Origin of the sequence: Microbacterium sp. PAMC21962 (genome assembly GCF_019443465.1) — a bacterium.
Lineage (GTDB): Bacteria > Actinomycetota > Actinomycetes > Actinomycetales > Microbacteriaceae > Microbacterium > Microbacterium hominis.
Genome location: NZ_CP080381.1, coordinates 905840 through 1020453, shown reverse-complemented (window position 1 = coordinate 1020453; position 114614 = coordinate 905840). Strand labels below are relative to the sequence as shown.

101 protein-coding genes, 1 tRNA gene, 3 rRNA genes and 1 riboswitch (2 of these 106 running past the window's edge) are annotated in these 114614 nt (G+C 71.0%); of the genes, 55 read left to right on the top strand and 50 right to left on the bottom strand.

The features are described from left to right. On the bottom strand, positions 1-973 hold the 5' portion of the coding sequence (gene xseA, locus KY498_RS05050; protein ID WP_191008360.1) for an exodeoxyribonuclease VII large subunit. It extends 311 nt beyond the left edge of the window; only the first 973 of its 1284 coding nucleotides appear in the window; it begins with the start codon at positions 971-973; the stop codon falls past the left edge of the window. A gap of 133 nt (positions 974-1106) precedes the next feature. On the opposite strand from xseA, the gene KY498_RS05045 reads away from it, so the two are divergent. From KY498_RS05045 to KY498_RS05035, 3 genes are read left to right on the top strand one after another with little or no spacing between them, the layout of a single operon-like run. Then, a complete protein-coding gene (locus KY498_RS05045; RefSeq protein WP_060959241.1) occupies positions 1107-2096 on the top strand; it encodes a 4-hydroxy-3-methylbut-2-enyl diphosphate reductase in 990 nt (329 codons plus the stop codon). Further along, the gene (locus KY498_RS05040; protein WP_061782549.1) at positions 2093-2641 is read left to right on the top strand and encodes a DUF6264 family protein; all 549 of its coding nucleotides are present in this window, start codon (positions 2093-2095) and stop codon (positions 2639-2641) included. The genes KY498_RS05045 and KY498_RS05040 overlap by 4 nt, the downstream gene beginning before the upstream one ends. Further along, on the top strand, positions 2638-3207 hold the full coding sequence (locus KY498_RS05035) for an MOSC domain-containing protein (protein WP_060959243.1): 570 nt from the start codon (positions 2638-2640) through the stop codon (positions 3205-3207). The genes KY498_RS05040 and KY498_RS05035 overlap by 4 nt, the downstream gene beginning before the upstream one ends. Before the next feature lie 108 nt (positions 3208-3315). Here the strand turns inward: KY498_RS05035 and fbaA are convergent, their stop codons facing one another. Beyond that, entirely contained in the window at positions 3316-4347 is a 1032-nt protein-coding gene (fbaA, locus tag KY498_RS05030; protein ID WP_060959244.1) for a class II fructose-bisphosphate aldolase, read from the bottom strand. Between the two features lie 184 nt (positions 4348-4531). On the opposite strand from fbaA, the gene glpX reads away from it, so the two are divergent. Then, positions 4532-5521, top strand: coding sequence for a class II fructose-bisphosphatase (glpX, locus tag KY498_RS05025; protein WP_060959245.1), 990 nt, complete (start codon positions 4532-4534; stop codon positions 5519-5521). Positions 5522-5667: 146 nt separating this feature from the next. Further along, positions 5668-5814, top strand: a complete 147-nt coding sequence (locus tag KY498_RS05020; RefSeq protein WP_223848899.1) for a hypothetical protein — start codon at positions 5668-5670, stop codon at positions 5812-5814. Between the two features lie 10 nt (positions 5815-5824). Here the strand turns inward: KY498_RS05020 and KY498_RS05015 are convergent, their stop codons facing one another. From KY498_RS05015 to adhP, 3 genes are all read right to left on the bottom strand, one after another. Further along, on the bottom strand, positions 5825-7096 hold the full coding sequence (locus KY498_RS05015; protein WP_191008361.1) for a DNA recombination protein RmuC: 1272 nt from the start codon (positions 7094-7096) through the stop codon (positions 5825-5827). Between the two features lie 46 nt (positions 7097-7142). Then, positions 7143-7748 (bottom strand): exonuclease domain-containing protein, encoded by a 606-nt coding sequence (locus KY498_RS05010; protein ID WP_060959248.1) that lies wholly within the window; start codon positions 7746-7748, stop codon positions 7143-7145. 138 nt (positions 7749-7886) lie between these two features. Further along, the gene (adhP, locus tag KY498_RS05005; RefSeq protein ID WP_082734120.1) at positions 7887-8954 is read right to left on the bottom strand and encodes an alcohol dehydrogenase AdhP; all 1068 of its coding nucleotides are present in this window, start codon (positions 8952-8954) and stop codon (positions 7887-7889) included. A 96-nt stretch (positions 8955-9050) separates the two neighbouring features. Between adhP and KY498_RS05000 the strand changes: the two genes are divergently transcribed. The 9 genes from KY498_RS05000 (at position 9051) to KY498_RS04960 (ending at position 21166) form a co-directional block, all read left to right on the top strand. Next, positions 9051-9791, top strand: a complete 741-nt coding sequence (locus KY498_RS05000; RefSeq protein ID WP_191008362.1) for a class I SAM-dependent methyltransferase — start codon at positions 9051-9053, stop codon at positions 9789-9791. A gap of 28 nt (positions 9792-9819) precedes the next feature. Beyond that, entirely contained in the window at positions 9820-10893 is a 1074-nt protein-coding gene (gene ychF, locus KY498_RS04995) for a redox-regulated ATPase YchF (RefSeq protein WP_191008363.1), read from the top strand. A gap of 52 nt (positions 10894-10945) precedes the next feature. After that, the gene (locus tag KY498_RS04990; RefSeq protein ID WP_191008392.1) at positions 10946-12241 is read left to right on the top strand and encodes an MFS transporter; all 1296 of its coding nucleotides are present in this window, start codon (positions 10946-10948) and stop codon (positions 12239-12241) included. A 721-nt stretch (positions 12242-12962) separates the two neighbouring features. After that, positions 12963-14485, top strand: a 16S ribosomal RNA gene (locus KY498_RS04985). A gap of 393 nt (positions 14486-14878) precedes the next feature. Beyond that, a 23S ribosomal RNA gene (locus KY498_RS04980) occupies positions 14879-17985 on the top strand. 104 nt (positions 17986-18089) lie between these two features. Beyond that, a 5S ribosomal RNA gene (gene rrf / locus KY498_RS04975) occupies positions 18090-18206 on the top strand. The 16S, 23S and 5S rRNA genes sit together here, the layout of an rRNA operon. A 71-nt stretch (positions 18207-18277) precedes the next feature. Next, positions 18278-19822: a primosomal protein gene (locus tag KY498_RS16500; protein WP_223848902.1), complete on the top strand. Its 1545-nt coding sequence runs from the start codon at positions 18278-18280 to the stop codon at positions 19820-19822. Next, entirely contained in the window at positions 19822-20859 is a 1038-nt protein-coding gene (locus KY498_RS04965) for an HAD-IIA family hydrolase (protein WP_191008394.1), read from the top strand. The genes KY498_RS16500 and KY498_RS04965 overlap by 1 nt, the downstream gene beginning before the upstream one ends. A gap of 97 nt (positions 20860-20956) precedes the next feature. After that, the gene (locus KY498_RS04960; RefSeq protein WP_060959125.1) at positions 20957-21166 is read left to right on the top strand and encodes a hypothetical protein; all 210 of its coding nucleotides are present in this window, start codon (positions 20957-20959) and stop codon (positions 21164-21166) included. An 18-nt stretch (positions 21167-21184) separates the two neighbouring features. Here KY498_RS04960 and KY498_RS04955 read toward each other — a convergent pair whose 3' ends face one another. Genes KY498_RS04955 through KY498_RS04930 form a run of 6 tightly spaced genes read right to left on the bottom strand, consistent with a single transcriptional unit; the run spans position 21185 to position 26365 of the window. Beyond that, positions 21185-21541: a hypothetical protein gene (locus KY498_RS04955; protein ID WP_223848903.1), complete on the bottom strand. Its 357-nt coding sequence runs from the start codon at positions 21539-21541 to the stop codon at positions 21185-21187. Positions 21542-21597: 56 nt separating this feature from the next. Beyond that, positions 21598-22479, bottom strand: coding sequence for a siderophore-interacting protein (locus tag KY498_RS04950; RefSeq protein WP_191008395.1), 882 nt, complete (start codon positions 22477-22479; stop codon positions 21598-21600). Then, positions 22476-23309, bottom strand: a complete 834-nt coding sequence (locus tag KY498_RS04945; protein ID WP_191008396.1) for an ABC transporter ATP-binding protein — start codon at positions 23307-23309, stop codon at positions 22476-22478. Before KY498_RS04945 ends, KY498_RS04950 begins: the two co-directional genes overlap by 4 nt. Continuing rightward, on the bottom strand, positions 23302-24372 hold the full coding sequence (locus KY498_RS04940; protein ID WP_191008397.1) for an iron chelate uptake ABC transporter family permease subunit: 1071 nt from the start codon (positions 24370-24372) through the stop codon (positions 23302-23304). The genes KY498_RS04945 and KY498_RS04940 overlap by 8 nt, the downstream gene beginning before the upstream one ends. 8 nt (positions 24373-24380) lie before the next feature. Continuing rightward, positions 24381-25442 (bottom strand): iron chelate uptake ABC transporter family permease subunit, encoded by a 1062-nt coding sequence (locus tag KY498_RS04935; protein ID WP_308813219.1) that lies wholly within the window; start codon positions 25440-25442, stop codon positions 24381-24383. After that, positions 25439-26365, bottom strand: coding sequence for an ABC transporter substrate-binding protein (locus KY498_RS04930; protein WP_191008398.1), 927 nt, complete (start codon positions 26363-26365; stop codon positions 25439-25441). The genes KY498_RS04935 and KY498_RS04930 overlap by 4 nt, the downstream gene beginning before the upstream one ends. Before the next feature lie 123 nt (positions 26366-26488). On the opposite strand from KY498_RS04930, the gene KY498_RS04925 reads away from it, so the two are divergent. Continuing rightward, positions 26489-27175, top strand: a complete 687-nt coding sequence (locus KY498_RS04925) for an alpha/beta fold hydrolase (protein ID WP_191008399.1) — start codon at positions 26489-26491, stop codon at positions 27173-27175. Between the two features lie 22 nt (positions 27176-27197). On the opposite strand, the gene KY498_RS04920 is transcribed toward KY498_RS04925, so the two are convergent. Next, positions 27198-27746 (bottom strand): type 1 glutamine amidotransferase domain-containing protein, encoded by a 549-nt coding sequence (locus KY498_RS04920; RefSeq protein WP_101306048.1) that lies wholly within the window; start codon positions 27744-27746, stop codon positions 27198-27200. A gap of 65 nt (positions 27747-27811) precedes the next feature. Between KY498_RS04920 and KY498_RS04915 the strand changes: the two genes are divergently transcribed. After that, positions 27812-27958: a hypothetical protein gene (locus tag KY498_RS04915; protein ID WP_167626529.1), complete on the top strand. Its 147-nt coding sequence runs from the start codon at positions 27812-27814 to the stop codon at positions 27956-27958. A gap of 8 nt (positions 27959-27966) precedes the next feature. Here the strand turns inward: KY498_RS04915 and KY498_RS04910 are convergent, their stop codons facing one another. Next, on the bottom strand, positions 27967-29445 hold the full coding sequence (locus KY498_RS04910; protein ID WP_191008400.1) for a DHA2 family efflux MFS transporter permease subunit: 1479 nt from the start codon (positions 29443-29445) through the stop codon (positions 27967-27969). Positions 29446-29611: 166 nt separating this feature from the next. Here KY498_RS04910 and KY498_RS04905 point away from each other — a divergent pair, with 166 nt between their 5' ends. Together KY498_RS04905 and KY498_RS04900 are read left to right on the top strand one after the other, a co-directional pair. After that, positions 29612-30265, top strand: a complete 654-nt coding sequence (locus KY498_RS04905) for a DUF1345 domain-containing protein (RefSeq protein WP_060959134.1) — start codon at positions 29612-29614, stop codon at positions 30263-30265. Positions 30266-30315: 50 nt separating this feature from the next. After that, on the top strand, positions 30316-32244 hold the full coding sequence (locus KY498_RS04900) for an ABC transporter ATP-binding protein (protein WP_191009680.1): 1929 nt from the start codon (positions 30316-30318) through the stop codon (positions 32242-32244). A gap of 11 nt (positions 32245-32255) precedes the next feature. On the opposite strand, the gene KY498_RS04895 is transcribed toward KY498_RS04900, so the two are convergent. From KY498_RS04895 to KY498_RS04865, 7 genes are read right to left on the bottom strand one after another with little or no spacing between them, the layout of a single operon-like run. Continuing rightward, entirely contained in the window at positions 32256-32453 is a 198-nt protein-coding gene (locus tag KY498_RS04895; protein WP_060959141.1) for a hypothetical protein, read from the bottom strand. A gap of 41 nt (positions 32454-32494) precedes the next feature. Continuing rightward, positions 32495-33457, bottom strand: a complete 963-nt coding sequence (locus tag KY498_RS04890; RefSeq protein ID WP_101306051.1) for a glycosyltransferase family 2 protein — start codon at positions 33455-33457, stop codon at positions 32495-32497. Next, entirely contained in the window at positions 33454-34620 is a 1167-nt protein-coding gene (locus KY498_RS04885) for a cysteine desulfurase family protein (protein ID WP_061782249.1), read from the bottom strand. The genes KY498_RS04890 and KY498_RS04885 overlap by 4 nt, the downstream gene beginning before the upstream one ends. A gap of 13 nt (positions 34621-34633) precedes the next feature. After that, the gene (gene nadC / locus KY498_RS04880) at positions 34634-35542 is read right to left on the bottom strand and encodes a carboxylating nicotinate-nucleotide diphosphorylase (RefSeq protein ID WP_191008401.1); all 909 of its coding nucleotides are present in this window, start codon (positions 35540-35542) and stop codon (positions 34634-34636) included. Further along, entirely contained in the window at positions 35536-37185 is a 1650-nt protein-coding gene (nadB, locus tag KY498_RS04875; RefSeq protein WP_223848907.1) for an L-aspartate oxidase, read from the bottom strand. The genes nadC and nadB overlap by 7 nt, the downstream gene beginning before the upstream one ends. After that, positions 37182-38504 carry a quinolinate synthase NadA gene (gene nadA / locus KY498_RS04870; protein WP_060960141.1) on the bottom strand — a complete coding sequence of 441 codons (1323 nt, stop codon included), beginning with the start codon at positions 38502-38504 and terminating at the stop codon, positions 37182-37184. The genes nadB and nadA overlap by 4 nt, the downstream gene beginning before the upstream one ends. Continuing rightward, positions 38501-39226, bottom strand: coding sequence for an NUDIX domain-containing protein (locus KY498_RS04865; RefSeq protein WP_060960198.1), 726 nt, complete (start codon positions 39224-39226; stop codon positions 38501-38503). Before KY498_RS04865 ends, nadA begins: the two co-directional genes overlap by 4 nt. Before the next feature lie 142 nt (positions 39227-39368). Between KY498_RS04865 and KY498_RS04860 the strand changes: the two genes are divergently transcribed. The 4 genes from KY498_RS04860 (at position 39369) to gcvP (ending at position 45295) form a co-directional block, all read left to right on the top strand. Continuing rightward, positions 39369-40553: a MarP family serine protease gene (locus KY498_RS04860; protein WP_101306055.1), complete on the top strand. Its 1185-nt coding sequence runs from the start codon at positions 39369-39371 to the stop codon at positions 40551-40553. Positions 40554-40605: 52 nt separating this feature from the next. After that, positions 40606-40712: riboswitch (glycine riboswitch) on the top strand. Positions 40713-40869: 157 nt separating this feature from the next. Beyond that, complete coding sequence (locus KY498_RS04855; RefSeq protein WP_191008402.1) at positions 40870-42048, top strand: glycine cleavage system aminomethyltransferase GcvT; 1179 nt, start codon at positions 40870-40872, stop codon at positions 42046-42048. Then, positions 42045-42428 (top strand): glycine cleavage system protein GcvH, encoded by a 384-nt coding sequence (gene gcvH, locus KY498_RS04850; RefSeq protein WP_060960143.1) that lies wholly within the window; start codon positions 42045-42047, stop codon positions 42426-42428. The genes KY498_RS04855 and gcvH overlap by 4 nt, the downstream gene beginning before the upstream one ends. Before the next feature lie 56 nt (positions 42429-42484). Continuing rightward, the gene (gene gcvP / locus KY498_RS04845) at positions 42485-45295 is read left to right on the top strand and encodes an aminomethyl-transferring glycine dehydrogenase (protein ID WP_231735136.1); all 2811 of its coding nucleotides are present in this window, start codon (positions 42485-42487) and stop codon (positions 45293-45295) included. A gap of 135 nt (positions 45296-45430) precedes the next feature. Here the strand turns inward: gcvP and KY498_RS04840 are convergent, their stop codons facing one another. Further along, positions 45431-46219, bottom strand: a complete 789-nt coding sequence (locus KY498_RS04840) for a CPBP family intramembrane glutamic endopeptidase (protein WP_060960145.1) — start codon at positions 46217-46219, stop codon at positions 45431-45433. 155 nt (positions 46220-46374) lie between these two features. Between KY498_RS04840 and KY498_RS04835 the strand changes: the two genes are divergently transcribed. The 3 genes from KY498_RS04835 to KY498_RS04825 all read left to right on the top strand — a co-directional run bounded on the left by KY498_RS04835 (position 46375) and on the right by KY498_RS04825 (position 50886). Beyond that, positions 46375-48162, top strand: coding sequence for an ABC transporter family substrate-binding protein (locus KY498_RS04835; RefSeq protein ID WP_060960146.1), 1788 nt, complete (start codon positions 46375-46377; stop codon positions 48160-48162). A gap of 157 nt (positions 48163-48319) precedes the next feature. Then, positions 48320-49825 carry an ABC transporter permease gene (locus KY498_RS04830; protein ID WP_191008404.1) on the top strand — a complete coding sequence of 502 codons (1506 nt, stop codon included), beginning with the start codon at positions 48320-48322 and terminating at the stop codon, positions 49823-49825. Continuing rightward, a complete protein-coding gene (locus KY498_RS04825) occupies positions 49825-50886 on the top strand; it encodes an ABC transporter permease (protein ID WP_060960148.1) in 1062 nt (353 codons plus the stop codon). The genes KY498_RS04830 and KY498_RS04825 overlap by 1 nt, the downstream gene beginning before the upstream one ends. A gap of 11 nt (positions 50887-50897) precedes the next feature. On the opposite strand, the gene KY498_RS04820 is transcribed toward KY498_RS04825, so the two are convergent. Beyond that, positions 50898-51506, bottom strand: a complete 609-nt coding sequence (locus KY498_RS04820) for a hypothetical protein (protein WP_060960149.1) — start codon at positions 51504-51506, stop codon at positions 50898-50900. Between the two features lie 62 nt (positions 51507-51568). On the opposite strand from KY498_RS04820, the gene KY498_RS04815 reads away from it, so the two are divergent. Both KY498_RS04815 and typA read left to right on the top strand, forming a co-directional pair. Beyond that, positions 51569-53308, top strand: coding sequence for an ABC transporter ATP-binding protein (locus tag KY498_RS04815; protein ID WP_060960150.1), 1740 nt, complete (start codon positions 51569-51571; stop codon positions 53306-53308). Positions 53309-53409: 101 nt separating this feature from the next. Next, positions 53410-55323 carry a translational GTPase TypA gene (typA, locus tag KY498_RS04810; protein ID WP_061782245.1) on the top strand — a complete coding sequence of 638 codons (1914 nt, stop codon included), beginning with the start codon at positions 53410-53412 and terminating at the stop codon, positions 55321-55323. Positions 55324-55427: 104 nt separating this feature from the next. Here typA and KY498_RS04805 read toward each other — a convergent pair whose 3' ends face one another. After that, entirely contained in the window at positions 55428-55976 is a 549-nt protein-coding gene (locus tag KY498_RS04805) for a helix-turn-helix domain-containing protein (RefSeq protein ID WP_174524674.1), read from the bottom strand. Between the two features lie 66 nt (positions 55977-56042). Here KY498_RS04805 and KY498_RS04800 point away from each other — a divergent pair, with 66 nt between their 5' ends. The 7 genes from KY498_RS04800 (at position 56043) to ddaH (ending at position 61120) form a co-directional block, all read left to right on the top strand. Beyond that, entirely contained in the window at positions 56043-56744 is a 702-nt protein-coding gene (locus KY498_RS04800; protein WP_061782255.1) for an AzlC family ABC transporter permease, read from the top strand. Further along, complete coding sequence (locus tag KY498_RS04795; protein ID WP_191008405.1) at positions 56741-57055, top strand: AzlD domain-containing protein; 315 nt, start codon at positions 56741-56743, stop codon at positions 57053-57055. Before KY498_RS04800 ends, KY498_RS04795 begins: the two co-directional genes overlap by 4 nt. Before the next feature lie 9 nt (positions 57056-57064). After that, entirely contained in the window at positions 57065-57475 is a 411-nt protein-coding gene (locus tag KY498_RS04790) for a hypothetical protein (RefSeq protein ID WP_060960153.1), read from the top strand. A gap of 9 nt (positions 57476-57484) precedes the next feature. Beyond that, positions 57485-57805 (top strand): ferredoxin, encoded by a 321-nt coding sequence (gene fdxA / locus KY498_RS04785; protein ID WP_060960154.1) that lies wholly within the window; start codon positions 57485-57487, stop codon positions 57803-57805. Further along, positions 57805-58905, top strand: coding sequence for a succinyldiaminopimelate transaminase (dapC, locus tag KY498_RS04780; protein ID WP_191008406.1), 1101 nt, complete (start codon positions 57805-57807; stop codon positions 58903-58905). The genes fdxA and dapC overlap by 1 nt, the downstream gene beginning before the upstream one ends. A gap of 111 nt (positions 58906-59016) precedes the next feature. Next, a complete protein-coding gene (locus tag KY498_RS04775) occupies positions 59017-60312 on the top strand; it encodes a citrate synthase (protein ID WP_060960156.1) in 1296 nt (431 codons plus the stop codon). Positions 60313-60358: 46 nt separating this feature from the next. Continuing rightward, complete coding sequence (gene ddaH, locus KY498_RS04770; RefSeq protein WP_101306063.1) at positions 60359-61120, top strand: dimethylargininase; 762 nt, start codon at positions 60359-60361, stop codon at positions 61118-61120. 85 nt (positions 61121-61205) lie between these two features. Here the strand turns inward: ddaH and ppk2 are convergent, their stop codons facing one another. Beyond that, positions 61206-61991: a polyphosphate kinase 2 gene (gene ppk2, locus KY498_RS04765; RefSeq protein ID WP_060960201.1), complete on the bottom strand. Its 786-nt coding sequence runs from the start codon at positions 61989-61991 to the stop codon at positions 61206-61208. 38 nt (positions 61992-62029) lie between these two features. Next, the gene (gene dapD, locus KY498_RS04760) at positions 62030-62983 is read right to left on the bottom strand and encodes a 2,3,4,5-tetrahydropyridine-2,6-dicarboxylate N-succinyltransferase (RefSeq protein ID WP_191008408.1); all 954 of its coding nucleotides are present in this window, start codon (positions 62981-62983) and stop codon (positions 62030-62032) included. Positions 62984-63026: 43 nt separating this feature from the next. Here dapD and dapE point away from each other — a divergent pair, with 43 nt between their 5' ends. From dapE to KY498_RS04745, 3 genes are all read left to right on the top strand, one after another. Further along, the gene (gene dapE, locus KY498_RS04755; protein WP_191008409.1) at positions 63027-64103 is read left to right on the top strand and encodes a succinyl-diaminopimelate desuccinylase; all 1077 of its coding nucleotides are present in this window, start codon (positions 63027-63029) and stop codon (positions 64101-64103) included. Next, complete coding sequence (locus KY498_RS04750) at positions 64085-65329, top strand: hypothetical protein (protein WP_191008410.1); 1245 nt, start codon at positions 64085-64087, stop codon at positions 65327-65329. Before dapE ends, KY498_RS04750 begins: the two co-directional genes overlap by 19 nt. A gap of 88 nt (positions 65330-65417) precedes the next feature. Then, positions 65418-65591, top strand: a complete 174-nt coding sequence (locus tag KY498_RS04745; protein WP_082734206.1) for a DUF3117 domain-containing protein — start codon at positions 65418-65420, stop codon at positions 65589-65591. Positions 65592-65663: 72 nt separating this feature from the next. On the opposite strand, the gene KY498_RS04740 is transcribed toward KY498_RS04745, so the two are convergent. Then, complete coding sequence (locus tag KY498_RS04740) at positions 65664-66305, bottom strand: O-methyltransferase (RefSeq protein WP_060960160.1); 642 nt, start codon at positions 66303-66305, stop codon at positions 65664-65666. Positions 66306-66376: 71 nt separating this feature from the next. Here KY498_RS04740 and KY498_RS04735 point away from each other — a divergent pair, with 71 nt between their 5' ends. Beyond that, entirely contained in the window at positions 66377-66754 is a 378-nt protein-coding gene (locus KY498_RS04735) for a hypothetical protein (RefSeq protein ID WP_060960161.1), read from the top strand. A 12-nt stretch (positions 66755-66766) separates the two neighbouring features. On the opposite strand, the gene KY498_RS04730 is transcribed toward KY498_RS04735, so the two are convergent. The 3 genes from KY498_RS04730 to KY498_RS04720 are packed head-to-tail and all read right to left on the bottom strand — an operon-like array spanning position 66767 to position 69779. Further along, positions 66767-67942, bottom strand: a complete 1176-nt coding sequence (locus KY498_RS04730) for an Mrp/NBP35 family ATP-binding protein (protein ID WP_191008411.1) — start codon at positions 67940-67942, stop codon at positions 66767-66769. Beyond that, positions 67939-68490 (bottom strand): DUF1003 domain-containing protein, encoded by a 552-nt coding sequence (locus KY498_RS04725; RefSeq protein ID WP_101306067.1) that lies wholly within the window; start codon positions 68488-68490, stop codon positions 67939-67941. Before KY498_RS04725 ends, KY498_RS04730 begins: the two co-directional genes overlap by 4 nt. Beyond that, the gene (locus KY498_RS04720) at positions 68490-69779 is read right to left on the bottom strand and encodes a magnesium transporter MgtE N-terminal domain-containing protein (protein ID WP_060960164.1); all 1290 of its coding nucleotides are present in this window, start codon (positions 69777-69779) and stop codon (positions 68490-68492) included. The genes KY498_RS04725 and KY498_RS04720 overlap by 1 nt, the downstream gene beginning before the upstream one ends. Before the next feature lie 73 nt (positions 69780-69852). Between KY498_RS04720 and KY498_RS04715 the strand changes: the two genes are divergently transcribed. After that, positions 69853-70506: a general stress protein gene (locus KY498_RS04715; protein ID WP_223849550.1), complete on the top strand. Its 654-nt coding sequence runs from the start codon at positions 69853-69855 to the stop codon at positions 70504-70506. After that, positions 70506-71180, top strand: coding sequence for an alpha/beta family hydrolase (locus tag KY498_RS04710; protein ID WP_191008413.1), 675 nt, complete (start codon positions 70506-70508; stop codon positions 71178-71180). The genes KY498_RS04715 and KY498_RS04710 overlap by 1 nt, the downstream gene beginning before the upstream one ends. On the opposite strand, the gene KY498_RS04705 is transcribed toward KY498_RS04710, so the two are convergent. Both KY498_RS04705 and KY498_RS04700 read right to left on the bottom strand, forming a co-directional pair. Further along, positions 71170-72591, bottom strand: coding sequence for an aminopeptidase P family protein (locus KY498_RS04705; protein ID WP_191008414.1), 1422 nt, complete (start codon positions 72589-72591; stop codon positions 71170-71172). The two genes, KY498_RS04710 and KY498_RS04705, sit on opposite strands and share 11 nt — an antisense overlap. A 23-nt stretch (positions 72592-72614) precedes the next feature. Continuing rightward, a complete protein-coding gene (locus tag KY498_RS04700) occupies positions 72615-73667 on the bottom strand; it encodes an endonuclease/exonuclease/phosphatase family protein (RefSeq protein WP_191008415.1) in 1053 nt (350 codons plus the stop codon). 109 nt (positions 73668-73776) lie between these two features. Here KY498_RS04700 and KY498_RS04695 point away from each other — a divergent pair, with 109 nt between their 5' ends. Together KY498_RS04695 and KY498_RS04690 are read left to right on the top strand one after the other, a co-directional pair. Continuing rightward, positions 73777-74658, top strand: coding sequence for a PHP domain-containing protein (locus KY498_RS04695; protein ID WP_060960168.1), 882 nt, complete (start codon positions 73777-73779; stop codon positions 74656-74658). A 15-nt stretch (positions 74659-74673) separates the two neighbouring features. Beyond that, entirely contained in the window at positions 74674-75552 is an 879-nt protein-coding gene (locus KY498_RS04690) for a DUF817 domain-containing protein (protein ID WP_191008416.1), read from the top strand. On the opposite strand, the gene KY498_RS04685 is transcribed toward KY498_RS04690, so the two are convergent. Next, complete coding sequence (locus KY498_RS04685) at positions 75488-76843, bottom strand: HNH endonuclease signature motif containing protein (protein ID WP_223848908.1); 1356 nt, start codon at positions 76841-76843, stop codon at positions 75488-75490. The genes KY498_RS04690 and KY498_RS04685 overlap by 65 nt on opposite strands. Before the next feature lie 65 nt (positions 76844-76908). Beyond that, positions 76909-78432 (bottom strand): DEAD/DEAH box helicase, encoded by a 1524-nt coding sequence (locus KY498_RS04680; protein ID WP_191008417.1) that lies wholly within the window; start codon positions 78430-78432, stop codon positions 76909-76911. 162 nt (positions 78433-78594) lie between these two features. Here KY498_RS04680 and KY498_RS04675 point away from each other — a divergent pair, with 162 nt between their 5' ends. After that, entirely contained in the window at positions 78595-79311 is a 717-nt protein-coding gene (locus KY498_RS04675; RefSeq protein ID WP_101306073.1) for a ferritin-like fold-containing protein, read from the top strand. 16 nt (positions 79312-79327) lie between these two features. Here the strand turns inward: KY498_RS04675 and KY498_RS04670 are convergent, their stop codons facing one another. Then, entirely contained in the window at positions 79328-79618 is a 291-nt protein-coding gene (locus KY498_RS04670; protein ID WP_191008418.1) for a hypothetical protein, read from the bottom strand. 17 nt (positions 79619-79635) lie between these two features. Continuing rightward, entirely contained in the window at positions 79636-79860 is a 225-nt protein-coding gene (locus KY498_RS04665; protein ID WP_060960173.1) for a DUF3107 domain-containing protein, read from the bottom strand. Positions 79861-80039: 179 nt separating this feature from the next. Between KY498_RS04665 and KY498_RS04660 the strand changes: the two genes are divergently transcribed. Next, a complete protein-coding gene (locus KY498_RS04660; RefSeq protein WP_223848909.1) occupies positions 80040-83264 on the top strand; it encodes an ATP-dependent DNA helicase in 3225 nt (1074 codons plus the stop codon). After that, positions 83261-86566, top strand: a complete 3306-nt coding sequence (locus KY498_RS04655) for an ATP-dependent DNA helicase (protein WP_191008419.1) — start codon at positions 83261-83263, stop codon at positions 86564-86566. The genes KY498_RS04660 and KY498_RS04655 overlap by 4 nt, the downstream gene beginning before the upstream one ends. 34 nt (positions 86567-86600) lie before the next feature. Here the strand turns inward: KY498_RS04655 and KY498_RS04650 are convergent, their stop codons facing one another. After that, positions 86601-87914: a phosphotransferase gene (locus KY498_RS04650; RefSeq protein WP_191008420.1), complete on the bottom strand. Its 1314-nt coding sequence runs from the start codon at positions 87912-87914 to the stop codon at positions 86601-86603. A gap of 65 nt (positions 87915-87979) precedes the next feature. On the opposite strand from KY498_RS04650, the gene nudC reads away from it, so the two are divergent. Together nudC and KY498_RS04640 are read left to right on the top strand one after the other, a co-directional pair. After that, positions 87980-88930, top strand: a complete 951-nt coding sequence (gene nudC, locus KY498_RS04645; RefSeq protein WP_191008421.1) for an NAD(+) diphosphatase — start codon at positions 87980-87982, stop codon at positions 88928-88930. Further along, complete coding sequence (locus tag KY498_RS04640; protein WP_191008422.1) at positions 88927-90642, top strand: ATP-dependent helicase; 1716 nt, start codon at positions 88927-88929, stop codon at positions 90640-90642. The genes nudC and KY498_RS04640 overlap by 4 nt, the downstream gene beginning before the upstream one ends. An 830-nt stretch (positions 90643-91472) precedes the next feature. Here the strand turns inward: KY498_RS04640 and KY498_RS04635 are convergent. Next, entirely contained in the window at positions 91473-92897 is a 1425-nt protein-coding gene (locus KY498_RS04635) for a zinc-dependent metalloprotease (protein ID WP_191008423.1), read from the bottom strand. Positions 92898-93032: 135 nt separating this feature from the next. Between KY498_RS04635 and KY498_RS04630 the strand changes: the two genes are divergently transcribed. Both KY498_RS04630 and KY498_RS04625 read left to right on the top strand, forming a co-directional pair. Next, complete coding sequence (locus KY498_RS04630; protein WP_191008424.1) at positions 93033-94151, top strand: PDZ domain-containing protein; 1119 nt, start codon at positions 93033-93035, stop codon at positions 94149-94151. Positions 94152-94214: 63 nt separating this feature from the next. Further along, positions 94215-97130: a UPF0182 family protein gene (locus KY498_RS04625; protein ID WP_060960181.1), complete on the top strand. Its 2916-nt coding sequence runs from the start codon at positions 94215-94217 to the stop codon at positions 97128-97130. A 99-nt stretch (positions 97131-97229) separates the two neighbouring features. On the opposite strand, the gene KY498_RS04620 is transcribed toward KY498_RS04625, so the two are convergent. From KY498_RS04620 to idi, 7 genes are read right to left on the bottom strand one after another with little or no spacing between them, the layout of a single operon-like run. After that, positions 97230-98102: a prenyltransferase gene (locus KY498_RS04620; protein WP_191008425.1), complete on the bottom strand. Its 873-nt coding sequence runs from the start codon at positions 98100-98102 to the stop codon at positions 97230-97232. After that, positions 98099-98431 (bottom strand): lycopene cyclase domain-containing protein, encoded by a 333-nt coding sequence (locus KY498_RS04615; protein WP_191008426.1) that lies wholly within the window; start codon positions 98429-98431, stop codon positions 98099-98101. Before KY498_RS04615 ends, KY498_RS04620 begins: the two co-directional genes overlap by 4 nt. Further along, positions 98428-98826, bottom strand: coding sequence for a lycopene cyclase domain-containing protein (locus tag KY498_RS04610; protein ID WP_191008427.1), 399 nt, complete (start codon positions 98824-98826; stop codon positions 98428-98430). Before KY498_RS04610 ends, KY498_RS04615 begins: the two co-directional genes overlap by 4 nt. A gap of 1 nt (position 98827) precedes the next feature. Next, positions 98828-100417 carry a phytoene desaturase family protein gene (gene crtI, locus KY498_RS04605; protein ID WP_191008428.1) on the bottom strand — a complete coding sequence of 530 codons (1590 nt, stop codon included), beginning with the start codon at positions 100415-100417 and terminating at the stop codon, positions 98828-98830. Continuing rightward, positions 100414-101283, bottom strand: a complete 870-nt coding sequence (locus KY498_RS04600; protein WP_191008429.1) for a squalene/phytoene synthase family protein — start codon at positions 101281-101283, stop codon at positions 100414-100416. The genes crtI and KY498_RS04600 overlap by 4 nt, the downstream gene beginning before the upstream one ends. Next, a complete protein-coding gene (locus tag KY498_RS04595) occupies positions 101280-102347 on the bottom strand; it encodes a polyprenyl synthetase family protein (RefSeq protein ID WP_191008430.1) in 1068 nt (355 codons plus the stop codon). The genes KY498_RS04600 and KY498_RS04595 overlap by 4 nt, the downstream gene beginning before the upstream one ends. Next, complete coding sequence (idi, locus tag KY498_RS04590; RefSeq protein ID WP_060960188.1) at positions 102344-102892, bottom strand: isopentenyl-diphosphate Delta-isomerase; 549 nt, start codon at positions 102890-102892, stop codon at positions 102344-102346. Before idi ends, KY498_RS04595 begins: the two co-directional genes overlap by 4 nt. Before the next feature lie 64 nt (positions 102893-102956). Between idi and KY498_RS04585 the strand changes: the two genes are divergently transcribed. After that, on the top strand, positions 102957-103433 hold the full coding sequence (locus KY498_RS04585) for a MarR family winged helix-turn-helix transcriptional regulator (RefSeq protein WP_223848911.1): 477 nt from the start codon (positions 102957-102959) through the stop codon (positions 103431-103433). Positions 103434-103514: 81 nt separating this feature from the next. Here the strand turns inward: KY498_RS04585 and KY498_RS04580 are convergent. Next, a tRNA-Met gene (locus KY498_RS04580) sits at positions 103515-103591 on the bottom strand. 171 nt (positions 103592-103762) lie between these two features. Between KY498_RS04580 and KY498_RS04575 the strand changes: the two genes are divergently transcribed. Beyond that, entirely contained in the window at positions 103763-104566 is an 804-nt protein-coding gene (locus KY498_RS04575) for a carbon-nitrogen hydrolase family protein (RefSeq protein ID WP_191008431.1), read from the top strand. Positions 104567-104624: 58 nt separating this feature from the next. On the opposite strand, the gene KY498_RS04570 is transcribed toward KY498_RS04575, so the two are convergent. Continuing rightward, the gene (locus KY498_RS04570) at positions 104625-105845 is read right to left on the bottom strand and encodes an aminotransferase class I/II-fold pyridoxal phosphate-dependent enzyme (RefSeq protein ID WP_191008432.1); all 1221 of its coding nucleotides are present in this window, start codon (positions 105843-105845) and stop codon (positions 104625-104627) included. Positions 105846-105945: 100 nt separating this feature from the next. On the opposite strand from KY498_RS04570, the gene KY498_RS04565 reads away from it, so the two are divergent. Genes KY498_RS04565 through KY498_RS04555 form a run of 3 tightly spaced genes read left to right on the top strand, consistent with a single transcriptional unit; the run spans position 105946 to position 110308 of the window. Next, positions 105946-107526, top strand: coding sequence for a S1C family serine protease (locus KY498_RS04565; RefSeq protein ID WP_191008433.1), 1581 nt, complete (start codon positions 105946-105948; stop codon positions 107524-107526). A 44-nt stretch (positions 107527-107570) separates the two neighbouring features. Next, entirely contained in the window at positions 107571-108827 is a 1257-nt protein-coding gene (locus KY498_RS04560) for a CDP-glycerol glycerophosphotransferase family protein (protein WP_219879548.1), read from the top strand. Beyond that, on the top strand, positions 108824-110308 hold the full coding sequence (locus KY498_RS04555) for a CDP-glycerol glycerophosphotransferase family protein (protein WP_191008435.1): 1485 nt from the start codon (positions 108824-108826) through the stop codon (positions 110306-110308). The genes KY498_RS04560 and KY498_RS04555 overlap by 4 nt, the downstream gene beginning before the upstream one ends. A gap of 77 nt (positions 110309-110385) precedes the next feature. Here KY498_RS04555 and KY498_RS04550 read toward each other — a convergent pair whose 3' ends face one another. Further along, the gene (locus tag KY498_RS04550) at positions 110386-111477 is read right to left on the bottom strand and encodes a glycosyltransferase family 2 protein (protein WP_191008436.1); all 1092 of its coding nucleotides are present in this window, start codon (positions 111475-111477) and stop codon (positions 110386-110388) included. Positions 111478-111532: 55 nt separating this feature from the next. On the opposite strand from KY498_RS04550, the gene KY498_RS04545 reads away from it, so the two are divergent. Then, complete coding sequence (locus KY498_RS04545) at positions 111533-112807, top strand: CDP-glycerol glycerophosphotransferase family protein (RefSeq protein ID WP_219879547.1); 1275 nt, start codon at positions 111533-111535, stop codon at positions 112805-112807. 6 nt (positions 112808-112813) lie between these two features. On the opposite strand, the gene KY498_RS04540 is transcribed toward KY498_RS04545, so the two are convergent. The 3 genes from KY498_RS04540 to KY498_RS04530 form a co-directional block, all read right to left on the bottom strand. After that, on the bottom strand, positions 112814-114112 hold the full coding sequence (locus tag KY498_RS04540) for an aminoglycoside phosphotransferase (RefSeq protein WP_191008438.1): 1299 nt from the start codon (positions 114110-114112) through the stop codon (positions 112814-112816). Between the two features lie 56 nt (positions 114113-114168). Then, on the bottom strand, positions 114169-114366 hold the full coding sequence (locus KY498_RS04535) for a hypothetical protein (RefSeq protein WP_101306093.1): 198 nt from the start codon (positions 114364-114366) through the stop codon (positions 114169-114171). Positions 114367-114435: 69 nt separating this feature from the next. Then, on the bottom strand, positions 114436-114614 hold the 3' end of the coding sequence (locus KY498_RS04530) for a hypothetical protein (RefSeq protein WP_223849521.1). The gene runs 754 nt beyond the window's last position; 179 of the gene's 933 nt are visible here — the last part of the coding sequence; its start codon lies off the right edge, out of view; its stop codon occupies positions 114436-114438.

The window sequence follows — 114614 nt, the reverse complement described above, 5'->3', positions numbered from 1 at the left end:
AGCGCAGCACCGGCCGCGAGCGCAGCTGCTCCAGCTGGGCGATGTCGTGCGAGATCCGCTGGGTGAGACGGGTGCGGGCGCGCGTGCGCAGCTGCTGCACGAGCGCGCGCTGCTCCGACACGTCGGGGACGACCTTCTTCGCGGCATCCGTGGGGGTGGAGGCGCGCAGGTCGGCGACGTCGTCGAGGAGCGGGTGATCGTTCTCGTGCCCGATCGCCGAGACGACAGGGGTGGATGCCGCGGCCACCGCTCGCACCAGACGCTCGTCGCTGAAGCCGAGGAGGGTCTGGGGGTCGCCGCCGCCGCGGGCGATCACGATGACGTCCACCTCGGGGTCGGCGTCCAGCGCGGCCAGCGCGGCGATCGTCTCCGGCACGCAGCGTTCGCCCTGCACCGCGGCGTGGATCGTGCGGAAGCGCACCTCCGGCCAGCGCAGCTCGGCGTTGCGGTGCACGTCCTTCTCGGCGTCACTGCGCTCACCCGTGATGAGCCCGACGACGTGCGGGAGGAACGGGATGCGCTTCTTGCGCGCGGGGTCGAACAGCCCCTCGCTCCGCAGCCGGGTGCGCAGTCGCTCCAGCCGTTCGAGCTGGTCTCCCAGGCCCGTGTGCCGCATGGCCGACACCGTGAAGGTGAAATCGCCCGTCTTGACGAAGAAGTCGCTCTTGACGCACGCGACCACCAGGTCGCCCACCTTCACGTCGTCCTGCAGCCGCTGGAGCGTCGATGACCACAGGCGGAAGGAGATCATCGCGTCGCCGTTGGCGTCCTTCAGGCGGCCGAAGACGTGACCGCCGCGGAGGTTCCACGCCGTGATCTCGCCTTCGACCCACACCGAGCCCCAGGTCGACACGAAGCCGCGGATCGTCTCGTTCAGCCGCGACACGGAGGTCGGCGCGTCGGCGCGGGAATCGCGCGGGGCCACGGCATCCGGCGGAGCGACCTCACCGGGAGCGGACGCGAACGAAGCCATCGCTGCCTTTCCGCCGCGCGCATGCGGCCCTCACTCAGCCCGCCCTCCCTAGAATCGAGGGGTGAGCAGCTCTGCCGTCCGTCTACCGACGCCCCATATCCCAGGACCGCGCGGACGGCTCCAGGATAACCCGGTGCCAGGACCCAAGAAGGTCCTCCTGGCCTCCCCGCGCGGATACTGCGCGGGGGTGGACCGCGCCGTGATCGCCGTCGAGAAGGCGCTGGAACGCTACGGCGCCCCGGTGTACGTGCGCAAGCAGATCGTCCACAACATCCACGTCGTCACCGAGCTCGAGGCGAAGGGGGCGATCTTCGTCGAAGAGGTCGACGAGGTCCCGTCCGGTGCGCACGTGGTCTTCAGCGCGCACGGGGTCTCGCCGGCCGTCGTGAACGCGGCATCCGAGCGCGGGCTGCAGGCGATCGACGCGACCTGCCCGCTCGTCACCAAGGTGCACCGCGAGGCGGTGCGCTTCGCGCGCGACGACTTCGAGATCCTGCTCATCGGCCACGACGGCCACGAAGAGGTCGAAGGCACCGCCGGAGAGGCTCCCGACCACGTCACCGTCGTGAACTCGCCCGACGAGGCCGATCGCGTGGTCGTCAAAGACCCGGAGAAGGTCGTGTGGCTCTCGCAGACCACGCTCTCGGTCGACGAGACCATGGAGACCGTGCGCCGTCTGCGTGAGCGCTTCCCGAGCCTGCAGGATCCGCCGTCGGACGACATCTGCTACGCGACGCAGAACCGCCAGGTCGCCATCAAGAAGGTCGCCAAGGACGCGGATCTGGTCATCGTCGTCGGCTCGTCGAACTCCTCGAACTCGGTACGTCTGGTCGAGGTCGCCCTCGAGTACGGCGCGAAGGCGGCCTACCGGGTCGACTACGCGCACGAGATCCGGCAGGAGTGGCTCGACGGCGTCGGAACGGTCGGCGTCACCAGCGGCGCCTCGGTCCCCGAGGTCCTCGTCCAGGAAGTGCTCGCCGATCTGGCCGGCGCCGGCTACGCCGACGTCGAGCAGGTGCGCACCGCCGAGGAGGACCTGATGTTCTCCCTCCCGAAGGAGCTGCGTCAGGACGCCACCGGACGCCGTGACGACCGCGCGCTCGGCGGGCGGTCCCGGACGTGAGCGAGCCCGCGGCGGAGCCGACGCGCCCGCGCCCGCAGTACGGCGAGTACGCCACACCGGAGGAGCAGCGCGCGCGCATCGCGCAGCCGGCGCTGCCGGCGCAGCATCCCGTGCTCCCGCCCACCGTCCCGAGCCGTGCGCATCCGCCGACCGCGCCGGCGACGACCGCCGCGGCGCGTCCGTCGCGCACGGCCGATCGGATCATCACCTTCGCGCTGCTCGTCTACGGCCTCGTCACCGTCATCAGCGCGGTTCCCCAGCTGTGGGACTTCGCGGGCTTCGCGCAGACCTGGATGCAGGTCGCCGGGATCGACGCCACCTTCACCAACACGGCGCAGGGCGAGTTGTGGGGGCGCATCTCGGCGTTCGTCTTCATCGGAGGCTGGATGCTGACGGCCGTGCTGTCCTGGGCCTCGCTGAGGGCGCACCGGCTGTCGTGGTGGATTCCCCTCGTCGGGGCCATCGTGACGTTCATCATCGCGACGGTGTGCCTCACGATCCCCCTGCTCGGCGACCCCGCGATCGTCAGCCACTTCGCCCGATGAGCGCATCCGGCACGCTCCTCGCGGTGTGCGTCGTGCGGGCGCTGCGACCCGACGCCGGGGCGCTCGGGGTGACCGCGATCGACAAGGCCGCCGTCGAGGGGCCGGTCCGCCTCGGACGCTACGGCGCGTATGCCGACGTCCAGGCCAATCGCAAGCACCACGGCGGCCTCGACAAGGCCCTCTACGCCTACGCGCAGGAGGACGCCGACTTCTGGGCGGCCGAGTTGGGCGTCGACCTGCCGCCCGGGTGGTTCGGCGAGAACCTCCGCGTCGACGGGCTGGACGTCAACCGCTCGCGCATCGGCGAGCGATGGAGGATCGGCGAGACCGCCGTCGTCGAGGTGACGATGCCGCGAACGCCCTGCCAGACGTTCGCGCGCTGGGTGCGCACGGTCGACCGGTCGGCCGAGCGCGGCTGGGTACGCCGCTTCTCGGCGGAGCGTCGACTGGGCCCGTACCTGCGCGTCGTGCGCACCGGGTCGGTCCGCGCCGGCGACCCCCTCACCGTCATCCACGTGCCCGACGGCGCGCCCGGACTCCTGGACGCGTACGCCGATCCCGCGTGATCGTCGCGGGCGCCCCGCGCCGGTCACGGTCGGGCATCCGCGGCGACGGCCCGTACGTCGAACGCCCCCAGAGCGCGGCTCCGGGGGCGTTCGTCGTACGGGGACGGATCAGATGCTGATCGAGTGGCCCGCCGAACCGAGCTGCTGCGTGGCCTCGACCACGCGGGCCGCCATCGCCGACTCGGCGATCTTGCCCCAGGCGCGCGGGTCGTAGGCCTTCTTGTTGCCCACCTCGCCGTCGACCTTGAGCACGCCGTCGTAGTTGCTGAACATGAACCCGGCGACCGAGCGCGTGAACGCGTACTGCGTGTCGGTGTCGATGTTCATCTTGACGACGCCGTTGGCGACCGCGGTGGCGATCTCCTCCGGCGTCGAGCCGCTGCCGCCGTGGAACACGAGGTCGAGGGGCTTCGCGCCGGTGCCGAACTTCTCCGCGATGCCCGCCTGGATCTCGCCGAGCAGCTCGGGGCGCAGCTTCACGTTGCCCGGCTTGTAGACGCCGTGCACGTTGCCGAACGTCAGCGCCGCGATGTACCGGCCGTTCTCGCCGAGTCCGAGCGCGTCGACGAACTTCGAGACGTCCGCGGTGGTCGTGTACAGGGCCTCGTTCGACCCCTCGTGCTTGACGCCGTCCTCCTCGCCGCCCACGACGCCGATCTCGACCTCGAGGATGGCGTTGATGTTCTTCATGCGGGGGAGCAGCTGCTTGGCGATCTCGATGTTCTCCTCGAGCGGCACCGCCGAGCCGTCCCACATGTGCGACTGGAAGATGGGGTTGCGACCGGCGCGCACCTCCTCCTCGGATGCCGCGATCAGCGGCAGCACGAAGTCCTCCAGCGCCGGCTTCGGGCAGTGGTCGGTGTGCAGGGCCACCGTGATCGGGTAGTTCTTCGCGACCTCGGTGGCGAACTTCGCGAACGCGAGGGCACCCGTGGCACGGCCCTTGACGGTGTGGCCGGCGAAGTAGTCGGCGCCGCCGGTCGTCACCTGGATGATGCCGTCGGAGCCGGCTTCGGTCAGACCCTGCAGGACGGCATTGATCGACTGCGAGCTGGCGGCGTTGATCGCGGGGAACGCGTATCCACCGGCCTTCGCACGGTCCAGCATCTCGGCGTATTGCTCAGGGGTGGCGACAGGCATTTCTGCTCCTCAGTTCTGCGGGGATTCCAGGCTCAGCCTATCGAAGCGGCGGGACCGTCCGTGAGGGGGCGACCGGGCAAAAGAGTCCCCTCCCGCTTGTCCGCGGTGAAAGAATCGCGGTTCCTTCGTTGCGGCGCCGCCGAAAACGCCACGGCAGACGCAGGTGTCGCTCTAGGCTGGCGACATGGTGAGCCTGACCGCGGACATGAGCCCTTTGCACCCCGACCGCAACCTCGCGATGGAGCTCGTGCGCGCCACCGAGGCCGCAGCCATCCGCTCGGTCCCCTTCATCGGGCGCGGCGAGAAGGAGAAGGCCGACGGCGCGGCCGTCGACGCGATGCGCGCGTTCCTGACCACCGTCGCCTTCGACGGCGTCATCGTGATCGGCGAGGGCGAGAAGGACAACGCCCCGATGCTCTTCAACGGCGAGCACGTCGGGACGGGGCGGGGGCCGCAGTGCGATGTCGCCGTCGATCCCATCGACGGCACGTCGCTGACCGCGGAGGGTCGCAACAACGCCCTCTCGGTGCTCGCCGTCTCCGACCGCGGCTCGATGCTCGACGCCTCGAGCGTCTTCTACATGGACAAGATCGTCACCGGCCCCGCCGGCGTCGGCGTCGTCGACATCCGCCTGCCCGTCGGCGAGAACATCCGCCGGCTCGCCGCCTCGCTCGGCAAGCCCGTCGACGAACTCGTCGTCTCCGTGCTCAACCGTCCGCGCCACGCGCGCCTCATCGAGGAGATCCGCGAAGCCGGCGCGGGCACGCGTCTGATGAGCGACGGCGACGTCGCCGGTGGCATCAACGCGGCGCGCCACAACGCGCGCACCGACATGTGCATCGGCATCGGCGGCAGCCCCGAGGGCGTGGCGACCACCTGCGCGATCAAGGCGCTGGGCGGTCACATCCAGGGTCGCCTCTGGGCGCGCGACGACGACGAGAAGCAGCGGGGGATCGACGCCGGTCTCAAGCTGGACGGCTACGTCTACGAAGCCGACGAATTGGTGAAGGGACGCAACACGATCTTCGTCGCGACCGGTGTCACCAACGGCGAGCTCGTCGCGGGCGTGCGTCGCGACGGCGACTTCGTCTACACCGAGAGTGTCGTCCTGCGCGGCGCGTCCGGAACGCTGCGCCGCATCTCCTCGGAGCACCTCACCTCGAAGTGGCTCTGAGCGCGACGCGCGGGGGGCGTGGAGGACAGCTGACGCCCGCTCTGGCAGAATGTGGAGCGGTGTCACCGGCGACACATACGTCGTCCACGCAGTCCGGGGGTCACATGTCCGCAGCATCGAGCAGTCCCAGAACGGGTCAGGTCACCGTGCCGGTCGACCCCGCGCGCAGGCCCGACGTCCTGTTGCGGCGACGGATGCCGGAAGGGCATCAGGTCAGCGCGTGGTGGATGATCGGCGCTTTCGTCGCGGTCTCCGTCGCGGTCGTCGGGCTGCTGAACCTCTTCCCGGCCTGATCCGGCGCGCTCACAGTCGATCGCGCAGGTCGCCCACGTCGGCGACCATGGCCTCGGCGGCACCGTCGGTGAGTTCGGGGGCGATCAGCTTCCGCGGTGTCTTCTCGATCGCGGCGGGTGCCGCCGCCGCATCCAGCTTCGTCTCATCGATGCCGGGGAACTTGCGCGCCGTGACGAGCACGCGGGTCTCCAGCGACCCGGCGAAGCGGTTGTAGGTGTCCACCGTCCGCTCGATGGCGCGGCGGAGATCGTCCGCGTGCCCGGCGAGCGCGCCGAGGCGCTGGTAGAGCTCGGTTCCGAGATCGAACAGACGGCGCGCCTCGGCGGAGACGTCCTGCTGGGTCCAGGTGTAGGCGACGGTCTTCAGGACCGCCCACAGGTTGACCGGCGACGCCAGAGCCACGCGCTTGCCGAACGCGTAGTCGAGCAGGGTCGGATCCTCCTCGAGGGCGGTCGCGAGCAGCGCCTCGTTCGGCAGGAAGCACACGACGAACTCGGGGCTGGAGTCCAATCCGCTCCAGTAGGCCTTCTTCGCGAGGGCGTCCACGTGCGCGCGGACCGCCTTCACGTGCCGCTGCAGCAGCTGTGCCCGCCGGGCCGCCTCCTCCCCGAGAGCGGTCACGGGGATCGCGGATGCCTCGAGGTACGCGTCGAGCGGCACCTTCGCATCGACGGCGAGCGACTTGCCCCCGGGAAGGCGAACGATCATGTCGGGGCGCCCCTCGCCGGCGTGCGAGGTGACCGACGACTGCAGGTCGAAGTCGACGTAACGCGTCAGCCCGGCCGACTCGACGACCCGCCGCAGCTGCGTCTCGCCCCAGACCCCGCGCGTCGCATTCGAGCGGAGGGCTCCGGCGAGCGACTCCGTCGTCGCGCGCAGCGCCTCATCCGACGCCTGCGCCTGGCGCAGCTGTTCCGCGAGGGAGCCGAACTGGGTCTGGCGGTCGCGTTCGAGGGCGGTCACCTTCTGCTGCATCGCCTCCAAGGTCTCCTGGACCGGGGCGAGCGCGCGGAGCACGAGCTGCTCGCGTCGTTCCCGCTCCTGCTGCGCGCTCTGGTCGGCGCGTGCCTGCGCGCTGAGCTCACGGGTGAGCGCCCGCTGCTGCTCGAGCTGCTCGCCGAGCGAGCGCGCCGTCGCGTCGGCGGCGCCCAGGCGCGCGGTGAGCGCCGCAGCATCGCGGGCGGCACGTTCGGCGGCGCGGGCGCCGCCGGTGAACCAGCCGGCGACCAGGCCGCAGATCAGGCAGAGGACCGCGAGGGAGATGACGACGAGTGCATCCATGTGCACAGCGTGCCCGAGGCCTCGGACATCGTCGTGCGCCGCACCGTCAGAAGGTCGGAACCGCCGCGGTGGGGCGCGATGCCGTGCCCGCGAGCTGCGGCACGCGCACACCGAGCAGCATCGCGAGCTCGACGACGTCGTGCGCCCCCGCGCGGGCCGCGGCGTCGATCATGATGTGCGCGCAGGCCAAAGAGTCGGCCGTCGCATCGTGGTGCGCGAAATCGAGGAACCCCGCGGCGGCGGCCACCAGCGGGAGCCGGTAGGACGCGAGATCGTACGTCTTGCGCGCCACCTGGAGGCTGCACACGTAGCGGTACGGCGGGCACGCGGCATCCGTCACCTCGCAGGCGCGGCGCAGGACGCTCATGTCGAAGCCCGCGTTGTGCGCGACGACCACGTCATCGCCGACGAAGGCGGCGAGGTCGTCGAGCTGGGTGGCCCAGGAGGGGGCGTCGGCGACGTCCTCGGGGCGGATGCCGTGGATGCCGACGTTGATCTCGAAGAACCGGTCGTGGCCCGGCGGGGGCTGGATCAGCCAACCCGCGGTCGCCACGACGCGCCCGTCGCGGACGCGGGTGAGTCCCACGGCGCACGCGGAGGCGCTGGAGGAGTTCGCCGTCTCGAAGTCGATCGCGGTGAAGTCCAGGGCCACGCGTCCACTCTGCGTGTCGTGCCCCGGCCGCCGCGGCAGGCGCGCCGTGCTCGCCGCACACGGCCGCCTGCGGCCGGGGCGCAAGGAGAGCGGGGAGCGATCCTGCTGCGATCGCTCCCCGCTGGTCGTGGCGCCGGGTCAGTAGGTCATGACGATCCGGCCGTCGATCTTGCCCCGCTCCATCCGCTCGAAGATGTCGTTGATGTCCTCGAGGGTCTCGACGTGCACCGTCGGATGGATCTGGCCGCGCGCGTAGAAGTCCAGGGCCTCGATCATGTCCTGGCGGGTGCCCACGATCGAGCCGCGGATCGTGATCGCCCGCAGCACGATGTCGAAGATGTCGGCGTCGAAGGTCCCGGGCGGCAGTCCGTTGAAGACGATCGTCGCTCCGCGCCGCACGACGCTGAGCGCCTGATCGAACGCCTTCGGGTGCACGGCCGTGACGAGCACCCCGTGGGTGCCGCCGGTGGCCTCCTGGATGGCGGCTCCCGGGTCGGTGTGTGCCGCGTTGACCGTCACCTCGGCGCCGTGCCGCCGCGCGAGTTCCAGCTTGTCGTCGTCGACGTCGACCGCTGCGACCCGCATCCCGAGGGCGCGTGCGTACTGCACGGCGATGTGTCCGAGCCCGCCGATGCCCGAGATCGTGACCCATTCGCCGGGGCGCACCCCGGTCATCTTGAGCCCCTTGTAGACGGTGACGCCGGCGCAGAGGATCGGCGCCACCTCCACCGGGTCGGCGCCGTCGGGGATGCGGGCCGCGTACTTCTCGTCCACGAGCATGAACTCTCCGAAGCTGCCGTCGACGGAGTATCCGCCGTTCTGCTGATCGGGGCACAGCGTCTCCCAGCCGGTGCGGCAGTATTCGCACGTGCCACACGCCGACCACAGCCACGCGTTGCCGACCTTCTGTCCGATCGACAGGGTGGTCACGCCGGGACCGAGGGCGACGACCTCGCCGTAGCCTTCGTGGCCGGGTATGAGCTGCGGCTTCGGCGCGACGGGCCAGTCGCCGCGGGCGGCGTGCAGGTCGGTGTGGCAGACACCGCTCGTGATGACCTTCACGAGGGCTTGGCCCGGTCCCGGCGTGGGGACGGGGACCTCCGCGACGACGAGGGGTTCGCCCGCCGCGGTCACGACGGCTGCGCGCATCGTCGTCCGATCGTCGCGGGTTCCCGCCGCGACGGAGGTTTCGGTCAGAGTCGTCATCGACATCACTTCCTCTCGGCGGAGCCGTTCCGCCCGATGCTCCGACGCTAGGAACCCGAAGGTTGCACGCGGTTGCGGGCGGCGTAGGGTCGGACCATGGCGACGCGCGACGAGATGGCGACGAGCTTCGGGGCGGCGGTGGGGGAGTACGAGCGGGGCCGTCCGTCGTACCCGGCGGAGGCCGTCGCCTGGTTGATCGCTCCGGCCGGCCTCCGTCCGCGGGTCGCCGACGTCGGTGCCGGCACCGGCAAGCTGACCGAGGCGCTGCGGCGGGCGGGCGCGGAGGTGGTCGCCGTCGAACCGGATGCCGCGATGCGGGACGCCTTTCGTCGTTCACTTCCGGGTGTCGAGGTGCGCGCGGGCGCGGCCGAGGCCACGGGGCTGGCCGACGGCAGCGTCGATGCGGTCGTCTTCGGCCAGGCGTGGCACTGGGTGCGCGTTCCCGAGGCCTCTGCCGAGGCCGCGCGGGTGCTGCGGCCCGGCGGTGTGATCGGGCTGATCTGGAACATCCGCGACGAGTCGGTCTCCTGGGTCGCGCGTCTGGGTGCGGCGATGAAGGGAAGCCACGCGGAGGAGCTGCTCGCGGGCGAGGGGCCGACCGTCGCGGCGCCGTTCGGCACGCTGGAGCACGAGAGCTGGCGCTGGTCGCGGGCGGTCACCCGCGATGAGGTCCTCGCGATGGTGCGTTCGCGCAGCTACGTCATCACCGCGCCGGCCGAGGAGCGCGCACGCATCGAGCAGGAGGTCGCCGCTCTGCTCGACGAGATCGGAGCCGTCGGCGACGCGCGCGTGGAGCTGCCGTACGTCACGCACGGGTTCCGTGCCGTCGCGGGGTGAGCTCGTCGCCCGCGTAGACTGAGATCCCGTGGCTCTTACCATCGGAATCGTCGGTCTCCCCAACGTCGGCAAGTCGACCCTGTTCAACGCGCTGACCAAGAACCAGGTTCTCGCGGCCAACTATCCCTTCGCGACGATCGAGCCGAACGTCGGCGTCGTCAACCTCCCCGACCCGCGGCTCGAGAAGCTCGCCGCGGTCTTTGGAAGCGAACGCATCCTTCCGGCCGCCGTCTCCTTCGTGGACATCGCGGGCATCGTGCGCGGCGCGAGCGAGGGGGAGGGGCTCGGCAACAAGTTCCTCGCCAACATCCGCGAGGCCGATGCGATCGCTCAGGTGGTCCGCGGCTTCGCCGACTCCGACGTCGTGCACGTGGACGGCAAGGTCGACCCGGCATCCGACATGGAGACCATCAACGCCGAGCTCCAGCTGGCCGACCTCGAGACGCTCGAGAAGGCGATCAACCGGTACGAGAAGGAAGTGCGCGGGAAGAAGCTCGATCCCGCCGTGCTCGAGGCCGCCGTCGCCGCGCGTGACGCGCTGCAGCGCGGCGAGCTGCTGTCGGCCTCCGGAATCGACCTCGCGCCGATCAGGGAGCTCGGTCTGCTGACGGCGAAGCCGTTCATCTTCGTGTTCAACGTCGACGAGGCAGTGCTGACGGATGCCGACCGCAAGGCCGAGCTGGCCGCGCTCGTGGCTCCGGCGAAGGCCGTCTTCCTCGACGCGAAGATCGAGTCCGAGCTCATCGACCTCGATCCGGCGGATGCCGCCGACCTCCTCGCGTCGACGGGGCAGGACGAGTCGGGACTCGACCAGCTCGCCCGCATCGGCTTCGACACGCTCGGACTCCAGACCTACCTCACGGCGGGCCCCAAGGAGGCGCGCGCCTGGACGATCGGCAAGGGGTGGAAGGCGCCGCAGGCCGCGGGGGTGATCCACACCGACTTCGAGAAGGGCTTCATCAAGGCGGAGGTCATCTCGTTCGACGATCTCGTCGCGCTGGGCTCCGTCGCCGAGGCGCGTGCGAAGGGCAAGGCCCGCCTGGAGGGCAAGGACTACGTCATGCAGGACGGCGACGTGGTGGAGTTCCGCTTCAACGTCTGACGCCCCGGCCCGCTCGCACCGGCGCACCGCGGAGCACCCTTAAAGTGAGCGCATGAGTTCTGCCGCGCCGGCGGCCGGCGTCGATCCGGCTCGCTCCCGAGGTCTCCGGATGCTGCTCAGCGGGTCGTTCCCGAACCTCGTGCAGTGGTACAACCTCTACGTCTTCGCGGCGTTTGCGCCGTTCTTCCGGACGGAGTTCTTCGACCCCGCCGACGGGGGCTCACTCGTCTACGTCTACGGCATCTTCGCGCTGACCTTCGTCATGCGACCGGTGGGGTCCTGGCTGTTCGGACGTATCGCCGATCGGCGAGGCCTGCGATTCGCGCTCGTGTCGAGCGTCCTGCTGATGTCGGCGGGGTCGGCCGTACTGGCGGTGAGTCCGACGGCGTCGGCCGCGGGCGCGGCGGCCGGCGGCATCCTGCTGCTCGTCGGGCTCGTGCAGGGCGTGGCGACCGGCGGAGAGTACGGCGTGTCGGCGGTGTACCTCTCGGAGGTGTCGACCGACGGCAGACGCGGCTTCTTCTCGTCGTTCCAGACGGCGACGATCGTGGCGGGTCAGGTGCTCGCGCAGGCCACGCTGCTGGTGCTGCTCACATCGGTCGACCGTGCAGAGGTGTCCGTGTGGGGATGGCGGGTCGCGTTCGGCATCGGTGCGCTCGCCGGGCTGTCGACCCTGCTGGTCGCGCGGCGGATGCCGGGGGAGCGGCGTCGCCCCGCGGCGGGAGTCACTCTTGCCGTCCTCCTGCGCGAGGGGTGGCGTCCGCTGCTGTGGGTCGTCCTGATGACCTCCGGCGGAACGGCCGCCTTCTACACGTTCACCGTCACGGTGCCGGCGGTGTCGCGTGAGGCCGCGTACGGCTCCGGGGGTGCGGCAGCCGAGCGGGCCAGCACGACCGCGATCCTGCTCGCGCTGATCGTGCTGATGGTGCTGCAGCCCGTCGGCGGCGCGCTCAGCGATCGCGTCGGGCGCAAGGCGCTCCTGGTGTTCTTCGGCGTGGCGGGCGTCATCGTCATCGGCCCGGTCGTCGCCGTGGCCGGGGGACTCCTCGATCCGTGGGTGCTGTTCGCCGCCCTCGTCGCGGTGTTCACCGTGCTCACCGGCTATCTCGCCACCAACACGATCGTCAAGGCCGAGGCCTTCCCTCCGCAGCTGCGTGCTCTCGGCGTCGGCTTCGGCTATGCCGTGGCCAACTCCCTCTTCGGTGGAACGGCGCCGCTGATCTACCACGCCACCGCGGCGACGCCGTGGGTCTTCTCCGGATACGTGACGGTGCTGGTGGGGATCACCCTCGCCACTGCGCTCACCATGCGCGGAGGACGGACGAGCCCGCTCGATCGTCGGCTCTGACACCGCGGCGGTGAGAGGGACGCCGGCTACGGCTCCGTGGTGAGGACGGGCCCGCAGGTGAGGCACGACCAGGCGACGAGGAACCTCTCGTCGTCCAGGACCTCGAAGCCCAGGCGGTCCCCGCACAGAGGACAGGTCGGGCCGTCGCCGACGGGGATGCGCATACCGCCAGTATCGCCGCGACGCCGCGCCGACAGACGCCGGGGAGCGCGCGACACGCCCGGGATGCCGGTGTGATTTGCCGCCGGCGCGGATCCGACCTAAGTTTGTATCCGTTCGCCCCACAGGGAAGAGCGAAGGGCCGGAAGGCCTCGCCCCCTCAAGCGGAGAACCGATCCCCATCCCACACCCTCCACGAGGGCAGACCATCCGGTCTGGGATGAGGGTTTCCCCCGTGCAGCCGTTGCCAGCGGTCGTCACCACGGATCCTCGGATCCTGAGACGCCGACTTGACAAGATGCGCGAGAGGGATAAGATAGAGAAGTTGCCCTGCGGGTGAGGCTGAGAGGCCGAGCAGCAGGAGCATCCGATCCTTGAGAACTCAACAGCGTGCACTTGTCAAATGCCAAATAACCTCGTCTCAGCTTCGGCTGGGTGAGATTCCTTTGGATCAAGTCCAGCCTCTTTTGGGGTTGGCGTATGGATTGTCAGTAATGGCATCCTTTTGGTCAGTTTCGAACTCGCTGCATCGTCGTTTTCCCGGTGGTGTATGCATTTTTTCTTTTTGGAGAGTTTGATCCTGGCTCAGGATGAACGCTGGCGGCGTGCTTAACACATGCAAGTCGAACGGTGAAGCCCAGCTTGCTGGGTGGATCAGTGGCGAACGGGTGAGTAACACGTGAGCAATCTGCCCCTGACTCTGGGATAAGCGCTGGAAACGGCGTCTAATACTGGATACGAGCTGCGATCGCATGGTCAGTAGCTGGAAAGATTTTTTGGTCAGGGATGAGCTCGCGGCCTATCAGCTTGTTGGTGAGGTAATGGCTCACCAAGGCGTCGACGGGTAGCCGGCCTGAGAGGGTGACCGGCCACACTGGGACTGAGACACGGCCCAGACTCCTACGGGAGGCAGCAGTGGGGAATATTGCACAATGGGCGCAAGCCTGATGCAGCAACGCCGCGTGAGGGATGACGGCCTTCGGGTTGTAAACCTCTTTTAGCAGGGAAGAAGCGAAAGTGACGGTACCTGCAGAAAAAGCGCCGGCTAACTACGTGCCAGCAGCCGCGGTAATACGTAGGGCGCAAGCGTTATCCGGAATTATTGGGCGTAAAGAGCTCGTAGGCGGTTTGTCGCGTCTGCTGTGAAATCCCGAGGCTCAACCTCGGGTCTGCAGTGGGTACGGGCAGACTAGAGTGCGGTAGGGGAGATTGGAATTCCTGGTGTAGCGGTGGAATGCGCAGATATCAGGAGGAACACCGATGGCGAAGGCAGATCTCTGGGCCGTAACTGACGCTGAGGAGCGAAAGGGTGGGGAGCAAACAGGCTTAGATACCCTGGTAGTCCACCCCGTAAACGTTGGGAACTAGTTGTGGGGTCCATTCCACGGATTCCGTGACGCAGCTAACGCATTAAGTTCCCCGCCTGGGGAGTACGGCCGCAAGGCTAAAACTCAAAGGAATTGACGGGGACCCGCACAAGCGGCGGAGCATGCGGATTAATTCGATGCAACGCGAAGAACCTTACCAAGGCTTGACATACACCAGAACACCGTAGAAATACGGGACTCTTTGGACACTGGTGAACAGGTGGTGCATGGTTGTCGTCAGCTCGTGTCGTGAGATGTTGGGTTAAGTCCCGCAACGAGCGCAACCCTCGTTCTATGTTGCCAGCACGTAATGGTGGGAACTCATGGGATACTGCCGGGGTCAACTCGGAGGAAGGTGGGGATGACGTCAAATCATCATGCCCCTTATGTCTTGGGCTTCACGCATGCTACAATGGCCGGTACAAAGGGCTGCAATACCGTGAGGTGGAGCGAATCCCAAAAAGCCGGTCCCAGTTCGGATTGAGGTCTGCAACTCGACCTCATGAAGTCGGAGTCGCTAGTAATCGCAGATCAGCAACGCTGCGGTGAATACGTTCCCGGGTCTTGTACACACCGCCCGTCAAGTCATGAAAGTCGGTAACACCTGAAGCCGGTGGCCCAACCCTTGTGGAGGGAGCCGTCGAAGGTGGGATCGGTAATTAGGACTAAGTCGTAACAAGGTAGCCGTACCGGAAGGTGCGGCTGGATCACCTCCTTTCTAAGGAGCATCTGGCACTCTTTGGGGTGTCCAGGCGCCGGATCAGGGCCGAATGTGTCTTGCCGGTTCGCTCATGGGTGGAACGTTTGATGAGGTGTGGGGGAGTGATCTTCGAGTTAGTACGGCCTTCGGGTTGGGAAAGCTGGGGGTGAGTGAGCCGGCACATGCACGCTGTTGGGTCCTGAGGGACCGGATGCGCTCTGATCTTCGGATTGGGAGCAGACGAACCTCAGGACTCTTTCTGTTGCCGGCTGGTGCTGGTGCGGGGAGGGTACCGCCCGTACTTTGAGAACTACACAGTGGACGCGAGCATCTTCGAGATGAGTAATCATCTCGTGAAGATGATCTTAAAGATCATTAGTCAATTTCGATTGACGATTCAAACTCATGTGATTTCAAGTCTTTAAGAGCAAACGGTGGATGCCTTGGCATCTGGAGCCGAAGAAGGACGTAGCAATCTGCGATAAGCCTCGGGGAGTGGATAAGCACACTGTGATCCGAGGGTGTCCGAATGGGGAAACCCCGCTGGGCGGCGTGCCGACCCAGTGACTCCCGCCTGAATATATAGGGCGGGTAGAGGGAACGTGGGGAAGTGAAACATCTCAGTACCCACAGGAAGAGAAAGCAACCGCGATTCCGTTAGTAGTGGCGAGCGAAACCGGAACAGGCTAAACCGAGTACGTGTGATATCCGGCAGGAGTTGCGTATTCGGGGTTGTGGGACTTTTCTGGTTGTTCTGCCGAGCAGCCGGCGTTACAAGAAGGTATAGACGAACTGGATTGAAAGCCAGGTCATAGAGGGTGCCAACCCCGTAGTCGAAATGTCTCTCTTGGCGCGAAGAGTATCCCAAGTAGCACGGGGCCCGAGAAATCCCGTGTGAATCTGTCAGGACCACCTGATAAGCCTAAATACTCCCAGATGACCGATAGCGGACAAGTACCGTGAGGGAAAGGTGAAAAGTACCCCGGGAGGGGAGTGAAATAGTACCTGAAACCGTTTGCTTACAAACCGTTGGAGCCTCCTTAGTAGGGGTGACAGCGTGCCTTTTGAAGAATGAGCCTGCGAGTTAGCGATACGTGGCGAGGTTAACCCGTGTGGGGTAGCCGTAGCGAAAGCGAGTCTGAATAGGGCGATTCAGTCGCGTGTCCTAGACCCGAAGCGAAGTGATCTATCCATGGCCAGGCTGAAGCGACGGTAAGACGTCGTGGAGGGCCGAACCCACTTAGGTTGAAAACTGAGGGGATGAGCTGTGGATAGGGGTGAAAGGCCAATCAAACTTCGTGATAGCTGGTTCTCTCCGAAATGCATTTAGGTGCAGCGTTGCGTGTTTCTTGCCGGAGGTAGAGCTACTGGATGGCCGATGGGCCCTACAAGGTTACTGACGTCAGCCAAACTCCGAATGCCGGTAAGTGAGAGCGCAGCAGTGAGACTGTGGGGGATAAGCTTCATAGTCGAGAGGGAAACAACCCAGACCACCAACTAAGGTCCCAAAGCGCGTGCTAAGTGGGAAAGGATGTGGAGTTGCTCTGACAACCAGGAGGTTGGCTTAGAAGCAGCCACCCTTGAAAGAGTGCGTAATAGCTCACTGGTCAAGTGATTCCGCGCCGACAATGTAACGGGGCTCAAGCACGCCACCGAAGTTGTGGCATTGACATTATTGGTAGGCCTTCGTGGTCCAGCCGTGTTGATGGGTAGGAGAGCGTCGTGTGGCCAGCGAAGCGGCGGTGTGAACCAGCCGTGGAGGCCACACGAGTGAGAATGCAGGCATGAGTAGCGAAAGACGTGTGAGAAACACGTCCTCCGAAAGACCAAGGGTTCCAGGGTCAAGCTAATCTTCCCTGGGTAAGTCGGGACCTAAGGCGAGGCCGACAGGCGTAGTCGATGGACAACGGGTTGATATTCCCGTACCGGCGAAGAACCGCCCAAACTAATCCAGTGGTGCTAAGTGCCCGAATTCCTTTGTATCGATCCCTTCGGGGTGAGAGCGTTGGAGCTAGCGCATGACCCCATGCTGGTGCGGTTAGCGTATTAACAGGTGTGACGCAGGAAGGTAGCCCAACCCGGGCGATGGTTGTCCCGGGGCAAGTGCGTAGGCCGAGTCATAGGCAAATCCGTGACTCTTACAGGCTGAGACACGATGCGGATAAAAAGTGGGTGATCCTCTGCTGCCAAGAAAAGCATCGACGCGAGGTTCTAGCTGCCCGTACCCCAAACCGACTCAGGTGGTCAGGTAGAGAATACCAAGGAGATCGAGAGAATCGTGGTTAAGGAACTCGGCAAAATGCCCCCGTAACTTCGGGAGAAGGGGGGCCATCCACTTATATGAGCTTGCCTCAAAAAGGGTGTGGTGGCCGCAGAGACTAGTGGGTAGCGACTGTTTATTAAAAACACAGGTCCGTGCCAAGTCGCAAGACGATGTATACGGACTGACGCCTGCCCGGTGCTGGAAGGTTAAGAGGACCGGTTAGCCGTAAGGCGAAGCTGAGAATTTAAGCCCCAGTAAACGGCGGTGGTAACTATAACCATCCTAAGGTAGCGAAATTCCTTGTCGGGTAAGTTCCGACCTGCACGAATGGCGTAACGACTTCCCAACTGTCTCAACCGCGAACTCGGCGAAATTGCACTACGAGTAAAGATGCTCGTTACGCGCAGCAGGACGGAAAGACCCCGTGACCTTTACTACAGCTTGGTATTGGTGTTCGGTGTGGCTTGTGTAGGATAGGTGGGAGACGTTGAAGCGGTGACGCCAGTTACCGTGGAGTCATTGTTGAAATACCACTCTGGTCACTCTGGATATCTAACTTCGAACCGTAATCCGGTTCAGGGACAGTGCCTGGTGGGTAGTTTAACTGGGGCGGTTGCCTCCCAAAAAGTAACGGAGGCGCCCAAAGGTTCCCTCAACCTGGTTGGCAATCAGGTGGCGAGTGTAAGTGCACAAGGGAGCTTGACTGTGAGACTGACAGGTCGAGCAGGGACGAAAGTCGGGACTAGTGATCCGGCAGTGGCTTGTGGAAGCGCTGTCGCTCAACGGATAAAAGGTACCTCGGGGATAACAGGCTGATCTTGCCCAAGAGTCCATATCGACGGCATGGTTTGGCACCTCGATGTCGGCTCGTCGCATCCTGGGGCTGGAGTAGGTCCCAAGGGTTGGGCTGTTCGCCCATTAAAGCGGTACGCGAGCTGGGTTTAGAACGTCGTGAGACAGTTCGGTCCCTATCCGCTGCGCGCGTAGGAAATTTGAGAGGATCTGACCCTAGTACGAGAGGACCGGGTTGGACGAACCTCTGGTGTGCCAGTTGTTCTGCCAAGAGCACCGCTGGTTAGCTACGTTCGGGATGGATAACCGCTGAAAGCATCTAAGCGGGAAGCCGGCCTCAAGATGAGATTTCCATGCCTTCGGGCGAGAGGCTCCCAGCCAGACTACTGGGTTGATAGGCCGGATGTGGAAGCGTGGCAACACGTGAAGCTGACCGGTACTAATAAGCCGATGACTTGATAACACACCGTTTTGGTGCTTGCGTCCACTGAGTGGTTCTCGATGTACGGTCGAGAACTGCACAACTGATCTTCGATCGTTGTGTGCTTGATGAAACATCAATAGTGTTTCGGCGGCCATAGCGTGAGGGAAACGCCCGGTCACATTCCGAACCCGGAAGCTAAGCCTCACAGCGCCGATGGTACTGCAGGGGGGACCCTGTGGGAGAGTAGGACACCGCCGGACTTCATTTCAGGAAATGGCCACCCAACGCTGGGTGGCCATTTCCCGTTAACAGACCGAGAGGAACCCCTTCGATGGCACAGGAGCGCGATCCCGACAACAAGGATGCGAACGCTGAGCGCCGTGGGAGGAACTCGGACCCGCAGCGCGGAGGGCAGCGTCCCTCTTCGTCGCGCCCACCGCGGGAGGGCGAGCGCAAGCCGTATGCCTCGCGTGATGGGGAGCGGAAGCCGTACCCGAAGCGTGACGGTGAGCGTAAGCCGTATGCGTCTCGTGACGGGGAGCGTAAGCCGTACGCGTCTCGTGACGGGGAGCGTAAGCCGTACGCGTCTCGTGACGGTGAGCGGAAGCCGTACGCCTCGCGTGACGGGGAGCGTAGGCCCTACCCGAAGCGCGACGGTGAGCGGAAGCCGTACGCCTCGCGTGATGGTGAGCGCAAGCCCTACCCGAAGCGCGACGGTGAGCGGAAGCCGTATGCGCCCCGTGATGGGGAGCGGAAGCCGTACGCGTCGCGCGATGGTGAGCGCAAGCCGTACGCGTCGCGCGACGGTGAGCGCAAGCCCTACGCGTCGCGCGACGGTGAGCGCAAGCCCTACGCGTCGCGCGACGGTGAGCGGAAGCCGTACGCGCCCCGTGATGGTGACCGGAAGCCGTATGCCTCGCGCGACGGGGAGCGGAAGCCGTACCCGAAGCGCGACGGTGACCGTAAGCCGTATGCGTCCCGCGATGGGGAGCGTAAGCCTTACGCCTCGCGCGACGGTGAGCGGAAGCCTTACGCGAAGCGCGACGGCGAGCGGACGTCGCGTCCGCCGCAGGGGTCGGAGCGCCGCACCGGCCCCGTCGGTCCGCAGCTGCCCGACGACGTCACCCCTCAGGATCTGCCGACATCGGCTCGCAACGAGCTCAAGACCCTCTCGAAGGAGAACGCCGAGCAGGTCGCCCGTCACCTGGCGATGGCCGCGCGTCTGATCGACGACGACCCCGCGCTGGCTCACGAGCACGCTCTCGCCGCCTCCCGCAGCGCCGGCCGCATCGCGATCGTCCGGGAGACCGTGGCGATCACGGCCTACGCGCTCGGCGACTTCGCCCTCGCGGTGCGGGAGCTGCGCACTTACCGCCGTATCTCCGGTCGTGACGACCAGATCGCTCTGCTCGTCGACAGCGAGCGGGGCGTCGGTCGCGCTGACCGTGCTCTCGAAGTGGGACGTGCGGTCGACCGCTCTGCGCTGACCACCGAGGCGCGCGTCGAGCTGGCGATCGCGATGTCGGGCGCCCGGCTCGATCTCGGCGAGACCGAGCGAGCGCTGCAGGAGCTCGACATCCCGGAGCTCGACCCGGATCGTGCGTTCACGTGGAGTCCGGGCCTCTTCGCTGCGCGAGCGGCGGTGCTGGAGGAGCTCGGTCGTCTCGACGAGGCCCAGCAGTGGCAGCGTCGTGCCGACGTCGCCGCCGAGGCTCTCGGCGCCGTGGACGCGGACCTCGAGGTGATCGAGATCGACGAGGTCGAGGAGATCGCCCTGCCGCTCGACGAGGATGAGCAGCACGTCGACGTCGACGATTCCGACGTCATCGACGCCGTCGACCCGGATGCGACGTCTGCAGAGGCGGCCGACGACTGATGGCGCTGTTCTCGAAGCGCACGCCGTCCACGCCCCTGGACGGCGTGGACGCCGTGCTGGCCGATCTCGACGGCGTGGTGTACGCCGGTCCGGGCGCGCTTCCGTACGCCGTGGACAGCCTCAACGCCGCCGGTGCGTCGCGGCGGCTCGGGTACATCACCAACAACGCGTCTCGTCGCGACGCGGTCGTCGCCGAACACCTGCGCGAGCTGGGTCTGACGTCGACGCGCGCCGAAGACGTCGTCACCAGCCCGCAGGCGGCGATGCGGCTGCTGCGCGAACGCGTCGCCCCGGGTGCGACGATCCTCATCGTCGGCGGCGACGGGCTCGTCTTCGAGACGGAGAAGGCCGGATACGTCGTCACACGCAGCGCGGAGGACGCACCTGCCGCGGTCGTGCAGGGGTTCGCCCCCCACGTGGGGTGGGAGCAGCTGGCGGAGGCCGCGTACGCGCTGGCGACGCCCGAGGATGCCGGCGGCATCCCCTGGATCGCCACGAACACGGACTGGACCATCCCTCAGGCGCGGGGCATCGCGCCGGGGAACGGGACGCTCGTCTCGGCGGTTCACACGGCGGTGGGCCGACTCGCCGTCGTCGCCGGAAAGCCGGAGCGCGCGATCTTCGATGAGGCCGTCGCGCGATTCGGCGCGCAGAAGGCGCTGTTCATCGGCGACCGGCTCGACACCGACATCGCCGGCGCCCAGGCGGCCGGTCTCGACTCGGTGCTGGTGCTGACGGGTATCGATCGTCCCAAGCACGTGCTCGCGGCGCCGGCCACCTCGCGCCCCACCTACATCCTCAGCGACCTGCGCGAACTCCACGAGGAGTACCCGCAGACGATCGTGCGCGGCGACACGACGGCCGTGCGCGACGCCGCCGTGCGGATCGACGGGGCGGACATCCACATCGTGTCGGAAGGATCGCGACCGATCGACCTCGTCCGCGCCGGCGCGGCGGCGATCTGGGCGTCCGGGCGTGCGATCTACGGATTCCGCGTGCCGGAGCGGCTGTACGCCGATCCCTTCCACCGTCCCTGAGGCGATCTGCGCGCTGCCGGCGTCGAGGTTGTCAACCCCTGGGGGATGAGTGCCGACCGGGCCTAGCCTGGGGGCATTCGTCGATCGAGGAGGACCCATGTCCGGAGTGAAGTTCTGGCTGACCGTCGTGATCGCCGGCGGTGCCGGCTATGTGCTCGGCGCGCGTGCCGGACGAGCGCGCTATCGCGAGATCAGTGCCGCTGCGAAGCACCTGTGGGACGACCCGTCGCTGAAGAAGGCTCGCGCACGCTCCCGCAAGGTCGTCGACAAGGCAGCCAAGAAGGCGGCGAAGAAGCTCGGCGCCTGAGCGCAGACGCGCGGTGCCTCACTGCCAGCCGAAGGTGTTGAACCACTCGGCGCGGCCGGCGGATTCGCGCTGATCATCGGTGCCGCGGAACCGGTCGTGCGGCGCGCGTCGGCCCGCAACGAGCGGCACGAACCCGTCGCACTCGGGGCACCGCGAGCGTCCCTCGGGAAAGCCCGCGGCCGCCGCCTCGTCCGGCAGCTGCGGTGCGGGCACGCCGGCGAGGCCCGAGCCCGGGCACGTCGGCGCGTCCGCCTGCGCGTCGGACCACATCTGCGACGTCCCGACCCGATTGTGCAACCCCGCGTGACCGGTCGGTCGGGTGCACAACGCCGTGCCGCGCCGACTGCGGCACCACCGTGCCGTGGGAAAGCTCACGCGCCCAGCATAGGCACCCCCATGACGGCGTGGCGGCGCGGCGCCGCGGCATCCGCTCAGCCGACGAGCGGACCGCCCTGCTTCCAGTACCCGAGGAACGAGATCTGGGTCGGTGCCATGCCCGCCGTCGCGGTGAGGTGCCGGCGGATGCGGGCGACCGCCGCGGTCTCACCGGCGATCCAGACGTAACCGCCGTCGTCCGCGCCGCCGAACGCGGCGGACTCGGCATCCGCCCATTCGCGCACGAGCCCCTCGAGCGCACCGCCCGTCGCCCCGCCCGCCGCCGCGGCCGGCACGGGGCGCGCCAGCGTCGTGATCGCCCTCAGGTCGTCGTCGAGGAGGTCGGCGGCATCCGCGACGTCGGCCAGCACTTCGATGCTCACCTCCGGCGGCTGCGCGCGCACGATGTTCCCGATCGCCGGTACGGCCGACTCGTCGCCGACCAGCAGGAGCCGGGACGGGGGGACCGGGGGAGTGAAGTGGATGCCGTACCCGGTGTAGCCGCAGCGCGCATCCGGACCCGTGACGATGAGCTCGTCTCCGGGGCGGCACGTCCGCGCCCAGTGCGATGCCGGTCCCGCCGGCTGGTGGAGGAAGACGTCGACGTCGATCTCGCCGTCCTCCGGCCGGATCGCCGACGGCGTGTACGTGCGCAGCGGATTGCGGCGCTCCTCGGGAAGGGACTTCCACCGGGTGTACCAGTCGCGAGGATGCGGTGTGGGCTCCCGCGTGAGACCGACGTCGATGAACCCGATGCCGGCCAGGGGCAGCACCAGCTTGATGCGCTGGTCGAGTCCCCACGGGGCGAAGTGCCGCACCGCCGCGCCGGAGAGCGTGACGCGCCGGAAGTTCGGGGACACGTCACGCACGCGTGCCACGGTCACCGGGAAGGCGCTGTACTCCCACGGACGCTCGTCGCCGCCGTTCGAACGGCTCATTGCGCCTCCGCTCCGGTGTGCCGACCGCCCAATGGCACGACGAGAGGCCCGCCCGTGACCGGATCGGGGATCACGACGTTGGGAAGATCGAAGATCTCCTCCACCCGTTCGGTCGTGATCACGTCGGCGGGCGCGCCCTCCGCCACGATCCGTCCCTGCTTCATCGCGATGACGTGGTCGGCGTAGCGAGCGGCATGGTTGAGGTCGTGCAGCACGGCGACGATCGTGCGGCCCGCCCGGTTGAGCGCGGAGAACAACTCCATGAGCTCGATCTGGTGCGCGATGTCGAGGAACGTCGTCGGCTCGTCGAGCAGCAGCAGATCGGTCTGCTGCGCGAGGACCATCGCCACCCACACGCGTTGACGCTGGCCGCCGGAGAGCTCCTCGACGCGACGCCCCGACAGCGCGTCGACACCCGTCTCCGTCATCGCCGCGCGGATCGCGTCCTCGTCGGCTTCCGTCCACTGGCGCCACAGCCCGAGGTGCGGGTAGCGACCGCGCCCCACGAGATCGGCGACGGTGATCCCCTCGGGCGCCGACGCGGTCTGCGGCAGAAGGCCGAGGCGGCGCGCCACCTCCTTCACGGGCAGACGGGAGATGTCGGTGCCGTCGAGCACCACGGCGCCCGCCGAGGGGCGCAGCAGACGCGACAGCCCCCGCAGCAGCGTCGACTTGCCGCAGGCGTTCGGTCCGATGATGACGGTGAACGAGCCGTCCGGAATGCGGGTGGTCAGCGCGCTGAGGATCGGCGCACCGTCGTAGCCGAGCGAGATCGTCTCGGCGGACAGGCGCGGCGGGGTGCGCGGGGCGAGGGCGGCGGGGTCAGACACGGCGGCGGATCTCCTGGACGAGGGTGAAGACGAGGTAGAGGCCGCCGACGGACACGGTGACGACGCCCGCGGGGAGCGCGACGGGCAGCGCGTGCTGGGCGATCATGTCCGATGCCAGCAGCAGCGCGGCGCCGACGAAGGCGGACAGGGTGAGAGACAGGAACGGCGTGCGCGCCAGGCGTCGCGCGATCTGGGGCGCCGCGAGCGCGATGAACGCGATCGGACCGATGACGGCCGTCGCGATCGACACCAGCAGGACGCCGATCAGGAGGGCGCCGCGTCGGGCCCGCATCGGACGTGCGCCGGTGGTGACGGCGACGTCGTCGCCGAGATCCAGCTGCCGCAGTCGCGGCGCGAGAGCACCGAGGGCGATCAGCAGCGGGATGCCGCACAGCGCCGCGCCCGCCACCGCGGCGCCCGTCACGCCGTTGAGCGTGCCGGCGCCCCACGCGGAGGCGAACATCGCGGTCTCGAGCTCGACCTGCAGCAGCATCCAGGTGTTCGCCGAGGCCAGCATGGCCGCAACGCCGATGCCGATCACGATGAGTCCGAACCCCTGCTGCCGCACGCGGCCCCCCAACACGGCGATGGCGGCGGCCGTGACCAGTCCGCCGGCGACGGCGCCGGCCGTCAGCGCAGGCCACGAGGTGGAGACGAAGACGACCGTGAGCAGCATCCCGGTGAAGGCGCCGTTCGACAGGCCGAGGATGTCGGGACTGGCGAGCGGGTTGCCGGTGACGGTCTGGAACAGGGCGCCGGCGACGGCGAGATACGCGCCGAGGAGGATGGCCGCCAGCGTGCGCGGCAGGCGCCACTCGAACACGACGGTGCGATCGAGAGGGAGGCCGCCGCCGACGAAGACGTCCACGACGGCCGCGGGCGACAGCGGGTACGAGCCGAGGCCGAGGGCGACGACCGCCGCGGCGACGATGGCGACGCCGAGTCCGGCCGCGACCACGACGCTGCGCAGCCGCAGGTGACGTCGGCGCGCGCCCCGGCCGATCGCGAGCCGGCGATAGCCCCGGTCGATGATCGCCGTCGCCGCGTCGCGGGGTCGCGCCATGCCGACGCTCACAGCGCCGTCGCCCGTCGTCGGCGCGCCAGGGCGATCAGCACCGGGGCGCCCACGAACGCCGTGACGACGCCCACCGGGATCTCCGCCGGTGCGATCAGTACGCGGCCCAGCACGTCGGAGAGCAGGATGAGCGTGGGCGCCAGAGCGATCGATGCGAGCAGGATGCGCCTCTGGTCCACGCCGAACATCCAGCGTGCGACGTGCGGCACCATCAGGCCGACGAACGAGACCGGGCCGGCGATCGCCGTGGCGGTGCCCGCGAGCACCGTCACCGCGGCGACCACTCCCACGCGGATGCCGCCTACGTGTGCCCCCTGCGCGCGAGCGACGTCGTCGCCGAGCGCGAGGGCGTTCAACCCCCGCGCGAGGGCGAGCGCGGCGACGGCCGCGACCGCGACGAAGGGCAGGACCGGCCCCAAGACCTCGAACCCGCGCCCGAGCAACGATCCGGCATGCCACGCCCTCATGCGATCGAAGGCATCGGGATCGCTCAGGGTCATCCCGGTCGTCGCGCCCGCGAAGACGGCTCCGAGTGCGACTCCCGCCAGCGTGAGCCGCAGGGGGTCGGCGGGGCCGCGGCCGGATGATCCGATGACGGTCACGCCCAGGGTGACGACCAGGGCGCCCGCGAACGAGAGCCAGACGAGGACGGACATGTCGCGCAGCCCGAACACCGCGATCCCGATCGCGACCGCGAAGGCCGCCCCGGCGTTGACTCCGAGGATGCCGGGATCGGCGAGGGGATTGCGGGTGAACCCTTGGATGAGCGCGCCCGCCGCGCCGAGCGCGACGCCCACGACGAGGCCGGCGACGGTGCGGGGCACCCGTAGCTCGGCGACGACGTAGCGGATGTCGGGCGAGCCGCCGCCGCTCAGGACGGCCAGCACGTCCCGCGCGCCGATCGGGTTGGATCCGATCATGAGCGACAGCGTCACCGCGACGGCGAGCATCACCGCGATCGCGACGACGGCGAGTGCCCGGACCGCGCCGCGACGGGCGTCGGGCAGGGCCGGGGGGAGCGCGGCGGCCCGCGCCCGCCGATCGGCAGCGACCGTCACCGCGCGGAGAGGAAGCGCTCGATGTCGTCGAGCACCCGCATCCCGCCCTTGGGGCCGACGCCGGAGACCCAGTAGCTCGTGTCGACGAGGGTGACCGATCCGAAGGCGTCGGCGTTCTGGGTGATCGCCGCCGGAACGGTGCTCGGGTCGTCGACGTCCGTCGTCGTCACGAACACGTAGTCCGCGGCGGCACTGCGCACGTTCTCCGGGGAGATGTCCGCCTGGATGCCGTCCTTCCAGTCCTGAGCGGGGATGGTCAGGCCCACGCACTCGAGCGCGCTGCCGGCGAACGAGGTGGGGCCGTACAGGCTGAGCGTCGTCTCGTCGCGGGGCCGGATCATGTTCGCCGTCTTGCCGTCCAGGGCGAAGTCGTCCTTGATGGCGGCGCAGCGGTCGGTGAACGCCGTCAGCAGCTCCTGGGTCTTCGCCGCCCTGCCCAGCGCGTCGCCGACGAGCAGCGCGTTCTGCTGCCACGGGTCGGACTGCGACGCCATGAACACCGTGGGGGCGATGGCGCTGAGCTGGTCGTAGAGCTTCGAGTGACGTGACTCGGTGCCCAGGATGAGATCGGGACGGAGCGCCGCGATGGCCTCGAGATCCGGTTCCGGGACGGTGCCGACCGGGGAGACGCACTCGACGTCGAGGTAGGCGGGCACACCGGCGACGTTGCTCGCGACGGCGGCCCCCACCGGCGTGACGCCGAGCGCGACGGCGGTGTCGAGCTCGACCGGCTCGAGCACCACGACCCGCTGCGGATCGTTCGGCACCTCGGTGGTTCCGCGGGCATGCGACACGGCGTGCGTTCCGCTCGCCGACGACGAGGAGCCCGGCGTCGTGCCCGTCGCCGCGCACCCGGCGAGGGCGAGCGCGGTCACCACGGCGGCGGCGAGCAGAGGCAGGGATCGTCGAGTGTGGGGGCGCATGGGGGCATCGCTTTCGTCCGGCCGCACCCGCACGCAGCGGGACGGTGAGTAGGTATGGCTTACCTAACTATGGACAGACGCGGATGCCGTGCGCAAACTCGGTGCGCTCTAGGATGGGGGATCGTGACCGAGAACCAGCGACAGACTTTCGACGCCGACGTTCGCGATATCGGCTATCTCGACGAGGGTGCCGGCCCGGCCATCGTCCTGCTTCCGGAGGCCGGGCTCGACTTCGCCTACTTCGGCGCGCTCGCCAGCATCCTGGTCGAAGAGGACTTCCGGGTCGTCCGCGTGGCGGCCCGCCGCTCGGGCGCGGCCACGATGCACGACCTCGCCGCCGACGTCATCGACGTCCTCGACCATCTGCAGATCTCGGAGGCGTGGATCGGCGGTCACGGTTTCGGCGGCGCCGTCGCCCGCACGATCGCGATCGACCACCACGACCGCGTCAACGGCGTGCTGCTGCTCGGCGTCGCGAGCGCCGCCCCCGCCGGTGACGACTTCGACGCGGAGCTGCGTGCGGTCTTCGGCGACTCGTTCTCGCCGCAGGCCGACGTGCGCGCGCTGCAGGCCGCCGCGCTGGCCGCCACGGATGCCGCGGCATGGCAGCCCGTCGCCGAGGCGACGCCCGTGCTCGTCATCCAGGGCGGCGGCGACCGGGTGAGCCCCGCCGACGCGGGGGAGGCGCTGCGCGCCTCCGCGCCGGGGCTCGTGAGCGTCAAGGCGGTGGAGACCGCCGGGCACTTCTTCCCGCTCACTCACCCCGGCGAGACCTCGTGGTTCATCGAGGACTACCTGGACTGGGACTGAGGCGACCGACCCGCCCGGACCGTCACACGGTCTGGCCGGCGTGCGCGCCCTCGGCGATCTCCTCGACGACCTTCGCGTTGAAGGCGGGAAGGTCGTCCGGGGTGCGGCTCGACACGAGGCCCTCGTCGACGACGACCTCCTCGTCCACCCAGGTGGCGCCCGCGTTGACGAGATCGGTCTTCAGGCTGGGGTAGCTGGTGAGCGTGCGGCCGTCGACGACGTCCGCCTCGATGAGCAGCCAGGCGGCGTGGCAGATCGCGGCGACGGGCTTGTGCTGCGCGAAGAACTCGCGGGCGAGCGCCACGGAGGCCGCGTCCAGCCGCAGATCGTCCGCGTTGACGACGCCGCCCGGCAGCACGAGCGCGTCGTAGTCCGCTGCCTCCGCGGCGGAGGCGGCGACGTCGACGGCCTGTCGGTGTCCGTTCTTGCCTTCGATGCTGTCCGTCGCGGGGGAGATCAGCACCGCGGTGGCGCCCGCGGCGGTCACCGCGTCCCACGGCGATGTCAGCTCGCTGTCCTCGAATCCGTCGGTGGCCACGAAGGCCACGGTCTTCCCTGAGAGTGTGCTCATGCCCTCGACGCTACGGATGGCATCGGCACCGCGCCCGGGGGTTGACACGGACGTATCATCGACTCATGGCTACGTCGAACCTTCCCACCCCCCAGCTCGCCTCCTCGACGGAGGCATCGGAGCTGCCGGGCGTGAAGAACCTCTTGCCGCTGGTGGACGGCGGCATCGATGCCGGCGCGTGCTGCGGTGGGGGATCCTGCAGCATCGGCTGACCACCCGGTCAGTGCGCGGCGGGTCCGGCAGGTGTGTCGGCCGGCTTGCGGATGAGGAACGCGCTGATCAGCAGCGGCGTGCCGATCACGGCGGCGAGCAGGAACGCGGCGCGTGCGCCGGCCGCCCCGGCCGCGGCATCCGCCGCACCGGACGCCGAGGCCGCCGCAGACACGGACGACATCACCGAGATCAACAGGGCGATGCCGGCCGCGCCGGCCACCTGCTGCACCGTCGAGACCGTGGCGCTGCCGTACGAGTAGAACGTCGGCTCGAGCGAGCCCAGTGACGCCGTGAACAGCGGCGTGAACGACATCGCGAGACCCACCGACAGGAGGGTCTGCGTCACGACCAGCATCCACACCGGAGTGGACTCGGTGAGCATCGTGAAGCTCCACAGGATCGCCAGCACGACGATCGTGCCGGGAAGCAGGAGCACGCGCGTGCCCCACCGGTCGTAGATGCGTCCGATGACGGGTCCGAGCAGCCCCATCGCGAGCGCGCCGGGCAGGACGACCAGGCCCGACACGCTGGCCGAGAGCCCGAGGGTGTTCTGCAGGTACAGCGGCAGCGCCGTGAGCGTGCCGAAGAACGCGAGGGACATCACCGCGAAGTGGGCGACGGACAGGGAGAAGTTGCCCGAGCGGAAGATCCGGAGGTCCAGCAGCGCGTCGTCCTTCTTCTGCAGGGCCACCTGACGCCAGAGGAAGAACCCGAGCGTCGTGACGCCGATCGCGAGGGCGACGACGAGGGTCACGGTGGCCGTCTCCGCGGCCGCGACGTCGGTGCCGTGGCCGCCGATCTGGCTCAATCCGAAGACGATCCCGCCGAAGCCGAGGGCGGAGAGGATCACCGAGGGGATGTCGATGGGGGCGTGCGAACGCTCGCCCAGGTTGTGGATCCACCGCACGCCGATGATCAGGGCGACGACGGAGATGGGCAGGACGATCGCGAAGATCCACCGCCACGTCAGGTTGTCGAGGATGACGCCCGCCATGGTCGGCCCGATGGCCGGAGCGAGCGAGATGACCACGCTCACGCGCCCCATCATGCGCCCGCGCAGGTGCGGCGGGACGACGGTCATGAGCGTCGTCATCAGCAGCGGCATCATGATGGCCGTGCCGGAGGCCTGGACGACGCGACCGACGAGGAGCATCTCGAACCCCGGCGCCACGAGGGCGATCAGCGTACCGGCCGAGAACAGGCCCATGGCGGTGCCGAACATGGCGCGGGTCGTGAACCGACGCAGGAGGAAGCCCGTCGTGGGGATCACGACGGCCATGGTCAGCATGAACGCGGTGGTCAGCCATTGGGCGGCGACCGCCGTGATCCCGAGGTCGCCGATCAGGTGCGGGATCGCCACGCCCATCGTGGTCTCGTTGAGGATCGCCACGAACGCCGCCGCGAGCAGCAGCCAGATGACGCGGTTCTCCTTCGCGCCGACGACGGCGGTCGTGTCCGGAAGGGAGTCGGTCTCAGGGGAGGTCATGAGGTTCCTCGAGTCATCGGGGCGGCGTACGGGACGCGGTGCACGGGGCGGAGGGAGCGGCGACGGGGCGCACGAGGGCGCGGCGTGCCCGGAGGCCGGGGACGACTCTCCACCATAACGGCCGGGTCTGACGTCGTATTCCCCCGCCGGGTGGGACGATCGCAGCATGGCACCCACGCGGCATCCCTCCCGCGTCGCCGTGCGCGGTCCTCTGTCCCTCGCGGTCGGAGCGGTCGTCGCGGCGACGGTCTCGGCGCTGGCCGGGGTGGCCGTGGGGCTGCTCGCCGGCTGGGCGGTCGTCGCCTCCGTCAACGTCGTCTGGCTGCTGTCGGTGGTGTGGCCCATGGATGCCGAGGCCACCCGGTCGCACACGAGCGCCGTCGACCCGGGGCGTCCCGTCGCCCGCCTCATCGCTCTCGTGGGCAGCGTGGCGAGTCTCGGCGGCGTCGTCGCCGTGCTCGTCGGCGGCGGTCACGGCAGTCGGCTGCACGCCTTCGTCGTGGCCGGCGTCGCGATCGCGGCGGTCGTGAGCTCCTGGGCGCTGATCCAGGTCGACTACATGCTGCGGTACGCGCGGGTGTACTACGGGCGGCTCGCCGCCGGCCAGCGCGCCGGGATCGACTTCAACCAGGACGAGGAGCCGATGTACTCGGACTTCGGCTACTTCGCCGTCGGCCTCGGCCTGACCTACCAGGTCTCCGACAACGACGTGTCGGCCAACGAGATCCGACGCATCGTGGTGGGGCAGACGCTCATCGCGTACCTGTTCGGAGCGGTCATCCTCGCCTCGGTCATCAATCTCGTGGCGGGACTCGGCTGACCGGCCACCCCCTTCCGGCGCGGGGTTAGAGTGACCCGGTGAGCATGGGGATGGGCGGGATGGGACCCGGCGGGCGCGCGGCGGCCTTCCGCGGCGTGGACGAGAGCGCCCAGCGGCGGCTGAACGCGCAGGCGCCGGAGGTCGCGGATCTCGGGGCCCGTGTGGTCGGCCTGTTCCGCCCGTATCGCGGACGCATCGTCCTGACCGCCGTGCTGGTGGTCGTCGGCGCGGCGATCGGCGTCGTCCCTCCGCTGATCGTGCAGAGCATCTTCGACGACGCCCTGTTCCCGACCGCCGGCGGTCCGCCCGACCTGGCGCTGCTGGTGCGCCTGGTGCTCACCATGATCGGGCTCTTCCTGTTCTCCGCCGTGCTCGGCGTCGCCCAGACCTGGCTGACCTCGACCGTCGGCAACCGCGTGACGGGCGACCTGCGCGTGCGGCTGTTCGACCACCTGCAGGCGATGGAGCTGGGTTTCTTCACCCGCACGAAGACCGGCGTCATCCAGTCGCGACTGCAGAATGACGTCGGCGGGGTGTCCGACGTGCTGACGAACACCGTCACGAGCATCCTCGGCAACACGGTGACGGTGATCTCGGCCCTGGTCGCGATGATCCTCATCGACTGGCGTCTGACGATCATCGCCGTGGTGATGATGCCGGCGCTCGTGCTGGTGCAGCGGCGCGTCGGCCAGGTGCGGGCGCGCATCGCCGGACAGACGCAGGAGTCGCTGAGCGAGCTGACGAGCATCACGCAGGAGACGCTGTCGGTGAGCGGCATCCTTCTGTCGAAGGCGTTCAACCGGCAACGGGCCGAGTCGGAGCGTTATCGCGACGAGAACCGCAACCAGGTGCGCCTGCAGGTGCGTCGCGCCATGAGCGGCCAGGGGTTCTTCGCCGTCGTCCAGGTGATCATGGCGTCGGTGCCCGCCGTCATCTACCTCGTGTCGGGTTATCTCATCGCCGGCGGCACCGGGGCGATCACCGCGGGCACCGTCGTGGCGTTCACCACCGTGCAGGCGCGGCTGCTCCAGCCGCTCATGGGGCTGATGCGCGTGGCGCTGGACCTGCAGACGTCGCGCGCGCTGTTCGCGCGGATCTTCGAGTACCTCGACCTGACGCCCGCGATCGTCGACGCGCCCGACGCCATCGACGTCGCCGCGGCGCCCGGCCCGATCGGACGCGTCGAGTTCCGCGACGTGGTCTTCCGCTATCCGGATGCCGCGAGCGAGGGCCGCCCGACGCTGGACGGCGTCTCGTTCGTCGCCGAGCCCGGCCGGCACGTCGCCTTCGTCGGTCCGTCCGGCGCCGGCAAGACCACGATCATCTACCTCGCGCCGCGGCTGTACGAGGCCTCGTCGGGCGCGGTCCTGTTCGGCGGTGAGGACGTGCGCTCCCTCACCCAGCAGTCGATCGTCGAGAACGTGGGGATCGTCTCACAGGAGACGTACCTGTTCCACGCCTCGATCGCGGAGAACCTGCGCTACGCGAAGCCGGACGCGACCGACGACGAACTCGTCGCCGCCTGCACGGCCGCCAACATCCATCACGCCATCGTGGGCTTCGAGCACGGGTACGAAACGATCGTAGGCGAACGCGGCTATCGGCTCTCCGGCGGGGAGAAGCAGCGCATCGCGATCGCGCGCGTTCTCCTGAAGGACCCGCCCGTGCTTCTGCTCGACGAGGCGACCTCCGCCCTGGACACGGTGTCCGAACGCGTCGTCCAGGAGGCGTTGGACAACGTCGCTCGCGGACGGACCACGCTCTCGATCGCCCACCGGCTCTCGACGGTGGTCGGGGCGGACGTCATCCACGTCGTCGAGGCGGGACGCATCGTCGAGTCCGGCACCCATGCCGAGCTGCTGGCCCGCGGCGGACTCTACGCGGAACTGGCGGTCGAGCAGATGGCGGCCGCGACGATCGCGGGCATGGAGCTGCGGGCGGAGGAGCCCCGCCCGGACGTCTCCGCCCCGCGCGGGTGAGCGGCGGCGGATCAGGCCGGCGTGTTCCAGTCCTCGGAACCGATGGCGTCCGTCGGGTGCGGGGTGGGCTCGTTCTCCGCGATGAGCTCGGGCGTCGGATTGACCAGCTCCTCCGTCGACAGCGCGGCGAGCTCGTCGATCTCGGCGCGGATCTCCGCGAGGTCGGGCCCGGTGGGCTGGTCGGAGGCGGGGGTGTCGGAACCGTTCATGGGCTCAGGATAGCCGTCGCGCCGGTACCGGGCGTCGGAGCTCACCAGAGCTCGGCCGCGCTGCGCAGGTCGGCCGTCGCGGGATCGAGGGCGATGCCGTCGGCGCGGGCACGGTCGAGCAGGCCGCGCACGAACTCCCCGAGCGCGCGTCGATACGCGTCCTCGGGGCTCGTCTGCGCGATGCGCACCAGCGGGGGGACGTCCATGTCGAGGATGAGGCGCACACGGGCACGGGAGGCGGCGCGCTGGCCCGCGGCATCCAGCACGGCGATGCCGCCGCGGAGCGCCTCGAGGTAGTCGACCAGCACGGGCAGCAGGTCCTTGTTCTGCGTGATCGACGTGCCGTCGGCGCGTTCTCGCCAGTGGACGACGACGTCGGGGATGACGTCGACCGCACGCGCCGCGGTGTAGAGCCGCTGCGTGACGATCTGATCCTCGTAGAGCTTGCCCTCGGGGAAGCGCAGTCCGCTCCGGCGCCAGAGCTCCACCCGGCTCAGCTTGGACCAGGCCACGATGTTGCCCGACAGCTCGGGGTGCTCGTCCAGTGTCGTGCCGAGCCGTTCCGGCTCGGTCGCCGCCCGCACCCACGGCTGCACGGGACCGGGGGAGTAGCGTCCCTCGGCGTCGGCGCGCAGCCGCACGTAGGCCCCGACGACGACATCGCTGCCGGTGCGGGTGAGGGTCTCCACGAACCGTTGCAGCGCGGTCGGGGTCAGAACGTCGTCGGCGTCGAGGAAGGCGACGAACGGGGTCTCGACGCTGTCGAGACCGGCGTTGCGGGCGGCCGAAAGCCCGCGCGCGACGCGATGGGTGATCACGCGGAAGCGCGGGTCGGCGGCGGCCGCGGCAGCGAAGACCGCGCCGGTGGCGTCCACGGAGCCGTCGTCGACGAGGACCGCGCACCAGTTCGTGAGCGTCTGCGCGCGCAGCGATGCCAGGGCCTCCTCGGCGAAGGCGGCGACGTCCCGGCCCGGGACGATGACGGTGACGACCGGAGTGCTCACGGCCCCGATCGTACCGCCGCCACCGAAGAGGCGACGGCGTCCGCGACGAGGTCCAGCTCGGCGGCGGCCTGCACCGGGTCGGTGCGGCCCAGGTCGTGAGCGAAGGTGATGCGCACCGCTGTCTGCGCCACCTCCGGGTCGATGCCCAGCGCCAGCAGCACGTGGGACGGCTCGTCGCTGCCCGCGGCGCACGCCGACCCGCTCGAGGACACGATCCCGCGGCGCTCGAGCTCCAGCAGGACCGCCTCGCCGCTGGTGCCCGTGAACGTGAAGCTCGCCGTGCCCGGAAGGCGATACCGCGGATGCCCGGTCAGGCGCGCGGTCGAGACGAGCCCGAGCACCGTCGCGATGAAGCGGTCGCGCAGGGCGCTCACCCGCGCGGACGCCTCCACGCGCTCGGCTTCGGCGAGCTCGAGCGCGGTGGCCATCGCGACGGCGCCGGCGAGGTTCTCGGTGCCGCTGCGGCGATCGCGTTCCTGGCCGCCGCCGTGCAGGACCGGCTCCAGCGGCAGCCGCCCCCGCACCGCGAGGACGCCGATGCCGGCGGGGGCACCGATCTTGTGGCCCGCGATCGACAGGGCGTCGGCACCCGTGCCGGCCAGCGGCAGCCACCCGGCCGCCTGCACGGCGTCGAGGTGCAGGGGCACTCCCGCCGCCGCCGTGACCTCGGCGAGCCCGGCGACGTCCTGCACCGTGCCGATCTCGTTGTTGGCGTAGCCGACCGACACGAGAGCCGACTCCGGTCGGAGCGCGGCGGCGACGTGCGCGGGGTCGACGCGGCCCGTCTCGTCGACCGGCACGCGGGTCACCGCGACGCCGTGGACGCGCTCGAGGTAATCGCACGAGGCGAGCACGGCCTCGTGCTCGATGGGCGTCGTGACCACGTGCACGGCCTCTCCGCGCCGCAGTGCGGTGCCGATGGCGATGCCCTTGACGGCGAGGTTGTCGGCCTCGGTGCCCCCCGAGGTGAAGACGATGTCCGCCGGTCTCATCCCGACGACCGCGGCGACACGGCGTCGGGCGTCGGCCAGCGCGGCGGCCGCGGCCTCTCCGACGGTGTGGTGGCTGGAGGGGTTCCCGTACGCCCCGCGGAGGTAGGGCAGCATGGCGTCGAGCACGTCCGGGCGCACCGGCGTCGTCGCGGCATGGTCCAGGTACAGCACGCCCGATCTCCCGTCAGCCCGCCGGCGTCGACGCGGGGGCTACGTCCCCGTCGCCGCGCGCGATGCGGGCGTCGAGACCGAGATCGAGCGCCCGCGCCGAGTGGGTGAGCGCGCCGACCGAGATCACGTCGACGCCGGTGGCCGCGATGGCCGCGACGGTCTCCAGGCTGACGCCTCCCGAGGCTTCCACGGTGGCGCGGCCCGCGACCTGCGCGACGCCGGCGCGGAGGTCGTCGAGGGAGAAGTTGTCGAGCATGATCGTGCCGATCCGCGCCGCCGCGGTGCTCGCCGCGAGGACGGGCTCGATCTGGTCGAGTCGGTCGACCTCCACCTCGATGTGCGCCGTGTGAGGCAGCTCCGCGAGTGCCGTGCGCAGCGCCGCGGTCACGTCGGCGCCGCCCGCGGTGAGGACTGCGAGGTGGTTGTCCTTGGCCATGACCGCGTCCGACAGCGAGTAGCGGTGGTTGCGTCCCCCGCCGCTGCGCACGGCGTGGCGCTCAAGGGCGCGTAGGCCCGGCGTGGTCTTGCGCGTGTCGGCGATCCGCGCCCGCGTGCCCGCCACCGCGGCGACGTAGCGCGCCGTCAGTGTCGCGATGCCGCTCATCCGCTGCACGAAATTGAGTCCGACGCGCTCCGCGGTCAGCACGGCGCGGGCCGGGCCGGCCACGGTGGCGAGCACGTCCCCGGCCGCGAAGCTCTCACCGTCGCGCCGGTGGAGCCGCACCGCGACGGCAGGATCGGTCAGCGCGAACGCGGCGGCGAAGACCTCGCCGCCACTGAAGACGCCGGGCTCGCGCGCGACGAGGTCGGCGGTGGCGACGGCATCCTCGGGGATCAGGTACCGACTCGTGAGGTCGCCCCACGGTGCATCCTCGTCGAGCGCGGCGGCGACGACGCGGTCGATGTGGCGCCGGGTCAGCATGATGCGCCCTCCAGCTCTCGGGACGCCCGGTCGTTCGAGGCCCCGGTGTCGTCGCGCCGGGTGTGCGCGCCGACGGATGCGGTGCGCGCGGCCGCGGCGCCGACCACCTGGGCCGCGACGACGAGCAGGTTCTCGTCCTCGAACTCGGCCTCGGTGCGCGGTGTCCGCGGCTGTGCGCGCCAGCCCGCGATCATCCGGCTCGCGCGATCCAGACCCGCGGCGTCGCGGACGAGGCCGGCGTCCTCCCACATCACCCGCTGGAGGGCGCGTCGCGTGAAGGGCGCGGGCGACGGGATGCCGGCGGTCGAGCCGGCCGGGACCGCCGCGGCGCTGTCGTCGTCGGCGGCCGCGAGCGGCGCGGGCGACGGCCAGAACCCGGAGGCGAAGTCGGCGGCGACGGCGTCGCCGGCGCGCGCACCGAACACCGCGCCTTCGAGCAGCGAGTTGGAGGCGAGCCGGTTCGCGCCGTGGACGCCGGTGCGGGCGACCTCGCCCACCGCGTAGAGCCTCGGGACGCTGGTCCGCCCGGCCAGGTCGGTGGCGACGCCGCCCATCAGGTAGTGCGCGGCGGGAGTGACGGGGATCGGCTCCTGCGACCAGTCGAACCCCCGCTCCCGGACGGCCGCGTCGATCGTCGGGAACCGGCGCGCGAGGAAGGCCGCCGTCTGCTTGCGTGCGGGGCCGGAGCCGTCGTGTCCGAGTCCCGTCGCGTCCAGCAGCACGGGGCGACCCGACTGCTCCTCCATCACGGCGGCGATGGCGCGCGCGACCACGTCGCGCGGCGCGAGCTCGGCGTCGGGATGGATGTCGAGCATGAATCGGCGACCCTGTTCGTCTCTCAGGACGCCGCCCTCGCCCCGCACGGCCTCGGAGACGAGGAACGCCTCTCCCGGCCGCGAGGTGAGCACGGTCGGGTGGAACTGGACGAACTCCAGGTCGCGGACCACGGCGCCGGCGCGCACCGCGGCGGCGATGCCGTCTCCGGTGGCGACCGGCGGGTTGGTCGTGTGCGCGTACAGCTGCCCGGCACCGCCGGTGGCGAGGACGACGGCGTCGGCGTCGAGCGACACGCGACGCTCGTCGTCGACGAGCAGGTCCACGCCGCGGGCGCGCCCGTCGCCGTCGAGGAGCACGTCGACGAGGAAGGCGTGCTCGAGGACGTCGACGCCGCTGACCCGAAGCCGCCCGACGAGCGCCTTCTCGATCGCGCTGCCGGTCGCATCGCCCCCCGCGTGCAGCACACGGGGGTAGGAGTGGGCGGCTTCCAGTCCCTTGACGAGGGTGCCGTCGGCTCCCCGGTCGAACTCCACGCCCCGTGCGATGAGCTCGCGGATGCGGGCGGGCCCCTCCTCGACGAGCACGCGCACCGCGTCGGCGTCGCTGAGGCCTGCCCCCGCCACCAGCGTGTCGCGCTCGTGCGCCGCCGCGCTGTCGTCGTCGAACATGACGCCGGCGATCCCGCCCTGCGCGTACCGCGTGTTCGCGTGCTCCAGCACGTCTTTCGTCACGAGCGTGACCCGGCATCCGGATGCCGTGGCGTGCAGGGCCGCGGTGAGCCCGGCGATCCCGGAGCCCGCGACGACCACGTGCGGCGCGTCCCGCCGCGCCGGCGGCACCCGCGGGGCGGCGTCGGTCGCGGTCACGGCTTGGCCGCCAGCATCCGCTCGAGCGCGACGCGCGCCGGATCGGCGACGTCGGCGGGCACCGTGATGCGGTTGACGACCTCGCCGGCGACGAGCCGTTCCAGCACCCAGGCGAGATACCCGGGGTGGATGCGGTACATCGTCGAGCACGGGCAGACCACCGGGTCCAGGCAGAAGATGCGGTGCTGGGGGTACTGCGCCGCGAGCCGCTGGACGAGGTTGATCTCGGTGCCGATCGCGAAGGTCGTCGGCTCGGTGGCCGCAGCGATCGCCTTGCGGATGTAGTCCGTGGACCCCGCCTCGTCGGCGGCATCCACCACCGCCATCGGGCACTCGGGGTGGACGATGACCCGCACCCCCGGGTGCTCGGCGCGCGCCTTGTCGATCTGGTCGACCGTGAATCGGCGGTGCACGGAGCAGAACCCGTGCCACAGGATCACCCGCGCGTCCGCGAGCTCGGCCGGGGTGGAGCCGCCGAGCGGCTTGCGCGGGTTCCACATCGGCATCTGCGCGATCGGCACGCCCATCGCCTTCGCGGTGTTGCGGCCGAGGTGCTGGTCGGGGAAGAAGAGGACGCGGCGCCCGCGGGCGAAGGCCCACTCCAGCACGGTGCGGGCGTTCGACGAGGTGCAGACGATGCCGCCGTGGCGCCCGACGAAGCCCTTGATCGCCGCCGACGAGTTCATGTACGTGACCGGGATCACCGGCACGCGACCGTCGGCGTCCGGGGCCTCGAGGTCTCCGTACACGTCCGCCAGCTGCTCCCAGCACTCCTCGACCTCGTCGATGGAGGCCATGTCGGCCATCGAGCATCCCGCCGCGAGGTTCGGAAGGATGACCGCCTGCTCCGGGCGCGACAGCAGATCGGCGGTCTCCGCCATGAAGTGCACGCCGCAGAAGACGATCGCTTCGGCATCCGGGTGCTCGAGCGCCGCGTTGGCGAGCTGGAAGGAGTCGCCCACGTAGTCCGCGTGGGTGACGACCTCTTCGCGCTGGTAGAAGTGACCGAGCACCACGACGCGCGAGCCGAGCGTCTGCTTCGCGGCGCGGATGCGGGCGTGCAGCTCGTCCTCGCCGGCGGTGCGGTACTCGGCGGGCAGCTCTCCCTGACGCGGCGAGCCCACGGGGATCACATCGCCCATCGACGAGCCGGGACCGTAGCCGGGACGTCGGTCGAAGTCCCACGGCCCCGCGGCGAGCTCCGTGTTGCAGGTCTCGGCCGTCGAAGCGCCGGCGACGATGGCCTGGATGCCGTGGTCGACGCTCGGGTCGACGGCGTCGGCCGGCGGCGGCGTGAGGGTGAGGATGGTGGCGCTCATATCGTGACCTCTTCGGGAAGGACGGGTGGTGCGGGGGTGTCGGTGGGCAGCGGGCCGCGATCGGCCAGCTCGACGTCGTGGTTGTAGCGGTACAGGCGGGCCGGACGGTGGCTGCCCGTGCGGAAGCGCTCCGTGGGGATGAGCGTCCCCGAGTTCTCGACCTGGCGTCGGAAGTTGGCGGGGTCGAGCTCGCGTTCGAGGATCGCCTCGTAGACCTCGCGCAGGTCCGACAGGGTGAACAGGTCCGGCAGCAGCCCGTGCGCGATGCGGCTGTAGCCGACCTTGTTGCGCAGCCGCCACAGCGCGTATTCGACGATGTGGCGATGGTCGAAGGCCAGCTCCGGCGGTCGGGAGGCGTCGAACCAGGCGACGTTCTCGGCGTCGGCGGGCAGCTGGGCGCCCTCGCGCAGCAGCGCCCAGTAGACGATGGACACGACGCGGCCGGGGGAGCGGCCGATGTCGCCGAAGGCGTAGAGCTGCTCGAGGTAGCTGGGCGCGAGGCCGGTCGTCTCGGCCAGCGTGCGCGAGGCCGCCGTCTCGAGCTCCTCCGTGCTGTCCAGCCAGCCGCCGGGCAGCGCCCAGCGTCCCTCGTGGGGATCCCGCGTGCGCCGCACGAGCGGGAGGACGACCGCCAGCCGCCCGTCGGCATCGCGCCGCAGGCTGAAGATGACCGTCGACACGGCGACACGGATGCCGTCGACAGCGGAGTCTGTTCTTGTCATGGTGACCATAACCTCGGCCACGATCTTAGAGTCATCCCGACACGAAGGTCAAACCGACCTCGCCGGATCAGATCGGGCGCCCGCGGCGATCGTGCAGGAAGCACCGAGGACGGCCGGGTACGGTGTCGGCGGAGGTCACCCCGTGCTCATCGTCGACATCATCGCCGCCGCGGCCCTGCTCATCGCGTTCGCGGCGGGCATCGCCCGCGGGTTCTTTGCGAGCCTGGGCAGCGTCATCGGCATGATCGTCGGCGCCGCCGCCGCCCTCTGGCTGCTTCCCCTCGCGACGCCGTGGCTCTCCACCGTGATCCCGTCCGGCGGCGCCCGCACCGCGGCGCTCGCCGCCGCCGCGATCGGCCTGGTCGTGATCGGCACGGCGGCCGGCGCCGCGATCGGCAGGGCGGTGCGCCGGGGCGTCGACCGCAGCCGGCTCCGCGGGCTCGAGCGCTTCCTCGGGGGCGTGCTGACGACCGTCGCGACGGCGCTGGCACTCCTGCTCGTCTCCTCCGGGCTCGCGACCGCCGGCATCCCGTACGTCTCGTCGGCCGTCGCCTCGTCGCGGGTGCTCGGCGCGATCGACGCCCTCACCCCGGCGCCCCTGGACGAAGCCCTGGCCACGGCGCGCGGCGCGCTGCTGTCGGACGGCCTCCCGCGGCTCGAAGCGGCCATCGGTGCGGTGGTGGCACCGACCGATCCGCCCATCACCCTCGACGACCCCGAGCTGCAGGCCGCGTCGGCATCGGTCGCCCGCGTCAGCGGCACCGCGTACGCCTGCGGCGTGTCGATGACGGGCTCGGGGTTCGTCGCCGCGCCGGGACTCGTCGTGACCAACGCGCACGTCGTCGCGGGAGTCGACACCCCCGTCGTCGAGCTGCCCGGCGGGCGCGCCACGGAAGGGCGCATCGTCCTGTTCGATGCCGTGGACGACCTCGCGGTCATCTCGATCGGAGACCTCGCCGCCACGCCGCTTCCCCTCGCCGACCCGGCCGCGCCCGGAACGCAGGCCGCCGTGCAGGGCTACCCGCACGGCGGACCGTTCACGAGCATCTCCGCCGGTGTGCTGTCGGTCGCCTCCGTCCCCGTGCCCGACATCTACGACGCCTCCGCGGCGCCCCGCGAGATCTACGCCCTCGACGCCGACGTGCAGCCCGGCAACTCCGGTGGACCGCTGCTGACCGGCGACGGCGAAGTCGTGGGCGTGGTCTTCGCGCGCGGCGCGGACGGCGAAGGGCGCGGATACGCGATGACGACCTCGGTGCTGCGCCCCGACCTCGCCTCCGTGACCTCCGCGTCGCCCACGGTCGGATCCGGCCGCTGCACCGGCTGAACGCACACCCGGCGTGGGCGCTATGCTGACAGGGCAACTGAAGACAGGCCGCATGACGTGTGCGGGAGAGCTCCGGCATCCACGTTCTCGACGGGGCCCGGACACCGAAGGAGCAAGCCTCCCCGCCAATCTCTCAGGTCCGCGTACCGCTCGCGTCCGGCCGCTCTGGAAAGCGATCCCCGCTGTGGGGGGATCCGCCGACGGTGAAAGCCGGCACCCGTGCAGACGGAGCCGGTGAAACTCTCAGGCCCATGACAGAGGGGGAGTTCCCGGCTGCCGGTCCCGGCATCCGCCCGCCCGATCTCGGGGAGAACTCATGCCAGACCTCCGCACCACCGCACTCGCCGATCGCCACGCCGCGCTCGGAGCCTCCTTCACCGACTTCGGCGGGTGGGACATGCCGGTGCGCTACACCTCCGACCTGGCCGAGCATCACGCCGTCCGCACGGCCGCGGGCCTGTTCGACATCTCGCACATGGCGGAGTTCCTCGTGACCGGCTCGGGCGCGGCCGCCTTCCTCGACTACGCGCTCGCCGGCCGCATCTCCACGATGAAGGTCGGGAAGGCCAAGTACTCGCTGCTGCTCGACGATCAGGGCGGCGTGATCGACGACGTCATCGTCTACCGCACCGGCGACGAGTACTTCCTGGTGATCTCCAACGCCGGCAACCGCGCCCTCGTCGCCGACGCGTTCTCGGCGCGGGTCGACCGCGCGGCGGAGATCATGCGGTCCGGCAGGGAGGTTCCCGCAGACGGCGCCGTCGGGTTCGTCGTCGGCACCGAGCGCGCGCGCATCGAGGACATCTCCGACCAGACCTCGCTGATCGCCGTGCAGGGCCCGCGCGCCCGCGAGATCGTGGAAGCGACCGCCGGCGTCACGGACGTGCAGCCGGCGCTCGCCGACCTCGGCTACTACGCCTGGTCCGCGGGGCGGTTCCAGGACGAGAACCTGTTCATCGCGCGCACCGGGTACACCGGGGAGGACGGCTTCGAGCTGATGGTGCCGAACGCCCTCGCTCCGGCGCTGTGGGACGCCCTGCTCGAGGCGGGGGAGCCGCTCGGCCTCGTCCCTGCCGGCCTCGCCGCGCGCGACACCCTCCGGCTCGAAGCCGGCATGCCGCTGCACGGACACGAACTGTCGACGGCGATCCTGCCGGCCCAGGCGGGGCTCGGCCGCGTCGTCGCCGGCGACAAGGACGAGTTCGTCGGCAAGGACGCGCTCGCCGCGGCATCCGACGATCTGCCCGTGCTGGTCGGTCTCGTGGCCGAGGGACGTCGCGCCGGCCGCGCCGGCTACGCCGTGGTGGATGCCGCGGGCACCCCCGTCGGCGAGATCACCAGCGGGGCGCTCAGCCCGACGCTCGGGCACCCCGTCGCCATGGCCTTCGTCCCGCCGGCGCTCGCCGAAGCCGGCACCTCGCTCTTCATCGACGTGCGGGGAACGCTCATCCCCGCGACAGTGACCGCCCTGCCTTTCTACCGGAGGACCGCATGACCGACCTGACCGCCCTCAAGTACACCGAAGAACACGAGTGGGTCGCCCTCGACGGCGACGTCGCCACCGTCGGCATCACCGACTACGCGGCCGACAAGCTCGGCGACGTCGTCTACGTCGACCTCCCCGCGGTCGGCTCCACCGTCACCGCGAACACGGTCTGCGGCGAGATCGAGTCGACCAAGTCGGTCGGCGAGCTCTACGCACCGCTGTCCGGCGAGGTCGTCGCGATCAACGACGCCGTCGTCGACGACCCCTCCCTCGTGAACAGCGGCGCCTTCGACGGCGGGTGGCTCGTGAAGATCCAGGTCGACCCGAGCGATGTCGACGCGCTCCTGGACCGGGCCGCCTACGTCGCGCTCACGGGCGGCGAGGAGTGAACACGGCGCCCTTCCGCGACCGGCACATCGGCACCGACGCCGCCGCCCAGGCCGAGATGCTCAGCGCGCTCGGCTACGACAGCGTCGGCGCGCTCGTGGACCGCGCCGTCCCGGCATCCATCCACGCCGCCCCCGTCGCCGACAGCGCCATCCCCCCGGCGGCGACCGAGGCGCAGGCGCTCGCGGAGCTGCGCGAGCTCGCGTCGCAGAACCGGCCGGCGAGGTCGATGATCGGGCTGGGCTACTACGACACGCTGACCCCGTCGGTGATCGCGCGCAACGTCTTCGAGAACCCGTCCTGGTACACCGCGTACACGCCCTACCAGCCGGAGATCTCGCAGGGCCGCCTCGAAGCCCTGATCAACTTCCAGACGATGGTCACCGATCTGACGGGCCTGGCGACCGCCAATGCGTCGATGCTGGACGAGTCGACCGCCGTCGTGGAGGGCATGCTGGTCGCCCGCCGCGCGTCGAGGTCGAAGAGCACCGTCTTCCTGGTCGACGCCGACGCGCTCCCGCAGACCAAGGCGCTGCTCGCGCACCGCGCGGCCGCGCTCGGCATCGAGGTGCGGGAGACCTCCTACGGGGAGAGCCTCCTGCCCGCCGATCTCGACGTGTTCGGGGCGTTCGTCCAGTACCCCGGGGCGACGGGACGCATCTGGGATCCCAGCGACGTCATCGCGGCGGTGCAGGCGCAGGGCGGTCTCGTCGTCGTCGCGGCCGACCTGCTCGCGCTCACCCTGCTGCGGTCGCCGGGCTCGCTCGGCGCGGACATCGCGGTCGGCACCACGCAGCGCTTCGGCGTGCCGATGGGCTTCGGTGGCCCGCACGCGGGCTACATGGCGGTCCGTTCCGGCCTCGAGCGGCAGCTTCCCGGACGCCTCGTGGGCGTCTCGGTGGATGCCGCGGGCCGCCCCGCCTACCGGCTGTCGCTGCAGACCCGTGAGCAGCACATCCGCCGCGAGAAGGCGACCTCGAACATCTGCACCGCGCAGGTTCTCCTGGCCGTGATGGCCTCGATGTACGCCGTGTACCACGGCCCCGACGGACTGCGCCGCATCGCCGCCGAGGTCGCCGCGACCGCGGCGCTGCTTCGCGACTGGCTCGTCGACGCGGGAAACGAGGTGCTCCACGAGAGCTTCTTCGACACCGTGGTCGTGAAGGTCCCCGGGCGCGCGGGCGCCGTCGTCGACGCGGCGCGCGAGCGCGGCTTCCAGCTGTGGTTCCGCGACACCGACTCGGTCGGTATCTCGGTCGACGAGACCACGACGCCCGCGGACGTCCACGCCCTCGTGCAGGTCTTCGGCGGACCCGAGCAGCGCGCGTTCGGATTCGTCAGCGGGCCGCTGCCCGCGTCGGTGCCGTCGTCGCTGTGGCGGGTCGACGAGTTCCTGACGCACCCCGTGTTCCAGGCGCATCACTCCGAGACGGCGATGATGCGCTACCTCAAGCAGCTCGCCGACCGCGACTACGCGCTCGATCGCGGGATGATCCCGCTGGGCTCGTGCACGATGAAGCTCAACGCCGCCACCGAGATGGCGGCGGTGTCGTGGCCCGAGTTCGCACGCGTGCACCCGTTCGCCCCGGCGGACGACGTCGCGGGCTACCTCGTGCTCATCGAGCAGCTCGAGTCGTGGCTGGCTGAGATCACCGGGTACGACGCGGTCTCCCTGCAGCCGAACGCCGGTTCGCAGGGGGAGCTGGCGGGCCTGCTGGCGATCCGCGGCTACCACCACTCCCGGGGCGACGTGCAGCGCGACGTCTGTCTCATCCCGTCGTCGGCCCACGGCACCAACGCGGCATCCGCCGTGCTCGCCGGGATGCGGGTCGTCGTGGTCGCCTGCGACGAGGCCGGCAACGTCGACCTCGCCGACCTCCGCGCGAAGATCGCGACGCACGCCGACGCCCTGGCGGCACTCATGATCACCTACCCGTCGACCCACGGCGTCTACGAGCAGGACGTCGTGGACATCACCGCCGCGGTGCACGAGGCCGGGGGACAGGTGTACGTCGACGGCGCCAACATGAACGCGCTCGTCGGCTTCGCCCGCTTCGGCGACCTCGGCGGCGACGTGTCGCATCTGAACCTGCACAAGACGTTCGCGATCCCGCACGGCGGCGGCGGGCCCGGCGTCGGACCGGTCGCGGCGAAGGCGCACCTCGCGCCGTTCCTGCCGTCGCACCCGCTGGCGCAGCGCGCTGAGCACGCGGGCGGCTTCGTCTTCGACGGCGGACCGATCTCGGCGGCGCCGTACGGCTCGGCATCCATCCTGCCGATCTCGTGGGCGTACATCCGGATGATGGGAGCCGACGGGCTGCGGGAGGCGACGGGGGCCGCCGTGCTGGCCGCCAACTACATCGCCGTGCGTCTGCGCGATCACTACCCGGTGCTGTACGCGGGTGAGGGCGGCCTCGTTGCGCACGAGTGCATCCTCGACCTGCGGCCCCTCAAGGAGGCGACCGGCGTGAGCGTCGACGACGTCGCCAAGCGGCTGATCGACTACGGCTTCCATGCGCCGACGATGTCGTTCCCGGTCGCGGGCACGCTGATGGTCGAGCCGACCGAGTCCGAGGACCTGGGCGAGATCGAGCGCTTCATCGAGGCCATGATCGCGATCCGGGCCGAGGCGGATGCCGTGGCATCCGGCACCTGGCCCGCCGACGACAACCCGCTCGCGAACGCGCCGCACACCGCGGAGTCGATCGCCGTGGGGGAGTGGACGCATCCGTACACCCGCGAGCTCGCCGTGTACCCCGTGCACAGCCTCGTGCGCACCAAGTACTGGCCGCCCGTGCGACGGATCGACAACGCGTACGGCGACCGCAACCTGGTCTGCGCCTGCCCGCCGCCGGAGGCTTTCGCCTGACGCCCGCCCGGCCCGCGCTGCCCGCCGTGTGAGACACGCCTCTCGCGCCGAGAAACCACTGCACATCGTGTGTCTCGGCGCGGAGGTGATGTCTCGGCGCGGGTGTGGCGTCGCGCGCGGGGCGCGGGCGGCGGATCAGGAGAAGATGCCGGGCCACCAGGCGGCGGCGAGCGGGTACCCCACGAACGCGATCACGTCGATGAGGGTGTGGGCGATGACGAGCGGCATGACCCGCCCCCAGCGGTGGTAGACCCAGCCGAACACGATGCCCATCGCGACGTTGCCCGCGATCGGACCCCACCCCTGGTAGGCGTGGTACGCGCCGCGCAGCGCGGCCGTCGACAGGATGATGGTCCACGTGCCCCACCCCAGGCGTCGCAGGCGGTCGAACAGATAGCCGATGAAGATGACCTCCTCCGTCAGCCCCGCACGGACCGCCGCGAGCAGCAGCAGGGGGATCGTCCACCACGACGCGTCCAGCGGCGCGGCATCCACCTGGACGGTGATGCCGAGCGCCCGGCCGGCGACGTAGAGCCCGAGCCCCGGAATGCCGATGACGGCGACCAGCAGCGCGCCCGCGCCGAGGTCCTTGCCGAACATGCGGAAGTCCAGCCCGATGCGGCGGAACGCCGAGACTCCCGGCTCCCACAGCAGGTAGATCGCGAGGGCGATCGGAGCGAACGCGAAGAGCTGGCTGACGAGCTGGTTCAGCACGTCCCAGAACTGCGCCGCGTTGGCGCCCGGGTTGAGCGAGGTCGACTGGTCGCCCAGCGCCTGCTCCCTCGTCAGCGCCTGCACGAGGGAGAGCACCGAGAAGACGGCGGAGCGTCCGACCGACAGGGCGAGCACGATTCCGATCTCCCACCAGAGTCGGGTGTGCAGCCTCCTCGTTCTTGGCAGTTCGCCGGTGAGAGAATCGCTCATCTTGTCAGATTGCCAGATGTGCCCGGAACTGAGTTAAGGGTCTGTAACGTTTTCCCTAACGGTTTTGATCAACGCTGATCAGAACTTATGGTTTCGGTATCCGCGCCGTGGGTGTTTCACCCGCCTGCGCATCCATCCCTTACCCAGGAGGAAAATTGAAGAAGTCACGCTGGGGAGCACTTGCCGCGGTCACCGCGGCCGGCGCCCTCGCCCTGACGGGCTGCACGGCCAGCGGTGGTGGCAACGCCACCGACGCTGCGCCGACCGGTGGCACCGTCACGATGGCCATCGTGAACGACCTGACGTCGCTGAACAGCAACACGCCGCAGGGCAACCTGGACACCAACGGCCAGTACGTCTACCTGACCACGGGCGGGTTCTTCTACCCGGACAACAGCTTCAACGTCGTCAAGGACGAGTCGTTCGGCACGTACGAGAAGACCTCGGACGACCCGCTGACCGTCAAGTACACGCTGAAGAAGGACCTCAAGTGGTCCGACGGTGAGCCCATCACCGCCGACGACATGGTCCTCGCCTGGGCGATCGCCTCGGGCCACTACGACGACGCGACCACCGACGCGGACGGCAACGTCACCGGCGGCACGCAGTACTTCCAGATCGCCGGCTCGACCGCGGGCATCAACTCGACCGACTTCCCCGAGGTCGGCGACGACAACACGTCGATCACCCTGAAGTACTCCGAGCCCTACGTGGACTGGGACATCTTCAACCCGATCGCCCAGCCCGCGCACGTCGTGGCGAAGAAGGCGGGCCTGTCGACGGCCGCCGACCTGACCAAGCTGCTCGAGGGCCTGCCCAAGGGCGACCCGGCTGCTCCCGTCGCCGTCAACGACACGCTGAAGAAGGCTGCCGACTTCGTCAACACCGGCTACGACATCACGTCGTTCCCGACCGACAAGGACCTCCTCGTCACGTCGGGCCCGTGGGTCCTGTCGGCGTGGACGCCCGGCCAGTCGCTCACGTTCGAGCACAACCCGAACTACACGGGCAACCTCGCCCCGAAGATCGACAAGCTCGTCATGCGCATCATCGGTGACGCTGCCGCCCAGGTGACCGCCCTGCAGAACGGCGAGGTCGACCTCGTCTACCCGCAGGCGTCCGCCGACACCAAGAAGTCGCTCGAGGCCGTCTCCGGCGCCCAGGTCATCACCGGTGACCAGGTCTCCTACGACCACCTCGACCTGAACTTCGGCTCCGAGGTCTTCAGCGACGCGACGGTCCGTGAGGCGTTCCTGCTCACGATCCCGCGCCAGCAGATCCTCGACGCGATCGTGACGCCGGTCAACCCCGACGCCAAGGTCCTCGACTCGCAGCTGTGGCTGCCGAGCCAGTCGGAGTACGCGACCACGGTCAAGCAGAACGGTTCGGACAAGTACGACCCGTCGAAGCTCGACGAGAACATCGCCAAGGCCAAGGAGCTCCTCGCCGGCAAGACGCCGACCGTGAAGATCCTCTACAACACCAAGAACCCGAACCGCGTGGACGAGTTCCAGGCGATCCAGTCCTCGGCGGCGAAGGCCGGCTTCCAGGTCGTCGACGGCGGAGACCCCAAGTGGTCGACGCTCCTCGCCGGCGGCAACTACGACGCGTCGCTGTTCGGCTGGATCTCGGCCGGCATCGGCACGGCGCAGATCCCGCAGCTGTTCGCCTCGGACGGCGGCGGTAACTACAACCGCTTCACCGCGGCCAACGACGACGCCGTGGCCACGCAGACCACCGTCGACAAGGACAAGCTGACCGACCTCATGCTGGCGATCGACAAGACCGCCTTCACCGAGGGCTACGGCCTGCCCCTCTTCCAGGCACCCGGCATCTACGGCGTCTCCAGCAAGCTGGACGGCGTGAAGTACATGGGCAACCAGACCGGTCCGATCTGGAACAACTGGGAGTGGTCCGTCAAGAAGAGCACCAACACCAAGTAGTACCCACGCCAGGGTGGCGTCTACGGTAGATCCCGAAGGCGCCACCCTGGCCCCTGTCTGTCAACCGATGGGACGGGCGATCGCAACCCGATGCCGCCGTCCCGTCGCACGTCGAAGTGAGTGACCTTTGGTCGGTTTCATTCTCCGTAGGGTCGGTGTGTCGATCCTCATCCTTCTTGCGGCATCCTTCGTGATGTTCAACCTCGTCGCGTTGTCCACGGATCCGCTCGAGGATCTGCGCGCGTCGAACAACCCCAACAAGCAGCAGCTCATCGAGGCGCGCATCCAGCTCGCCAACCTCGATGTGGCGCCGCCGCTGCGGTGGGCGATGTGGGTCGGGGGAGCCGCCAAGTGCCTCATCCCGTTCGCCAACGCCTGCGACCTCGGCACCACGTTCCAGGGCGCGCCCGTGACGGACGTCCTGCCGATCGCCATGGTCTCCACGGTTCAGATGGTCACAGCGGCGCTGCTGCTGGCCATCCTGTTCGGTATCTCCACCGGCATCCTCTCCGCCCTTCGCGAGAACAGCGGCTTCGACGTGTCCTTCACGGTGCTGAGCCTGTTCCTGTACTCGCTGCCGTCGTTCCTCGCGGCCGCGCTGCTGAAGAACTTCGTCGCGATCGGCTTCAACGACTTCCTGCAGGATCCGGTGATCCCCATCGTGGTCTCGATCGTCATCGGACTCGTGGTCGCCCTCATCGTCCAAGCCGTGGTGGGCGGGGACGCCCGCCGGAGGCTGACCTCCGGGGGCACGAGCTTCGTGCTCACCGCGGGCCTGCTGCTGTACATGAGCGCCACCGGCTGGTTCCTCACCCCCGGGTTCGGACCCATCGGCGTGATCGTGCTGAGCGCGGGAGCCGCGCTCGGCGTGACCCTCCTCATCGCGGGGCTGCGCCAGCGCCGCGCGCTGCTGACCGCCGGCATCGTCGCCGTCGTCGGCATCGTCTGCTACTTCGCGCTCCAGGGCCTGTTCGACGTGTCGACCTTCTGGACGCTCGTCATCCTGTTCGTGATCGCCCTCGCGGTCGGACTCGCCACCGGCTTCTTCGTCGGCGGCGATGACCGCGCGCAGAACATGCGCATCGGAGTGCTCGTCGCGATCCTGGTCAGCGTCATCATCCTGATCGACCGCTTCATGCAGTCCTTCCCCGGGTACATGGACGACATGAACGGTCGCCCGATCGCGACCGTCGGCTCGTCCACCCCCGGCTACGCCCCGGACAACATGTGGCGCGTCGGTCTCGACGTCTTCTTCCACCTGTTGCTTCCCACGGTGTCGCTGCTCACGATCTCGTTCGCCGGCTACACGCGCTACGCGCGCGCGGGCATGATCGAGGTGCTCAGCCAGGACTACGTGCGCACCGCCCGCGCCAAGGGCATGCCCGAGCGCGTCGTCGTCGTCCGTCACGCGTTCCGCAACGTGCTCATCCCCATCACGACGCTGGTCGCGACGGACCTCGGCGGCTTGTTGGGTGGTGCGATCATCACCGAGTTCATCTTCGCGATCCCCGGCATGGGCGCCCTGTTCCAGAGATCCCTGGGGCCGGGTGACCTGTACCCCGTGATGGGCTACTTCATCGTCATCGCCTTCATGGCCATCCTGTTCAACTTCCTTGCCGATCTCGCGTATGCGGCACTCGACCCGAGAGTGAGGGTCCGCTGATGTCCAGCACCATCTCCGAAGCCCCCGGTGACGTCGAGGAGACGCGCTCGGTCAGCCAGAGCCGCATCATCTGGCGTCGCTTCCTCTCCCAGAAGGTCGGCCTCATCGCCGCCATCGTGCTGCTGGCCGTCGTCGCGTTCGCGACGAGCGCCGTCGGCGTGGGCCCCATCCCGGGCTGGTGGAAGTACAACTGGTACGACCTGTCGAACAGCGTGAACGGCGGCGAGCCGACGCTGACGCTGATCCCGTTCTCGCTCGGCGACCACCCCTTCGGCCAGGACCGCATCGGTCGCGACTACTTCGCGATGACGATGCGCGGCATCCAGAACTCGTTCGTCGCCATGGTGCTCATCACGGGCATCGCGCTCGTGGTGGGTGTGACCGTCGGCGCCATCGCCGGCTACTTCCGCGGGTGGGTGGATGCCGTCCTCATGCGCTTGACGGACGTGTTCATCGTGATCCCGGCCATCGTCATCGCGGCGGTCGTCGGAAACTGGGCCGGCGCCGTCGGCGTGTGGGTGCTCGGCATCATGCTCGGCTTCTTCAGCTGGATGGTCATCGCCCGTCTGGTGCGCGGCGAGTTCCTCTCGCTGCGCGAGCGCGAGTTCGTGGAGGCCGCGCGCGTGGCCGGCGCCTCCGACGCCCGGATCATCTTCCGCCACATCCTGCCCAACGCGACCGGCGTCATCATCGTCTCGGGCTCGCTCCTGGCGGCCGGCGCGATCCTGCTCGAGGCGGCGATCTCGCTGCTGGGCTACGGCATCCGCTCTCCTGATGTGTCGCTGGGTCTGCTCATCGGCGTGAACCAGTCGGCGTTCACCGTGCGTCCGTGGCTGTTCTGGTGGCCCGCCCTGTTCATCGTCGTGCTGGCGCTGTCGGCGAACATCTTCGGCGACGCGCTGCGCGAGGCGTTCGACCCGCGCAGCCGCCGGTTCTCCCGCCGTCGCACGAAGGACCGTGCGAACGGCGTCGAGCCGGATGTCGCGCCGCCGACGTCGCTGATGGATGCCGGTGCGCAGAACCCCCGGACCGGAACGCCGACCCTGCAGGATCCGGAGTAAGCCGGATGCGGTCAGAGGTTCAGCAGCGCCGGGAACGTCGCGCCGACCAGCAGCACGGTGAGCGCGATGGCGCCGACGTGCACGCGGGTGCGGGCGCGGTCGCTGGCCGCGCGTCCGAGCGGGATGCGCTCCTGTTCGACCAGTGCGCTCCAGACGCCGCGCACGATGTAGGCGGCGTCGCCCGAGTCGGTGCCCAGCGCGTCGGACTTGCGCAGGACGCCGCCCTCCTGATGCGGTCCGAGGCTGTCGCGCCCGCCGCGGGGTCGCGTGAGCGCGCCGGCGGCCGGAGCCGCCGACGACCGGTACCGCCGGCCCGGCGTGACGACGGTCAGAGCGAAGCGCGTGTCGATGTCGACCACGATCGTCCACGGGATCTCGACGGTCGCGTACGGGTTGACGAGCGTGATGGCGGCGTCATCCCAGTGGATGCGCGGACGCCAGAACAGCTCGGCGACCAGCACGGCCAGCAGAGCCAGCGGCACCAGGCCCCACAGGTACGCCGACGTCCGCGCCGCGCCCACCAGCACGACGAGCATCGCCCCCACGGCGATCGCCGCCCACGCGCCGATCGAGATCACGGTGTTGGTGGTCGACCGGTACTGGCGCACATCTTCCGTCATCCCCCCATCGTCGCATCCCGGATCACGAGTCCGTTCGCACGCACAACAGAAGGAACCCGCCGATGAGAACGTCCCGCGGCATGCTGCCCACCACTGAGGCGCACCAGCCGGATCGCGGCCCGGTGCTCGAGGTCACGGACCTCAATGTCGACTTCGGTGTCGACGGCTACTGGGTGCCCGCGGCGCGGCACGTGTCCTACTCGATCGCCTCGGGGGAGGTGCTCGCCATCGTCGGCGAGTCCGGCTCGGGCAAGAGCGTCTCGTCGATGTCGCTGCTCGGTCTCCTCCCCAAGAACTCGCGGGTGAGCGGCAGTGCGAAGCTCGACGGCCGCGAGCTGATCGGGATGAAGCCGCGCGACATGCAGGAGATCCGCGGCAACCAGATCTCGATGATCTTCCAGGAGCCGATGACCGCGCTGAACCCGGTGCTGACCGTCGGGTTCCAGATCGTGGAGACCCTGCGCCAGCACTTCGGCGTCTCCCCGGCGGAGGCCAAGGCGCGAGCGATCGAGCTGCTGACCCTCGTCGAGCTGCCCGACCCGGTGAAGGCGTTCGACTCCTACCCCCACCAGCTGTCCGGCGGTCAGCGCCAGCGCGCGATGATCGCGCAGTCGCTGTCCTGCGACCCGCTGCTGCTGGTCGCCGACGAGCCCACCACGGCCCTCGACGTGACGGTGCAGGCCGAGATCCTCGAGCTGATGCGCAAGCTGCAGGACCGGCTCGGCTCCGCCATCCTGCTCATCACGCACGACATGGGCGTCGTCGCCGACATGGCCGACCGCATCGTGGTCATGCGTCAGGGCGACATCGTCGAGACGGGCGCCGTGGCCGAGGTGTTCGCCGATCCGCAGCATCCGTACACGCGTGCGCTCCTGGCGGCCGTGCCGCGGATCACCACCGAGGACCTGCAGGCTCCCGAGGCGGCCCATCCGACCGCTCCGGTCGTCGTCTCCTTCGACGACGTCGCGATCGAGTACCCCAAGCGCGGCCGCGTGCCGGCTTTCCGCGCGGCGGACCACATCGACCTGAAGATCTATCAGGGCGAAGTGCTGGGCCTCGTCGGCGAGTCGGGGTCGGGCAAGACGACGATCGGACGCGCGACGATCGGCCTGCTGCCGATCCACTCCGGACGTCTCGAGGTGGCCGGGATGGACATCTCGAAGGCCGGCCGCGATCAGTTGCACGCGCTGCACCACGAGGTGGGCATCGTCTTCCAGGACCCCTCCAGCTCGCTGAACCCGCGCATGACCATCGGCGACTCCATCGCCGAGCCGATCCTGCTGTCGGAGAAGATCAAGGGCGCCCCGCTCGACAAGCGCGTCCGGGCGCTGCTGGACTCGGTGCGCCTGCCGCGCGAGTACGCCTCGCGCTACCCGCACGAGCTCTCCGGCGGCCAGAAGCAGCGTGTCGGCATCGCCCGCGCGCTCGCGCTGAACCCGAAGGTGCTCGTGGCCGACGAGCCCACCAGCGCGCTGGACGTCTCGGTGCAGGCGACGGTGCTCGAGCTGCTGAAGGACCTCCAGCGCGAGCGCGGGTTCGCGTGCCTGTTCATCAGCCACGACCTCGCCGTCATCGACGAGCTCGCCGACCGCATCGCCGTGATGCGCCACGGCGCGCTCGTCGAGGTGGGCAGCCGCGACCAGATCATGCGCCGCCCGCAGCAGGCGTACACCAAGCGGCTGCTGGCCGCCGTCCCCGTCCCCGACCCGGAGATCCAGCGCGAGCGTCGCGACCGGCGCCTGGCCGATCTGGCCGCCGGCGTCGACGCCGACGAGGTTCCCGGAGACGCCGCTCCGGCGTGACGGTCGGCACCGGCGATGCCGCGGGGGACGCCGCGGCATCCGGCTTGTAGAATGGGAGGCGCTCTGCTCGGAGCGTCTCCCTTTCTCGTTAGGTCATCTCCATGGCGCACGCCCTCCGTCCGGATCTCCGCAACGTCGCGATCGTCGCGCACGTCGACCACGGCAAGACGACGCTCGTGGATGCCATGCTCCGTCAGACCGGCTCGTTCGGCTCTCACGAGCACATGGAGGAGCGGGCGATGGACTCGAACGACCTCGAGCGCGAGAAGGGCATCACGATCCTCGCCAAGAACACGGCGATCACCTACAACGGCCTGCACACCGAGGTGCCGGTCACGATCAACGTGATCGACACCCCCGGCCACGCCGACTTCGGCGGCGAGGTCGAGCGCGGTCTGTCGATGGTCGACGGCGTCGTGCTGCTGGTGGATGCCTCGGAGGGCCCTCTGCCGCAGACGCGCTTCGTCCTGCGTAAGGCGCTGGAGGCGAAGCTGCCGGTGATCCTGCTGGTCAACAAGACCGACCGCCCCGACGCGCGCATCGCCGAGGTCGAGGAGGAGGCGCACGACCTTCTGCTGGGTCTCGCCGGCGACCTCGTCGACGACGTGCCCGACCTCGACGTCGACGCCCTGCTGGACGTTCCCGTCGTCTACGCGTCCGGCCGTGCCGGCGCGGCCTCGCGCAACCGTCCCGCCAACGGCGAGCTGCCCGACAACGACGACCTCGAGCCGCTGTTCGAGGCGATCCTCGAGCACGTCCCGGCTCCCGCGTACGACGACGAGGCGCCCCTGCAGGCCTGGGTCACCAACCTCGACTCCTCGCCGTTCCTCGGCCGCCTGGCGCTGCTGCGCGTCTTCAACGGCACCCTGAAGAAGGGCCAGACCGTCGCGTGGGTGCGCCACGACGGCACGCACTCCAACGCGCGGATCACCGAGCTGCTGAAGACCCGTGCGCTCGAGCGCTACCCGGCCGAGTCCGCCGGCCCCGGCGACATCGTCGCCATCGCCGGCATCGAGGACATCACGATCGGCGAGACGATCGCCGACCCCGAGGACGTGCGGCCGCTGCCGGCCATCACGGTCGACGACCCCGCGATCTCGATGACCATCGGCACGAACACGTCGCCGCTGATGGGCAAGGTCAAGGGGCACAAGCTGACGGCGCGCATGGTGAAGGACCGCCTCGACCGTGAGCTCATCGGCAACGTTTCGCTCAAGGTCGTCGACATCGGACGCCCCGACGCCTGGGAGGTGCAGGGCCGCGGCGAGCTGGCCCTCGCCATCCTCGTCGAGAACATGCGTCGCGAGGGCTTCGAGCTGACGGTCGGCAAGCCGCAGGTGGTCACCCGCCGCGGCGAGGACGGCAAGCTCAAGGAGCCGTTCGAGCACCTGACGATCGACGCCCCCGAGGAGCACCTCGGCGCGATCACCCAGCTCATGGCCGCCCGCAAGGGTCGCATGGACACGATGACCAACCACGGCACCGGCTGGGTGCGCATGGAGTTCGTCGTGCCCTCGCGCGGTCTCATCGGCTTCCGCAGCGAGTTCCTCACGATCACGCGCGGCACCGGCATCGCCAACGCGATCTCGCACGGGTACGACGACTGGGCCGGTCAGATCACGACGCGCCAGAACGGCTCGATCGTCGCGGACCGCCAGGGCGTCGTCACGCCGTTCGCGATGATCGCGCTGCAGGAGCGCATGAGCTTCTTCGTGCAGCCGACCGAAGAGGTCTACGAGGGCATGGTCATCGGCGAGAACTCACGCGCCGACGACATGGACGTCAACATCACGAAGGAGAAGAAGCTGACGAACATGCGCTCGTCGACCTCCGACTCCTTCGAGTCGATGACGCCGCCGCGCGTGCTCACGCTCGAGGAGTCGCTCGAGTTCGCGCGCGACGACGAATGCGTGGAGGTCACCCCCGAGAAGGTGCGCATCCGCAAGGTCGTGCTCGACGCGACCGAGCGCGGCCGCGCCGCCTCCCGCGCGAAGCGCCAGGACGCCGGCGCGTAAGCGCGCCGCCCGTCGCCGAACCGCCACGCTCCGGCCGAACCGCTATCCGGCGGTGCGGCCGGAGCGTGGCGGCTCGGCCGGGGGATAGCGGCTCGCGGCGGGGGTCAGCGCACCTCGGAGACGAGGACGGCGGTGGTGCCGGGGCGGCGGGCCTCGAACACGTGCGGAGCATCTCCGCGGTAGCGCAGATAGTCTCCGGGGCCGAGCTCTACCGGTGCGTCCGTCGGACCTACGAGCGCGGAGCCCGTGACGATGACGACGTGCTCCGTGGTGCCGGGGGAGTGCGGCTGCGACGAGCGGGGTGAGCCGGGCTCGGCACGCAGGAGGTACAGGTCGCTGCGCGACTGCGGAGCCCCCGCCGCCAGCAGCAGCGCCTCGTACGGCGCGTCCGACGCGCGGATGCCGCTGCCGTCGCGGGCGCGGATGAGCGTGGGGGCCTCGTCGGGTTCCGCCACGAACACGGCGAACGGCACGTCCAGCGCCGTCGCGATCGCCCACAGGGTCTCGACACTGGGGTTGGCCGTGCCGGATTCGAGCTGCGACACGGTGGCCTTGCCGACACCGGCCCGACGGGCGAGCTCTGACACGCTCAGCCCGGCGCGGTCGCGTTCGCGGCGGAGGGCGTGCGAGATCCGAGGGCCGAGGGCATCCATGTCGTTCAGTATGGCAAACATTCGTTCGGTTTGACGAACGCGCGTCCGCTCGTGATGATGGTGTCCATGGATGCCGGGAGCGTGCGCACTGCCGCCGAGCGCCGCGCGTGGCGCGAAGGTGTCGGCGTCGCGGTCGCCACGAGCGCCTACGGCGTGTCGTTCGGCGCCCTGTCCGTGGCCTCCGGGCTGGACGTGTGGCAGACGTGCCTGCTCAGCCTCGTGATGTTCACGGGAGGATCCCAGTTCGCGTTCGTCGGCGTCATCGGCGCCGGGGGAGTCGCCGCGGCCCCGGCGGCGATCGCCTCGGCCGTGCTGCTGGGGGCGCGCAACATCGCGTACGGTCTGCGGATGGCGCCGGTCGTCGGGTCCGGCTGGCGGCGCCTCTTCGCGCCGCATCTGACGATCGACGAGTCGACCGCCGTCGCGCTCGCCCACTCCGAGCCGCGGGCTCGTCGCATCGGGTTCTGGGTGACCGGTATCGGTATCTACATCGGCTGGAACCTCTCCACCCTCGCCGGTGGCCTGCTGGGCGACGTTCTCGGTGACCCCCGGGCGTACGGTCTCGATGCGGCCGCGGCCGCCGCCTTCCTGGCGTTGCTGTGGCCGCGCCTGCGCCGTCGGCAGGCGATCGCCGTGGGCGTCGCCGCGGCGGTCGTCGCGACCGCCCTGACGCCGGTGCTCATGCCGGGGATCCCCGTGCTGGTCGCCGCCGTCGTGGCGATCGCCGTGGGATGGACCAACGCGTTCGGCGAGAGGGCGAGGACATGACGCTCTGGACCGCGGTGCTCGTCGCAGCCCTGCTGTGCCTCGCCCTCAAGGCGCTGGGCTACGTCATCCCCGCGCGATGGTTCGAGGCCCCGCGTGCGCAGCGATCGATCGATCTGCTCACCGTGGCCCTGCTGGCTGCGCTGGTGGCGGTGCAGACGCTCGGCGTCGGCCAGCAGATCGTCGCCGACGCCCGGGTCCCGGCGGTCGTGATCGCGGCGGGACTGCTGATCCTGCGCGCGCCGTTCCTGGTGGTCGTGGTGGCCGCGGCGGTCGTCGCCGCGCTCCTGCGGGCGTGGGGATGGGCGACGTAGACTCGCCGGGTGAGAATCGCACGGATCGGCACGTGGGCGGTCGCCGCCGTCATCGGACTCGTCTACGGCGCCGCGGGGACGATCGGGCAAGCCGCCTCCTGGGGCGCCCTTCCCGTCGGGCTCGTCGTCGCCGTCATCGGCACGGGCGCGCTCCTTCTCGCCGTCCGTCTGCTCACCGGCGACCGGTGGGCGGGCCTGGCCACGGGGCTCGGCGTGCTGCTGACGACCCTGGCGCTGTCGGGTCGCGGACCGGGCGGATCGGTCGTCGTGCCCGCCCCCGCCGACGGGCAACTGTCGACGGGGCTGATCTGGACCTTCGCGGTGCCCGTGATGGCGGCGATCGTCGTCGCCTGGCCGCAGCTGCCGGCATCCGCTCGGCGGACGGCCCCGCTTCACGACGACACCACGGGCACGAACTAGACTCAAGACGTGACATATGTGATCGCCCTGCCGTGCGTGGATGTGAAGGATCGTGCCTGTATCGACGAATGCCCCGTCGACTGCATCTACGAAGGTGAGCGTTCGCTCTACATCCACCCCGACGAGTGCGTCGACTGCGGCGCGTGCGAGCCGGTCTGCCCCGTCGAGGCGATCTACTACGAAGACGATCTGCCCGAGGAGTGGCAGGACTACTACACGGCGAACGTCGAGTTCTTCGAGGACATCGGCTCGCCCGGCGGCGCGGCCAAGGTCGGCGTGATCGCGAAGGACCATCCCGTGATCTCGGCCCTTCCCCCGCAGACGCACTGATGGCCGTCCGCGATCTCGACGACTACCCGTGGGATGCCGTCGCACCCTACGCCGCGCGCGCGAAGGCGCACCCCGACGGGATCGTCGACCTCTCCATCGGATCGCCCGTCGACCCGACCCCGGAGATCGTGGCCGACGCCCTGCGTGCGGCGACCGACGCGCACTCCTACCCGTTGACGGTCGGGTCGCCCGCGCTGCGCGAGGCGATCGTCGACTGGTACGCGCGTCGCCGCGGCGTTCCCGGCCTCACCACGCAGGAGGTCCTGCCGACGGTCGGGTCGAAGGAGCTGGTGGCGCTGCTGCCGCTGCTGCTCGACCTCGGTCCGGGCGACGTCGTGGTCCACCCCCGCGCGGCCTACCCGACGTACGAGGTGGGAGCGAAGCTCGTCGGCGCCTCGCCGGTCGCCGCCGACGACCCGGCCGAGTGGCCCGAGGGCACGCGGCTGGTCTGGCTCAACACGCCCGGCAACCCCGACGGACGCGTCCTGGACGTCGACGCGCTGCGCGCTGCGATCGAGCGCGGCCGGGCGATCGGTGCCATCGTCGTGAGCGACGAGTGCTACGCCGAGCTCGGATGGGACGGCCCGTGGGCCACGCAGCCGGTGCCGAGCATCCTCGATCCCCGCGTGGTCGGGTCAGACCGCCGCGGCATCCTGTCGGTGTACTCCCTCAGCAAGCAGTCGAACCTGGCCGGATACCGCGCCGCTTTCCTCGCCGGCGACGACGCGCTCGTCGCGCGGCTGCTGACGGCGCGCAAGCACCTGGGGCTCATGCTGCCGGCGCCCGTGCAGGCGGCGATGACCGTCGCGCTGGGCGATGACGCCCACGTCGCCGAGCAGCGCGAGCGCTACCGCGTCCGGCGCGACATCCTCCGTCCCGCGCTGGAAGCGGCGGGCTTCCGCATCGACCACTCCGAGGGCGGCCTGTACCTGTGGGCGACCGAGGGGGTGGATGCGTGGGAGTCGATGAGCCGCCTGGCGGAGCTCGGCATCCTCGCCGGGCCGGGACACTTCTACGGGGCCCACTTTCCGCAGCACGTCCGCTTCTCGCTGACGGCGAGCGACGAGCGCATCCGCGCCGCGGCTGCGCGTCTGCGCTGAGACCTTCGTAGCTTTCCTCCTACGGATTCCCGATTCCTTTGCGGTGGATCTGAGTAGGCCCGCGCGCCCAGTAGGCTGTAAAGGATCCCCCAACGACCGCAAGGAGGCTTCGTGAGCGACGCGGGAAACCCCCAGAAGGCCACGGTCACCGTCGGTGACCGCACCGCAGAACTGCCGATCCTCACCGGCACCGAAGGCGTGCCGAGCGTCGACTTCTCGACCTTCACGAAGCAGACCGGACATACGAGCCTGGACTACGGCTTCGTCAACACGGCGGCGACGAAGTCGGCCATCACCTTCATCGACGGCGACGAGGGCATCCTGCGCTATCGCGGGTATCCGATCGAGCAGCTGGCGAAGAACAGCACCTATCTCGAGGTGGCGTGGCTCCTGCTCTACGGCGAGCTGCCGACCGCCGACGAGCTCGCCGACTGGGACGACAAGATCCGCCACCACACGCTGCTGCACGAGGATCTCAAGCGCTTCTTCTCGTCGCTTCCGCACACCGCGCACCCGATGTCGGTGCTCTCGGCCGCCACGGCCGCGCTCTCGACCTACTACGAGGGGCAGTCCGACCCCAACAATCCCGAGCACGTCGAGCTCAACACGATCCGCCTGCTCGCGAAGCTCCCGGTCATCGCCGCCTATGCGCACAAGAAGAGCATCGGACAGGCCTTCCTCTACCCCGACAACTCGCTGAGCTTCGTCGACAACTTCCTGAAGCTGAACTTCGGCAACCTCGCCGAGGTGTACCAGGTGAACCCGGTGACCTCCCGCGCGCTCGAGCGGCTGCTGATCCTGCACGAAGACCACGAGCAGAACGCGTCGACCTCGACGGTGCGACTGGTCGGCTCGACAGGGGCCAACCAGTTCTCGTCGATCTCGGCGGGCATCAACGCCCTCTACGGCCCGCTGCACGGCGGCGCCAACGAGGCCGTGCTCGACATGCTCGCGCGCATCCAGGAGTCCGGCGAGAGCGTGCAGCGCTTCGTCGAGCGGGTCAAGAACAAGGAAGACGGCGTCAAGCTCATGGGCTTCGGACACCGCGTCTACAAGAACTACGACCCGCGCGCGAAGCTCGTCAAGGAGTCGGCGGACGAGATCCTCGCCGAGCTGGGCGTGCACGACCCGCTGCTCGATCTCGCGCAGGAGCTGGAGCAGGTCGCCCTGGAGGACGACTACTTCAAGGAGCGCCGGCTGTACCCGAACGTCGACTTCTACACCGGCGTCATCTACAAGGCGATGGGCTTTCCCACGCGCATGTTCACGCCGCTGTTCGCGATCGGGCGGCTCCCGGGATGGCTCGCGCACTGGCGCGAGATGCAGCACGACCCGCAGACGAAGATCGGCCGTCCGCAGCAGCTGTACGTCGGCGCGGCCGAGCGAGACTATCCCGGCGCACGCTGACGCGGCATCCGGCGGACGCCTCGGCGGGATCCACTAGGGTCGAGCCATGTCGCGTCTGCTGGTCCGCCGTCCCTCGCCCCGCCTCGCCGACGGCGAGGTCACGCACATCGGTCGCACGTCGGTCGACGCCGGCCTCGCCCAGCGGCAGTGGGAGGCGTACGTCGACGTCTTCCGTTCGCGCGGTTGGCAGATCCAGGAGATCGCACCCGCGGACGACCAGCCCGACGGGGTCTTCGTCGAGGATGCCGTGGTCGTCTTCGACGACCTCGCGGTGCTGTGCCGGGCCGGCGCGCCGTCGCGCCGCGGTGAGGCGGCGTCGGTGCGGGATGCCCTGGCGGACACCGGACTGCAGACGGCCGAGATCGTCGCGCCGGGCACCCTCGACGGTGGTGACGTCCTGAAGGTCGGCCGGACCGTGTACGTCGGCGCGTCCGCCCGCACGAACGCGGACGGCATCGCCCAGCTGACCGCGCTGCTCGCCCCGCGCGGGTGGTCGGTGGTCGCGGTGCCGGTCGAGCGCGTGCTGCACCTCAAGAGCGGTGTCACGGCGCTGCCCGACGGCACGGTGGTGGGGTACGAGCCGCTCGTCGACGATCCGTCGGCGTTCCCCGTCTTCGAGGCGGTGCCGGAGGAGCACGGCACGGCGGTGGTCGTGCTCGGCCCGACGGAGGTGCTGATGTCGGCGGACGCCCCGGAGACCGCCGAGCGCTACGCCGCGCGCGGGCTGACGGTGGTCGCGACGCCGATCACCGAGTTCGAGAAGCTCGAGGGCTGCGTGACCTGCCTCTCGGTCCGCATCCGCGACTGAACGGGATCGGAGCCGCGCAACGGATGCGGTCGGCGCGAGCCGCGGCATCCGATGCTGTCGTCGAACTCCGATTCTGCGACGCGGGTCAGTGCGCGATCGTCGCGGCGTAATCCGGCACGTAGTTCTGCAGTTCGCGCGGGGGCCGCTCATAGCCGCCGGAGGCGGGGCGCGGCGGGATGTCGATGGGAGCGCGCTCGACGTCCTCGTAGGGGATCTGCGTCAGCAGGTGGTGGATCATGTTGATCCGTCCGCGACGCTTGTCCTCGTTGTCGACCTCGAACCACGGCGACTCGGGGATGTCGGTGTGCACGAACATCGTGTCCTTCGCGCGCGAGTAGTCCTCCCACTTCGTGATGGACAGGACGTCGTTGGGCGAGAGCTTCCACCGTCGCATCGGGTCGTCGTTGCGCGAGCGGAACCGCTTCTCCTGCTCCACGTCGGAGACGCTGAACCAGTACTTCTTCAGCAGGATGCCGTCTTCCACCAGCATCCGCTCGAAGATCGGCACCTGGTGCAGGAAGCGATGGTATTCGGCGTTGGTGCAGTACCCCATCACGTGCTCGACGCCCGCGCGGTTGTACCAGGAGCGGTCCATCAGGACGATCTCGCCGGCGGCCGGGAGGTGGGCGATGTAGCGCTGGAAGTACCACTCCGACTTCTCGCGCTCGGTCGGCGTCGGCAGGGCGACCACGCGGGTGACGCGCGGATTGAGGTATTGGGAGACGCGACTGATCGTGGATCCCTTGCCGGCCGCGTCACGCCCCTCGAAGATGACGACGATGCGCGCGCCCGTGGACTGGACCCACGCCTGCATGTCGACCAGCTGCGCCTGCAGCCGCTTCAGTTCGCGTTCGTACGGCTTCTTCGGCATCCGGTCGCTCATGACCAGATCGTAGCCGCCGCCGGCTCTCAGGCGTGCAGCGCCTCGTTGAGGGTGACCCCCACGCCCTCGCGGCGCACGGCCTCGACGGCGCCCGTGAGCGAGTTCCGCCGGAAGAGCAGGCTGTTCTGCCCCGACAGCTGCCCGCCCTTGACGACCGGGCGCGACCCGTCGTGCAGCGGCGCCTCGTTCGAGAGCACGATCTTGGTGCCCGCCGTCACGTAGAGGCCGGCCTCGACGATGCAGTCGTCGCCGAGGGAGATGCCGATGCCCGCGTTGGCGCCCAGGAGCGTCCGCGCGCCGATGGACACCCGGTGCGTCCCGCCGCCGGACAGAGTGCCCATGATCGACGCGCCGCCGCCGATGTCCGAGCCGTCGCCCACGACGACGCCCTGCGAGATGCGGCCCTCCACCATGGACGCGCCGAGGGTGCCGGCGTTGAAGTTGACGAATCCCTCGTGCATGACCGTGGTGCCGGGGGAGAGGTACGCGCCCAGGCGCACCCGGGAGGCGTCCGCGATGCGCACGCCCGGCGGCGTGACGTAGTCGAGCAGGCGCGGGAACTTGTCGAGGCCGTGCACCTGGATGCCGGCGCGCTGCAGGGCCGGCCGGAGCCGCTCCGCATCGCCCGGATGCATGGGACCCGCGGTGGTCCACGCGACGATCGGCAGGTGCCCGAAGATGCCGTCGAGGTTGAGGTCGTTGGGCGCGACGACGCGGTGCGAGAGCGCGTGCAGGCGCAGGTACGCATCGGGCGTCGAGGCGGGCGCCGCATCGAGGTCCACCGCGACGGTGACGAGCTCGACCCCGACCGCGCGGCGCTCGTCGGGCTCGGCGAAGGAACCCCACGTCGCGGCGGCCGCAGCGACGTCGGCGTCGGTGGGAGCGCCGAGGCGCACCTCCGGGAACCAGGTGTCCAGCACCGTCCCGTCGCCGCTCGTCGTCGCCAGGCCGATGCCCCATACCGTCCGCTGCTCACTCATGCGTCCAGGCTATCGAAGCGGCGGGCCTCGATAGACTCGGCCCATGCCCGTGCTCGATCTGTCCGCCTCGTCCGTCGACCTCACGCGCACGATCTGCGACATCCCGAGCGTCTCCGGCGACGAGGCCACGCTCGCCGACGCCATCTTCGCGGCGATCTCGCCCCTCGCGCACCTGGAGGTGTACCGCGACGGCGACACGATCGTCGCGCGCACCGATCTCGGACGCGACCGTCGGGTCGCGATCGCCGGGCACATCGACACCGTGCCGATCAACGCCAACCTGCCGACCCGCGACATCGAGGTCGAAGGGCGGCCCCATCTCTGGGGCCGCGGCACGGTGGACATGAAGGGCGGCACCGCGGTGCAGCTCAAACTCGCCGCCGAGCTGATCGCGCCGCGCGTGGACATCACGTGGCTCTGGTACGACAACGAGGAGGTCGATTCCGACCGCAACGGCCTCACCCGTCTCGCCCGCACCCGCCCCGATCTCTTCGCCGCCGACTTCGCCATCCTGGGCGAGCCGTCCAACGGCCAGGTCGAGGGCGGCTGCAACGGCACGCTCCGCGCCATCGCCCGCACCCACGGGGTGCGCGCCCACAGCGCCCGCGCCTGGATGGGGGAGAACGCCATCCACCGTGCGGCGCCGATCCTCGCGCGCCTTGCCGAGTACCGTCCGCGGGAGATCGCGGTCGACGGGCTCGTGTACCGCGAAGGGCTCAACGCCGTCCGCATCTCGGGCGGCGTCGCGGGCAACGTCATCCCCGACCTGTGCGAGGTCGAGGTGAACTTCCGCTTCGCCCCGAGCCGAAGCGTCGCGGATGCGGAGGCGCACGTGCGCCGCGTGCTGGAGGGCTTCGAGGTCGAGATCGTCGATGCCGCCGCCGGCGCGCGGCCCGGGCTGGATGCGCCGCTCGCTCAGGAGTTCCTGGCGGCCGTCGGCGCCGAGGCCCGGCCCAAGTACGGCTGGACCGACGTGGCGCGCTTCGCGGCGCTGGGCGTGCCGGCCGTCAACTACGGCCCGGGCGATCCGAGCCTCGCGCACCATGACGAGGAGCGTGTCTCCTACGCGCAGATCGAGGACGTCGAACGTGGGCTGCGCGCGTGGCTGAGCGCGCCCTGACCGACGCCGGGGTACCGGCGCGCGGATGGTCGCCCGTCGACCGTCTCGGCAGGCTCCGGCCCGCTCTGGCGGTGGCCGTGGTGTACGTCGCGGCGCGGGTCGTCACGACGGTGTTCCTGGCGATCGCGGCGGAGCTGTCGGGTCCGACCTCGCGGTTCGGGGCCGACGCGAACATCGGCACGCTGTCGATGGGGTGGGACGCCCAGTGGTACTGGGTCGTCGGCACGGCGGGCTATCCCGATCAGCTCCCGGTCGATGGAACCGGGCACGTCATGCAGAACGCGTGGGCGTTCATGCCGCTGTACCCCGCGCTCACGCGCGCCCTGTCGGTCGTGCTGGGCGGCAACTACCCGCTCGCCGCCGTCGTCCTCGCGATCGTCGCCGGCTACCTCGCCTGCCTGGTGCTCTTCCACCTGCTCCGCGCACGGATCGACGCGGCGGCGGCGCTGTGGGCGGTCGCGCTGCTGGCGGCATCCCCGCTGGCGGCCCTCTTTCAGATGGGCTATGCCGAGTCGCTCTTCCTGCTCTGGCTGTTCCTGGCTCTGCGGTGCCTGCAGCTGCGGCGGTTCGGATGGCTGTACCTGCTGATCCCGGCGATGGGCTACACCCGCCCGGGGGTGCTCGCGTTCGCCCTCCTGCTGGGCGCCTACGGGGTGTACCGGTGGGTGCGGCGGCGCACCGACCCGCTCGCCGCCGTCGAGGTCGTGCACATCGTGCTGCTGGGTCTTCTCGCCGTCGCGGTCGGCTTCTCCTGGCAGTTCATCGCCGGCGTCGTCACCGGTGACCCGAGTGCGTACATGGAGACGGAGCTGTCGTGGCGTCGCGGCTGGATCGGCGAGGGCGGCTTCGTCCCCTTCGACGGGTTCGTCCAGGCGGCGGCCCTGTGGTTCCGGCTGTGGGGCCTGCCCGAGGTGCTCGGCTACATCGCACTCGTCGTGGCGGTCGTGGCCGTCGCGGCGCTGCTGCTGTTCGAGCCGCACGTGCGCCGTCTGGGCGTCGAGGTGCGGCTGTGGTCCGGAGCGTATCTGCTGTACCTGCTGCTCGTGTTCTTCCCGCAGTCGAGCATCTTCCGACTGCTCCTGCCGCTCGCGCCGCTCTACGGTGCGCTGGCGCTGCCGCCGCACCGGCTCTGGCGTGTGGGGATGCTGGTGCTCGGTCTCGTCGGCCAGTGGTGGTGGATCTACCAGATGCTCGCACTCGGGAACACGTACACACAGATCCCGTGAGAATGACGCCGCGGCACGCCGCGTTCGGCCACTGTCTCGGCTTACCGATAAACTTGACAGGTAGTCCGATGACGAAAGGGAGCCCGCGATGGCAGCCATGAAGCCGCGAACCGGTGACGGACCGATGGAGGCCGTGAAGGAGGGGCGCCTGATCATCGTGCGCGTTCCCCTCGAGGGCGGCGGTCGACTCGTCGTCTCGGTCAATGACGAAGAGGCCAAGGAACTGCACGGCGTGCTCGGCGGCGTGGTCGGCGCGGCCTGAGTTCCTCCCATATGAGAGAAGGGTCGGTCTTCGGACCGGCCCTTTTCCGTCCCCCGGCGCCGGACCGCGCGCTCAGCGCGCGTCGGCGGCGACGGTCGTCAGCTGCAGGAGCCCCTCGCCCACGATCGACAGCGCGCCCAGCACGGCGGGGGAGGACTGGGTCTCCTGGATGAGGGTGCGGAACGCGGTCGTCACCGGGTCGCGACGCACGGGGTCGGCGACCGCTCCGCCGGCGAGCACGCGCGGGATCAGCACGGTGCCCCCGGCCCGCACGAGGCGCAGGCCGTGCTCGACGTGGTCGATGACGCCTTCCGGATCGGCATCCACGAGCACGATGTCGTAGGACGCCTCGTTCATGCGGGGGAGGACCTCCGTCGCCCGTCCGGCGATGAAGCGCGCGCGTGCCGGCGGGACCTTCGCATCCGCGAAGGCGACGCGGGCGGCGGCGAGATGCTCCGGCTCCTTGTCGATCGTCGTCAGCGTCGCCCGGGGGGCGCCGTGCAGCAACCAGAGGCCGGAGACGCCGGCCCCCGTGCCGATCTCGACGATGTTGAGGGCGGCGGTCGTGGCGGCGATGACGGCGATCTGCGCGCCGACGGCGGGGCTGATCGGATCGGCGCCGAGCTCGAGCGCGTGTGCACGGGCGCGCTCGATCGCCTCGGGTTCGACGGTGATCTCGTCGACGTACCTGCGGATCGCGTCCTGATCGGCCATGTTCATCCTCCGCCCCCAGCGTACGGTGCCGGTCGCGTCGCGGCGGGCAGGCGCACGGGTAACCTGGAGTCATGTTCTTCGGCCTCGACTGGGACAAGCTCGTCCTGATCCTGATCGTGGCCGCCCTCCTGGTCGGACCCGAGCGGCTGCCGCATTACGCCGAGACGCTCGCCAAGCTGACCGTGCGCGCCCGCGAGTGGCTGAGCGGTGCGAAGACGCGCGTCAAGGACGAGCTGGGCGAGGACTTCGACGACGTCGAGTGGCGCAAGCTCGATCCCCGCCAGTACGACCCGCGCCGCATCATCCGCGACGCGCTCCTCGACGACGCTCCGGTGCCCGCCGTCCGCGCGGCCGCCGTCGGCACGGCGATCGCCGCCACCTCGCCGACGCCGCTCACCCCCGCCTTCGATCCCGAGCTCGACGTCCCCTACGACGACGAGGCCACCTGACCGGCCGGCCGCTCAGCGCAGGGTGAGCGGCAACGATCTGCCGGCGAGGCCTCGCGGAGCGCGCGCCAGAGCGTCGGCCACCGCCGTGATGGCCCGCGCGGCGGGATCGTCCGGATCGGCGACCACGATCGGCACGCCCTCGTCGCCGCCGCGGCGCAGCCCCACGCTCAGCGGAACGGAGGCGAGCAGCGGCACGTCGTGTCCGCCGCCCGACAGGGATGCCGCGACCGCCGCGCCGCCGCCGGCGCCGAACAGGTCGAGCACGCTGCCGTCGGGGAGCGTCATCGCGGCCATGTTCTCGACGACGCCGATGACGCGCTGCCCGGTCTGCGCCGCGACGAGTCCGCTGCGCACCGCGACGTCGGAGGCGGCGGTCTGCGGCGTCGTGACGACGAGGACCTCGGCGTGGGGGAGCAGCTGGCCCACCGAGATGGCCACGTCTCCCGTTCCCGGGGGCATGTCGATGAGGAGGATGTCGAGGTCGCCGAAGTAGACGTCGGTGAGGAACTGCTGCACGGTGCGATGGAGCATCGGCCCGCGCCACGCGACCGCCGCCGAGACCGGTTGGTCGCGCGGCAGGAACATCCCGATGGAGATGGCCTTCACGCCGAAGGCCACCGGCGGGAGCATGAGCTCGTCGATCCGGGTCGGCGCGGGCGGGCGACCCTCGGCATCCACGAGACCCAGCAGCGCGGGGATCGAGAAGCCGTGCACGTCCGCATCGATGAGACCGACGGCGAGACCGCGCGCGGCCAGGCCGACGGCGAGGTTCGCCGTGAGGCTCGACTTTCCCACGCCGCCCTTGCCGCTGGTGACCGCGATGACGCGGGTCAGCGAGTCGGGGCCGAACGGCATGGTGCGCGCCGCGCGGCCTCCGCGCAGGCGCGCCGTGAGCTCCTGGCGCTCCGCGGGCGTCATGACCCCGACCGCGATCTCGACGGTCGCGATGCCCGGTACGCTCGCCGCGGCGGATCGCACCTCGCGCTCGATCCGGTCGGCGGCGGGGCAGCCGACGATCGTCAGCGCGATCCCGACGTCGGCGCGGTCGCCGACGACACGGACATCTCGCACCATGTCGAGCTCCGAGAGCGGACGGCGCAGCTCGGGGTCCATGACCGCCCCGACCGCGCGCTGCACGGCGTCGCGGCGGAGCGCGTCCGGATCGTCGTGCGCCTGCGGCGCCGTCATGAGGGCTCGGGGGCCGTGCCCGGGGTCGACGGCGACGTCTCGCGCGACTCCTCGAGCGACTCGAGCAGCGCCTTGAGCTCCTGACGCAGCACGTCGCGGGTGACCACGTGCTCCGAGACGTCCGTCATCGCCATCCGCAACGCGACGACCTCGCGCGCCAGGTACTCCGTGTCGGCGAGATTGCGCTCGGCGCGCTGGCGGTCCTGCTCGATCTGGACGCGGTCGCGGTCGTCCTGCCGGTTCTGCGCGAGAAGGATCAGCGGGGCCGCGTAGGAGGCCTGCAGCGACAGGATGAGCGTCAGCAGCGTGAAGTTGTTCTCCGCCGCGTCGAACTGGATGTCGCGCGGCATCACCGAGTTCCACCACAGCCACACGATGACGAACACCGACATCCCGATGAGGAAGCCGGAGGTGCCCATCGCCCGCGCGAACGCCTCCGAGAACCGGCCGAACCGGTCGCGCGAGGGCTGGGGCGTGCGGTTGAGCATGCCGGCGCGCCCGCGCGGCGCGTCCAGCGAGGGGATGCGGCGGTCTTTCGCCTTGGCCATCAGGGCCTCCTCGGGATCGTCGCGGTGGTGGCGGGGACGACGAGCGGATCGTCGGTGCCGTCATGGGAACGCCAGTCCTCCGGCAGCAGGTAGTCGAGCACGTCGTCGACGCTCACGGCGCCGACGAGCCGATGCGCCGGGTCGACCACCGGCAGGGAGACGAGGTTGTAGCTCGCGAGCAGGCGCGCGACCTCGGCGGCGGAGGCGGTCACCGGCACGGGATCGAGCGTGTCGTCGATGATGGCGCCGAGCCGTTCGTGCGGGGGATAGCGCAGCATCCGCTGGAAATGGACGGTTCCCAGCAGCCGGCCGGTCGGTGTCTCGTACGGCGGGAGGGTGACGAAGACGGCCGCCGCGAGGGCGGGGTGCAGCTCGTGGCGGCGGATGAGCGCGAGCGCCTCGGCCACGGTCGCGTCGGCCGACAGCACGATCGGCTCGCTCGTCATCAGACCGCCGGCGGTGTCGGGCCCGTACTTCAGCAGGGCGCGGACGTCTTCCGCTTCCTCGGGCTCCATCAGCTCGAGGAGCTCCTCGCGCTGGTCCTCGGGCAGCTGCGCGAGGACGTCGGCGGCGTCGTCCGGCTCCATCTGATCGAGGATGTCCGCGGCGCGCTCGTCGCCGAGCGCCTCGAGGATGTGGACCTGCTCGTCCTCCGGCATCTCCTCGAGCGCGTCCGCGAGACGGTCATCAGACAACTCCTCGGCGACCTCGAGCAGCCGTTCCTCGGGAAGGTCGAGGAGCGTGTTGGCGAGGTCGGCGGGCTTGAGCTCCGAGAACGTCGCGACGAGCTGCTCGGCGGACTGCGCTTCGCCGGGCACGGCCTGCTCGCGGACGTCGCCCCAGTTGGCGAAGGTCGTCGGACCCTTCGCGAACGGGGAGGCGCTCGTCCGGGGCTTGCGCAGGAAGAGCTGCCCGATGTCCCACTCGCCGAGGCGGTTGCGCTCGATCGCCGCGTCTTCGATGACGGCGTGGCCGGAGCCGTCGGTGAAGTACACCTTGCGCCCGAGCATCTCGCTCATCACGCGCACCTCGCCGCCGCGCTGCTGGAAGCGGCGCACGTTGATGAGGCCCGTCGTGATCACCTGTCCGGACTGGATCGAGGTGACGCGTCCGATCGAGAGGAAGACGTGCCGGCGCCCGGGGATCTCGACGACGAGCCCCACGACACGCGGCGGGTCGTCTTTTCGGTAGATGACGACGACGTCCCGGACCTTGCCGAGACGATCGCCCGCGGGGTCGAAGACGGTGCAGCCCACCAGCCGTGCCACGAAAACCCTCTGCGTACTCACTCGACCAGCGTAGTCCGCGCGCCCTCCGCGAGGCCGACGCGCAGCGTGCGCATGACAAGATGGTCGGGTGAGCATGTTGGGCGGAATCCCCCAGGAGCAGGGCGAGAAGATCGCCGACTACGCGACGTATCCCGCCGCGCAGAAGGCCGTCTCGCAGCTCGTCGAAGCAGACATCCCGGCGCGCGACATCGCCATCGTCGGCCATGGCCTGCGATCGGTGGAGACCGTCACCGGCCGACTCGGCTACGCCGCCGCCGCGCGATCGGGCGCCATCAACGGCATCCTGCTCGGTCTCCTCTTCTCCGCGATCTTCGTGCTGGGCACGCCGAACGCCGCGATCCAGCTCTTCGTGGGCGTCATGCTCGTCGGCATCGCCCTCGGGATGCTGATGAGCATCGTCACCTACTCGATCGTGCGCCGCCGTCGCGACTACACCTCCGTCACGCAGGTGCTCGCCGACCGGTACGAGGTCACCGTGCTGCCACGCAGCATCCATCGCGCGCGTGAGGTCGTGGGCCGGACGGTCGCGCCCGCGCCGGCGCACCCCGTGCACCCCTCGCCGGCCGCGCCCGCACCCGGGCCGGCGGCACCTCCCCAGTACGGAGAACGGATCGATCCGCCGCAGTACGGTGAGCGCATCGACGGCGAGGGCCGTCCGGCCGCCGCGCCGGACGCACCCCCTTCCGACGAGGACCGCGACACGGGGCCGGCCGCCGCGGAGCGGTGATGGAGGTCGCGCTGCCCGCGGGCGTCGTCACCGTCTCGACCGCGCTGTCGGCGGCGGAGAGCCCCTGGGCGGTCATGGCCCTGGCTCACGGCGCGGGCGCGGGCATGGAACATCCGTTCCTGATCGGGTTCGCCGATGCGCTGGCCGCGGAGGGGGTCGGCGTCCTCCGCTTCGCGTTCCCGTATGCGCAGGCGGGGCGGCGGATGCCGGGACCGGCCGCTCATGCCGTCGCCGCGTGGACCGCGGCCGTCGCCGCCGCCGGCGCGGCGGACGCCGGGGTCCCGCTGTTCGCGGCGGGAAAGTCCTACGGGGGGCGCATGGCGTCGATGGCGGCCGCCGACGGCGTGATCTCGCCCGCCGGACTCGTCTACCTCGGCTACCCGCTGCATCCGCCGGGCGCCCCGGAGAAGCTGCGGGCGGCGCACCTGCCGTCCGTCGCGGCGCCGCAGCTGTTCGTCGAGGGGACGGCCGACCCGTTCATCCAGCCGCGGGCGCAGTTCGAGGAGGTCGTCGCGACGTGCCGCGACGCCTCGGTCGTGTGGGTCGACGGCGGCGGGCACTCCTTCGAGGTGAAGGGACGCCGACGTCCGGCCGCCGAGGTGGGCGCCGGCCTCGCGGCGTCGGTGGTGCCGTGGCTGCGCGCGCGGGCGCGGGATGCCGCGATCAGCTCGTGACGGCGCGTCCCGCGATCCAGGCCTCGACCTCGTCCGCCGTGCGCGGGATCGCGGCCGAGAGGTTCACGGGGCCGTCCGCGGTCATGAGGACGTCGTCCTCGATGCGTACGCCGATGCCGCGGTACTCCTCCGGAACGGTGAGGTCGTCGATCTGGAAGTACAGGCCCGGTTCGATGGTGAACACCATCCCCGGCTCGAGCACGCCGTCGTAGTACATCTCGCGGCGTGCCTGCGCGCAGTCGTGCACGTCGAGACCGAGGTGGTGGCTCGTGCCGTGCACCATGTAGCGGCGGTGCTGCCCTCCGGCGTCGGCGTCGAGGGCTTCCTCGGCGGTGACGGGAAGCAGACCCCACTCGGCGACGCGGGCGGCGATCACGCGCATCGCGGCCTCGTGCACCGCGCGGAACTTCACGCCGGGTCGGGCCGCCGCGAAGGCGGCGTCGGCGGCTTCACGGACGGTCTCGTAGATCGTGCGCTGGATGGGGGAGAAGGTGCCGTTCACGGGAAGCGTGCGGGTGATGTCGGCCGTGTAGAGGCTGTCGACCTCGACGCCGGCGTCGATGAGGATGAGATCGCCGGGCACGACGGCGCCGTCGTTGCGCGTCCAGTGCAGGTAGCAGGCGTGCGGGCCGGACGCGGCGATCGTGTCGTAGCCCTCGCCGTTGCCGTCGACGCGTGCGCGGTGGTGGAACACGCCCTCGACGGCGCGCTCTCCGCGCGGCGTGGCGATGATGCGCGGCAGGTCGGCGACGATGTCGTCGAATCCGCGGGCGGTCACCTCCACCGCGAGGCGCAGCTGGGCGATCTCGTACTCGTCCTTGATGAGTCTCAGCTCGGACACGAAGCGGGTCAGCTCGTCGTCCTCGTCCAGGACGAGGTCGCCCTCCCCGGGCGCGAACGCGTCGATATGGGCGGTCGCGATGCCGAGGTCGCTCGCGACGCCGTCCAGCGCCGGCCGCGGCCCGATCCAGAACTCGCCGATCGTCGCATCGCCGTAGAACTCCGCGGTGGTGCGGTCGGCGCGCTCGCGCAGGTAGAGGGTCACATCGTGGCCCGAGCCGTCGGCCCGCGGGTCGAAGACGAGCACCGACTCGGGCACGCTGTCGCTCGCCCAGCCGGTCAGGTGCGTGAAGGCCGAATGGGCGCGGAACGGGTAGTCGGTGTCGTTCGACCGCTGCTTGTAGGTGCCGGCGGGCAGCACGAGGCGGCGCCCGGGGAACGCGGCGGACACGGCCACGCGGCGTGCGGCGGTGTAGGGCGCCTGCTCGCGCGGCGGGGGAGTGAGGTCGGGGCGATCCGCCCACCCGGTCGAGATCGTCTCGAGGAAGCCCCGCGGGAACGGCTGCTTGCGGTTGGTGTTCTCGGTGGAGGTGACGGCGGTGTCGGTCGTGGCGCTCTCGCTCGTGCTCATGCCCTCCAGTCTCGCACCTCCGCTCACCCGTCGGCGGGCTGTGTGGCGTCGCGCACGTCGTATTGCACGATCAGGGGGCGGTGGTCGCTGCCGCTCGCGTCGAGGGAGCCGAGCACGACCGATCCGGTCGCCGTCCAGCGGTCGGTCGCCATGATGTGATCGATCGGCGTGCCGAGGAGGGCGGGCCACGCCGTCGACCAGGTGCCGACCCCGCCCGAGCCGGTCTGCGCCGCGGCATCCGTGCAGCGTCCGAGGTCGCCCCCGTCGACGCCCAGTCGCGCCATGTGATCGACCGTCGCATTGAAGTCGCCCGCCATGATCACGTCGTCGCTGGCGCACTGGTTCGCGACCCACTCCAGGTCGCCCCGCCAGTCCTCCATGCGGTCCTGGCGCGGAGCGACCGCGTGCACGGCGACGATCGTCGGCCCGCTGCCGTCGACCGGCATCGCCACCACGCTGGGCACCGCGGAGGTGTTGGTCGCGCCGTCGGAGGTGGACGCGACGACGGCGTAGTCGCCGAGCGTGGGCGAGATGAGCAGCGTCGTCGAGTTGGCGGCCCAGTCGGGGTAGCCGGGACGCTCCCCGTAATTCTCGTGGTGGGCCCACATGGGCGAGCCCATCTCGCGCATCGCGATGGCGACCGCCTCGCCCGTCTCGATCGTCGTCTCGGGGAGGGCCACGATGTCGGCGCGCATCGCGACGGCCGTCTGGGCGATCAGCTGCGCGTCGGTCGCGGCGCCGGCCGTGTTCCAGGTCATCACGCGGATGGACGTGTCGGTGGGCTCGGGGAGCGTGCCCGACCCGAGGCCCCGCGACAGCAGGACGCCGCCGTTCACGAGGCCGGCGACGAGGGCGATGATCGCGATCGTCCCGGCGAACGCCCGCAGCGGCCGCGCGAGGGCCAGCAGCAGCCCGAGCACGAAGACGACGCCGAAGACGATGACGACGACCCCGCGCAGGGAGACGATCTGCGCGAACGGGAAGGTCTGCTCGAGGCGGAAGAACTGCGGCCAGGTGACGACGGCCGCGGCGATCGCCGCGGCCACGGTGATCAGGATTCCGAACAGGCGCAGCACGTCAGGACTCTACGACAGTGCCCCTGAGAGTTCCCGGACCGTCGCCTCGACTCTGGCTACGCGCCGCCTCGTCCCGGCCTCGTGTCCGCGCCGACGGTACGCTCGTGGCATGGTCGTGTCGCAGGGGGAGCATCGGGCGCTCCGCTTCCGCGGGCCGAGCGACCTCCACCTGCACTCGGACCACTCCGACGGCACGGAGCCGCCGGCCCGGGTGATGGCCGCCGCGCACGCCGCCGGACTGCATACCGTGGCGCTGACCGATCACGACACGACCTCCGGCTGGACCGAGGCGGCCGAGGCGGCCGGCTCGCTCGGGATGACGTTCCTCCCCGGCATGGAGCTGTCGGCACGGCACGAGTGGCGCAGCATCCATGTGCTGGCCTACCTGTTCGACCCCGAGCACCCCGGCCTGCGCGCCCTCACCGACCGCATCCGCCACTCGCGCCTGACGCGGGCGCAGACGATGGCGGAGCGCATCGGCCGCGACTACGAGCTGACCTGGGACGACATCGTCGCCCAGACGGCCGTGGGGGCCACCGTGGGGCGTCCGCACCTGGCCGACGCGCTCGTCGCGCGCGGCTACGTGCGCGACCGCGGTGAGGCCTTCGCCGGCATCCTGCATCCGGGCAGCGACTACTACGTCGACCTCTACGCCCCCGACCCCGTGACCGCGGTCGCGACGGTGGTGGATGCCGGTGGTGTCCCCGTGATCGCGCACCCCGCGGGGCGCGGCGGGCTCCTGCCCGAGCCGCTCATGGACCGGATGCTCGCGGCCGGCCTGGCCGGCTTCGAGCTCGGTCACCGCGAGAACCGGGAACCGGCGCTCGGCGCACTGCGGGAGCTCGCGCAGCGCCGAAATCTGCTCGTGACGGGATCGAGCGACTACCACGGGCTGGGAAAGCCCAACCAGCCGGGGGAGTTCACCACAGACGACGACGTGGTCGCGCGCATCATCGCCGCCGCCCGCGGGAGCGACCCCGTCTTCCCCTGACGTCGCGTACTCCGGATGCAGCAACCCACCCCCCTCGAACGGCGGATCGACGCCGCGGCCCACCGGCTGCTGCGCGGTGCTCCGGAGAGCGGCATCCGTGCCTTTCTCGTCGAGGCGGCGGTGTTCGTGGTCAAGCAGGCGTGGGCGTGCGTCTTCGGCGCCGCGCTTCTCGCGGTCATCGTCGCGGCCCGGTTGTGGTGGCCCGACGACGCGGCGCTCGCCCGCAACGATGCGCTGACGATCGCCGCGGTGCTCATCCAGATCGGGATGCTGGTCGGGCGCCTCGAGACGGGGCGCGAGCTGTGGGTGATCGTGCTGTTCCACATCACCGGCACCGGGATGGAGCTGTTCAAGACGGACGTCGGCTCGTGGTCGTACGCCGCCGAGGGCGTGCTGCGCCTCGGGGGCGTGCCCCTGTTCAGCGGCTTCATGTACGCAGCCGTCGGCTCGTACATGGTGCGGGTCTACCGCCTCTTCGACCTCAGCTTCGTGCGCTACCCGCGTCGGTGGGTGACCACGGTCGTCGCGGCGCTGATCTACGTCAACTTCTTCTCGCACCACTACGTCTGGGACCTGCGCTGGCTGCTCCTGCTGGCCGTCGTCGCGCTGTGGCTGCCGACGGTGATGCACGCGCGCATCTGGCGGCGGACGCTCCGGCTGCCGCTGCTCGCGGCCTACGCCGGCGTCGCCCTGTTCATCTACCTCGCCGAGAACATCGCGACCTGGGCCGGGGCGTGGCTCTACCCCGACCAGCTCGACGGATGGCACCCGGTGTCGCTCACCAAGCTCGTGTCGTGGTTCCTGCTGATGATCGTGTCGGTCGTGATGGTCACGTGGGTGTACCCGCCCCGACCCCCGTCGGCGACGCCGGGGTCGCGGAAGAGCCCGGTGTGAAGGCGGGGAGGCTGCGTTCGGGGACGACGGTGTAGTGGCGGCCCGTGGGCGAGGTCCATTCGAGCGCGCCGGAGTGGGCCGTATCGGTGAGCGGGCGCACGCGCCAGCCGCCGTGGTGCTTCACGGTGTGGTGCCCGCGGCACAGGGGCGCGAGGTTGGTGAGTGCCGTGTGACCGCCGTCGTCCCACGCGACGGTGTGGTCGAGGTCGCACCGCTCGGCGGGGACGCCGCAGCCGGGGGCCATGCAACGTGCTGCCCGCCAGCGGGCGAGCCGCTGGAGGGCCGGTGGGGGTCGGTAACGTTCGCGTCCGACGGAGAGGACGGCGCCGGTGTCGGGATGGGTGAGCACCCGCATCCACCCATCAGTGCCGCCGCACAGCTCCCGTGCCCGCTGAATCGGGATCGGTCCGACCCCGTCGACGACCGCGGCCCCGCAGTCGGGAAGGGCGGCGTCGAGCAACGCGAGAGCGGGAACGGTGACGACCACGGTGGCGCGGATCCCGCGGGCAGCGTCGGGGTGCGCGGCGCAGGTGCCGTCGATCAGCAGGTCGCCGAGGACATCGGCACGTGCCTGGTCCCGCGTGCGATCGTCGCGGGCCTCGGGGTCGCCGGCGACGACGGTCTTCGCGATCGCGGTGAGGCGAGCGTGGATCGCGTGGGCCTCGACCGCGGGCAGGTAGGCGGTCAGCCAGGCCATCCCGTCGTCGGCGGGCTCGATGAACACCCGCCGCTCCTGCAGGGCGCGCTCGTGACGGTCGGGGAGGGTCTGCACGCGGACCTGATCGATCAGCGCCCGTAACCGTCGTCGGAACGTGCCGACCGGCTCGGCTTCCGCCAGCTCGATCGCGCGTGGCAACACCGTGTCGCTTTCGGCCGGGGTCAACGGGTCGAGCAGGTCGATCAGCACCTGCACGTGCCGTTGCGTCACCCGCGCCGCGGCGAGCGCGTCCAGAGCCGCCGGGTATCGGGTCTCGAGCACGTGCGCGTGCGCGATCAGCTGCCCCGCGGCCTGCTCGGTGATCCGCAACGCTGCCGCAAGCTCCAGGCGGATCGCCCGCTCCGCCACGTCGACGAGCCCCCGCCCGGCGGCATCCGCGAGAGCCTCCCGCCGGTATGCCGCGACCCGTCGGTAACGCTCCGCGGCGAACACCGCGACCATGGCGTCGGCATCGCAGATCAATGCCACGGCATCGGGAGGAGTCCACCCCGGATCACACGGGAACGGATCGTCGTCGGGCACATCCGCCCCGCCCGGTGAGCCCGGGGAAGAGTGACCGTCGACGACCTTCATGACCCGACGCTATCGGCGACCTCCGACATCCAACCCGGTGTCGGAGGCGGCCGGGCGGGGCCGCATCAGGCTCCGGCGACGGGGGGCGTAGCGGGAGCGCCACCCCCGGAACCACGCCGACGGCGGCGGCGGCGCGCGGGCGCGGGCTTGCCGTCGTGGTGCTCCGTGCCGGCGCCGTCGTGCGTGCCGGCACCGTCGGCCGAGCGGGGGGCGTCCACGGTCGAGACGGCGGCGGCATCCGTGCTCTCCGTCGCGCCCTCGGCGAACGTCGCGCCGACCACGGACGATCCCGAACGGCGCCGACGGCGACGGCGGGTGCCGGCCTCGGCGGATCCTTCCGCCGCGGCATCCGTGGCGCGCTCCGGGGCGGGGCGCTGCGTGCGCACCGTCTCGGTCTTCGGCGCCTTCGCGAGGCGGCCCTTGGTCCCGGCGGGGATGTCGAGGTCGGTGTAGAGATGGGGACTCGACGAGTAGGTCTCGACCGGCTCGGGCTGACCGAACTCGAGCGCGCGGTTGATCAGCGCCCACTTGTGGAGGTCGTCCCAGTCGACGAACGTGACGGCGATGCCGGTCTTGCCCGCGCGGCCGGTGCGGCCGGCGCGGTGCAGGTAGGTCTTCTCGTCGTCCGGGATGGTGTGGTTGATGACGTGGGTCACGTCGTCGACGTCGATGCCGCGCGCGGCGACGTCGGTCGCGATGAGCACGTCCTTCTTGCCCGCCTTGAAGGCGGCCATCGAGCGCTCGCGCGCCTCCTGGCTCATGTCGCCGTGGACGGCTCCGGCGTTGAAGCCGCGGTCGTTCAGCTCGTCGACGAGCTTCTGGGCTGCGCGCTTGGTGCGCGTGAACACGACGGTCTTGCCGCGACCCTCGGCCTGCAGGATGCGCGCGATGACCTCGTCCTTGTCGAGCGAGTGCGCCCGGTAGACGAGGTGCTTGATGTTCGCCTGCGTCAGACCCTCGTCGGGGTCGGTGGCGCGGATGTGGATCGGGTTGCTCATGAACCGACGGGCGAGGGCCACGATCGGTCCCGGCATGGTGGCCGAGAACAGCTGGGTGTGGCGCACCGGCGCCACCTTCTGGAAGATCTTCTCGATGTCGGCCAGGAAGCCGAGGTCGAGCATCTTGTCCGCCTCGTCGAGCACGACCTCCACCGCGCCCGACAGGTCGAGCAGTCGCTGGTTGTTGAGGTCGATGAGGCGGCCGGGCGTGCCCACGACGATCTGCGCGCCGGCCTTCAGCTGGTCGATCTGCCCCTCGTAGGCCTTGCCGCCGTAGATCGCGACGACGCTCGTGGAACGGTTCTGCGTGAGCATGTCCATGTCCTCGTAGACCTGGACGGCGAGCTCGCGCGTGGGGACGACGATGAGCGCCTGCACGCCCGGAGCCGGGTCGAGTCCGAGGCGCTGGACGACCGGGATGCCGAAGCCGAAGGTCTTGCCCGTGCCCGTCTTGGCCTGGCCGATGATGTCCTGGCCGGGCAGCCCCAGGGGGATGGTCTGCTCCTGGATGGGGAAGGCGTCCACGATGCCCTTGGAGGCGAGCGCCTCCACGATGTCGGGGTCGATTCCGAGCTCAGCGAATGTCGTCACGATACGTGCCTGTCTGGCGGTGAGAAGCCGCCGGTGAGGAGGTCCACGCCTTCTACTCATCCGCAGGCGCGGGGGTCCCGATCCGTCGCCGGGACCAGACCAGCCTAGCGGAGCGGGCGCCGCGTCCCTCGGAAGCGGCGCCGCGACCTCTAGGCTGGGGACGTGGTGACCTGGCCCTGGCAGCGGGAGCGCACCGTGGCGCGCACGCTCCGCGTGCGTTCGCGCGGCGACTTCGGAGACGTCCGACGTGTGGACTTCGAGGAGCTCGCGCCCGACGTCGACACGTTCCTCGGGCAGGCCGCCTACCTGCAGCTCGGGTACTTCGAGACCCTCAGCGAGCTGATCGCCCCCACACCGGAGCTCACCCAGAAGGAGTCGATCTCCGTGGCGGCCGGTGCGGCGCTGCAGAAGCACCGCGCCCTCCTGACGATCATCCGCGATCGCGGCGACGACCCGCTCGATCTCATGCTGCCCTTCCGCGAGCCCCTCGACGCCTTCCGTCGGGCGACCCACGGCGCCCGGCATCTGGAGACGATGCTGTCGGTGCACATCACCGCGGGGATGCTGGACGACTTCTACCTCGCGCTGTCGTCGAGCTACGGCTCGACGGGACGCCGCGTCGCCGACGTGCTGCGTGCCGACGACGACCGGCAGGCGCTGGCGGGCATCCTCGCGGATGCGATCGCCGCCGACGAGCAGTGGAAGTCGCTGCTCGCCCTCTGGGGGCGACGACTCGTCGGCGACACGCTGCTCATCGCGCGCGGCGCGCTGCGGCCGCAGACCCTCGACGCTGCGGAGGAACGCAAGGTCGAGCCGGTGTTCACCGACCTGCTCGGCGCGCATTCTCGTCGTATGGCCGCGATGGGCCTCGACGCGTAGCGGCCCGGAGCCGGGCTCAGGAGATCTTGAGGCGCAGACGTTCGCGTGCGTCGTGAGTGGCACGCCGACGCGTCAGCACCGCCAGCACGGCCGGGACGACGATGACGGGGACGGCGAGCGAGACGATCCACAGCCAGGGGCTCAGCGTCGTCAGACCCGCCCAGGTCATGACCATCCAGACGAGGCCGCCCAACAGCGCGCCCAGCACCGGCGCCAGCGCCGCACCCCGCGAGGTGCGCCCGGGCATCAGGTAATGGAGCACGCCGCCGTAGGCGCCGCCGAAGATGAAGGCGAGGAGGATGTCCACGGTGCGGGGACTCGCGATCAGGCGACGAAGCCGACGCGGCGGGACTCCTCGGTCCCGACCTCGATGAAGGTGATGCCCGCGGTGGGGACGATGTACGTGTTGCCCTTGACGTCCGTGAACGTGACGAACGACTCGTCCGAGGCGAGCGCCTTCTGAACGGTGGTCGTCACGGCCTCCGCCGACAGGGCCGACTCGAAGCTGAGCTCTCGGGGGGTGTTCGCGATGCCGATGCGGATCTCCACGGTGACTGTGCCTCACTTCTCGTCGTGACCCGGCCGCCGAGGGCGATGCGGGGCGGGCCGGTGCGCCGGCCGCATGTCGACTCTACGACACCGCCGCGGGGCCCGGATCGCCGTTCGGGCCCCGCGGCGCTCGCTGTGCGCGAACGCCTGTGTCGGCGCTTCCGGCTACCGTGAAGAGCATGGATGGTGTGACGTGGGATGCCGCGCAGCGCGCCGTCATCGACCTTCCTCCCGCGGCGTCCGGTGTGGTCGTCGGCGCGCCCGGGTCGGGCAAGACGTCCACGGCGATCGCGCGCGTGGCCGCGCTGCTGCGCGAGCGTGATGAGGTCACCGGGCAGGGCGTCGGCGACGGCGGCGGGCCGGTCCTGGTGCCCGAGGAGATCGTCGTGCTGACGCCGTCGCGCACCTCGGCGACCGCTCTGCGCGACCGGCTCGCTCTCGCCGTCGGCATCCCGACCCGAGGTGCGCTCGCCCGCTCCGTGGTCGCCTTCGCCTACCAGATCGTGCGCGCGCACGCCGTCCACTCCGGCGCCGAGACCCCGCAGCTCCTCACCGGGCCCGACGAGGATCAGCTGATCGCCGACCTCCTCGACGGCGACGCCGCCGACGAACGCGAGGGCCTGATCCGCTGGCCCGCGTCGCTGCCTGCGCCGGTGCGCGCGACCCGCGCGTTCCGCGCCGAAGTCCGCGCGCTGCTGGCCGAGTGCGCGCAGCTCGGGGTGTCGCCGGCCCGGCTCGCCGACCTGGGCGCGCGCGACGATGTCGCGGAGTGGCGGGCCGCGGCATCCTTCGCGCAGGAGTACCTCGATGCCCGCGACGGCATGCGTCATGCGCATCGCGATGCCGCCGGCCTCGTCCGGGAGGCCCTCGGACTGGTCCGCACCCTGCCCGCGGGCGCGCCGGGCGTGGCGGCGGTGGAACGGCTTCGCGTGATCGTCGTCGACGATGCGCAGGAGCTCACCCTGGGCGGGGTCGAGCTGCTCGAGGCTTGCCGGGCGCGGGGGATCGCGGTCCTGGCGTTCGGCGATCCCGATGTCGGGTCGGGCACGTTCCGCGGGGCCAGCCCCGAGAACTTCGCGCGCCTCGCCGCGCGCTCGCCCCTCCACGTCCTCACCGAGGTCCACCGCGGCACCGCCGGGCAGCGCCGACTCGTCGCGGGCATCACCGGGCGCATCGGCGCCGCGGGCGTCGTCGCGCACCGGCGCCCGCCCGCCGCGGCCCCCGTGGAGGGTGACGACGACAGCATCCGTGCCCTGACGGCGCGGTCGACCGCGGAGGAACACGACGTCATCGCCCGCCTGCTCCGTGAGCGGCACGTGCACGACGGCGTGCCCTGGGCGCAGTGCGCCGTGATCGCGCACGACAGCCGGCAGGTCGCGACCCTGGAGGCGGAGCTGGCCGCCCGTGAGGTGCCCACGCGCACCAACGGCCAGCGTCCGCTCGCGCAGGCGCGCGCCGTCGCGGACCTGCTGCGCGTCGTACTGCTGGCCGACGTCGATCCGAGCGGATGGAGCCTCGACGACGCGATCGATGCGCTGCGGGCCGGCGGCATGGATCCCATCGAGATCCGGCGGCTGCGCACGGCGCTGCGCCACAGCGCTCTGGCGGCCCGATCGGGCGACGATGATCCGAGCGACGCGCCCGAGCCGACCAGCGGCGAGCTCCTGGTGTCGGCGCTCGCCCATCCGGTCGCGTTCGCCCTCCTCGACACGCGGGAGGGCCGCCGCGCCGAGCGGATCGCGTCGACGCTGGCGGCGGTGCGCGCGCAGTGGGAGCTCGTGCGCACGGGGGGCGCCGACAGTCCGACGGCGCACGAACTGCTCTGGTCGGGGTGGGACGGCCTCGGCGTCGAGCGGACGTGGGCGGCCGCTGCGTCCGGCTCCGGACCCCTCGCGGCTCAGGCCGGGCGCGAGCTCGACGCCGTCGTCGCGCTCTTCCAGGCCGCCAAGCGGCACGGCGAGCGCGCCGACGGCACCTCGCCGGCCGCCTTCCTGCGCGGTGTGCTCGACTCCGACGTCGCGGAGGACCGTCTCGGCGACGGCGCCGTCGTGGATGCCGTCAGCATCCTGACGCCGGCCGGTTCCCTCGGGGCGGAGTTCGACACCGTCGTCGTCGCGGGGGTGCAGGACGGGATCTGGCCCAATCTGCGTGCGCGCGGAGGACTCCTGCAGAGCTGGCGTCTTGCGGGCGCGACGCTCAGCGATCGTGGCGAGGTCGGCGTCGGCGCTCTCGACCGGCGCCGAACCGTCCTCCACGACGAGCTCCGTCTGTTCGCCCGGGCCTGCTCGCGCGCCCGGCGACGGCTGGTCGTCACGGCCGTCGACGACGACGACACCGGCCCCAGCGCGCTGTTCGAGCTCCTGCCGCCGCGGCAGACGGCGGCACGGTCGGCCGAACACCCGCTGACGCTGCGCGGGCTCGTCGCGCAGCACCGCCGCACGCTCACGGAGGGCGCCGCCGGCGGGCACGGCATCCGCGGCGATCGGTCGTCGTCGCGGGAGTACGCGGCCTCCCAACTCGCCGCCCTCGCCGCTGCGGGGGTTCCCGGAGCGGCACCGGACCAGTGGTACGGGATCGCCCCCTCGACGTCGTCGGCGCCCCTTCGCGATCTGACACAGGAAGACGTGCGGGTCTCGCCGTCGCGCCTGCAGACGCTCGAGGAGTGCCAGCTCAACTGGCTGCTGTCGGATCTCGGTGCCGACACCGGCGGCGCGGTGGCCGGTCTGGGCACGCTCGTGCATGCCGCGATGGAGCACGCCGAGGGCAGCGACGAGGAGGCCCTGTGGGCGGTCGTCGACGCGCGCTGGGGCGAGCTGGAGTTCGAGTCGGCGTGGCGCGATCGCGCCGAGCGGGCGAGGGCGCGCGAGCTCGTGCGGCGATTGGCGGTCTACCTGCGACGCTTCGATGCGGCCGGTGGCACCCTCATCGGCGCCGAGCCGCATTTCGAGGTGGCCGTCGCCCTCGACCCGCCGGGTCCGCACGGCGCCGTCGTCAGCGGCTACATCGACCGCGTCGAGCGCACGGCGGCCGACGAGGTCGTGATCGTGGACCTCAAGACCGGCAAGCGCGAGCCGCAGACCGACGCGAAGGTCGTGGACAACCCGCAGCTCGCCGCCTATCAGCTCGCGCTGGACGCCGGCGCCATCCCCGAGGCGCGGGGCCTCGTCTCGGGTGGCGCCAAGCTGCTCGTGCTCCGGCCCACCGCCGCGACGAAGGACTACGTCGAACCGCGCCAGCCTCCCATGGACGACCAGGCCCGCGACGCCTTCCTCGGTCGCGTGCGCGCCGCCGTCGAGATCATGAGCGGCACGGCGTTCTCCGCGCCCTACGAGGAGCACTGCCGCGACGACTACTCGTACGGCCTGTGTCGCATCCACACGGTCGGCGCGGTGAGCGCCTCGTGACATCGGTCAGCCCCGCCGCCCTCGCCGCCGCCCTCGGTCAGTTCCCGCCCACACCCGAGCAGGCGCGCGTGATCGCCGCGCCCCTGGCGCCGGCTCTCGTCGTCGCGGGAGCGGGCAGCGGCAAGACCGAGACGATGGCGGGACGCGTCGTCTGGCTGGTCGCCAACGGCCTCGTCTCCCGCGACGCGGTCCTGGGTCTCACCTTCACCCGCAAGGCCGCCGGCGAGCTGGCCGAGCGCATCCACCGCCGGCTGCACCGGCTCGCCGAGTTCGAGCGGCGGGGACTGGTCCCGCACCTCGACGCCCTGCACGCCGCGGGACGCCTGGATGCGCTCGGCGAGCTGGAACGCTCCGGAGCGCCCGAGGGGAGGCGCCACGATCTGCTGGCGGAGCTCGCCGCGGCATCCGGCGCGGTCCCCGTCCCGGCGGACGAGGGGGCGGACAGTCTGCTCGATCGGCCCACCGTCGCCACCTACAACAGCTTCGCCGACGCGATCGTCCGCGAGCACGCCGTGCGGCTCGGGCGCGACGCCGAAGCCGCCGTGCTCAGCGAGTCGGCGGCGTGGCTGCTGATGCGCCGCGTCGTCCTCGACGCCGACGACGTGCGCCTGGAGGGCCGCGAGGAGGCTCTGCGATCGATCGTCGACGGCGCGCTGCGCATCGCCCGCGATGCGGCGGACAATCGGGTCGATCTCGACGAGCTCGCCCTCTTCCCCGCCCGGTTCGCGGACGTCCTGCAGCGTCCGTCGACGTCCGCGCGGGTCACGGTCTACGCCGATGTGGCGAAGGCCGCCACGGCGGTGAGTGGGCTGGAGGTGCTCGTCGACCTGGCCCGCGAATACGGGCGGCGCAAACGCCGGCTGGGTGTCATCGACTTCTCGGATCAGGTGGCGGGTGCGTGCGACATCGTCGACGCGCATCCGGTCGTGGGGGCCGAACTGCGCGAGCGCTACCGCGTCATCCTGCTCGACGAGTACCAGGACACGTCGGTGGTGCAGACGCAGCTGCTGGCGGCGGTCTTCCGGGATGCCGCCGTGATGGCCGTCGGCGACCCGCATCAGTCGATCTACGGCTGGCGCGGTGCGAGCGCCGGCAACCTGGGCGGGTTCGCGAGCGCCTTCAGCACCGACGACGATGCCGGCATGTACGCGCTGATGACCAGCTGGCGCAACAGCGTCGACGTGCTGACCGCCGCCGGCGCCGTGCTTGCCCCTCTCGCCGAGCGCGTTCCGGTGCCGGTCGCGCCGCTGCGGCCACGCCCCGGCGCCGAGCGGGGCCATGTCGAGGTGCATCTCGACGGCGACATCGACGCCGAAGCCGACCGGGTCGCGGAGTGGTTCACACGGGTGCGCCGCGAACGCGAGGGCGAGGGGCGCTTCACGACGGGGGCGGTGCTGCTCCGCAGCAAGAAGCACATGGTCCACTTCGCCGACGCGCTCGGGCGCCGCGGCATCCCGCATCGGATCCTGGGACTCGGGGGACTGCTGTCGACTCCGGAGGTCGTCGACGTCGTGTCCGCGCTGCGAGTGATCAGCGACCCGCGCGCCGGATCGGCGCTCATCCGTCTGCTCGCCGGCCCGCGGTGGAGGATCGGCGTCGCCGACCTGCGGGCGCTGGCGGAGCTGTCGCGCCGCATCGCGCGACACGACGCGGCGCTGCAGCCGCTGGCCCCCGAGGTCGTCGAGCGGATGCGCGCATCCGCCGGCGACGAGCAGGGCTCACTCGTCGACGCGGTGGACTTCTTCCTGCGCCACGGACCCGATCACGGGTGGCTCGCCGACATCACCCCTCCGGCCCGTGAGCGGCTGCGCGACGCGGCGGCCGTCTTCGCCGGGCTGCGGCGGCAGGCCGCCCTGCCGATTCCCGAACTGGTGCGCATGATCGAGCTGGAACTGCGCCTGGACATCGAACTCGCCGCGAACGAGGCCCGCGGTCCCGCGCGGGTGGCGAGCGATCAGCTGCGCGCGTTCGTCGACGAGCTGCACGGCTTCCTCGCGACGGACGAGCGCGGGTCGCTGCCGAGCCTTCTGGCGTGGCTCGACCACGCCGAGCGGCTCGACGAGTTCGCGCCGCGCACGGAGCCCCCGGAGGACGACGTGGTGCAGCTGCTCACGATCCACGGGTCGAAGGGACTCGAATGGGATGCCGTGGCCGTCGTCCGCCTGGTGGAGGACGAGCTGCCCACGCGGCCGAAGGACACGCGCGGCTGGCTCGGCTTCGGCGTGCTGCCCTACGAGTTCCGCGGTGACGCCGAGTGGCTCCCCGAGCTGCGCTGGCGGGCGGATCAGGCGCCGACCCAGCAGGACCTCGCCGCCGCGCTCGCCTCGTTCGTCGACGCCGGTCGTGCCCGCCAGCTCGAGGAGGAACGCCGACTCGCGTACGTGGCGGTCACCCGCGCCCGCGATCATCTGCTGTTGACGGGGTCGAGCTGGTCGGGAACCCGGTCGGCGCGCAAGCCCAGCCCTTTCCTCCGGGAGATCGCCGATGCCCTGGGCGCGGCGCTGGAGGTGCCGGAGGATGCGGGGGAGAACCCGTTCGAGGGCAGGCGCAGGATGCTGCAGTGGCCGCTCGACCCGCTGGGGGCGCGCCGCGAGGTCGTCGAGGCGGCGGCCGCCGCGGTGCGGGCCGCATCCGCGGCCGATCCGCCCGCCGTACCGTCGCGGGAGCTCGCCCTGCTGCTCGCGGAGCGCGACGCGCGCGAGCATCCCGTGCGCCCTCCCGCCCCGGTGCGCATCCCGGCGTCGCGCTTCAAGGACTACCTCGGCGATGCCCCCGCCCTCGCGCGTCCGCTGCCCGAGCGGCCCTACCGTCAGTCCCGGCTGGGGACCAGGTTCCATGCCTGGGTGGAGCAGCGCTCGGGGCTGGTCGGCGACGGCACGTCGCCGGACGACGTGCTCTGGCACGACGACGACGAACTCGCCCACGGCGACGCCGTCGGCATGACATCGGAGAGCGACGCCGACCTGCGACGCCTGCAGGAGGCCTTCCTCGCCTCCGAGTGGGCTCGGCTGCAGCCGCTGGAGGTCGAGACCGAGATCGACGTCACGATGGCGGACGCGCTGGGCGACGGCAGCCCGCACGTCGTGATCTGCAAGCTCGACGCCGTGTACCGCCGCGGGGACCGCATCGAGATCGTCGACTGGAAGACGGGGCGCGCACCGCGCACCGCCGCCGAGCGCGAGGAGCGTATGGTCCAGCTCCGCCTGTACCGCGCCGCCTATCACGCGCGGCACGGCGTCCCGTTGGAGTCGATCGACGTCGTGCTCTTCTACGTCGCGGACGGACTCATCCTGCGCGACTGAACGCCGGCGGGACGGCCGCGCGGGCGGGAAGGGCTCAGGCGGTCCCGGTCCAGCGGCGAAGCGCGTTGCGCGCCGCCGTGTCGCGGTCGATGTCGTCGGCGCTGGCCGGCGCACCGTCTTCGGCGGGGGCAAGGTCGTCCTCGCGCGCTGCGGGCGCGGTCACGGGGACATCGGCGGTGTGAACCGGCACGCGGCCGGTGGCCGCCGGCGCGGCGGACCACTCGGACAGCTCGATCGGGATGGTCTCCAGATGACTCGTCTCCGCCGAGCCGGCCTCGTTCTCGTCGGCGAGGAAGGCGGCGAGGGTGTCGGGGTCGAAGCTGTCGGTCTGCATGGACGTGTCGGCGGCGTCGCCGGCACCCGCCGGAACCCGCTGCGTCGCGGCGAGGGCCTCGTCGAGGGTGACGTCGTCGCGCGCGCGCACCGGCTCGTCGCGGACGCTGGCATCCAGCGACTCGAGCAGGGCCACGGCGTCGCCGACGACGGTGCGGTCGCCGCTCTCGTGACCGTGGACGAGCCACTTCGCGAACTCGAGCTCGGCGTGCAGACGGGCGCGCTCGGAGAGCAGCGAGTCGGGCGCCCGATGCGAGCGGCGCGCGTACTCGTCGAGGACGTCGGCCTGGGCCGCCGGTGCCGAGGCCGTCCAGCGGAGGTCGATCGCCGGATCGCCGACGCCCAGCCCGCCCCACGACAGCAACCCGGTCACGACCGGTGCGCCGTCGGCGTCGTCCTCGAAGACGAAGGATGCCGGGTCGACCCCGCCCAGCACGACCGTCGTCTCGAACCGCCAGAGCGGGTCGGAGCCGAGCGCCGTGCTCCAGCGCCGCAACAGCCCGAAGGGCAGCAGTCCGGTCGCCTCGGCGCGGTCCAGCAGTCGTTCGGCCTCGTCCCGCACCTGCCCGGACGTGAGCATCGGCAGGCCCGCGTCGCGGATCACCGTGACGGGCAGGTCGTGCACGGCCGCGATGGCCGCCGCGAGCGCGGTCGCGATGCCGCGTCCCGACGGCACGTGTGCGGCATCCACGCGGTAGCCGGGAAGGAGGGACTGCACGAGCGCGGCACGGCCGTCGACGCTCGTCTGCCCGAGCACGTCGGGGGCGCCGAACGGGAGCACTCCGCGCACGCCCGCCGTCAGAGAGGTCAGGGCGCGCGCCTCGGCCAGCAGGTCGTCCTGGGCCTCGTCGTTGACGGGAACGCGCACCACGACGCGCCGATCGTCGTCGAGGGTGGCGATGGCGCTGTCGTACCGGCCGGAGACGCCCTCGGTCAGCGGCGCCACACCGACCACCGCGACGCGAGGCAGAGCCGACGTGACCGACGCGGCTAGAGTGAGTGGTGAGCGTGCCATGCCCCCAGGGTAGGTGTGCCGCGCCCCGTCCCCGTGTGCGCCACGCCCGTCGAGGAAGGTCCCGGATGTCGCCATCGGCCGAGCCGCCTGTTTCCGTGCGTCTGCCCGCGCTCGCGCGCGGCGGCATCGATCGCTGTGCCGAGGAGCGCAGCGATCCCGACCTGCTGGAGCGATTGCGCGCCGACCCGTCCTCCCGCGTCGTCGCCGTCCGCGGCGACCGCGCTCCGGTGGATGCCGCCGGAGCGCTGCAGCTCGTGCCGGTCGACGCGATCCGTGCAGACGTGCAGTGGGCCTTCCTCGGTCGGGGAGCAGCCGGCGCCGCCGTGCTGCTCGCCGCTGCGGGGGCCGACGAGGCCGACCCGGTGCGGGAGGACCGTGCGGCGGACGCCGCCGCACCGCTCGTGTGGGCGTCGCTCCGCGCGATCGGCGGCGAGCTCTCCGCCGTCGACGCCGGATTGCTCGTCGAGGCGGTCGCCCTGGCCCGCTGGCTCGTCGACGCCCCATTCTGCTCCCACTGCGGAGCGCGCACCGTGCAGCGCGCCGCCGGGTGGGCGCGCCATTGCCCGGTGTGCGGACGCGAGCACTTCCCCCGCACGGACCCCGCGGTGATCGTCGGGGTCGTCGCTCCCGACGGCGAGAGCCTGCTGCTGGGTCGCAACGCCCTGTGGGGCGATCGCAACCTGTACTCCACCTTCGCCGGGTTCGTCGAGGCGGGCGAGTCGCTCGAGTCGGCGATCGTGCGGGAGGTGCACGAGGAGGCCGGTGTCGCGGTCGAGGCGTTGCACTACCGCGGCTCGCAGGCCTGGCCGTATCCGCGGTCGCTCATGCTCGGCTTCCACGCCGTGGCCGTCGATCCGGCGGCCGCCCGGCCGGACGGCGAGGAGATCGTCGATGTGCGCTGGTTCAACCGCGACGAGACCCGTGCCGCGCTCCGCGGCGAGGGCGACGTGCTGCTGCCCGGGACGGCCTCCATCGCGCATCGGCTGATCGCCGACTGGGCGGGGGAGACCGCGTGAGCGCACGCGCGCTGATGGGCCTCGACGATCAGCAGCGCGAGGCGGCGGCGCTGCTGCGCGGCCCGGTGTGCGTGCTGGCGGGCGCGGGCACGGGCAAGACCCGCGTCATCACCCACCGCATCGCGCACGGCGTGAACACCGGCGCCTACTCGCCGTCGCGGGTCATGGCCGTGACCTTCACGGCGAAGGCGGCGGGGGAGATGCGGGGGCGTCTGCGCGCGCTCGGCGTCGAAGGCGTCGCCGCACGGACCTTCCACGCGACGGCCCTCGCACAGCTGAACTTCTTCTGGCCGCAGCTGGCCCGCGACACCGCCCCGTCGATCATCGACAACAAGGTGCGTGTGCTGGGGCAGGCCGCCGACAGCCTCGGTCTGCGGCTGGATGGCACGACCCTGCGCGACGTGGCCAGCCGCATCGAATGGCGCAAGGTCGCGATGCACACGATCGATCAGGATGCCGCCGCGCACCCCGAGGGACTCGGTCCCGCGCTCGACGCGCACGCCCTCGCCGAGCTGCAGCATCGGTACGAGAAGGTCAAGGACGAGCGCCGGCAGTTGGACTTCGAAGACGTCCTGCTCGCGTGCGCGGGCATGCTCGAGTCGGAGCCGCGCGTTGCGGCCGCGGTGCACGAGCAGTACCGCCACCTGACGGTGGACGAGTTCCAGGACGTCTCGCCGGTGCAGTACCGGCTGCTGGAGCTCTGGCTCGGAGACCGGCGCGATCTGTGCGTCGTCGGCGACGCGAGCCAGACGATCTACTCCTTCGCCGGCGCCGACCCGCGCTACCTCCTCGACTTCGCCGACCGCTTCGAGGACGCCACCGTGGTGCGGCTGGAGCACAACTACCGCTCCGACCCCGCCATCCTCGCGGTCGCCAACGCGCTCATGCGCGGTCGGCCGGGGGCGCTCGCGCTGCGTTCGGAGCGGACGGCCGGGGTGACGCCGACCGTCACCGGCTACGACGACGACGCGGCGGAGGCCGAGGGCGTGGCCGCCGCGATCGCGGCGCAGCGCGACGCGGGCATCGAGCCCCAGGACATCGCGGTGCTGTACCGCGCCAACGCCCAGTCGGCTCCACTGCTGGCCGCTCTCGCGGCGCGCGGCATCCCCGCGACCGTCCTCGGCGGCAAGCGCTTCTTCGACCTCCCCGAGGTGCGCCAGGCGGTGCTCGCGCTGCGCGGCGCCTCCGTGGCACCCGTCGAGTCCGGGTTCGTCGCGGCGGTGCGCGATGTGCTGCGCTCGCTCGGCCTCACCGAAGACCCGCCGCCGGCGGGCGGGGCGCTCCGCGACGCGTGGGAAGCGCGCGCGGCGGTGATGCGGCTGGCGGAGCAGGCGCCGGAGGGCATGACGCTGCGCGCCTTCACCGACGAGCTGATGGCGCGCGGGCGCGATCAGCACGAACCGACGCTGCGCACGGTCACCCTCGCCACGCTCCATGCGGCGAAGGGACTGGAGTGGGATCACGTCCATCTCGTCGGGCTGGCCGAGGGCCTGCTGCCGATCTCCTACGCGACCGGGTTCGAGGAGATCGACGAGGAGAGACGCCTCGCCTACGTCGGCATCACGCGGGCCGCGCGGTCGCTCTCCCTGAGCTGGTCCCAGCGCTCGGGGGCGCGGCAGCGGCAGCGGTCGCGATTCCTTCAGGAGATCGGCACAGGCAGCGTTCGTGCGGCCGATGGACGCGCCACGAGCGGCGCGCGCGGGCGGCGCTGAGTCCCACGGAGAGCGTCGGTCGTACGTCGCCGTCCGGCTCGGCCGGGAGCGCCGCGGCCTCGCGCAGGAGGCGCCCGGCGAGCAGCGCCGCCTCGACGAGGAGCGCGGGGTCGGTGCGCACCGGCTCGCGGCCGAGCAGCTGCGCGGCCAGGAGCGGCCACTGCGGATCCTCGTCCGCGCGGTGCGCGTGCAGGCAGGAGGTGCACGCCGTCCGGCCGGGCACCACGACGGGGCCGACGCTCACGCGATCGCCGGCGAGCTCGATCGGCACGTGGGTGACGTCTCCGCGCATCAGGCGGGAGGCCCGCCGCGGATCGAGCAGCCGGTGCGCGACGACGATGAGCGGGATGCCGGGCTGCGGCACACCGCAGTCCCACCGTGAGACGCCGTCGTGCGCGAGTGCCGCGGCATCCCACCCCGCCGTGAGCGACACGAGCTCCGCGTGGGCGAGCGTGGCGGGGACCTCGACCTGCACGGCCAACGCGGGAGGATCCTCGCGGGTCAGCACCGTCGAGAGCCGGGCCGTGAACTCCTGCGCTTGTGCGGCGGTCGCCCCGAAGCTGCGGGCGAGCGGCACCAGCATCGCGTCGGGGATCCCGTCGGTCAGCGCGTCGAGGAGCCGCTCCTGCCAGTCGCTGACGCCGTCGATGCGTACGCCCGGCTCCGTTCCGAGCTGAAGGCTCGAGGGTGTCCGCCACAGCGGCGGATGGGACGCGGCCAGTCGGAGCATGCCCCCGATTGTGATGGGCTCGCGGGGGCCGCGGGGCGACTGTCCACAGCCCGACCGCGCGCGAGGGCGGCCGGGCCGTGGGGGAGGAGGCGGCGTGGGCTCAGACGGGGCGGGGGTCTTCCGGCCCGTCGGTCGCGCGGTCGGCGTCGGGATCGTTCGTGCCCGCTGCGGACGTGCCGGACTCCTTCTCGTCCGCCGCCTGCGCCAGCAGCTCGTCGAGCGCCTCGTCGAAGGCGTCGCGTTCGGGCGCTTCGCCGCGAGCGCGCGCCTGCAGACGGGCCACGAGCCCCTGCGGGTCGTCGATGTCCTCGGCGGTCGGCATGAGATCGGGGTAGTCCCAGAGACCGTCGCGGGCCTCGATGCCCACGGCATCCGTCACGGCCCGCCACATCGCCGCCGCCTCGCGCAGGCGCCGCGGCCGCAGCTCCAGCCCGACGAGCGACGCCATGGCCTGCTCCGCGGGTCCGCCCACGGCCCGGCGGCGGCGGACCGCCTCGGCGATCTTGGCGGCGGCGGGAAGCCGGGAGGTGGCATCGGCGGTCACCACGTCCACCCAGCCCTCGATGGTCGCCAGGAGGTTCTCGAGCCGACCGAGTGCCGCGTCCTGTGCGGGCGTGCGCTGCGGGAGGAGGGCGCCCGACTCGATCGCCGAACGCAGCTCCTCGGGCGAGGAGGGGTCGAACCGCGACGCGAGGTCCTCGAGGGCGCTCGTGTCGACGTGGATGCCGCGGGCGAACTCGGTCACCTGCGAGATGACGTGCAGGCGCAGCCATCGGGCGTGGCGGAACAGTCGCGCGTGGGCGAGCTCGCGGGTGCCCAGGTACAGGGCGAGCTGATCGTCGGTGACGTCGAGGTCGCGCGCGAAGTCGGCGAAGTTCTGCGGCAGGATGGCCGCCACGCCGTCGGGCATGACCGGGATGCCGACGTCGCCCCCGCTGAGCACCTCCTGCGAGAGCCGTCCGATGACCCCGCCCAGCTGCGCGGCGAACAGGGAGCCGCCGACCCTGCGCATGAAGGTGCCCGCCCCTGCGATCAGCTGCTTCATCTCCTCGGGGGTCTGCTCGTCGATCGCCGCGGTCAGCGCGCCCGCGATCGAGTCGGCCACGGGCTCGGCCAGCTCCTGCCAGACCGGCAGCGACTCCTCCACCCACTGGCCGCGCGTGATCGCCTGCGGTGCGCCGGCGAGGTCGGAGATCGTGGTCGCCTCGCTCAGCCACAGGGTCGCGAGGGAGAACGCCTGGTCGAAGTCCTGCTTCTGCCCGGTGCTGATGCCGAGGCCGTCCTTGTTGGCCAGGTGCAGCGCCTGAGTCTTCGCGGAGCTCCAGTCGATGCCGTCGTCGCTGCCGTTCGCGAAGGCGTGCTGGAGCTGGGCCATCATCTGCTGGAGCATCGCCGGATCGACGCCCATCCGCGAGAGCCCCTCCAGTTGAGCGGGATCGAGTCCCGCCCCACCGCCGAGAAGATTGCGGAGCATCTCCTGGAAATCGTCGTCGTCGGGTCGGTCCGGAGTGTCGTCGTGAGCCATATCAGGCGCCTTTCAGCAGGCGGATCTCGTCGCGTTCTACGCTAATGGCTGGACTTCCCCGCACGGCCGTCTCGGCCCGCCACGGAGGACGTCGCGTGTACGCCGATCGCGAACGATCGGCCGGGAAGGTCTGCTGTGGCACTGTTCGACGAGGGCACGACGATCGTGCCCGCGCGCCGCCGCCCGCTGTCGCGTTCGACGCGGGTGGGGGTGTGGGCCCTCGCCGTCGCCCTCGTGGCGCTGCTGGTGCTCACCCTCATCCCGACGTCGTTCGTGATCCAGCGTCCGGGCCCCGTGTTCAACACGCTGGGCACGACGACCGACTCCTCGGGAGCCGAGGTCCCGCTGATCACGGTCTCCGGCGCGTCGACCTACCCCACCTCCGGCTCCCTCGACCTGCTGACCGTGCAGGTCGTGGGCAACCGTGAGCGGACCCCGTCGTGGTTCGAGCTGGCCCTGGCATGGTTCGACCCGGCCAAAGCCGTCCTCCCGGTGGACGAGGTGTTCCCGCAGGGGCAGACGACCGAGCAGCGCAACGAGCAGAGCGCGGTGATGATGGTCGACTCGCAGAAGGAGGCGACCGCGGCGGCGCTGACCCGGCTGGGCTACGACGTCAAGCCGATGGTGCGCGTCTACGCGCTGACCGACGACTCCGCCGCGCAGGGCATCCTGCAGAAGGACGACATCATCCGCGCGGCGAACGGTCAGCCCATCACCGAGACCGACCAGCTGCGCAGCATCATCAACGCCGGCGGCGGTGCCCCGGTCGAGCTGACCATCGATCGGGCCGGCGCCAGCGAGAACGTCGAGGTGACGCCGAAGCAGGCGACCGTCGACGGCGCGACCACGTGGCTCGTCGGCATCTCGACGATGCACGACTACGACTTCCCCATCGACGTGACCATCCAGCTCAACAACGTGGGCGGCCCGAGCGCGGGCATGATGTTCGCCCTCGGCATCATCGACACGCTCACCGACGGCAACCTCAACGGCGGCCAGCAGGTCGCCGGCACCGGGACGATCGACGCCTCGGGCACGGTGGGCGCCATCGGCGGCATCCGGCAGAAGATGTACGGCGCCGTCGGCGCGGGTGCCACCTCCTTCCTCGCACCGCAGTCCAACTGCGACGAGGTCGTCGGCCACATCCCTCCCGGCCTGCGCGTGTTCTCGGTCGCCACCCTCGACGACGCCCTCTCCGTGCTCTCGACGATCCGCGACGGCGGCGACCTGGACGCGCTCCCCACCTGCCGCTGACCTCACGGCATCCTGGAAGGTTCCTCGGCGTCCCTCCAGAATGCGCCCACCTAGGATGGTGGGGTGACCACGACCTCAGCGCCGAACCAGGCCACGCCGAATCCCTTCCGCCGCGCCATCGCCATCACGCTCGCCGTGATCGCCGTCATCGTGGTGGGCTTCTTCGTCTTCGCGAGCCTCTACGCCGACTGGCTGTGGTTCGATCAGCTCGGGTTCTCGAGCGTGCTGTGGACGCAGTGGTCGGCTCGCGTGATCATGTTCGTCATCGGATTCCTCGCGATGGCGGTGCCGGTGTTCGCCGCGATCCAGCTGGCGTACCGCCTGCGGCCCGTCTACGCCCGGCTCACCTCGCAGCTGGACCACTACCAGGAGGTCGTCGAGCCGCTGCGTCGTCTCGCGATGTGGGGCATCCCCGTCTTCTTCGGCTTCTTCGCCGGGTTCGCGGCGTCGGCGCAGTGGGAGACCGTGTGGCTGTGGTTCAACCGGGTCGACACGGGGGAGCTCGACCCCCAGTTCCAGCTGGACACCGGCTTCTACCTCTTCTCGCTGCCGTTCTTCAGCTCCGCCCTCGGCTTCGCCTCGGCGGTGCTGCTGGTCTCGCTCATCGTCACGGCCCTGGTCGCCTACCTGTACGGCTCCGTGCGCGTCGGACAGCGTGAGCTGCGCATCTCGAAGGCCGCCCGCATCCAGCTCGCGGTGATCGCGGGACTGTACCTCCTCGTGCAGGGCGTGAGCATCTGGCTCGACCGCTACAAGACGCTCACGCAGCAGAGCGATCGCATCACGGGAGCCAGCTACGTCGACGACCACGCCATCATCCCGGGCCTGACGATCATCGCCATCGCCGCCGTCATCGTCGCCGTGCTGTTCTTCGTGACGGCCATCGTGGGCCGCTGGCGCTTCCCGCTCATCGGCACGGGCCTTCTAATCGTCTCGGCGCTGGTCGTCGGCGTCGCCTACCCGTGGGTCGTGACCAACATCCAGGTGCGCCCCAACCAGGAGACCCTGGAGAGCCCGTACTACCAGCGCAACATCGATGCGACCAAGAAGGCGTACGGCATCGACGGGCTGACCAAGAGCGATTTCCAGGCCGTCACGAACGCCGAGACCGGGCAGCTGCGCTCGGATGCCGAGACCACGGCATCCATCCGCATCATGGACCCCGCGATCATCTCGCCGACCGTCCGCCAGCTCGAGCAGTACCGGTCGTACTACCAGTTCACCGACCCGCTGGACGTCGACCGCTACCAGATCGACGGCAAGAGCCAGGACACCGTCGTCTCGCTGCGCGAGCTCAACATCGGCCAGCTCGGCCAGGCGGCGTCGTGGTACAACTCGACGCTCGTCTACACGCACGGCTACGGCATGGTCGCCGCGAAGGGCAACGAGCGCACCGCCGACGGCAACCCGGTCTTCGTGGAGCGCGGCATCCCCACCACGGGCGCCCTCACGACGGGGGAGCAGTACGAGCCGCGTGTCTACTTCGGCGAGAACTCGCCCGCCTACTCGATCGTCGGAGCGCCCGAGGGTACGCCCGACATCGAGCTCGACTACCCCCGGGGAACGGGCGACGCCGCGCAGACCAAGACGACCTTCTCCGGTGACGGCGGCCCGAACATCGGCAACCCGTTCAACCGGCTGATCTACTCGCTGAAGTTCCAGTCGACCGACATCCTCTTCTCGGACGGCATCAACGCGGACTCGCAGATCCTGTACGACCGCAACCCGATCGACCGCGTCAACAAGGTCGCCCCCTACCTCGAGCTCGACAACGACCCGTACCCGTCGGTGGTGGACGGGCGGATCGTGTGGATCGTGGACGGCTACACGCTGAGCGCGAACTACCCGTACTCGTCGATCGTGAGCCTGCGCGACGCCATCAGCGACACGACGAACACGACGCCGCGCGTCGCGCTCGACGACGTCAACTACATCCGCAACTCGGTGAAGGCGACCGTCGACGCGTACGACGGCAAGGTGACGCTGTACGCGTGGGACGACACCGACCCGCTGCTGCAGGCATGGCAGAAGGTCTACCCGTCGACGCTCAAGCCCCTCACGGAGATGAGCGGCGACCTGATGAGCCACGTGCGCTACCCGACCGACCTGTTCAAGGTGCAGCGCGCCATGCTCGGCACCTACCACGTCGACGACGCCGGATCGTTCTACCAGCGCGACAACGCCTGGAAGACCCCGAACGACCCGGTCTCCAAGCAGGAGGTGCTGCAGCCGCCGTACTACCTCACGATGAAGATGCCGGGTCAGCAGTCCCCGACCTACTCGATGTTCACGACGTTCATCCCCGGCGGTGACGACACGCGGAACGTCCTCATGGGCTACCTGTCCGTCGACTCGGACGCCGGGGCCACGGCGGGGGTCAAGGATCCGAACTACGGCAAGCTCCGGATGCTGGAGATCAACGCGGAGACCCCGGTCCCCGGACCCGGCCAGGTGCAGAACACGTTCAACTCCGAGCCCGATGTGTCGTCGTTCTCGAACCTGCTGAACCAGAACCAGTCCCAGGTGCTCAACGGCAACCTGCTCACCCTGCCCGTCGGCGGTGGTCTGCTCTACGTGCAGCCGGTCTTCGTGCAGTCGTCGGGATCGACCAAGCTCCCCACGCTCCAGAAGATCCTCGTCGCGTTCGGCAACCAGGTGGCCTTCGAGAACACGCTGCAGGACGCGCTCGACAAGCTGTTCGGCGGAGACTCCGGCGCCAGCACGGGTGACGGCGGCGTGACGCCCTCTCCGTCTCCGTCACCGTCGGAGAGCGGTGGCACGGATGCCGGCACCGGCTCGGGCACGGGCGGCGGAACCGGCACGAGCGTGGAGTTCCAGGCCGCGCTGAAGGATGCGCAGCAGGCGATGATGGACCGCCAGGCGGCCCTGACGCAGGGCGACTGGACCAAGTACGGCGAGGCCGACGCGCGTCTGACCGCCGCGCTGCAGAAGCTCCTCCAGCTCGAGGGCCAGGGCTGAGCGGATCGCAGTCCCGCTGACGGCGGCATCCCCGGAGTCGGGGGTGCCGCCGTCTCGTCTGCCGGGGTCCGCCGTCTGGTGCGCGGCTGCGCGCGGCGCTCAGCGGATGAGGGCGAACCAGATCAGCAGCAGCGTGACGGCGAAGCCGGTGAACTGGTTGAGCCAGAGGAAGCGGTCCCAGCCGCGCGTCGCGGTCGCGGCATCCGCGTCGGAGACGTGGCGGTACGGCCAGACGGTGACCAGGTAGGGCAGGGCCAGGAGTGCGGCGAGGGGTCCGGGCCAGGCGGCGCCCAGCATGACCGCCCCCGCCAGCGCGTAGCCGGTGAGGGCGAGACGCACGGTGGCGCGCGCGCCGAAAGCCGTCGCGATCGAACCGATGCCGGCCTCGCGGTCGGCGACCACGTCCTGCACGGCACCGAACGCATGCGAGGCGACGCCCCACAGTGCGAACGCGAGGATCACGGCGCCGAGGTGCCAGGTCCACGTCGCGCCGGCCAGGACGAGGCCGTACACGGCGGGGGAGAAGAAGTGGATGCTGCTGGTCACCGAATCGGCGACGGGCCGCTCCTTCAGCCGCAGCGGCGGGGCGGAGTAGAAGACGACGAAGAAGAGGCTCGCGGCGAGCACCAGCGTCGATGCGATCGAGCCGACGATCACGAGATAGGCGACGAACGGCACGCACGACAGCCCCGCCGCCCACAGGGTGATCCGGTGGAAGCGACGGTCGAGCACGGCGCCGTGCGCCCCCCCCTTGCGGGGGTTGCGGAGGTCGGACTCGTAGTCGAAGACGTCGTTGATCCCGTACATCGCCAGGTTGTACGGGATGAGGAAGAAGATCGTGCCCACGACGAGCGTCGCATCGATCCGTCCCGTCGTGAGCAGCAGGGCGGCCGCGAACGGGTAGGCGGTGTTGATCCAACTGACCGGACGTGACGCGACGAGCAGTTGGCGCAGCGTCGCCCCGGCGCTCATCGGGACGCTCCCGCGTCTTGCGGCCGCGGAGAGCGCGGTCGGCGGAGCAGCTCCGCGACGGCGGGCACGGCGAACGCGGCGACGAGGGGATACGACAGGTCCTCGATGGGGGCGAGGCCGATGCGGATGCCGCTGATGAGCTCCTCCGGATACGTGAACAGGCCCGCGGCGATCATCAGGTTGTCGAACACCGCCGTGAGCAGCAGCAGGACGATCGCCGTGATCGCGCTCGCACGCAGACGCGCCCGGAATGCGGGACGCCGCGCGGTGGCGAGCACGGCCGCCGCGGCGACGACGGCGAACGGGAGCACGATGAGCGGGTAGGTCACGACGACCTCCGGGGATCGCGCGCGCCGGGGGGACGCCGTGTCTCGGGCGCGCCGCTGTGCGAACGGTCGGCGAACCGGCGGGCAGCGGCGTGGACGGTGAGCGCCAGGTAGCAGAGGAAGGCGAGGAACAGGGGCTCCTCGATCGGCAGGTGCGGGGCGAGGTCGACGCCCAGGAGGTAGGGGCTGTCTCCCTTGACGAAGACGCCGGTCGCGATGCCCACGGCATCCCACACCAGGAAGAACGCCGTCCCGACGACGATCGCGCCCGCATTGCGGGCACGGAGGCGGTCGTCGCCGTCGCCGCGGCGGGGCCAGAGCGCGAGGCGCAGGCGGGCGTCGAGCGCCATCACCCCGCCGATCGACACCAGGAGCACGAGCAGGTATGCGCCGGGCATGTCAGCGGTCGTCCTCAGGGGCGCGGCGTCGCGCGCCGACTCCCGAGGGCTCGGGCAGGCGCGCGGCACCGCGATCGCCGCGCAGCCGCTTGACGACGAGCTCGGCCGAGATGAGGCACATCGGCAGCCCGATGCCCGGGAGCACCGACGTGCCGGCGTAGAACAGGCCGCGCACCTTGCGCGAGGCGTTGCGCGGACGGAAGACCGCGCTCTGGCGGAGGGTGTGCGCGAGCCCCAGGGCGCCTCCGCGCCAGGCGCCCAGGTCGGCCTCGAAGTCGGCGGGCGCGATGGTGCGTCGCACCCGGATGCGCGCGGCGAGGTCGGGGATGCCGGTCCACGCCGCGATCTGGGCGATCACCCGGTCGGCCGCCTGCTCGATCGCCGGCGCGCCGGCCCCGTCCACGCCGCCACGGCCGAGCGAGGGGTCGGCAGGCATGGGGACGAGCACGAAGAGGTTCTCGGCGCCCGGCGGCGCGACGGTCGGATCCGTCGCGGAGGGGCGGCAGATGTACAGGGAGGCGGGGTCGGGGATGCGGGGGTCGGCGCCGAACACGTCGCCGAAGTTCTTCTCCCAGTCGCGGGCGAACAACAGCGTGTGGTGCGCGAGCTGCGGCAGCTCCCCGTCGACACCGAGCAGGAGCAGCAGCGCCCCGGGCCCCGGGTTGCGCCGGCGCCACCACCGTGGCGGGTAGGACTGGAGCGACGGCGGGAGCATGGTCGTCTCGGTCTCGTGGAGATCGGCGGAGGAGACGACGATATCGGCCTCTCGCACGGTGCCGTCGGAGAGGCGGATGCCGATCGCACGGGCATCCTGGGTGAGGATCTCGGCGACGGGCGAGGAGGTGTGCAGCACCGCGCCCTGTGCACGGGCGACCCGCGCGACCGCGGCGATGACCTCGGTGAAGCCGCCCTGCGGATACAGCACCCCCTCGTCGAGATCGAGGTGGCTCATCAGGTGGTACAGGCTGGGCGCGTCGAACGGTGACGAACCGAGGAACACGGCCGGGTAGCCGAGGATCTGACGCAGCACCGGATCGCGGAAACGACGGGCGACATGGTCGTCGAGCGACCGTGTCAGCAGCGGCGCCAGTCGTGGCAGCTGGCCGGCGACGGCCGGATCGCGCAGCCCCTTCGTGGAGGCGTACGTGTCGTAGAGGAATCGCGACACGGCGAGGTCGTAGGCGTCGGCGGCCGAGTCGAGGTACGCGTCGAGGCGGGCTCCCGCGCCGGGTTCCCGGCTCTCGAAGAGCTCCCGCGCCGCCTCGCGCCCCGAGACGACGTCGACGGCGGCGCTGGCGGCACCGGCATCCGGCTCGGGGTACACCCGGTAGGCCGGCGTCAGCGGCACCAGGTCGAGCTCGGCGGCGGCGCTCGTGCCGCACAGGCGGAAGAAGTGGTCGAAGACCTCCGGCATGAGGTACCAGCTGGGGCCGGTGTCGAAGCGGAAGCCGTCGCGCTCCCAGGAGCCGGCCCGCCCGCCCAGCGCGTCCCCGGCCTCGTGCAGCTCCACCTGCCACCCGTCGCGGGCGAGGAGGGCGGCGGTCGCGAGGCCGGAGATCCCGCCACCGATGACGAGGGCCGTGCGGGTCATGGAGTGCTCCGTTTCGGGGGGCGGCCGGCGAGCGCCCGGGCCGCGATGGTGGCCTTGACCGGTGCGGGGACGGACACACGGGCCGTGTCGTCGTCCTCGCGCAAGCGGTGCGCGAGCTCGGCGAACAGGCCGTGGGCGGTCGTCACGGCCCGCCGGCAGTCGGCGGGCAGGTCGGCGATCGCGGCGGCCGCGGCATCCAGGTCGGCGTCGATGCGGTCGAGGACGGCCGTGCGATCGCGGCGTCCGTCCTGCAGTCCGAGATAGTCCCGTCCCAGTCGGTTCTCGTCGTCGGTGCGGTCGCGGAGGAAGTTGACGTCCTGGAAGGCGGCGCCCAGGCGCCGGGCGCCGTCGACGAGGCCGGGGTCGGGAGCGAGCGGTGTCGCCCGCCCGGCGTTGACGAACACCTGCAGGCACATGAGGCCGACGACCTCGGCCGAGCCGTAGACGTACTCGTCGTGCGAGGCGTCGTCGTGCCGCGTGCGCGTGAGATCCGTCCGCATCGAGGCGAAGAACGGTCGCACCAGGTCGTGTCCGATGCCGCACTCCCGGGCGGCGAGGGCGAACGCGTGGACGATCAGGTTGGTGCTGAACCCCCGGGCGACGGCCGCGAGCGTCTCGGCCTCCAGCTCGTCGAGCAGGAGCCGCTGGGTCGGCGCGGGAAGGCCGGTCTGCTCGGCGGCGCCGTCGACCACCTCATCGGCGACGCGCACGAGCGCGTAGATGCTGCGCACGTGTGTGCGCACGCGGGGGCCGAGCAGGCGGCAGGCGAGCGCGAAGGACGTGGAGTACGCGGCGATGACCGTGGCCGCCGCCTCCTGCGCGCAGCGGTCGTACAGGGAGCCGCCGGCCGCGGGGGCGCCGCTCACGGGATGCGCCCTTCGATCGCGTTCGCGACCTCCGCCAGCAGCGTCACCGCGGCCGGGGGCAGCGCCGGGGAGGCCGATCGGCTCCGCGCTCGGCGCAGCCGGTCGTCGATGAGGGCGACCAGGTGGTCGCGTGCCCCGCTCGCCTCGAGCTCGCGCTGGGCGCGCCGCACGGCGATCGGCCCGGTGTGCGCGACGGCCAGCGCGGAGCTGACCCGGGGCCAGGCCGCCGTGTCGCGGGCGAGGGCGATGAGGGGCGTGCGCTTCGCCTCGCGGAGGTCGGCGCCCGGATCGCGCCCGGCCTGGCTGCGGGAGCCGAACGTGCCGATGAGGTCGTCGACGAGCTGGAACGCGAGACCCAGGTCGGCTGCGGCCAGCGACAGCCGGGAGCGGGCCTCGGCCGGTGCTCCCGCCATGATGGCTCCGGCGAGCAGCGGCGCCTCGAAGGAGTAGGCGGCGGTCTTGTCGTGCGCCGCCCCCAGAAGGGCATCGGTGTCGGGGTAGTCGGCGCGCGCGCCGTGCTCGACGTCGGCGAGCTCACCGGAGGCCGAGACGAGGATCGCGTCGTCGATGATCTCCAGCAGGGCGTGCCGTGTGGTCTCGTCGACGTCGCAGCAGGCGACGAGGCGGGCGGCCTCGAACAGCAGCAGGTCGCCGGCGAGCACGGCGGCGGCATCGCCCACGATGGCGGCCTGCTCGGGCCCGGCACCGAACGCCTGGGCTCGGGTCCGGAAGCGTCCGGCGACGTTGGGGATGCCGCGGCGCTCGAGATCGCGATCGATGAGGTCGTCGTGCACGACGAATGCCGTGTGCAGCAGCTCGAGCGCGGCCGCGACGTCCCACAGTGCCGTGGTGTCGTCGTCGCGACCTCCGCCGAAGGCGCGGTAGGAGGCGACGACGAGAGCCGGGCGCAGCCGCTTGCCGTCGGCGGCGGCCGCGGCGGTCGCGGCGGTGAGGGCCTTCGCGCCGTCTCCGAGCGGAGCGGCGCGGCGTTGCAGCCGGCTCAGGGCGCGCTCGATCGCGGCGTCGACGCTGATGCGCGCGTCATCGTCGAGCAACGCGATCACGACGCGCTCCGCACCGTCGCGGGCTCGAAGACGCCGAGCTGCTCGGCTTGCAGGACGAGCCAGGGGCTGAACGCCCAGGGGGTGGCGCGCAACGACACGGCGAGATCGGCCGGATCGACCCAGCGCGCTTCGGCCACCTCGCGCGGGTTGAGCCGCGGCTCGTCGTCGACGAGTGCCGTGTACACCGGGCAGATCTCGTGCTCGACGATGCCGCTCGCGTCGACCGCGCGGTAGCGGAACAGGGGGAGGGCGAGCCGCACGTCGCGCAGGGTCAGACCCAGCTCGTGCTCGGCGCGGCGGTGCACGGCATCCATCACCGGCTCCGCGGGACGCGGGTGCCCGCAGAAGGAGTTGCTCCACACTCCGGGCCAGGTCAGCTTGTCGAGGGCGCGGCGGGTCACGAGCGTCTCGCCGCGGGAGTTGTAGACGTGGCAGGAGAAGGCGAGGTGCAGAGCCGTGTCGGTGCCGTGCACGCTGGCCTTCGGCGCCGTGCCGATCTCGTCCCCGTTGTCGTCGAGCAGGACCACGTATTCTGTCGGGGACACGATCTTCTCCTTATTGCTAGTTTAGCTAGCGATTTTAAGGGATACTACCTTTCGAGTGAGGGGGGTGTCCAGCGTGACAGACCGGTGGATCCCGACGACGCAGCGCGACGAACTCGTCCGCGACGCGTTGGTCGCCGTGCGCTCCTTCAGCGATTCTATGGATCGGCTGCACGGCGTGCTGCGTTCCGACATGGACATGAACGGGTCCGATCTCGCGGCCCTGCGCATGCTCATCGTGCGCGAGCAGCGCGGCGAATGGGTCTCGCCCCACGAGATCGCGAAGCACCTCGCGATCTCCACGGCATCCACGACGAAGCTGCTCGACCGGCTGAGCGAGCGGGGACACATCGAGCGGCGTCCCCACCCCGCCGATCGACGGGCGCGCATCGTCGTGCTCACCGAGCGCGCGCGCAGCGAGTTCTCCCGCCACCTCGGGCAGCGCATGGCGAAGATGCGCGACGTCATGGACGGCTACAGCGACGAGGAGCTCCGTGCGATCGCGCGTTTCCTCGAGGACATGGACGACGCGCTCGTCGAGTGAACGGCCGCGGGTCGGCGCACGCGAAGAAGGCGCCCCCGGATCGGGGACGCCTTCTTCGTGACCGCGTGACACACGCGATATTGGTTGCGGGGACAGGATTTGAACCTGCGACCTCTGGGTTATGAGCCCAGCGAGCTACCGAGCTGCTCCACCCCGCGGCACAAGGAATAGCCTAACACGGGTTCGGAGTGCCGGTGTACACGGGGCGCTCCTCGCCACGCGAACCGGGCGTTGCCGAAGGTCCATGCCGCGGGGGAGGATGGGGTCGTGACCTCACCCTCCCGTTCGTGCCCCGCTGCGTGCCCGGCGGCGCCGGAGGGGAGTCGGGTATGAGAGCGGATGCCGTGGGCGTCGCGGTGGCGCAGTTCGCGCCCACCGCCGACAAGGCCGACAACCTGCGCGTGATCGACGAGCTCGCCGCCGCCGCCTCCGCGCGGGGCGCGGCGGTCGTGGCGTTCCCGGAGTACGCGAGCTACTTCGTCGATCCGTTCGATGCCTCGCTCGCCGAGAACGCGGAGTCGCTCGACGGGCCCTTCGTGACCGAGCTCACGGCGATCGCCGCCCGACACGGCCTCGTCGTCACGGCCGGCCTGGTCGAACGGGGCGAGGCCGGGCGTGTGCGCAACGCGGTCGTGGCCGTCGATGCCGGCGGCATCCTCGCCGTCTCCCACAAGCTGCACCTGTACGACGCGTTCGGCCAGCGGGAGTCGGACTGGGTCGAACCGGGGGCCATCGGCGCTCCGGAGACCTTCGAGGTGCGCGGGCTGACCGTGGCGCTGATGACCTGCTACGACCTGCGCTTTCCCGAAGTGGCGCGTGTGCTCGCCGATGCGGGCGCCCACGTGGTGCTCGTGGCGGCCGAGTGGGTGCGCGGGCCCCTCAAGGAGCACCACTGGCGGACGCTCCTGCACGCGCGGGCGATCGAGAACACGCTGTACGTCGCGGGTGCCGACCACCCGCCGCCGCTGGGGGTGGGTGCATCGGTGGTCGTGGATCCGCAGGGCGTGGAGATCGCAGGCGTCGGAACCGCCAGCGACGTGGCGGTCGGCTTCGCCGACGTCGGCACGATCGAGCGCATCCGGCGGGTCAATCCCGCGCTCGCGCTGCGGCGCTTCGACGTCGCACCGCGCTGACACGACGCCGACACCGCGCCGTGCACGAGGAGCACGAGAGGGTCTCGACCGCCCGCGCTCAGCGGCCCGGTGACGGCGCCATCGCGGCGAGCCGGGCGCTCGCCTCCTCGATGACCTCCGTGCGCTTGCAGGCGGCGAAGCGGACGAGGGTGGCGTAGTCGGCACGGTGCGACGCGCTCGCGAAGGCCGTGAGCGGGATGGCCACGACCCCGGCGCGGGCGGGCAGCTCGCGGCAGAACTGCGCCGCATCGGTGCCGGGACTCAGCAGCGGTGCCGCGTCGGCGACGGTGAAGTAGGAGCCGGCCGGTTCGGACACCGTGAAGCCGGCGGCATCCAGCCCCGCCGCGAGCAGGTCGCGCTTGGTGCGCAGCGTCGATGCGATGCCGGTGAAAAAGTCGTCCGGGAGGGCGAGGCCGGTGGCGATCGCGTGCTGGAAGGGTGTGCCGTTCACATACGTGAGGAACTGCTTGACCGCGAGGACGGCGTCGATCAGCGCCGCGGGCCCCGACACCCATCCGATCTTCCACCCCGTGGTGGAGAAGGTCTTGCCCGCCGACGAGATCGTGAGCGTGCGTTCCGCAGCGCCGGGCAGCGTCGCGATCGGCTCGTGCCGGGCGTCGAACACGAGATGCTCGTAGACCTCGTCGGTGACGATGACGGCGTCGTGACGTTCGGCCAGGCGCACGATCTCCGCGCGGACCTCCGGCGCGAAGACCGCCCCGGTGGGATTGTGGGGGTCGTTGACGAGGATGATCCGGGTGCGGTCGGTGACGGCGGCTGCGAGCCGGTCGAGATCCGGCTGGAACCGCGGCCACGCCAGCGGCACCGTCACCAGCCGGGCGCCGGCCAGGGCGACGCACGCCGCGTAGGAGTCGTAGTAGGGCTCGAAGACGACGACCTCGTCGTCGGGGGAGTCGATGAGGGCGAGCAGAGCGGCCGCCAGTGCCTCGGTCGCCCCGGCTGTCACGAGGATCTCGCGCTCGGGATCGAGCTCTCGTCCGTAGAAGCGCCGTTGATGCGCCGCGATCGCGGTGAGCAGCGCCGGCACGCCGCGACCGGGGGCGTATTGGTTGAACCCGGCCGCGATCGCGTCGCGCGCCGCGTCGAGGACGGCACGAGGACCGTCCTCGTCGGGAAAGCCCTGCCCGAGGTTGATGGCGCCGGTGCGTGCGGCGAGGCCGCTCATCTCGGCGAAGATCGTCGGCGCCGCGACACCGTCCGACGACAGCAGTCCCGCGCCCTGTGCGGTACGGCGCCACGCGCCCGGAATCTCTCGCATCGCGCTCAGGCTACATGCATAGGCTCAGCGGGGTGCGGACATAAGCAACACACAGAATCGCGCGACATCCTGATCAGGACTTGGGAAGAAGGAAGCACCAATGAGCGAGAACACCCCCTCGAACACCGACCCGCAGGACGCCGCCGCGCAGGGCTACGACGCCGCCGCGCAGGGCTCCGAGACGCCCGCCGTCGCCGAGACCCCCGCCGCCGCGGAGACCCCGGCCGCCCCCGAGAACGTCGCGAACGCCGGGGACGCGCCGCAGCGCCCGCCGCTGCCGGAGCAGCCCGCGACCCAGGCGGCACAGGCGCCGGCCGTCGCGCCTACCGGCTACTCCTCGAACGCGCCGTACACCGCGCCGACCGTCCCGTCGTCGGCGCAGCCGTCGCCGTACGGGGCGCCCGCCTACACGGGTGCGGCCTTCGGTGCGCAGCCGACCATGCCGTACGGCGCGACCGCGACCGCCGAGCCGGCGGCACCCGCCGCGCGCATCGGTGCCGGCAAGATCGTCGGCATCATGGTCGCCGCCGCCCTCGTGGGCGGAGCGGCCGGAATCGGCGGCGCCGCTGCCGGCGCGTCGCTGTTCCCGCAGTCGCAGACGGTCATCAGCGGCGCGCCCGCGGCCGTCACGGTCAACAACACCTCGTCGGTGAACCAGACGACCGCCATCGCGGCCAAGGTGGTCCCGAGCGTCGTGACGATCTCGGCCACGTCGGGCTCGTCGGGCGGAACCGGCTCGGGTGTGGTGCTGACCGCCGACGGCTACGTCGTGACGAACACCCACGTCGTCACCCTCGACGGCCAGACCGCCGACGCCACGCTCTCGGTGACCACCTCCGATGGAAAGGTCTACGCCGCGACGATCGTCGGGACCGACCCCACGTACGATCTCGCGGTGATCAAGCTGACCGATGCATCCGGCCTGACCCCGATCGATTTCGGCGACTCGTCGAACCTCAACGTCGGCGACCAGACGGTCGCGGTCGGCGCGCCGCTCGGTCTGTCCAACACCGTGACCACGGGTATCGTGAGCGCGCTGAACCGCTCGATCCAGATCGCCTCGTCGGCGGCTCCGGAGGGCGACACGCAGGAGCAGACGCCGCAGCAGGGCGAGAACGGCTCGCCGTTCCAGTTCGACTTCGGCCAGGGCCAGCAGACCACGGCGACGAGCTCGATCTCGATCGCGGTGATCCAGACGGATGCCGCGATCAACCCCGGCAACTCCGGCGGTGCCCTGGTCGACGGTGAGGGCAAGCTCATCGGCATCAACGTCGCCATCGCGTCGGCGGGAGGTTCCAGCTCGAGCGGCCAGTCGGGCTCGATCGGCGTCGGCTTCTCGATCCCGTCCAACATCGTCAAGCGCGTGACCGACGAGCTGATCAAGGACGGCAAGGCCACGCACGGTCTGCTCGGCGCCGGTGTCCGCGACGCGGCCACGCAGGAGGGCGCGACCACCGCGGGTGCCTACATCGCGGAGGTCACCTCGGGCGGTGCGGCGGCCAACGCCGGGCTGCAGAAGGGCGACGTGGTGACGTCGTTCAACGGGTTCCCGATCACCGACGCGACCGACCTCACCGCGCAGGTGCGCGCGCTCGCGGCGGGTTCGAAGGCCACGATCGTGTACGAGCGCAACGGCAAGACGGCCTCCGCAGAGGTCACGCTCGGGGAGCTGCAGCCGTAAGCACGCCCTCAGGCTCGGACGCCACCCCGCGATAGGCTCGCGGGGTGGCGTCCTTCTCGTTCGGCGTCGGCAATGCCCGCAAGCTCCTGCGCGTGCCGATGTACGTCGGCGGGCGCCTTGCGACCATGCTGATCCCGCGCTCGCGCGACCGGTGGGTCTTCGGGTGCGCGTGGGGCGTCGGCGACGGCGCATGGGCGCTCTGGGAGCACGCTCGCGGCGAGGGCGTGCGCGCGGTCTGGCTGACCGGTTCCGTCCGCGACGACCTGCAGGCGCAGGCACGCGGCATCCCGTGGACGCGCAAAGGGTCGCTGCGCGGGTTCTGGGCGACGGCGCGTGCCGGGGTCATCGTGATCACCCACGGCTTCGGCGATGTCAACCGCTACGCCGCGACCGGCGGCGTGATCGTGCAGCTGTGGCACGGCATCCCGTTGAAGCGTCTGGGACTGGACGCACCCGTGACGATGCAGGTGACCGCCCGCCGTCTCCCGGCGCTCGTCCAGCGGATCCTCACACGGGTGGTGACCGCGGCGTACCGCCGCGCGCAGTCGCGCATCCGCGTGCTGCCGGCCGCCTCCCAGCTCGTGCGGGGCCGCCTGGAGTCCGCCTTCGGGCTCCCGTCGACGCGTGTGCCCGTGACGGGGGAGCCGCGCACCGATGTGCTCTTCGCCGGCGACGCCGACGAGCGGCGTGCGCGCGCCCGCACCGCCGTCGCGGAGGCGACCGGTGCGCTCGGGACGGCGAGGCTGATCCTCTACGCGCCGACCTGGCGCGACGGCGCCCCCGATCCCGCCGTCCCGACGCCCGCCGAGGCGGATCGCCTTCGCGCCCTGCTCACCGAGTCGGACGCCGTGCTCCTGATCCGGTCGCACCCGCACGGCGCCGGCGCCTACGCGCGTCACGCCGGGGAGCGCATCCGTCTTCTCGGAGCCGACCTCGTCGCCGAGGTCACGCCTCTGCTGCCGGCGATCGACGTGCTGATCACGGACTACTCGTCCATCGTCTTCGACGCGGCGCTCGTCCCCGTGCCCGCGGTCTTCCTCACCCCGGACCTCGCCGCCTACGCCCGGACGCGCGGCTTCTACGGCACCTTCCGCGACGTGGCGGGGGAGGCCCCCGCCACGACCTGGGACGAGGCGATCGCCCAGACGCGCGCGGTCCTCACCGATCCCGCCGAGCACGCGCGGCGTGTGGCGGCGGCCCGCGCGCTGAGCGCGCGCGTGCACGACGTCGCCGACGGTGGCGGCAGCGCCCGCGTGTTCCGGGCGATTCAGGCGGCGCTCGCCGCGGAGAGGCGATCATGACGATCACCGCGTCGATCCGCCACGGCGAGGCGGGCCCCGAGCTCGTCCTGCAGGGTGAGGGGACGCTGCCCGACGCCGCCGTGCTCGCCGGTCGGCGTGCGCGGGTGGACGGGAGTCCCGCCGCCGACGGCACCGGGGGGTGGACCGCGGCGCTGCCCCTGCGTTCGGCGCGCGGCGGCGAGCGCGAGCTGCCGCTGCCGACCGGCGACTACCGCCTCCGCCTCGACGGCGCCGACGCCGGCGAGGTGGCCGCGGCATCCATCGCCGACACCATGACCTCGACGATGCGTGTCGCCCTCCGCGACGGGACGCTCACGGTGCGTCCGCCGATCGACGCCGCGTACGACTCGGCCGAAGCGCAGGCCGCTCTCGAGCGCCGATATGCGACGCGCCCGGGGGGCGAGCTGGAGAACGCCGTCTTCTTCGAGAGCTTCTACGGGCGCATCGCCGGGTGCAATCCGCGGGCGATCGACCGTGAGCTCGCACGTGCGGCTCCCGGGGTGATCCGCTACTGGAGCGTCGTCGACCTCTCGGTGGCGGTGCCAGACGGCGCGGTGGCCGTGGTCGAGGGCAGCCCGCAGTGGTGGCGCGCGCGAGCGTCGGCGCGTCTGCTCGTGGTCAACGACTGGCTGCGGCGACGCTACGTGCGCCGTCCCGGCCAACGCGTGCTGCAGACCTGGCACGGCACGCCCCTCAAGCGCCTCGCCCTGCACCGACCGGGCTTCGACCTGCGGCGGATGCTCGCGGTGGTGCGCGAGAGTCGCCGCTGGGACGTGCTGCTCGCCCAGAACGAGTACGGCGCGCGTACGCTGCGCGCGGCCTACGCGTTCCTGCGTCGTCCGATCTGGGTGGAGGGGTATCCCCGTAACGACGAGCTGTCGGCAGGCACCGGGAGCAGGCAACAGGAGATCCGGTCGCTGCTCGGCATCGGCGCCGCGGAACACGTGCTCCTCTACGCACCCACGTGGCGAGACGACCGCGAACAGATCGTCGACTTCCTGGACCTGCCGGCGTTCGCCGAGGCCACCGGTTCGGTGGTGCTGGTGCGCGGTCATTCGCGGACGCTGCTGCCGGGGGTGGACCTCACCGTCGATGCGCCCGGACCGCGGGTCATCGACGTCACGGGTCACTCCGACACGTCCGAGCTGCTGATGATCGCCGATGCGCTCATCACGGACTACTCGTCCGTGATGTTCGATTTCACCGCCACCGGCAAGCCGATCTTCTTCTTCACCCCCGACCTCGAGCATTACCGCGGGCGGCTGCGCGGCTTCTACTTCGATCTCGCGGCGCACGCGCCCGGGCCTCTGGCGACGACCCAGGAGGAGCTGACGCGCCTGGTCGCCGATGAGACGGTGCAGGAGCGGTTCGCGGGCCGGTATGCGACCTGGCGCGCCCGCGTCAACGCCCGCGACGACGGGCGTGCGGCCGAACGGGTCGTCGCCCGGATCCTCGACCAGAGGTTCGTCGACCGGGACTGATCGGGCCGGCACGTGCCGTGGGGTCGGGTCGCGCGAGGGCAGCGGCGTTCCGGGGCAGCGGTGTCAGGGCAGCGGCATCAGGGCAGCGGGGTGTTGCGATCCAGACGCGACGTGTCGATGTTCTCGCGCGCGCCGCGAGCGGCACCGATGAGGAAGCCGACGCCCCACGCGACGTGCATGGTCGGCAGCACCACCAGGCCCCAGAGCCGCTCCCGGATGCCGGGACCCGCGGCCGGGCTCAGCGCCCAGCCGAGCACCACCAACGCGTACGCCGCGAGCGGCGCATACACGACGGAGGCCACGAGCGCCGGGATGCCGCTGAGGACGCCCGTCGCCTCAAGGACGCCGACGATGAGGGCGGCGACGGTGGTGAGCACCAGAGCGGGCGGCGCGAAGAAGCGCAGCGAATTGCGGCGACCGTATCGGCGCACGAGCTCGCCGCGCCAGGTTCCCGTCGAGCGGAACTGCCGCGCCAGTCGCGTCCAACGCTCGCGCGGCCAGTACGTGACGGCCAGCTCGGGATCGAACCACACGCGGTAGCCGGCGCGTCGGATGCGCAGATTGAGCTCCCAGTCCTCACCGCGGCGGATGGTCTCGTCGAACAGCCCGACCTCGTCGAGCACGTCGCGCCGGATCACGCCGAGATAGGCCGACTCGGCCGGACCCGCACGGCCGCCCGAATGGTAGGCGCCGCCGCCGAGGCCCACACGGGCGTTGTACGCGCGGGCGACGGCACGCTGGAAGCCGGTGCGGCCGTCCGCGCGCATGACTCCGCCGACGTTGGCCGCACGGACCCGGGCCAGGGTGTCCAGCGCGCGCTGCGCGTATCCGGGTTCGAGCTCCGAGTGCGCGTCCACGCGCACGATCGTCGGGTAGCGCGCCGCTCGGATGGCGAGGTTCAGGCCCACCGGGATGTCGGCGGCCGGGTTGCGGATGAGGCGTACCCGCGGGTCGCGCGCCGCCAGCTCCGCGGCGATCGCGTCGGTCGCGTCGGTGGACGGTCCGAGAGCGAGGATGACCTCGCTGGGGCCGGCCGTCTCCTGGGCGAGCGCGCTCTCGACGGCGCGGGTCAGATACGCCTGCTCGTTGAGCACGGGCATCACGAAGCTGACCCCGGCATCCGGGGACGGCACCCGCGCGTCCCGGGAGCGTGCCGCGACGGAGTGCATCCGACGATCATCCCATGCCGGGGGCGCACCGGCGCGGCCGCCGTAGGCTGGAGGGATGGGAATCGTCTCCGAGGCACGCCGCGCCCGCTCGCTGCTGCGGCGCGTGGCCAACGGGCGGTCGGCACTGCGGGAGGTGCGCCGCGAACAGGCTGCGCGGCCCCCGGCACCGCCGGCCCACTTCCGCATCGCGGTGTACTTCGCCGACGGCGACGTGAACATGTACCAGATCCGTCAGTGGTATCGGCCGCTGGCCGCCCTCGCCGGGCGGTGGCCGGTCGTGGTGCTCAGCCGGCACGCGACGGGTGCGCGGGCGCTCCTGGCCGACGACGCCCTGCCCGTCGCGTTCGTCCCGAAGGTGCGCGACCTCGAGCGCTACATCGCGCAGCAGGACATCCGGGTGGTCCTCTACGTCAACCAGAACACGCGGAACTTCCAGATGTTCCGGTACGGTCGCCGCTGGCACGTGTTCATCAACCACGGCGAGTCCGACAAGATGTACATGACCACGAACCAGTTCAAGGCGTACGACTACGCCCTCGTCGCGGGGGAGGCGGCGCGCGATCGCCTCTCACGGACGCTGTGGGACTACGACGTCGATCGGCGCACGATCGCCGTCGGCCGTCCCCAGACCGATCACTACGTCGGCGAGCCGCCGTATGCGCCCGACGAGCGCACGGTGGTGCTCTACGCGCCGACCGGGGAGGGCGATCGTCCGGCGGCCCGTTACGGCTCTCTCCGCACCCACGGCGAGGCCCTCGTCGCGGCGCTGCTGTCGTCGCCCCGGTACCGTCTCATCTACCGTCCCCACCCCCGCTCGGGCGTCGTCGACCCGGAGTACGGCGCGGCGAACGCGCGCATCGTGGCCGCCATCACTGCTGCGAACGCGTCCGATCCGACGGCCCGGCACGTCGTCGACGCCGGGGGAGAGCTGGGCTGGCAGCTCCTCGCCGCCGACATCGCCGTCGTCGACATCTCCGCGATGGTCTACGACCGTCTCGCGACGAGCAAGCCCCTGCTGATCACGCGCCCGGTCGATCCCGCCGCCGACGTCGATACGAACGGGTATCTGTCGGATGCCGAGTGGCTGGATGCCGCCGGTGCGGCCGACGTCGACGACCGCATCACGCGGGTGCTCGACGACCCTGACGCGGCCGCGCGTCTCGCGCGGTGGGTGCAGCGGTACTTCGGCGACACGGCGCCGGGTGCGGCATCCGCGCGGTTCGAGGCCGCCATCGCCGAGCTCATGCGACGGTGGGAGACGTGGGATGCCGCGACGCGCGCGGACGCGACGCCCGCGGCGTCCGGGCCTTCGGCCGGCGTGGAGGGCTGAGCGCGCTCAGCGCGTGACGAGCCGCGCCACCGCCGCCAGCGGTATCGCGAGCCACGCCGGACGGTGACGCGCCTCGTAGATCGCTTCGTAGACGGCCTTGTCGAGCTCGAGCGCGTCGAGGAGAGCGCCCGACGGGTCGGCGAACGTGGAGCCGTACCCGGTGAGGAAGCTCGTGCGGGCGGCGCGCGCCCACGCGTCGGCGGCGGCGTCGGCCGTGGCGTCGAGCTGGTGCGGCCCGCGCTGGAGGCGGAGCGAGCCCGCGACGTAGTCGAACGAGCGCAGCATCCCGGCGATGTCCCTCAGCGCCAGGTCGGGGGCGCGCCGTTCGGAGATCGGGCGCATCGGCTCGCCCTCGAAGTCGAGGAGCATCCAGCCGCGGGTGGGGGAGTGCAGGACCTGGCCGAGGTGGTAGTCGCCGTGCACGCGTTGCAGGTGCGGCCAGGGCGCGGCCTCGGCGCGCGCGTAGATGCGCGCGACCGCATCGTGGAACGCGCCGAGCGCGGGCACCTCCGCGACCGCGATCGACAGGCGCCGGCGCCACGCCGCGACGATCGAGCGCCGCGCATCGGCGTCGGCGGGCGGGGTCGGGAACAGGTGGGCGAGATCGCGATGGACATCGGCGGTCGCGCGTCCCAGCGATTGCGCTTCGGCCGAGAAGTCGGCGCTCACCGCGGCGGCCGCGAGCGCCACGCGCCAGGCGTCCTCGACATCGGGGAGGAACTCCTGGGCGAACGCGAGCGATCCGCGGACGGCGGGCTCGCCGGGGGCGGTCGACGTCCACTCGCCGTCGAGGTGACCGATCACGGGCGGGACGTGCGCAGAGCCCGCGGCCGCGAGCGCCGACTGCAGCTCGATGTCCGGATTGATGCCCGGATGAAGCCGACGGAACACCTTGCAGATGACGGGCGCGGCATGGGAGGGCCGGAAGATCACGGACGTGTTCGACTGCTCGCCCGTGAGCACGCTCGCCGGTCCGGCGAGATCGGGGCGCCCCAGCTCGACGAGCAGCGCGGCGGTGAAGGCGGGATCGTGGGGGCCGTCGACGAGGAGCCGATCATCGTCGACGCCGACGGTGTGGGACGGTTCCGGCTCGCCGGTGCGAGGCCGCCACACGAGGGGGACCTGATACACGATCGTGTCGGCGTCGTCTCCGTCGCCGACGATCAGCAGCTGCACGTCGACGTCGGGAGCGGAGCTCGAGAGCCGCCGCTCGGCCAGCACGCGCAGCCGCGGCTCACCGCCCGTCGGGGTGTACCACCTCTGCTGCGGCATCCATGCGGCCAGATGCCTCAGCGTCGTCTGCATGGGTCGAGGCTAGCCAGCGCGCCGTCGGGTGTCGAGACAGCCGCGCCGAGGCGTCGTCAGTCCTCTGGCGTCGACTCCTCGTCCTGGACCAGGACCTCCACCGGCACGGAGAATGCGACGCCGGCGGCACCGAAGACACCGAGATCGTCGACCGGGGGCGGCAGCACCTCCGCGGGCTGCTGCTCATCGACCGGCTCGGAGGGCAGACCGCCCCATTCGGTCGGCTCTTCGGGACGACTCTGGAAGATACCCATGGCCCCATTGTGCGCGACCCCGGCGTCGCGGGGGCGCCCCCGCCGGGCGCGTCTCGCGGGACGCGGTCGTCAGTCTCCCGCGGCAGCGCCGTCCGCCGTCGAGCGGCCACCGCGGCGGGCCTTCGCTCCGACCGCGCCGGCGGCGGCGCCCAGGGCGCCGGCCGCGCGACGTCCGCCCGCACCGATCGCCTCGCCGGCGCGCCGGACCGTGCCGAACGCGGAGCGCTCGAGCCGCTCGGTGCCGGGGC

What these genes read in the sequence shown, in the direction of transcription:
- KY498_RS05035 (WP_060959243.1), top strand. Translation starts at nt 2,638, where the DNA reads ATGAGCGCATCCGGCACGCTCCTCGCGGTGTGCGTCGTGCGGGCGCTG.
- fbaA (WP_060959244.1), bottom strand. Translation starts at nt 4,347, where the DNA reads ATGCCTGTCGCCACCCCTGAGCAATACGCCGAGATGCTGGACCGTGCG.
- glpX (WP_060959245.1), top strand. Translation starts at nt 4,532, where the DNA reads ATGGTGAGCCTGACCGCGGACATGAGCCCTTTGCACCCCGACCGCAAC.
- KY498_RS05015 (WP_191008361.1), bottom strand. Translation starts at nt 7,096, where the DNA reads ATGGATGCACTCGTCGTCATCTCCCTCGCGGTCCTCTGCCTGATCTGC.
- adhP (WP_082734120.1), bottom strand. Translation starts at nt 8,954, where the DNA reads ATGACGACTCTGACCGAAACCTCCGTCGCGGCGGGAACCCGCGACGAT.
- KY498_RS05000 (WP_191008362.1), top strand. Translation starts at nt 9,051, where the DNA reads ATGGCGACGCGCGACGAGATGGCGACGAGCTTCGGGGCGGCGGTGGGG.
- KY498_RS04990 (WP_191008392.1), top strand. Translation starts at nt 10,946, where the DNA reads ATGAGTTCTGCCGCGCCGGCGGCCGGCGTCGATCCGGCTCGCTCCCGA.
- KY498_RS16500 (WP_223848902.1), top strand. Translation starts at nt 18,278, where the DNA reads ATGGCACAGGAGCGCGATCCCGACAACAAGGATGCGAACGCTGAGCGC.
- KY498_RS04965 (WP_191008394.1), top strand. Translation starts at nt 19,822, where the DNA reads ATGGCGCTGTTCTCGAAGCGCACGCCGTCCACGCCCCTGGACGGCGTG.
- KY498_RS04960 (WP_060959125.1), top strand. Translation starts at nt 20,957, where the DNA reads ATGTCCGGAGTGAAGTTCTGGCTGACCGTCGTGATCGCCGGCGGTGCC.
- KY498_RS04950 (WP_191008395.1), bottom strand. Translation starts at nt 22,479, where the DNA reads ATGAGCCGTTCGAACGGCGGCGACGAGCGTCCGTGGGAGTACAGCGCC.
- KY498_RS04940 (WP_191008397.1), bottom strand. Translation starts at nt 24,372, where the DNA reads ATGGCGCGACCCCGCGACGCGGCGACGGCGATCATCGACCGGGGCTAT.
- KY498_RS04930 (WP_191008398.1), bottom strand. Translation starts at nt 26,365, where the DNA reads ATGCGCCCCCACACTCGACGATCCCTGCCTCTGCTCGCCGCCGCCGTG.
- KY498_RS04920 (WP_101306048.1), bottom strand. Translation starts at nt 27,746, where the DNA reads ATGAGCACACTCTCAGGGAAGACCGTGGCCTTCGTGGCCACCGACGGA.
- KY498_RS04915 (WP_167626529.1), top strand. Translation starts at nt 27,812, where the DNA reads ATGGCTACGTCGAACCTTCCCACCCCCCAGCTCGCCTCCTCGACGGAG.
- KY498_RS04910 (WP_191008400.1), bottom strand. Translation starts at nt 29,445, where the DNA reads ATGACCTCCCCTGAGACCGACTCCCTTCCGGACACGACCGCCGTCGTC.
- KY498_RS04905 (WP_060959134.1), top strand. Translation starts at nt 29,612, where the DNA reads ATGGCACCCACGCGGCATCCCTCCCGCGTCGCCGTGCGCGGTCCTCTG.
- KY498_RS04900 (WP_191009680.1), top strand. Translation starts at nt 30,316, where the DNA reads ATGGGCGGGATGGGACCCGGCGGGCGCGCGGCGGCCTTCCGCGGCGTG.
- KY498_RS04895 (WP_060959141.1), bottom strand. Translation starts at nt 32,453, where the DNA reads ATGAACGGTTCCGACACCCCCGCCTCCGACCAGCCCACCGGGCCCGAC.
- nadC (WP_191008401.1), bottom strand. Translation starts at nt 35,542, where the DNA reads ATGCTGACCCGGCGCCACATCGACCGCGTCGTCGCCGCCGCGCTCGAC.
- nadA (WP_060960141.1), bottom strand. Translation starts at nt 38,504, where the DNA reads ATGAGCGCCACCATCCTCACCCTCACGCCGCCGCCGGCCGACGCCGTC.
- KY498_RS04865 (WP_060960198.1), bottom strand. Translation starts at nt 39,226, where the DNA reads ATGACAAGAACAGACTCCGCTGTCGACGGCATCCGTGTCGCCGTGTCG.
- KY498_RS04855 (WP_191008402.1), top strand. Translation starts at nt 40,870, where the DNA reads ATGCCAGACCTCCGCACCACCGCACTCGCCGATCGCCACGCCGCGCTC.
- gcvH (WP_060960143.1), top strand. Translation starts at nt 42,045, where the DNA reads ATGACCGACCTGACCGCCCTCAAGTACACCGAAGAACACGAGTGGGTC.
- gcvP (WP_231735136.1), top strand. Translation starts at nt 42,485, where the DNA reads ATGCTCAGCGCGCTCGGCTACGACAGCGTCGGCGCGCTCGTGGACCGC.
- KY498_RS04840 (WP_060960145.1), bottom strand. Translation starts at nt 46,219, where the DNA reads ATGAGCGATTCTCTCACCGGCGAACTGCCAAGAACGAGGAGGCTGCAC.
- KY498_RS04825 (WP_060960148.1), top strand. Translation starts at nt 49,825, where the DNA reads ATGTCCAGCACCATCTCCGAAGCCCCCGGTGACGTCGAGGAGACGCGC.
- KY498_RS04820 (WP_060960149.1), bottom strand. Translation starts at nt 51,506, where the DNA reads ATGACGGAAGATGTGCGCCAGTACCGGTCGACCACCAACACCGTGATC.
- KY498_RS04815 (WP_060960150.1), top strand. Translation starts at nt 51,569, where the DNA reads ATGAGAACGTCCCGCGGCATGCTGCCCACCACTGAGGCGCACCAGCCG.
- typA (WP_061782245.1), top strand. Translation starts at nt 53,410, where the DNA reads ATGGCGCACGCCCTCCGTCCGGATCTCCGCAACGTCGCGATCGTCGCG.
- KY498_RS04805 (WP_174524674.1), bottom strand. Translation starts at nt 55,976, where the DNA reads ATGGATGCCCTCGGCCCTCGGATCTCGCACGCCCTCCGCCGCGAACGC.
- KY498_RS04800 (WP_061782255.1), top strand. Translation starts at nt 56,043, where the DNA reads ATGGATGCCGGGAGCGTGCGCACTGCCGCCGAGCGCCGCGCGTGGCGC.
- KY498_RS04795 (WP_191008405.1), top strand. Translation starts at nt 56,741, where the DNA reads ATGACGCTCTGGACCGCGGTGCTCGTCGCAGCCCTGCTGTGCCTCGCC.
- dapC (WP_191008406.1), top strand. Translation starts at nt 57,805, where the DNA reads ATGGCCGTCCGCGATCTCGACGACTACCCGTGGGATGCCGTCGCACCC.
- ddaH (WP_101306063.1), top strand. Translation starts at nt 60,359, where the DNA reads ATGTCGCGTCTGCTGGTCCGCCGTCCCTCGCCCCGCCTCGCCGACGGC.
- ppk2 (WP_060960201.1), bottom strand. Translation starts at nt 61,991, where the DNA reads ATGCCGAAGAAGCCGTACGAACGCGAACTGAAGCGGCTGCAGGCGCAG.
- dapD (WP_191008408.1), bottom strand. Translation starts at nt 62,983, where the DNA reads ATGAGTGAGCAGCGGACGGTATGGGGCATCGGCCTGGCGACGACGAGC.
- dapE (WP_191008409.1), top strand. Translation starts at nt 63,027, where the DNA reads ATGCCCGTGCTCGATCTGTCCGCCTCGTCCGTCGACCTCACGCGCACG.
- KY498_RS04745 (WP_082734206.1), top strand. Translation starts at nt 65,418, where the DNA reads ATGGCAGCCATGAAGCCGCGAACCGGTGACGGACCGATGGAGGCCGTG.
- KY498_RS04740 (WP_060960160.1), bottom strand. Translation starts at nt 66,305, where the DNA reads ATGGCCGATCAGGACGCGATCCGCAGGTACGTCGACGAGATCACCGTC.
- KY498_RS04735 (WP_060960161.1), top strand. Translation starts at nt 66,377, where the DNA reads ATGTTCTTCGGCCTCGACTGGGACAAGCTCGTCCTGATCCTGATCGTG.
- KY498_RS04730 (WP_191008411.1), bottom strand. Translation starts at nt 67,942, where the DNA reads ATGACGGCGCCGCAGGCGCACGACGATCCGGACGCGCTCCGCCGCGAC.
- KY498_RS04725 (WP_101306067.1), bottom strand. Translation starts at nt 68,490, where the DNA reads ATGGCCAAGGCGAAAGACCGCCGCATCCCCTCGCTGGACGCGCCGCGC.
- KY498_RS04715 (WP_223849550.1), top strand. Translation starts at nt 69,853, where the DNA reads ATGTTGGGCGGAATCCCCCAGGAGCAGGGCGAGAAGATCGCCGACTAC.
- KY498_RS04710 (WP_191008413.1), top strand. Translation starts at nt 70,506, where the DNA reads ATGGAGGTCGCGCTGCCCGCGGGCGTCGTCACCGTCTCGACCGCGCTG.
- KY498_RS04705 (WP_191008414.1), bottom strand. Translation starts at nt 72,591, where the DNA reads ATGAGCACGAGCGAGAGCGCCACGACCGACACCGCCGTCACCTCCACC.
- KY498_RS04695 (WP_060960168.1), top strand. Translation starts at nt 73,777, where the DNA reads ATGGTCGTGTCGCAGGGGGAGCATCGGGCGCTCCGCTTCCGCGGGCCG.
- KY498_RS04690 (WP_191008416.1), top strand. Translation starts at nt 74,674, where the DNA reads ATGCAGCAACCCACCCCCCTCGAACGGCGGATCGACGCCGCGGCCCAC.
- KY498_RS04685 (WP_223848908.1), bottom strand. Translation starts at nt 76,843, where the DNA reads ATGAAGGTCGTCGACGGTCACTCTTCCCCGGGCTCACCGGGCGGGGCG.
- KY498_RS04660 (WP_223848909.1), top strand. Translation starts at nt 80,040, where the DNA reads ATGGATGGTGTGACGTGGGATGCCGCGCAGCGCGCCGTCATCGACCTT.
- KY498_RS04650 (WP_191008420.1), bottom strand. Translation starts at nt 87,914, where the DNA reads ATGGCACGCTCACCACTCACTCTAGCCGCGTCGGTCACGTCGGCTCTG.
- nudC (WP_191008421.1), top strand. Translation starts at nt 87,980, where the DNA reads ATGTCGCCATCGGCCGAGCCGCCTGTTTCCGTGCGTCTGCCCGCGCTC.
- KY498_RS04635 (WP_191008423.1), bottom strand. Translation starts at nt 92,897, where the DNA reads ATGGCTCACGACGACACTCCGGACCGACCCGACGACGACGATTTCCAG.
- KY498_RS04620 (WP_191008425.1), bottom strand. Translation starts at nt 98,102, where the DNA reads ATGAGCGCCGGGGCGACGCTGCGCCAACTGCTCGTCGCGTCACGTCCG.
- KY498_RS04610 (WP_191008427.1), bottom strand. Translation starts at nt 98,826, where the DNA reads ATGCCCGGCGCATACCTGCTCGTGCTCCTGGTGTCGATCGGCGGGGTG.
- crtI (WP_191008428.1), bottom strand. Translation starts at nt 100,417, where the DNA reads ATGACCCGCACGGCCCTCGTCATCGGTGGCGGGATCTCCGGCCTCGCG.
- KY498_RS04575 (WP_191008431.1), top strand. Translation starts at nt 103,763, where the DNA reads ATGAGAGCGGATGCCGTGGGCGTCGCGGTGGCGCAGTTCGCGCCCACC.
- KY498_RS04570 (WP_191008432.1), bottom strand. Translation starts at nt 105,845, where the DNA reads ATGCGAGAGATTCCGGGCGCGTGGCGCCGTACCGCACAGGGCGCGGGA.
- KY498_RS04565 (WP_191008433.1), top strand. Translation starts at nt 105,946, where the DNA reads ATGAGCGAGAACACCCCCTCGAACACCGACCCGCAGGACGCCGCCGCG.
- KY498_RS04555 (WP_191008435.1), top strand. Translation starts at nt 108,824, where the DNA reads ATGACGATCACCGCGTCGATCCGCCACGGCGAGGCGGGCCCCGAGCTC.
- KY498_RS04550 (WP_191008436.1), bottom strand. Translation starts at nt 111,477, where the DNA reads ATGCACTCCGTCGCGGCACGCTCCCGGGACGCGCGGGTGCCGTCCCCG.
- KY498_RS04545 (WP_219879547.1), top strand. Translation starts at nt 111,533, where the DNA reads ATGGGAATCGTCTCCGAGGCACGCCGCGCCCGCTCGCTGCTGCGGCGC.
- KY498_RS04540 (WP_191008438.1), bottom strand. Translation starts at nt 114,112, where the DNA reads ATGCAGACGACGCTGAGGCATCTGGCCGCATGGATGCCGCAGCAGAGG.
- KY498_RS04535 (WP_101306093.1), bottom strand. Translation starts at nt 114,366, where the DNA reads ATGGGTATCTTCCAGAGTCGTCCCGAAGAGCCGACCGAATGGGGCGGT.